107 protein-coding genes, 3 tRNA genes and 1 other RNA gene (1 of these 111 cut by a window edge) are annotated in these 114403 nt (G+C 72.2%); 37 read left to right on the plus strand and 74 right to left on the minus strand.

Annotated elements, in window-relative coordinates; all coding sequences use genetic code 11:
• Positions 1-438: 438 nt before the first annotated feature.
• The 23 genes from tyrS to infC all read right to left on the minus strand — a co-directional run bounded on the left by tyrS (position 439) and on the right by infC (position 23303).
• The gene (tyrS, locus tag AB4Z02_RS00005) at positions 439-1719 is read right to left on the minus strand and encodes a tyrosine--tRNA ligase (protein ID WP_441968291.1); all 1281 of its coding nucleotides are present in this window, start codon (positions 1717-1719) and stop codon (positions 439-441) included.
• Positions 1720-1783: 64 nt separating this feature from the next.
• Positions 1784-2458, minus strand: coding sequence for a DNA-3-methyladenine glycosylase (locus tag AB4Z02_RS00010; protein ID WP_235531509.1), 675 nt, complete (start codon positions 2456-2458; stop codon positions 1784-1786).
• A complete protein-coding gene (locus AB4Z02_RS00015) occupies positions 2422-3174 on the minus strand; it encodes a succinate dehydrogenase/fumarate reductase iron-sulfur subunit (RefSeq protein ID WP_056884481.1) in 753 nt (250 codons plus the stop codon). The genes AB4Z02_RS00010 and AB4Z02_RS00015 overlap by 37 nt, the downstream gene beginning before the upstream one ends.
• Entirely contained in the window at positions 3171-5138 is a 1968-nt protein-coding gene (locus AB4Z02_RS00020) for a fumarate reductase/succinate dehydrogenase flavoprotein subunit (protein WP_441968294.1), read from the minus strand. The genes AB4Z02_RS00015 and AB4Z02_RS00020 overlap by 4 nt, the downstream gene beginning before the upstream one ends.
• Positions 5139-5147: 9 nt before the next feature.
• A complete protein-coding gene (locus AB4Z02_RS00025) occupies positions 5148-5963 on the minus strand; it encodes a hypothetical protein (protein ID WP_441968296.1) in 816 nt (271 codons plus the stop codon).
• A gap of 1 nt (position 5964) precedes the next feature.
• Positions 5965-6255 carry a hypothetical protein gene (locus AB4Z02_RS00030; RefSeq protein WP_056884484.1) on the minus strand — a complete coding sequence of 97 codons (291 nt, stop codon included), beginning with the start codon at positions 6253-6255 and terminating at the stop codon, positions 5965-5967.
• A 148-nt stretch (positions 6256-6403) separates the two neighbouring features.
• The gene (argH, locus tag AB4Z02_RS00035; RefSeq protein WP_441968298.1) at positions 6404-7873 is read right to left on the minus strand and encodes an argininosuccinate lyase; all 1470 of its coding nucleotides are present in this window, start codon (positions 7871-7873) and stop codon (positions 6404-6406) included.
• A gap of 112 nt (positions 7874-7985) precedes the next feature.
• Positions 7986-8480 carry a hypothetical protein gene (locus AB4Z02_RS00040; protein ID WP_056884486.1) on the minus strand — a complete coding sequence of 165 codons (495 nt, stop codon included), beginning with the start codon at positions 8478-8480 and terminating at the stop codon, positions 7986-7988.
• A complete protein-coding gene (gene argF, locus AB4Z02_RS00045; RefSeq protein ID WP_441968300.1) occupies positions 8477-9412 on the minus strand; it encodes an ornithine carbamoyltransferase in 936 nt (311 codons plus the stop codon). Before argF ends, AB4Z02_RS00040 begins: the two co-directional genes overlap by 4 nt.
• Positions 9409-10611 carry an acetylornithine transaminase gene (locus AB4Z02_RS00050; protein ID WP_441968638.1) on the minus strand — a complete coding sequence of 401 codons (1203 nt, stop codon included), beginning with the start codon at positions 10609-10611 and terminating at the stop codon, positions 9409-9411. The genes argF and AB4Z02_RS00050 overlap by 4 nt, the downstream gene beginning before the upstream one ends.
• Before the next feature lie 2 nt (positions 10612-10613).
• On the minus strand, positions 10614-11570 hold the full coding sequence (gene argB / locus AB4Z02_RS00055) for an acetylglutamate kinase (protein WP_441968302.1): 957 nt from the start codon (positions 11568-11570) through the stop codon (positions 10614-10616).
• 8 nt (positions 11571-11578) lie between these two features.
• A complete protein-coding gene (gene argJ, locus AB4Z02_RS00060) occupies positions 11579-12730 on the minus strand; it encodes a bifunctional glutamate N-acetyltransferase/amino-acid acetyltransferase ArgJ (protein ID WP_441968304.1) in 1152 nt (383 codons plus the stop codon).
• A complete protein-coding gene (locus tag AB4Z02_RS00065) occupies positions 12727-13137 on the minus strand; it encodes an ACT domain-containing protein (protein ID WP_235531510.1) in 411 nt (136 codons plus the stop codon). The genes argJ and AB4Z02_RS00065 overlap by 4 nt, the downstream gene beginning before the upstream one ends.
• Positions 13134-14177, minus strand: a complete 1044-nt coding sequence (gene argC, locus AB4Z02_RS00070) for an N-acetyl-gamma-glutamyl-phosphate reductase (RefSeq protein ID WP_441968306.1) — start codon at positions 14175-14177, stop codon at positions 13134-13136. Before argC ends, AB4Z02_RS00065 begins: the two co-directional genes overlap by 4 nt.
• Before the next feature lie 107 nt (positions 14178-14284).
• Positions 14285-15130 (minus strand): class I SAM-dependent methyltransferase, encoded by an 846-nt coding sequence (locus tag AB4Z02_RS00075; RefSeq protein WP_441968308.1) that lies wholly within the window; start codon positions 15128-15130, stop codon positions 14285-14287.
• 91 nt (positions 15131-15221) lie between these two features.
• Entirely contained in the window at positions 15222-15938 is a 717-nt protein-coding gene (locus AB4Z02_RS00080; protein ID WP_441968310.1) for an SDR family oxidoreductase, read from the minus strand.
• 35 nt (positions 15939-15973) lie between these two features.
• A complete protein-coding gene (gene pheT, locus AB4Z02_RS00085; RefSeq protein ID WP_441968312.1) occupies positions 15974-18520 on the minus strand; it encodes a phenylalanine--tRNA ligase subunit beta in 2547 nt (848 codons plus the stop codon).
• Positions 18520-19614, minus strand: a complete 1095-nt coding sequence (gene pheS / locus AB4Z02_RS00090; protein WP_056884494.1) for a phenylalanine--tRNA ligase subunit alpha — start codon at positions 19612-19614, stop codon at positions 18520-18522. The genes pheT and pheS overlap by 1 nt, the downstream gene beginning before the upstream one ends.
• A 255-nt stretch (positions 19615-19869) precedes the next feature.
• Positions 19870-20988, minus strand: a complete 1119-nt coding sequence (locus AB4Z02_RS00095) for a PAS domain-containing sensor histidine kinase (RefSeq protein WP_056884495.1) — start codon at positions 20986-20988, stop codon at positions 19870-19872.
• Between the two features lie 10 nt (positions 20989-20998).
• A complete protein-coding gene (locus AB4Z02_RS00100; protein ID WP_441968315.1) occupies positions 20999-21808 on the minus strand; it encodes a TrmH family RNA methyltransferase in 810 nt (269 codons plus the stop codon).
• Between the two features lie 35 nt (positions 21809-21843).
• The gene (rplT, locus tag AB4Z02_RS00105; RefSeq protein ID WP_056884497.1) at positions 21844-22224 is read right to left on the minus strand and encodes a 50S ribosomal protein L20; all 381 of its coding nucleotides are present in this window, start codon (positions 22222-22224) and stop codon (positions 21844-21846) included.
• Between the two features lie 78 nt (positions 22225-22302).
• Positions 22303-22497, minus strand: coding sequence for a 50S ribosomal protein L35 (gene rpmI, locus AB4Z02_RS00110; RefSeq protein ID WP_056884498.1), 195 nt, complete (start codon positions 22495-22497; stop codon positions 22303-22305).
• Positions 22498-22613: 116 nt separating this feature from the next.
• Positions 22614-23303, minus strand: a complete 690-nt coding sequence (infC, locus tag AB4Z02_RS00115) for a translation initiation factor IF-3 (protein ID WP_441968640.1) — start codon at positions 23301-23303, stop codon at positions 22614-22616.
• A 388-nt stretch (positions 23304-23691) separates the two neighbouring features.
• Here infC and AB4Z02_RS00120 point away from each other — a divergent pair, with 388 nt between their 5' ends.
• The gene (locus tag AB4Z02_RS00120) at positions 23692-24021 is read left to right on the plus strand and encodes a DUF1844 domain-containing protein (protein WP_441968642.1); all 330 of its coding nucleotides are present in this window, start codon (positions 23692-23694) and stop codon (positions 24019-24021) included.
• A gap of 164 nt (positions 24022-24185) precedes the next feature.
• Here AB4Z02_RS00120 and AB4Z02_RS00125 read toward each other — a convergent pair whose 3' ends face one another.
• Complete coding sequence (locus AB4Z02_RS00125; RefSeq protein WP_441968318.1) at positions 24186-25430, minus strand: MFS transporter; 1245 nt, start codon at positions 25428-25430, stop codon at positions 24186-24188.
• Positions 25431-25610: 180 nt separating this feature from the next.
• Between AB4Z02_RS00125 and AB4Z02_RS00130 the strand changes: the two genes are divergently transcribed.
• Both AB4Z02_RS00130 and AB4Z02_RS00135 read left to right on the plus strand, forming a co-directional pair.
• On the plus strand, positions 25611-27200 hold the full coding sequence (locus AB4Z02_RS00130; RefSeq protein ID WP_441968320.1) for a catalase: 1590 nt from the start codon (positions 25611-25613) through the stop codon (positions 27198-27200).
• A 56-nt stretch (positions 27201-27256) separates the two neighbouring features.
• On the plus strand, positions 27257-27589 hold the full coding sequence (locus AB4Z02_RS00135) for a DUF952 domain-containing protein (protein ID WP_056884503.1): 333 nt from the start codon (positions 27257-27259) through the stop codon (positions 27587-27589).
• A 6-nt stretch (positions 27590-27595) separates the two neighbouring features.
• On the opposite strand, the gene AB4Z02_RS00140 is transcribed toward AB4Z02_RS00135, so the two are convergent.
• The 13 genes from AB4Z02_RS00140 to AB4Z02_RS00200 form a co-directional block, all read right to left on the minus strand.
• Complete coding sequence (locus AB4Z02_RS00140; RefSeq protein WP_441968322.1) at positions 27596-28327, minus strand: SseB family protein; 732 nt, start codon at positions 28325-28327, stop codon at positions 27596-27598.
• Positions 28324-29058: a bifunctional 1-(5-phosphoribosyl)-5-((5-phosphoribosylamino)methylideneamino)imidazole-4-carboxamide isomerase/phosphoribosylanthranilate isomerase PriA gene (gene priA / locus AB4Z02_RS00145; RefSeq protein ID WP_441968324.1), complete on the minus strand. Its 735-nt coding sequence runs from the start codon at positions 29056-29058 to the stop codon at positions 28324-28326. Before priA ends, AB4Z02_RS00140 begins: the two co-directional genes overlap by 4 nt.
• 119 nt (positions 29059-29177) lie before the next feature.
• Positions 29178-29816, minus strand: coding sequence for an imidazole glycerol phosphate synthase subunit HisH (hisH, locus tag AB4Z02_RS00150; RefSeq protein WP_441968326.1), 639 nt, complete (start codon positions 29814-29816; stop codon positions 29178-29180).
• Positions 29816-30439 (minus strand): hypothetical protein, encoded by a 624-nt coding sequence (locus AB4Z02_RS00155; protein WP_441968328.1) that lies wholly within the window; start codon positions 30437-30439, stop codon positions 29816-29818. The genes hisH and AB4Z02_RS00155 overlap by 1 nt, the downstream gene beginning before the upstream one ends.
• Positions 30436-31050: an imidazoleglycerol-phosphate dehydratase HisB gene (gene hisB / locus AB4Z02_RS00160; RefSeq protein ID WP_056884508.1), complete on the minus strand. Its 615-nt coding sequence runs from the start codon at positions 31048-31050 to the stop codon at positions 30436-30438. Before hisB ends, AB4Z02_RS00155 begins: the two co-directional genes overlap by 4 nt.
• Positions 31047-32213 (minus strand): histidinol-phosphate transaminase, encoded by a 1167-nt coding sequence (locus tag AB4Z02_RS00165; RefSeq protein WP_441968330.1) that lies wholly within the window; start codon positions 32211-32213, stop codon positions 31047-31049. Before AB4Z02_RS00165 ends, hisB begins: the two co-directional genes overlap by 4 nt.
• 16 nt (positions 32214-32229) lie before the next feature.
• The gene (gene hisD / locus AB4Z02_RS00170; protein WP_441968332.1) at positions 32230-33573 is read right to left on the minus strand and encodes a histidinol dehydrogenase; all 1344 of its coding nucleotides are present in this window, start codon (positions 33571-33573) and stop codon (positions 32230-32232) included.
• Between the two features lie 54 nt (positions 33574-33627).
• Positions 33628-35004: an MFS transporter gene (locus AB4Z02_RS00175; protein ID WP_441968334.1), complete on the minus strand. Its 1377-nt coding sequence runs from the start codon at positions 35002-35004 to the stop codon at positions 33628-33630.
• A 17-nt stretch (positions 35005-35021) separates the two neighbouring features.
• Positions 35022-38048, minus strand: a complete 3027-nt coding sequence (locus AB4Z02_RS00180; RefSeq protein ID WP_441968644.1) for a bifunctional [glutamine synthetase] adenylyltransferase/[glutamine synthetase]-adenylyl-L-tyrosine phosphorylase — start codon at positions 38046-38048, stop codon at positions 35022-35024.
• Positions 38048-39385, minus strand: a complete 1338-nt coding sequence (gene glnA, locus AB4Z02_RS00185) for a type I glutamate--ammonia ligase (RefSeq protein ID WP_441968336.1) — start codon at positions 39383-39385, stop codon at positions 38048-38050. Before glnA ends, AB4Z02_RS00180 begins: the two co-directional genes overlap by 1 nt.
• Before the next feature lie 55 nt (positions 39386-39440).
• Positions 39441-40991: a phytoene desaturase family protein gene (locus AB4Z02_RS00190; protein ID WP_441968338.1), complete on the minus strand. Its 1551-nt coding sequence runs from the start codon at positions 40989-40991 to the stop codon at positions 39441-39443.
• 10 nt (positions 40992-41001) lie between these two features.
• Positions 41002-41295, minus strand: a complete 294-nt coding sequence (locus tag AB4Z02_RS00195; RefSeq protein ID WP_441968340.1) for a hypothetical protein — start codon at positions 41293-41295, stop codon at positions 41002-41004.
• 171 nt (positions 41296-41466) lie between these two features.
• A complete protein-coding gene (locus tag AB4Z02_RS00200; RefSeq protein WP_441968342.1) occupies positions 41467-43779 on the minus strand; it encodes an immune inhibitor A domain-containing protein in 2313 nt (770 codons plus the stop codon).
• A 268-nt stretch (positions 43780-44047) separates the two neighbouring features.
• On the opposite strand from AB4Z02_RS00200, the gene panB reads away from it, so the two are divergent.
• Positions 44048-44926, plus strand: a complete 879-nt coding sequence (gene panB / locus AB4Z02_RS00205) for a 3-methyl-2-oxobutanoate hydroxymethyltransferase (RefSeq protein ID WP_056884515.1) — start codon at positions 44048-44050, stop codon at positions 44924-44926.
• 105 nt (positions 44927-45031) lie between these two features.
• On the plus strand, positions 45032-46093 hold the full coding sequence (locus AB4Z02_RS00210; protein WP_441968345.1) for a M36 family metallopeptidase: 1062 nt from the start codon (positions 45032-45034) through the stop codon (positions 46091-46093).
• Between the two features lie 46 nt (positions 46094-46139).
• Here AB4Z02_RS00210 and AB4Z02_RS00215 read toward each other — a convergent pair whose 3' ends face one another.
• Complete coding sequence (locus tag AB4Z02_RS00215) at positions 46140-47441, minus strand: ArgE/DapE family deacylase (RefSeq protein ID WP_441968347.1); 1302 nt, start codon at positions 47439-47441, stop codon at positions 46140-46142.
• Between the two features lie 72 nt (positions 47442-47513).
• Here AB4Z02_RS00215 and fgd point away from each other — a divergent pair, with 72 nt between their 5' ends.
• Complete coding sequence (fgd, locus tag AB4Z02_RS00220) at positions 47514-48524, plus strand: glucose-6-phosphate dehydrogenase (coenzyme-F420) (protein WP_441968349.1); 1011 nt, start codon at positions 47514-47516, stop codon at positions 48522-48524.
• A gap of 76 nt (positions 48525-48600) precedes the next feature.
• The gene (locus AB4Z02_RS00225) at positions 48601-49227 is read left to right on the plus strand and encodes a class I SAM-dependent methyltransferase (protein ID WP_441968351.1); all 627 of its coding nucleotides are present in this window, start codon (positions 48601-48603) and stop codon (positions 49225-49227) included.
• Between the two features lie 16 nt (positions 49228-49243).
• Here the strand turns inward: AB4Z02_RS00225 and AB4Z02_RS00230 are convergent, their stop codons facing one another.
• Positions 49244-49432: a hypothetical protein gene (locus AB4Z02_RS00230; protein WP_056884520.1), complete on the minus strand. Its 189-nt coding sequence runs from the start codon at positions 49430-49432 to the stop codon at positions 49244-49246.
• 49 nt (positions 49433-49481) lie between these two features.
• On the opposite strand from AB4Z02_RS00230, the gene map reads away from it, so the two are divergent.
• Positions 49482-50345, plus strand: coding sequence for a type I methionyl aminopeptidase (map, locus tag AB4Z02_RS00235; protein ID WP_441968353.1), 864 nt, complete (start codon positions 49482-49484; stop codon positions 50343-50345).
• Positions 50346-50390: 45 nt separating this feature from the next.
• The gene (gene ppgK, locus AB4Z02_RS00240; RefSeq protein ID WP_441968355.1) at positions 50391-51173 is read left to right on the plus strand and encodes a polyphosphate--glucose phosphotransferase; all 783 of its coding nucleotides are present in this window, start codon (positions 50391-50393) and stop codon (positions 51171-51173) included.
• Between the two features lie 36 nt (positions 51174-51209).
• Here ppgK and AB4Z02_RS00245 read toward each other — a convergent pair whose 3' ends face one another.
• The 4 genes from AB4Z02_RS00245 to AB4Z02_RS00260 all read right to left on the minus strand — a co-directional run bounded on the left by AB4Z02_RS00245 (position 51210) and on the right by AB4Z02_RS00260 (position 55179).
• On the minus strand, positions 51210-52781 hold the full coding sequence (locus AB4Z02_RS00245; protein WP_441968357.1) for a hypothetical protein: 1572 nt from the start codon (positions 52779-52781) through the stop codon (positions 51210-51212).
• Complete coding sequence (locus AB4Z02_RS00250; protein WP_441968359.1) at positions 52757-53527, minus strand: ABC transporter ATP-binding protein; 771 nt, start codon at positions 53525-53527, stop codon at positions 52757-52759. The genes AB4Z02_RS00245 and AB4Z02_RS00250 overlap by 25 nt, the downstream gene beginning before the upstream one ends.
• Before the next feature lie 27 nt (positions 53528-53554).
• Positions 53555-54211 carry an MBL fold metallo-hydrolase gene (locus AB4Z02_RS00255; protein ID WP_441968361.1) on the minus strand — a complete coding sequence of 219 codons (657 nt, stop codon included), beginning with the start codon at positions 54209-54211 and terminating at the stop codon, positions 53555-53557.
• Between the two features lie 311 nt (positions 54212-54522).
• Positions 54523-55179: an ANTAR domain-containing protein gene (locus tag AB4Z02_RS00260; RefSeq protein ID WP_441968363.1), complete on the minus strand. Its 657-nt coding sequence runs from the start codon at positions 55177-55179 to the stop codon at positions 54523-54525.
• A gap of 461 nt (positions 55180-55640) precedes the next feature.
• Between AB4Z02_RS00260 and AB4Z02_RS00265 the strand changes: the two genes are divergently transcribed.
• Complete coding sequence (locus tag AB4Z02_RS00265; RefSeq protein WP_441968365.1) at positions 55641-56522, plus strand: DUF1996 domain-containing protein; 882 nt, start codon at positions 55641-55643, stop codon at positions 56520-56522.
• A 213-nt stretch (positions 56523-56735) separates the two neighbouring features.
• Positions 56736-56933: a hypothetical protein gene (locus tag AB4Z02_RS00270; RefSeq protein WP_441968367.1), complete on the plus strand. Its 198-nt coding sequence runs from the start codon at positions 56736-56738 to the stop codon at positions 56931-56933.
• Between the two features lie 85 nt (positions 56934-57018).
• On the opposite strand, the gene AB4Z02_RS00275 is transcribed toward AB4Z02_RS00270, so the two are convergent.
• From AB4Z02_RS00275 to rnpB, 4 genes are all read right to left on the minus strand, one after another.
• Positions 57019-57864 (minus strand): alpha/beta fold hydrolase, encoded by an 846-nt coding sequence (locus AB4Z02_RS00275; protein WP_441968369.1) that lies wholly within the window; start codon positions 57862-57864, stop codon positions 57019-57021.
• A 45-nt stretch (positions 57865-57909) separates the two neighbouring features.
• On the minus strand, positions 57910-59196 hold the full coding sequence (locus AB4Z02_RS00280; protein WP_441968371.1) for an RNA polymerase sigma factor: 1287 nt from the start codon (positions 59194-59196) through the stop codon (positions 57910-57912).
• 69 nt (positions 59197-59265) lie between these two features.
• On the minus strand, positions 59266-59631 hold the full coding sequence (locus AB4Z02_RS00285) for a YciI family protein (protein ID WP_441968373.1): 366 nt from the start codon (positions 59629-59631) through the stop codon (positions 59266-59268).
• A 143-nt stretch (positions 59632-59774) separates the two neighbouring features.
• An RNA gene (gene rnpB, locus AB4Z02_RS00290) (RNase P RNA component class A) lies at positions 59775-60174 on the minus strand.
• A 191-nt stretch (positions 60175-60365) separates the two neighbouring features.
• On the opposite strand from rnpB, the gene AB4Z02_RS00295 reads away from it, so the two are divergent.
• Positions 60366-61790 carry a lytic transglycosylase domain-containing protein gene (locus AB4Z02_RS00295; protein ID WP_441968375.1) on the plus strand — a complete coding sequence of 475 codons (1425 nt, stop codon included), beginning with the start codon at positions 60366-60368 and terminating at the stop codon, positions 61788-61790.
• A 19-nt stretch (positions 61791-61809) separates the two neighbouring features.
• Here AB4Z02_RS00295 and AB4Z02_RS00300 read toward each other — a convergent pair whose 3' ends face one another.
• Positions 61810-63258, minus strand: coding sequence for an RNB domain-containing ribonuclease (locus AB4Z02_RS00300; RefSeq protein WP_441968377.1), 1449 nt, complete (start codon positions 63256-63258; stop codon positions 61810-61812).
• A gap of 55 nt (positions 63259-63313) precedes the next feature.
• Here AB4Z02_RS00300 and AB4Z02_RS00305 point away from each other — a divergent pair, with 55 nt between their 5' ends.
• Positions 63314-64063, plus strand: coding sequence for a YaaA family protein (locus tag AB4Z02_RS00305; RefSeq protein WP_441968379.1), 750 nt, complete (start codon positions 63314-63316; stop codon positions 64061-64063).
• Between the two features lie 10 nt (positions 64064-64073).
• Positions 64074-65171: an SLC13 family permease gene (locus AB4Z02_RS00310; protein ID WP_441968381.1), complete on the plus strand. Its 1098-nt coding sequence runs from the start codon at positions 64074-64076 to the stop codon at positions 65169-65171.
• Here the strand turns inward: AB4Z02_RS00310 and AB4Z02_RS00315 are convergent.
• The 6 genes from AB4Z02_RS00315 to AB4Z02_RS00340 form a co-directional block, all read right to left on the minus strand.
• The gene (locus AB4Z02_RS00315) at positions 65168-66349 is read right to left on the minus strand and encodes an O-succinylhomoserine sulfhydrylase (RefSeq protein ID WP_441968383.1); all 1182 of its coding nucleotides are present in this window, start codon (positions 66347-66349) and stop codon (positions 65168-65170) included. The two genes, AB4Z02_RS00310 and AB4Z02_RS00315, sit on opposite strands and share 4 nt — an antisense overlap.
• Entirely contained in the window at positions 66346-66759 is a 414-nt protein-coding gene (locus AB4Z02_RS00320; protein WP_056884537.1) for a rhodanese-like domain-containing protein, read from the minus strand. The genes AB4Z02_RS00315 and AB4Z02_RS00320 overlap by 4 nt, the downstream gene beginning before the upstream one ends.
• A gap of 94 nt (positions 66760-66853) precedes the next feature.
• A complete protein-coding gene (locus AB4Z02_RS00325; RefSeq protein WP_441968385.1) occupies positions 66854-68044 on the minus strand; it encodes a bifunctional RNase H/acid phosphatase in 1191 nt (396 codons plus the stop codon).
• 3 nt (positions 68045-68047) lie between these two features.
• Complete coding sequence (locus AB4Z02_RS00330) at positions 68048-68830, minus strand: zinc ribbon domain-containing protein (RefSeq protein WP_441968646.1); 783 nt, start codon at positions 68828-68830, stop codon at positions 68048-68050.
• Positions 68785-69636, minus strand: a complete 852-nt coding sequence (locus tag AB4Z02_RS00335; protein ID WP_441968387.1) for a Nif3-like dinuclear metal center hexameric protein — start codon at positions 69634-69636, stop codon at positions 68785-68787. Before AB4Z02_RS00335 ends, AB4Z02_RS00330 begins: the two co-directional genes overlap by 46 nt.
• A 1-nt stretch (position 69637) precedes the next feature.
• Positions 69638-69710, minus strand: a tRNA-Val gene (locus AB4Z02_RS00340).
• Positions 69711-69913: 203 nt separating this feature from the next.
• Between AB4Z02_RS00340 and AB4Z02_RS00345 the strand changes: the two genes are divergently transcribed.
• On the plus strand, positions 69914-72763 hold the full coding sequence (locus AB4Z02_RS00345) for an immune inhibitor A domain-containing protein (RefSeq protein ID WP_441968389.1): 2850 nt from the start codon (positions 69914-69916) through the stop codon (positions 72761-72763).
• A gap of 85 nt (positions 72764-72848) precedes the next feature.
• Here AB4Z02_RS00345 and AB4Z02_RS00350 read toward each other — a convergent pair whose 3' ends face one another.
• From AB4Z02_RS00350 to AB4Z02_RS00365, 4 genes are all read right to left on the minus strand, one after another.
• On the minus strand, positions 72849-73319 hold the full coding sequence (locus AB4Z02_RS00350) for a peroxiredoxin (RefSeq protein ID WP_056884540.1): 471 nt from the start codon (positions 73317-73319) through the stop codon (positions 72849-72851).
• A 22-nt stretch (positions 73320-73341) separates the two neighbouring features.
• Complete coding sequence (locus tag AB4Z02_RS00355; protein WP_056884541.1) at positions 73342-73767, minus strand: DUF3052 domain-containing protein; 426 nt, start codon at positions 73765-73767, stop codon at positions 73342-73344.
• A gap of 120 nt (positions 73768-73887) precedes the next feature.
• The gene (locus AB4Z02_RS00360) at positions 73888-75393 is read right to left on the minus strand and encodes a PH domain-containing protein (protein ID WP_441968392.1); all 1506 of its coding nucleotides are present in this window, start codon (positions 75391-75393) and stop codon (positions 73888-73890) included.
• Between the two features lie 32 nt (positions 75394-75425).
• On the minus strand, positions 75426-75962 hold the full coding sequence (locus AB4Z02_RS00365) for a PH domain-containing protein (RefSeq protein ID WP_235531514.1): 537 nt from the start codon (positions 75960-75962) through the stop codon (positions 75426-75428).
• 92 nt (positions 75963-76054) lie between these two features.
• On the opposite strand from AB4Z02_RS00365, the gene fdhD reads away from it, so the two are divergent.
• Positions 76055-76891 (plus strand): formate dehydrogenase accessory sulfurtransferase FdhD, encoded by an 837-nt coding sequence (gene fdhD, locus AB4Z02_RS00370; RefSeq protein WP_441968395.1) that lies wholly within the window; start codon positions 76055-76057, stop codon positions 76889-76891.
• A gap of 25 nt (positions 76892-76916) precedes the next feature.
• Here fdhD and AB4Z02_RS00375 read toward each other — a convergent pair whose 3' ends face one another.
• A complete protein-coding gene (locus tag AB4Z02_RS00375; RefSeq protein ID WP_441968397.1) occupies positions 76917-79058 on the minus strand; it encodes an acyltransferase family protein in 2142 nt (713 codons plus the stop codon).
• A gap of 185 nt (positions 79059-79243) precedes the next feature.
• On the opposite strand from AB4Z02_RS00375, the gene aceE reads away from it, so the two are divergent.
• Positions 79244-82009: a pyruvate dehydrogenase (acetyl-transferring), homodimeric type gene (gene aceE, locus AB4Z02_RS00380; protein ID WP_056884545.1), complete on the plus strand. Its 2766-nt coding sequence runs from the start codon at positions 79244-79246 to the stop codon at positions 82007-82009.
• 110 nt (positions 82010-82119) lie between these two features.
• Positions 82120-83010, plus strand: coding sequence for an NAD-dependent epimerase/dehydratase family protein (locus AB4Z02_RS00385; RefSeq protein ID WP_056884546.1), 891 nt, complete (start codon positions 82120-82122; stop codon positions 83008-83010).
• 56 nt (positions 83011-83066) lie between these two features.
• On the opposite strand, the gene AB4Z02_RS00390 is transcribed toward AB4Z02_RS00385, so the two are convergent.
• On the minus strand, positions 83067-84236 hold the full coding sequence (locus tag AB4Z02_RS00390) for a glycerophosphodiester phosphodiesterase (protein ID WP_441968400.1): 1170 nt from the start codon (positions 84234-84236) through the stop codon (positions 83067-83069).
• 129 nt (positions 84237-84365) lie between these two features.
• Here AB4Z02_RS00390 and AB4Z02_RS00395 point away from each other — a divergent pair, with 129 nt between their 5' ends.
• The 6 genes from AB4Z02_RS00395 (at position 84366) to AB4Z02_RS00420 (ending at position 90140) form a co-directional block, all read left to right on the plus strand.
• Positions 84366-85559, plus strand: coding sequence for a PucR family transcriptional regulator (locus AB4Z02_RS00395; RefSeq protein ID WP_056884548.1), 1194 nt, complete (start codon positions 84366-84368; stop codon positions 85557-85559).
• 95 nt (positions 85560-85654) lie between these two features.
• On the plus strand, positions 85655-86623 hold the full coding sequence (locus AB4Z02_RS00400; RefSeq protein WP_441968402.1) for an ACP S-malonyltransferase: 969 nt from the start codon (positions 85655-85657) through the stop codon (positions 86621-86623).
• Position 86624: 1 nt separating this feature from the next.
• Positions 86625-87644, plus strand: a complete 1020-nt coding sequence (locus AB4Z02_RS00405) for a beta-ketoacyl-ACP synthase III (RefSeq protein ID WP_056884550.1) — start codon at positions 86625-86627, stop codon at positions 87642-87644.
• 96 nt (positions 87645-87740) lie between these two features.
• Complete coding sequence (locus tag AB4Z02_RS00410; protein ID WP_056884551.1) at positions 87741-87989, plus strand: acyl carrier protein; 249 nt, start codon at positions 87741-87743, stop codon at positions 87987-87989.
• 122 nt (positions 87990-88111) lie between these two features.
• Entirely contained in the window at positions 88112-89356 is a 1245-nt protein-coding gene (gene fabF, locus AB4Z02_RS00415) for a beta-ketoacyl-ACP synthase II (RefSeq protein ID WP_056884552.1), read from the plus strand.
• A gap of 157 nt (positions 89357-89513) precedes the next feature.
• Entirely contained in the window at positions 89514-90140 is a 627-nt protein-coding gene (locus tag AB4Z02_RS00420; RefSeq protein ID WP_056884553.1) for a hypothetical protein, read from the plus strand.
• 1 nt (position 90141) lies between these two features.
• Here AB4Z02_RS00420 and AB4Z02_RS00425 read toward each other — a convergent pair whose 3' ends face one another.
• Complete coding sequence (locus tag AB4Z02_RS00425; RefSeq protein ID WP_441968406.1) at positions 90142-90780, minus strand: hypothetical protein; 639 nt, start codon at positions 90778-90780, stop codon at positions 90142-90144.
• A gap of 468 nt (positions 90781-91248) precedes the next feature.
• Here AB4Z02_RS00425 and AB4Z02_RS00430 point away from each other — a divergent pair, with 468 nt between their 5' ends.
• A complete protein-coding gene (locus tag AB4Z02_RS00430; RefSeq protein WP_056884555.1) occupies positions 91249-92085 on the plus strand; it encodes a DUF1996 domain-containing protein in 837 nt (278 codons plus the stop codon).
• 99 nt (positions 92086-92184) lie between these two features.
• On the opposite strand, the gene AB4Z02_RS00435 is transcribed toward AB4Z02_RS00430, so the two are convergent.
• Both AB4Z02_RS00435 and AB4Z02_RS00440 read right to left on the minus strand, forming a co-directional pair.
• The gene (locus tag AB4Z02_RS00435) at positions 92185-92700 is read right to left on the minus strand and encodes a DUF3145 domain-containing protein (RefSeq protein ID WP_441968408.1); all 516 of its coding nucleotides are present in this window, start codon (positions 92698-92700) and stop codon (positions 92185-92187) included.
• 322 nt (positions 92701-93022) lie between these two features.
• Positions 93023-93514 (minus strand): hypothetical protein, encoded by a 492-nt coding sequence (locus AB4Z02_RS00440; RefSeq protein WP_441968410.1) that lies wholly within the window; start codon positions 93512-93514, stop codon positions 93023-93025.
• A 168-nt stretch (positions 93515-93682) separates the two neighbouring features.
• On the opposite strand from AB4Z02_RS00440, the gene AB4Z02_RS00445 reads away from it, so the two are divergent.
• From AB4Z02_RS00445 to AB4Z02_RS00455, 3 genes are all read left to right on the plus strand, one after another.
• A tRNA-Ile gene (locus tag AB4Z02_RS00445) sits at positions 93683-93759 on the plus strand.
• Positions 93760-93997: 238 nt separating this feature from the next.
• Positions 93998-94585, plus strand: a complete 588-nt coding sequence (locus AB4Z02_RS00450) for a hypothetical protein (protein WP_441968412.1) — start codon at positions 93998-94000, stop codon at positions 94583-94585.
• A gap of 443 nt (positions 94586-95028) precedes the next feature.
• Positions 95029-95784 (plus strand): class I SAM-dependent methyltransferase, encoded by a 756-nt coding sequence (locus AB4Z02_RS00455; protein WP_441968414.1) that lies wholly within the window; start codon positions 95029-95031, stop codon positions 95782-95784.
• A 42-nt stretch (positions 95785-95826) separates the two neighbouring features.
• Here the strand turns inward: AB4Z02_RS00455 and AB4Z02_RS00460 are convergent, their stop codons facing one another.
• Positions 95827-96348: a hypothetical protein gene (locus tag AB4Z02_RS00460; protein ID WP_441968416.1), complete on the minus strand. Its 522-nt coding sequence runs from the start codon at positions 96346-96348 to the stop codon at positions 95827-95829.
• 119 nt (positions 96349-96467) lie between these two features.
• On the opposite strand from AB4Z02_RS00460, the gene AB4Z02_RS00465 reads away from it, so the two are divergent.
• Positions 96468-97283 (plus strand): DMT family transporter, encoded by an 816-nt coding sequence (locus AB4Z02_RS00465; protein ID WP_441968418.1) that lies wholly within the window; start codon positions 96468-96470, stop codon positions 97281-97283.
• Positions 97284-97315: 32 nt separating this feature from the next.
• On the opposite strand, the gene AB4Z02_RS00470 is transcribed toward AB4Z02_RS00465, so the two are convergent.
• Positions 97316-97720, minus strand: coding sequence for a hypothetical protein (locus tag AB4Z02_RS00470; protein WP_156400026.1), 405 nt, complete (start codon positions 97718-97720; stop codon positions 97316-97318).
• Positions 97721-97851: 131 nt separating this feature from the next.
• The gene (locus AB4Z02_RS00475) at positions 97852-99030 is read right to left on the minus strand and encodes a serine hydrolase domain-containing protein (protein WP_441968420.1); all 1179 of its coding nucleotides are present in this window, start codon (positions 99028-99030) and stop codon (positions 97852-97854) included.
• A gap of 164 nt (positions 99031-99194) precedes the next feature.
• Between AB4Z02_RS00475 and AB4Z02_RS00480 the strand changes: the two genes are divergently transcribed.
• The 3 genes from AB4Z02_RS00480 to AB4Z02_RS00490 all read left to right on the plus strand — a co-directional run bounded on the left by AB4Z02_RS00480 (position 99195) and on the right by AB4Z02_RS00490 (position 101317).
• Positions 99195-99644, plus strand: a complete 450-nt coding sequence (locus tag AB4Z02_RS00480; RefSeq protein ID WP_441968422.1) for an iron chaperone — start codon at positions 99195-99197, stop codon at positions 99642-99644.
• A 78-nt stretch (positions 99645-99722) separates the two neighbouring features.
• Positions 99723-100418 (plus strand): hypothetical protein, encoded by a 696-nt coding sequence (locus AB4Z02_RS00485; protein ID WP_441968424.1) that lies wholly within the window; start codon positions 99723-99725, stop codon positions 100416-100418.
• 215 nt (positions 100419-100633) lie between these two features.
• Positions 100634-101317: a phosphatase PAP2 family protein gene (locus tag AB4Z02_RS00490; protein ID WP_441968426.1), complete on the plus strand. Its 684-nt coding sequence runs from the start codon at positions 100634-100636 to the stop codon at positions 101315-101317.
• 295 nt (positions 101318-101612) lie between these two features.
• Here the strand turns inward: AB4Z02_RS00490 and AB4Z02_RS00495 are convergent, their stop codons facing one another.
• From AB4Z02_RS00495 to AB4Z02_RS00520, 6 genes are read right to left on the minus strand one after another with little or no spacing between them, the layout of a single operon-like run.
• Positions 101613-103676 (minus strand): DUF6541 family protein, encoded by a 2064-nt coding sequence (locus tag AB4Z02_RS00495; RefSeq protein ID WP_441968428.1) that lies wholly within the window; start codon positions 103674-103676, stop codon positions 101613-101615.
• Positions 103673-104419 (minus strand): ABC transporter ATP-binding protein, encoded by a 747-nt coding sequence (locus AB4Z02_RS00500; RefSeq protein WP_441968430.1) that lies wholly within the window; start codon positions 104417-104419, stop codon positions 103673-103675. Before AB4Z02_RS00500 ends, AB4Z02_RS00495 begins: the two co-directional genes overlap by 4 nt.
• Positions 104419-105345: an ABC transporter permease gene (locus AB4Z02_RS00505; protein WP_441968432.1), complete on the minus strand. Its 927-nt coding sequence runs from the start codon at positions 105343-105345 to the stop codon at positions 104419-104421. The genes AB4Z02_RS00500 and AB4Z02_RS00505 overlap by 1 nt, the downstream gene beginning before the upstream one ends.
• 8 nt (positions 105346-105353) lie before the next feature.
• On the minus strand, positions 105354-107303 hold the full coding sequence (locus AB4Z02_RS00510; protein ID WP_441968434.1) for a glycosyltransferase: 1950 nt from the start codon (positions 107301-107303) through the stop codon (positions 105354-105356).
• On the minus strand, positions 107300-108505 hold the full coding sequence (gene glf, locus AB4Z02_RS00515) for a UDP-galactopyranose mutase (protein ID WP_441968436.1): 1206 nt from the start codon (positions 108503-108505) through the stop codon (positions 107300-107302). The genes AB4Z02_RS00510 and glf overlap by 4 nt, the downstream gene beginning before the upstream one ends.
• Positions 108502-109449: a glycosyltransferase gene (locus AB4Z02_RS00520; RefSeq protein ID WP_441968438.1), complete on the minus strand. Its 948-nt coding sequence runs from the start codon at positions 109447-109449 to the stop codon at positions 108502-108504. The genes glf and AB4Z02_RS00520 overlap by 4 nt, the downstream gene beginning before the upstream one ends.
• A gap of 184 nt (positions 109450-109633) precedes the next feature.
• Between AB4Z02_RS00520 and glfT1 the strand changes: the two genes are divergently transcribed.
• The 5 genes from glfT1 to AB4Z02_RS00545 all read left to right on the plus strand — a co-directional run bounded on the left by glfT1 (position 109634) and on the right by AB4Z02_RS00545 (position 114008).
• Complete coding sequence (glfT1, locus tag AB4Z02_RS00525) at positions 109634-110578, plus strand: galactofuranosyltransferase GlfT1 (protein ID WP_441968440.1); 945 nt, start codon at positions 109634-109636, stop codon at positions 110576-110578.
• A gap of 83 nt (positions 110579-110661) precedes the next feature.
• The gene (locus AB4Z02_RS00530) at positions 110662-111402 is read left to right on the plus strand and encodes an amino acid ABC transporter ATP-binding protein (protein WP_156400028.1); all 741 of its coding nucleotides are present in this window, start codon (positions 110662-110664) and stop codon (positions 111400-111402) included.
• Positions 111403-111493: 91 nt separating this feature from the next.
• Positions 111494-112327, plus strand: a complete 834-nt coding sequence (locus AB4Z02_RS00535; protein WP_056884585.1) for a glutamate ABC transporter substrate-binding protein — start codon at positions 111494-111496, stop codon at positions 112325-112327.
• Between the two features lie 104 nt (positions 112328-112431).
• Positions 112432-113094, plus strand: a complete 663-nt coding sequence (locus AB4Z02_RS00540) for an amino acid ABC transporter permease (protein WP_441968443.1) — start codon at positions 112432-112434, stop codon at positions 113092-113094.
• Positions 113091-114008 (plus strand): amino acid ABC transporter permease, encoded by a 918-nt coding sequence (locus tag AB4Z02_RS00545; RefSeq protein ID WP_441968445.1) that lies wholly within the window; start codon positions 113091-113093, stop codon positions 114006-114008. The genes AB4Z02_RS00540 and AB4Z02_RS00545 overlap by 4 nt, the downstream gene beginning before the upstream one ends.
• 58 nt (positions 114009-114066) lie before the next feature.
• Here the strand turns inward: AB4Z02_RS00545 and AB4Z02_RS00550 are convergent.
• A tRNA-Asn gene (locus AB4Z02_RS00550) sits at positions 114067-114139 on the minus strand.
• Positions 114140-114290: 151 nt separating this feature from the next.
• Positions 114291-114403: the final stretch of a hypothetical protein gene (locus AB4Z02_RS00555; RefSeq protein WP_441968447.1), read on the minus strand. The gene runs 418 nt beyond the window's last position; only the last 113 of its 531 coding nucleotides appear in the window; its start codon lies beyond the right edge, outside the window; the stop codon is at positions 114291-114293.

Here is a 114403-nt window from a genome sequence, read left to right on the forward strand (position 1 = left end):
AAATCACTAGCATTCAATGTTCAACCAAAGGATTTTCGTTCCAGAACACCAAACCACCAACCAGAAAGGCCAGCAGCCGGCACCCCAGAGACGAGGTAATTGGCATCGATTTTTGACACGCTGTTGAGTTCTCAAGGATCGGACGCACATCTTCGGCTCGCTTTCGTGCGAAGCCTCCGAGGCAACCTCTCAATCTTATGCTTTCCTGCGTCGTTTTCCCAAATCCGCTCTGCGGCGGGGAAAACCGTGGTGGAAAGCCCCCCACGCTCTTGCTGTGCGGCGCACCGAAGCGCGCCGGAGAAGAACTGTACTGCATGTGGGGTTCAGCCCCGGGACCGGCCTTCTTCGCGGTGGTGACCGCGGTGGTGTCCGTTCCTCCCTGTCGGGCTGACGTCGAGAACATTAGACGGGACTCGACGCGAAAGACAAATCCGCAGGTCAGCGGGCTGCGCCCTCTTCAGCCACCCTGCGCCCGGCCGCCAGGGACTTGCGCCCACGCCGCAGCAGGGCGACCGCCCCGTGCAGGAAGTCGTCCTCCTCGAGCACCCGCTCGGGGTCGGACAGCTTGACGTTGTTGAGCGAGGCCCCGCCGTCGCCGATCGCCCGGCGCGCGGCGTTGCGGGAGTCGACCAGGCCGACGGCGACGAGCGCATCGGTCACCGACATCCCGACGGACACCGCTCCCCCGGGCAGCTCCCCGGTGGCGTCGCCGAGGGTGCGGGCGTCCAGCGCGGTGACGTCACCCTTGCCGAACAGGGCCTCGGACGCCGCCTGGACCGCGGCCGTCGCCTCGGCACCGTGCACGAGCGTCGTCACGTCGGCGGCCAGCGCCTTCTGTGCCTCACGCAGGAACGGCTTCTCCTCCAGCGACTGCTCGAGCCGGGCGATGTCGTCGGCGCTGCGATCGGTGAAGACCTTGAGCAGCTTGACGACGGAGGCGTCCTCGACGTTGATCCAGTACTGGTACCAGGCGTACGGGCTGGTCATCTCGGCGTTGAGCCAGATGGCGTTGCCCTCGCTCTTGCCGAACTTGGTGCCCGACGCGTCGGTGATCAGCGGGGTCGTCAGCAGGTGCACCGACCTCCCCTCCACCCGGTGGATCAGGTCGGAACCGGCGGTGAGGTTGCCCCACTGGTCCTGCCCACCGGTCTGCAGCGTGCAGCCGTAGTCGCGGTAGAGCTGTAGGTAGTCCAGGCCTTGGAGGATCTGGTAGCTGAACTCGGTGTAGGAGATGCCCTCGTCGCTGTTCAGCCGCGCGGCGACAGCGTCCTTCTTGACCATCTGGTTCACCCGGAAGTGCTTGCCGATGTCGCGCAGGAAGTCCAGCGCCGACATCGGCGCCGTCCAGTCGAGGTTGTTGACCATGATGGCGGCGTTGTCGCCCTCGAAGTCGAGGAAGGGACGCACCTGCTCCTGGATGCCGGCGACCCACTGGGCCGTCTGCTCCTTGGTCTTCAGGACCCGCTCCGAGGACGGGCGCGGGTCGCCGATCAGTCCCGTGGAGCCACCCACGAGGCAGATGATGCGGTGGCCCGCTCGTTGCAGGTGCCGCATGACGACCAGCTGCACGAGGTTGCCGAAGTGCAGCGACGGAGCCGTGGGGTCGAAGCCGCAATACGCCGTGATCGGCCCGTCGGCGAGTGCCTGGCGCAGCGCGGACTCGTCGGTGGTCTGCGCCACCAGCCCTCGCCACTGCAGCTCGTCGAGGATGTCGCTCACGGTGTGGGTTCTCCTTGTCCGGTCGTCGTGCCTCGCGGGACCGCGCGCACGGGCACAGCCTGCCCTATGACGGTCCGCGCCGTGGACGGGGTTTCGCGGGCCGGTACACCGAGACGGTGGGCTCGTCGGCGAGCCAGAACCTCCACGGGTGCGCCAGGGCGTCGCCCCCGGCCCCTGCGACACCGACCCGCGGGCCGGTGTGCACCTCACCGGTCCCGGCTCCCGCCGCGGGGGCGTGGAACGCCACGACCGACCCTGGCACGCAGGCGTCGGCACCGGTGAGCGCGCCGTCGACGCCCAGCGTCGTGGCGAGCCGAGCCGGCCCGCGCGCCCAGTCGCGGCGGCGTACCCCCTCACGCCGCGCAGCGGCGACGTCCTCCCCCTCGACCACCTCGCCGGCCCGCAGCAGGACCGCGCTGGCGCTGCCCTCGGTGCCGCACACGACGTTGGCGCACCAGTGCATGCCGTAGGTGAAGTAGACGTAGAGGTGACCCGCGGGACCGAACATCACCTCGGTGCGCGGGGTGGGGCCGCGGAAGGCGTGCGACCCGGGGTCGGCCTGCCCCGCGTACGCCTCCACCTCGGTGAGCCGGATGCGCACACCGGCGTGGGAGACCGTGGCACCGAGCAGCTCCCGGGCGACGGTGAGGACGTCGCGGGCGAAGAACGACCGCGGCAGCCGTTCGCCGCGCAGGACCTCGCTCAGTCCTTGCGCCGGCGGATCTTGGAGCCGAGCCACACCACGGGATCGTAGTGACGGTCCACGACGCGCTCCTTCAGGGGGATCAGGGCGTTGTCGGTGATCTTGATGTGCTCGGGGCAGACCTCGGTGCAGCACTTGGTGATGTTGCAGTAGCCGAGGCCGTGCTGCTCACGCGCGGCCGGCCGCCGGTCAGCGGTGTCGAGCGGGTGCATGTCGAGCTCGGCGACCCGCATGAGGAACCGGGGCCCGGCGAAGGCCTGCTTGTTGTCCTCGTGGTCGCGCACCACGTGGCAGACGTCCTGGCACAGGAAGCACTCGATGCACTTGCGGAACTCCTGGCTGCGCTGCACGTCGACCTGCTGCATCCGGTAGTCGCCGGGCTGCAGGTCCTCCGGCGGCGTGAACGCCTGCACCTCACGGGCCTTCTGGTAGTTGAAGGACACGTCGGTGACAAGGTCGCGCTGCACGGGGAACGTGCGCAGCGGCGTCACCGTGATGGTCTGGCTCTCCTCGAAGGTGCTCATCCGCGTCATGCACAGCAGGCGCGGGCGGCCGTTGACCTCGGCGCTGCACGAGCCGCACTTGCCCGCCTTGCAGTTCCACCGGACCGCGAGGTCGGGGGCCTGCGTGGCCTGGAGCCGGTGGATGATGTCGAGGACGACCTCCCCCTCGTTGACCTCGACGGTGTAGTCCTGCAGGCCACCGCCGTCGGCGTCGCCACGCCACACCTTGAACCTCGCGTCGTAGCTCATGCCCCGCTCCCGTCGTCGCTCTGCTGCGCTGCACCCGGACCGTCGCGGCGGGCCAGCTCGCCCTCGGTGAGGTACTTGGCCAGCTCGGTGCGCTCGAAGAGCTCGAGCAGGTCCTGCCGGATCTCCGGCACCGGCTGGTGCCGCAGGGCGATCCCCCCGTCGCCCTCGAGGGTGCACACGAGGTTGACGCCACGCCACTTCGGGTCCATGCCCGGGAAGTCCTCGCGGGTGTGGCCGCCACGGGACTCGGTCCGCTCCAGGGCCGCCATCGCCACGCAGCGGCAGACGGCCAGCATGTTGCGCAGGTCGAGCGCGAGGTGCCACCCGGGGTTGAACGCGCGTCCCCCTTGCACACCAACGTTCTTCGCCCGCTCGTCCAGCTCGTCGAGCACCTCGAGGGCCTCGCGGACCTCGCCCTCCCGGCGGATGATCCCGACGAGGTCGTTCATCTTCTGCTGCATCTCGCTGTGCAGCGCGTACGGGTTCTCGTCCGCCTCGCGGTAGGGCGCCAGCGCCGTCTCCAGCGCGGCCAGGACGTCGGCCTCACTCGTCGACGGACGCGAGCCACCAAGCCCCGCAACGTATTCCGCGGCGCCAAGTCCCGCGCGTCGACCGAACACCAGCAGGTCCGACAGGCTGTTGCCACCCAGGCGGTTGGAGCCGTGCATGCCACCAGCCACCTCGCCCGCGGCGTAGAGCCCGGGCACCGCCGTGGCCGCCGTGTCGGCGTCGACCTCCACGCCACCCATGACGTAGTGGCACGTGGGCCCCACCTCCATCGGCTCGGCCGTGATGTCGACGTCGGCGAGCTCCTTGAACTGGTGGTGCATCGAGGGCAGCCGGCGGATGATCTCCTCGGCCGGCAGCCGCGTCGAGACGTCGAGGAAGACACCGCCGTGGGGTGATCCGCGACCCTCCTTCACCTCGCTGTTGATCGCCCGGGCGACCTCGTCCCGGGGCAGCAGCTCGGGCGGTCGCTTGTTGTTCTCCGGGTCCTCGTACCAGCGGTCGGCCTCCTCCTCGGAGTCGGCGTACTGGCCCCGGAACACGTCGGGGACGTAGTCGAACATGAAGCGCTTGCCGTCGGAGTTGCGCAGCACTCCCCCGTCGCCACGGACCGACTCGGTGACGAGGATCCCCTTGACCGAGGGGGGCCAGACCATGCCGGTGGGGTGGAACTGGATGAACTCCATGTTGATCAGGGCCGCGCCGGCGCGAAGGGCCAGGGCGTGGCCGTCGCCGGTGTACTCCCAGGAGTTGCTGGTGACCTTGAAGGACTTGCCGATCCCCCCGGTGGCCAGGACGATCGCCGGCGCCGAGAAGTGGACGAACCGTCCCGTCTCGCGCCAGTAGCCGAAGGCGCCCGACACCGCGCCCGAGGCGTCCTTGAGGATGTCGGTGACGGTGAGCTCGGCGAACACCCGCAGGCGGGACTCGTAGTCGCCGGTCTCGCGGCGGTCCTGCTGCTGCAGGCTGACGATCTTCTGCTGCAGGGTGCGGATCAGCTCCAGGCCGGTGCGGTCGCCGACGTGGGCCAGCCGCGGGTACTCGTGGCCGCCGAAGTTGCGCTGGCTGATGCGGCCGTCCTTGGTGCGGTCGAACAGCGCACCGTAGGTCTCGAGCTCCCACACCCGCTGCGGCGCCTCCTTGGCGTGCAGCTCGGCCATGCGCGGGTTGTTGAGGAACTTGCCGCCGCGCAGGGTGTCGCGGAAGTGGACCTGCCAGCTGTCCTTGGCGTTGGCGTTGCCCATCGACGCGGCGATGCCGCCCTCGGCCATCACCGTGTGCGCCTTGCCGAACAGGCTCTTGCAGATGACGGCGGTGCGCAGCCCCTGCTCGCGCGCCTCGATCGCCGCCCGCAGGCCGGCCCCACCCGCACCGATGACGATCACGTCGTACTCGTGCCGCTCGGGGCTCTCGGCGTCGAGGCCCTCGCGGCCCTGTGGACGTTCGGCGTCGGTCACACGCGCTCCCTAGTTGATGATCCGCAGGTCGGAGATCGTCCCGGCGGAGACCAGGGCGATGTAGGCGTCGGTGACGACGAGGCTGCCGAGGGTCACCCACGCGAACGTCATGTGCCGGGCGTTCAGCCTGCCCACCAGGCCCCACGCCTTGTAGCGCAGCGGGTGCTTGCTGAAGTGGTTGAGCCGGCCCCCGACGATGTTGCGGCAGGAGTGGCACCCGAGCGTGTAGCACCAGAGGAGGACGACGTTGGCGATCAGGATCAGCGTGCCGAGGCCGAGTCCGAAACCGCCGTCCTTGCCCCGGAAGGCGTGCAACACGTCGTAGGTGTTGATGAGGCTGATGAGCACCGCGGCGTAGAAGAAGTAGCGGTGGAGGTTCTGCATGATGAGCGGGAAGCGCGTCTCACCGGAGTAGTCGCGGTGCGCCTCCGGGACCGCGCAGGCCGGCGGGCTCATCCAGAACGAGCGGTAGTAGGCCTTGCGGTAGTAGTAGCAGGTCAGCCGGAACAGCAGCAGGAACGGCAGCGTCAGGGCCGCGAACGGGATCAGCGCCGGCCACTCACCGAACGGCGTCCCGAAGTGGGCGGACCCGGGCTCGCACGACGTGGACAGGCACGGCGAGTAGAAGGGCGTGAGGTAGCCGTAGTCGGCGACGAAGTAGTCCTTCTGGAGGCTGGCGCGGACCAGGCCGTAGAGCAGCCACGCGCTGAAGCAGACGAAGGTGACGAAGGGCTGCAGCCACCACCGGTCCTCACGGAGCGTGCGTGCAGCGATCCTGGCCCGGCCGGGGGCGTGGACGCCTCCGCTGAAGGGGGCGTTCGACACCTCAGCGGCCCCGGGACGGACCGACGCCCTCGTCCTCGGCGTCCGACCAGAGCGCCGGGTCGTAGTCCTCGTCGGGGATGAACACGATCTCGCCGGGGCCCCCGGCGCGGTCCTGGGAGCCGACACCGGCACCCCGGGCCACGAGGTCGACGTCGTCGGCGAGTCGGACGACGTCGTCGCGCAGCCGTTGGAGGTCGAGGGTGTTGCCGAGCTCCTTGGTGAGCGCGGTCACCGCCCGTCGGAGTCCGGCCACGTGACCCGCAGCTGCTGTGAGGTCGTCGCTGACACCCATGGCACCGTCCTTGTCGCGGAGGTCGAGGCGGGTCGACTGTGACCCACGTCACCGAACCTAGCGCGAAGGCAGCCCGAATTCGTGGCACTCCGCCGAACGCGTTTCTGGGGACCGCTGCTTCGGCCGGCTGTTTGGGCCGACCTCTCGGTCAGCGGACCGCGATGGGCGTCGCCGCCCAGGCGCGGGCCGAGGCGACCGCCTCGCGCACCCGCCCCAGCTGCTCGGCGACCCGGGCCGGTGCCGTGCCGCCCTTGGCGTCCCGTGAGGCGAGGGAACCCTCGACGCTGAGCACGTCGCGGACGCCGGGGGTCAGGTGCTCCGAGATGGCGGAAAGGTCCGCGTCCGTGAGGTCCCAGAGCTCGATACCCCGCTCCTCGCACTCGCGCACGCAGGCGCCGGCCACCTCGTGGGCGACGCGGAAAGGCACCCCCTCGCGCACGAGCCACTCGGCGACGTCGGTCGCGAGCGAGAACCCCTGCGGCGCTAGGGAGGCCAGCCGCTCGGTGTCGAACTCCATGGTCTCGACCATCCCGCTGAAGGCGGGCAGCAGGAGCTCGAGGGTGTCGACGGCGTCGAAGACCGGCTCCTTGTCCTCCTGGAGGTCGCGGTTGTAGGCCAGCGGCAGCGCCTTGAGCGTGGTCAGCAGACCCGCGAGGTCACCCACCAGCCGGCCGGCCTTGCCGCGCGCGAGCTCGGCCACGTCGGGGTTCTTCTTCTGCGGCATGATGCTCGACCCCGTGGAGTAGGCGTCGTCGAGCCTGACGAAGGAGAACTCCTTGGTCGCCCAGAGCACGACCTCCTCGGCCAGCCGGGAGACGTCGACCGCGGTCATCGCGGCGACGAAGGCCAGCTCGGCCACGAAGTCCCGCGACGCCGTGCCGTCGATCGAGTTCTCCACCGACGTCGTGAAGCCGAGGTCGGAGGCGACCGCCTCGGGGTCCAGGCCCAACGAGGAGCCGGCGAGCGCGCCCGAACCGTAGGGCGAGACCGCAGCCCGGACGTCCCAGTCCTGCAGGCGCTGGACGTCGCGCAGCAGCGCCCAGGCGTGGGCGAGCAGGTGGTGGCCGAGCAGGACGGGCTGGGCGTGCTGGAGGTGGGTGCGTCCGGGCATCGCGACCCCTTCGTGGCGTGCCGCCTGCGACACCAGGGCGTCGACGACGTCGAGCACCAGCGCCGCGACCACGCGGGCGTGGTCGCGCAGGTACATGCGGAAGAGCGTGGCGACCTGGTCGTTGCGGGACCGCCCGGCGCGCAGGCGGCCTCCCACGTCGGCCCCGGCACGCTCGATCAGGCCCCGCTCCAGGGCGGTGTGCACGTCCTCGTCGTCCTCGCCCGGCGCGAAGGCACCGGACTCGACGTCCGCGAGGAGCTGCGCCAGCCCCTCGAGCATCTCCGCGAGCGTGGCCTCGTCGAGCAGGCCGGCTGCGTGCAGCACCCGGGCGTGGGCGCGCGAGCCCGCGATGTCGTACGGCGCGAGCCTCCAGTCGAAGTGCGTGGACCGGCTCAGCGCCGCGAGCGCGTCCGCCGGCCCCCCGGCGAAGCGACCGCCCCACAGGCTGACCCGGGACTCGGACGGCGTCGTGCCGGGGTCGGGGGTGTGCTCGGTGACGGGGCTCACGGGTGCTCCTGGGTGGTGTGGCGGGAGGGGCGGGGTGGTGTCCTGGTGGGCGGCTGCTGGGGGGCGGCCGCCGGTGTACGGGGTGGTGCGCCGCGGGGGCGGGCGTCCCGCGTCAGTCACTGGCGAGCGCCAACAGGGTCGCCGCGGTGCTCCTGCTCGCCGGCGCACCGGTGGTGATCACCATGATGGTGTCGTCGCCGGCGATGGTGCCGAGCACCCCCGGCAGGGTGGTGTGGTCGAGCGCCGAGGCCAGGAAGCTCGCCGCCCCGGGGGGCGTGCGCAGGACCACGAGGTTGTGCGACGGCTCGGCCGTCACGAGCAGCTCCTCGCACACCCGTCGCAGCCGGGCACTCACCTCACCGCCGTCGGGGGCCGGGCGCGCGGTGCGGTCGCCGCCCTCTCCCGGCACGGCGTACACGAGCGCGCGCCCCGACCGCACCTTGACGGCGCCGAGGTCGAGCAGGTCGCGCGAGAGCGTGGCCTGGGTGACCTCGATGCCGTCCTGGGCGAGGAGGCCGAGCAGGTCGCCCTGCGAACGCACCTCGTGGCGGCCGAGCAGCTCGACGATGCGGCGCTGGCGACCGGTGCGGGTGGCGGCGATGGTCACGCGGGCCCCTCGAGGAGGAAGGACAGCAGGGCCTTCTGGGCGTGCAGCCGGTTCTCGGCCTCGTCCCAGACCACCGACTGCGGCCCGTCGATCACCGCGGAGACCACCTCGAAGCCCCGGTAGGCCGGGAGGCAGTGCAGGAACAGCGCGTCGGCGTCGGCGCCGGCCATCAGCTCCTCGGTCACGGCATAGGGGACGAAGGGGCTGTCGGCGCCCTGCCGGTCGCCCTTCTGCTCCTCCATGCCCATCGAGACCCAGGTGTCCGTGACGACCGCGTCGGCGCCGGCCACGGCCTGCGCCGCGTCGGCGTGCACGGTGGCCGACCCGCCCTGCTCGGCGGCGATCTCCTGCGCCCTGGCGAGGATCGCGGCGTCGGGCTGGTGGCTCGGCGGCGTGCCGATGCGCACGTGCATGCCGGCCAGGGCGCAGCCCAGCAGGTAGGAGTGCGCCATGTTGTTGGCCCCGTCGCCGACGTAGGCGAGCGTCAGGCCCTTCAGGCTGCCCTTGTGCTCGAGGACGGTGAGCAGGTCGGCGAGGATCTGGCAGGGGTGGAACTCGTCGGTGAGGGCGTTGACGACGGGGACACCGGCGTACCGGGCCATCTCCTCGATGCGGTCCTGGCCGTGGGTGCGCCACACGATCGCGGCCGACTGCGGGCCGAGGACGCGGGCGACGTCGGCGATGGACTCCCGGGTGCCGATCTGGGCGAGGTTGCCGTCGACGACCAGTGGGAGGCCGCCGAGCTGGCTGATGGCGCCGGCGAACGACACCTGCGTGCGCAGCGTGGGCTTGTCGAAGACCACCGAGACGGTCCGGGGACCCTCCAGGGGGCGGCGGGAGAACGGCGCCGCCTTGAGCTCCAGCGCGCGCTGCAGGACCAGGGTCTGCTCCTCGGCGGTCAGGTCGTCGTCGCGCAGGAAGTGGCGGGTCACGGGTTCTCCTCCGGGGCGGTGGCGGCGTCGAGCAGGGCAGGCAGGGCGGCGACGAACGTGTCGAGCTGGTCGAGGGTGACGACGAGCGGCGGGGCGAGCCGCAGCGCGTCGGGCGCGACGGGGTTGACGATGAACCCCGCGTCACGGGCGGCGGCAGCGAGTTGGGCGGCCACGGGCGCGGTGAAGGTGATCGCGCGGAGCAACCCACGGCCCCGCACCCCGGCGACGAGCGGGTGGCCCAGCGCCGTCACGGCCTCGACGAGGTGCTCCCCTGCCCGCGCGGCATGGCTGAGCAGCCCCTCGGCCTCGACGGTGTCGATGACGGCGAGCCCGGCCGCGGCCGCGAGCGGGTTGCCCCCGAAGGTGGAGCCGTGCTGGCCGGCGGTGAGCAGTCCGGAGACCGCGGGTCCGAACGTCACGAGCGCCCCGATCGGCACACCCCCGCCGAGCCCCTTGGCCACCGTGATGGCATCGGGCACCACGCCCGCCTGCTGGAACGCGAACCACGTGCCGGTGCGCCCGATACCCGTCTGGATCTCGTCCAGGACCAGCAGGGCACCCGCCGCCGAGGTGAGCTCCCGGGCCAGGCGCAGGTATGCAGCGTCCGCGTCGAGCACGCCCGCCTCGCCCTGGACGGGCTCGAGGACGACAGCACCGGTGTCCGGTCCCACGGCAGCGCGCAGGGCCTCCTCGTCGCCGTACGGGACGTGGGAGACGCCGGGCATGAGCGGGGCGAACGGCTCGCGGTAGGCCGCCTTGTGGGTGAGGGCCAGCGCCCCCGTGGTGCGCCCGTGGAAGGCGCCCTCCGCAGCGACGATGCCCGGACGGCCGGTGCGCCGGCTCAGCTTGATGGCGGCCTCGATGGCCTCGGCGCCCGAGTTGGCGAAGAAGACCCGGGAGCCCTCGGGGGTCTCGGCGATGCCGAGGAGCCGCTCGGCCAGGGCGATCTGGGCCGGTGAGGTGAACAGGTTGGAGATGTGGATGGCCTCGCCGGCCTGCTTGCTGACGGCACTGACCAGGGCCGGGTGGCCGTGGCCCAGGGCGTTGACGGCGATGCCGCCCACCAGGTCGAGGTAGCGGCGCCCGTCGACGTCCCAGACCCAGCACCCCTCGCCGTGGGACAGCACCAGCGGTGGGCGGCCGAACACGCCCAGGACCGAGTTCTCGTAGCGGGCGAGGAGCTCGTCGTTGTGGGTCACGGTCACCGGCCGCCTTCCGTCTCGCTGGGGTTGGGCTCGTCGGGGACGACCATGGTGCCGATGCCCTCGGAGGTGAAGACCTCCAGGAGCAGCGAGTGCGGCTGCCGGCCGTCGATGACGTGCGCTTGTGGCACGCTCTGGTCGACGGCGCGGATGCACGCCTCGAGCTTGGGGATCATGCCGGCGTCGACGCGGTCGAGCAGGTCCCGGGCCTCGCTGACGGGTAGCGACGACAGCAGCGAGTCCGGGTCGGGCCACGCGGCGTAGATGCCCTCGACGTCGGTGAGCATGACGAGCTTGTGCGCGCCCAGGGCCACCGCGAGTGCAGCAGCCGCGGTGTCGGCGTTGATGTTGAGCACCTGGCCGTCGACGTCGAGGTCCGGTGCGACGGTGGAGACCACGGGGATGCGCCCGGCGTCGAGGATGTCCTGGACCGCGCCGGGGTCGACGGTGACGACGTCGCCCACGAGCCCGAGGTCGACGTCCTCGCCGTCGACGACCGTGCCACGGCGTCGGGCGCCGAACAGCCCGGCGTCCTCTCCTGACAGCCCTACGGCGACGGGGCCGTGCTGGTTGAGGAGGCCGACGAGCTCACGACCGACCTGGCCGGTGAGCACCATGCGGACGACGTCCATCACCTCCGGGGTCGTCACCCGCAGGCCGGAGACGAACTCGCTGCGTAGCCCGAGGCGGTCGAGCATCGACGCGATCTGGGGGCCGCCACCGTGGACCACGACGGGGCGCAGGCCGGCGTAGCGCAGGAACGCCACGTCCTGGGCGAACGCGGCCTTCAGGGTGTCGTCAACCATGGCGTTGCCGCCGTACTTGACGACGACCAGAGCCCCGCGGAACCGCTCGAGCCACGGCAGGGCCTCGACCAGGGTCTGCGCCTTGCCCTGGGCGACGCGCAGGGCCGCGGCGCCGATGTGGCCGCGGATGGTGCTCGGGGACGGTGGCATGGCTTCCTTCAGCTCGAGTAGGCCGAGTTCTCGTGGACGTAGTCGTGGGTGAGGTCGTTGGTCCAGATGGTCGCGGCCTCGGTGCCGGCGTGCAGGTCGACGACGACGTGCACCTCGCGGGACGTGAGGTCGACCAGCGACCGGTCCTCGCCCACTCCCCCGGACCGGCACACCTGCACACCGTTCATGGAGACGTCCAGGGCGTGGGGGTCGAACTGCGCCGACGTCGTGCCGACCGCTGCGAGGACGCGGCCCCAGTTGGGGTCGTTGCCGAACACCGCGCACTTGAACAGGTTGTTGCGCGCGACCGCCCGGGCCACCTCGAGGGCGTCGGCCTCGCTGGCGGCGCCGACCACCTCGATGGCGATGTCGTGGTGGGCGCCCTCGGCGTCGGCGACGAGCTGTCGCGCGAGGTCGGCACAGACCTGCGTCACCGCGGCAGCCAGCTCGTCCGGGCCAGGGGCGACGCCCGAGGCGCCGGAGGCGAGCAGGAGGACGGTGTCGTTGGTCGACTGGCACCCGTCGGAGTCGACCCGGTCGAAGGTCGTCGCCGTGGCCTCCCGCAGGACGCCGTCGAGGACGCCCTCGCCGACCACTGCGTCGGTGGTGACGACCACGAGCATCGTGGCCAGCGCCGGTGCGAGCATGCCCGCGCCCTTGGCCATGCCGCCGACGGTCCAGCCGTCGCGGTGGGCGACGGCCTGCTTGTGGACCGTGTCGGTGGTGCGTATGGCGACCGCCGCCGCCTCCCCGCCGTCGGGGCCCAGCGCGCCGGCCGCTGCGTCGACGCCGGCCAGGACCTTGTCCATGGGCAACAGCTCGCCGATGAGGCCGGTGGAGCAGACGGCGACGTCGTGGGACGCCACACCCAGGACTTCGGCGACGCGCTCGGCGGTGGCATGGGTGTCGGCGAAGCCCTGGGGCCCGGTGCAGGCGTTGGCGCCCCCGGAGTTGAGGACGACCGCGTCGACCCGGCCGTCGAGGCAGGCCTGGCGCGACCACGTCACGGGCGCGGCCTCGACGCGGTTGCTCGTGAAGACGGCGGCAGCGTGGTGGTCCGGCCCGTCGTTGACAACCAGGGCCAGGTCTGGCGCGCCGGTGCTCTTGAGCCCGGCGGCCACCCCGGCGGCGCTGAACCCCTTGGCCGCGGTGACGCTCATGACGCACCTCCGGTCAGCCGCGCCGGGGCGACGGTGTTGCCGCCCCGCCGCCAGGTGTCGGCCGCGTCGTCGGCGCGCTCGCTGTCGACGAGGATCCAGTCGGTGTCGTAGGTCGACAGCGCCAGGATGCTGATCCCCTTGCGCGCCAACGGTTCCAGCAACCCGGAGAGCACACCCACCATGGTGAAGTCGAGCGGCCCGGCGATCTCGAACGCCGTGAGCGGGCCCTGGCGGCGCACGCCGTCGGGCAGCGTGTCGAAGGCGGCGACGAGCGAGGTCTCGCTGTCGGTGTAGGTGATGGAGGCCAGGGGGCCGGTGCGCCAGTCCCACGTCGGCTCTTCCCCTGCCGGCAGGCGCACGAACGCGACGTCCTGGTCGTGCCTCATCAGGTGCAGCGGCAGGCTCACGGCGCCACCCCCGCCACGGGCAGGCCGGTCGTCTCGGGCAGCCCCAGCACGAGGTTCATGCACTGCACCGCCGCGCCCGCCGTGCCCTTGGTGAGGTTGTCGACCGCGGCCACGACCACGACCCTGCCGACGCGCTCGTCGACGGTGACCTGGAGGTGCACGAGGTTGCTGCCGAGGACGCTGCCCGTGGACGGCCACGTCCCCTGCGGCAGCAGGTGGACGAACGGCTCGTCGGCATACGCGTCCTCCCAGGCCGCGCGGACGGCGGTGGGGTCCACGCCCTCCGCGAGCGGCGCGGTACAGGTCGCGAGGATGCCCCGGGGCATCGGCGCGAGCGTCGGGGTGAAGGACACCGCGACCGGCTCCCCCGCGGCGGCGGTGAGGTTCTGCTCGATCTCGGGGGTGTGCCGGTGGGTGCCGCCGACGCCGTACGGCGACATGGCACCCATGACCTCCGCCCCGAGCAGGTGGGGCTTGAGCGCCTTGCCCGCCCCGGAGGTGCCGGAGGCGGCGACGACGACCACGCCGTCCCTGCCGAGCAGGCCGGCCGCGAAGCCGGGGGCCAGGGCGAGGGACACGGCGGTCGGGTAGCAGCCGGGCACCGCGACCCTGGTCTGGCCCTGGATCGCCGTGCGCTGCCGGCCGCCGCCACCGACGGGCAGCTCGGGCAGGCCGTAGGCCCAGGTGCCGGCGTGGGGGGTGTCGTAGAAGGCCTCCCAGGCGGTCGCGTCACGCAGCCGGAAGTCCGCGCCGCAGTCGACGACCACGACCTGGTCGTCGAGCTCGGCGGCCAGCGCGCCCGAGTGGCCGTGGGGCAGGGCGAGGAACACGACGTCGTGCCCGGCCAGGGTCTGCGGCGTCGTCTCCCCGAGCACGCGCGACGCCAGCGGGGTCAGGTGCGGGTGCACCGCGCCGAGCAGCTGCCCGGCGCTCGAGGCCGCGGTGACGGCACCGATCTCGACGTCCGGGTGGGCCAGGAGCAGCCGGAGGACCTCCCCGCCCGCGTAGCCACTCGCACCCGCCACTGCCACTCGCACCATGACGCATGACTATACACGGCACGACAAAAGTATTCAGCGGGGGGCCGGTGGCGGCCCGCGACGCCCGCGACGCCCGCGACGCCCGCGGCGTCCGCGGCGTCCGCGGCTCAGCCCGGGTCGAGGTGACGGGCGGCCCAGCGCCGGCCACGCCGTACGAACCGCCTGACCTGGGGCCCGAGCGCCGAGGCCTGCCCCGCCTGCGCCGCTCGGGCGCGCCGGGCCGCCTCCGCGTCGGTGAGCCGGACGAACTGGGCCATCTTCTGGTGCGCGGGGTGCCCCCACTCGCCGATGTAGCGGTACTCCCAGGGACCGAACGACGCAGCCCACGCGAGGTCGTCGCGGTAGTACCAGAAGACGTTCTTCTCCGTGAAGAACGGCTTGCCCTTCTTGGACGGGATGACCGTGTCCACGGGGGTCGTGGCGGGACGCTCGAAGAAGGTCGCGTAGAACGACCCACCGGGCCGGACCACCTTGGCGGTCCGGTGCAGGCAGAGCCTGATGTGGTTGAGCGAGACGTGCGTGAAGACCGACTGGGCCATGGCGACGTCGACGAGCACCCCGAAGTCGCCGTCGAAGCGGTCGTTGGCGCGCAGGTTCGTCACGGGCAGGCGGTCGCGCTGGGCGTCCGAGAGCTCGACGTCGTAGCCGGCCTGGATGAGGGAGCGGTTGGCGTCGATGCCGTAGTAGTGGCCCGGCTCCAGGTAGTCGACGAAGTGCCGCCCGGCCCGGAACGGCCCGCACCCGATGTCCAGCACCCGGTGGTGCGGCTGGAGCCCACGCCCCACCTGGTAGTCCAGCTGGCGCTGGCCGTGGCTGTCCCAGACCCCGCCGATGAAGTCCCGGTGCGCCCCTGCCTCGACCTCCTCAGGGCTGAACTCACGTCCCGAGTAGTCAGGCTGCTCCCCGGCAGCCTCCACCCGGTGCTCCACCGTCGGTCGCGTCGTCCCCGTCACCGTGTCCCCTCCCGTTGGTCCGGCCACGGTAGCGGTTGCCCACCGCCGAGGTACACCATCGCCCGGTCCTCTCGGTGGAGGCGCACGTCATCTACCCGAGGGGGTCGTCGTCGCCCCACGGCATCAGCGTGATGGTGCGGTCCACGTCGTCCAGGCCGCCCGCGGCCCGGTCGTGCAGCGAGGCGGGCGTGTCCACACCGGCGCGCACCATACGACCCGCCCAGACGTCGAGCTCGCCGGAGGCCAGTGCCAGAGCCAACGCGGTCACCTCACCCGGGTCGGTCCACTCGGTGCGGTCCTCGTGCGCGGTCATCGCCTCGGTCATGTCGGTCCTGACCACCCCGGGGGCGAGGTCGAAGGCCAGGACGCCGCGCCCCTCGCCGGCGAGCTGCGTGGAACCGGTGACGCGGGCGAGCGCCGTCTTGCTCGCGTTGTAGGCCGACGCGACGGCACCCGGACGGACGCCGGCGCCGCTGTTGAGGTTGAGCACGCGGCCCGAGCCGGCGGCGAGCATGTGCGGCAGCACGGCCCGGGTCACGAGGAACGGACCGAGGACGTTGACCTCCATCGTGCGCCACCACTCGTCGGGGTCGGCCTCGTGGATGGGGACCTCGGTGTCGATCACGCCGGCGTTGTTGACGAGGACGTCGACTCGGCCGCGGCGGTCCACCACGTCGGCCACCCATCGGTCGACGGCGGCGCGGTCGGTCACGTCGGCGACCGCGCTGGAGCCGCGCTCGACGACGTACCCGGCCTGCTCGAACGCGTCGGCCAGGTGCATGCCGATGCCGCGCGAGGCCCCAGTCACGACTGCAACAGGGCGCGCCTCTGCCGGACCTGCGCTCACCGCTGCACCGCGCCGGTCTGCTCGGCCGCGGCGGCGACCGCCGCGTCACGCAGGGCGCTGACCTCGTCGGTGGTCAGCGTGCGGTCCGGGGCGCGGAAGGTCAGGCGGTAGGCCAGCGACTTGCGCCCGTCCCCGACCTGCTCGCCGCGGTAGACGTCGAACAGGTGCACCGACTCCAGGCCCTCCCCCGCTCCTGCGCGCAGGGCGGCCTCGACACGGCCGGCGGGAACCTGTTCGTCAACGACCAGCGCCACGTCGGTGTGGGCGGCCGGGTAGGTGGACAGCTCGTCCGCCTGGCGGGGCGTCCCGGTCGCGGCGATGAGCCCGTCGACGTCGACCTCGGCAGCGACGCTGCGCGCGGGGAGGTCGAGTGCCGCGGTGACCTTCGGGTGCAGCTCGCCCGCGTGCCCGACCACCGTGCCGTCGGGCAGGGAGATGCTCGCGCAGCGGCCCGGGTGCCACGGCGAGCGGTCGGCCGCTTGCACCTCGAGCTCGAGCCCGAGCGCGGTGCCGAGGGTGAGGACCCATGCCACCGCGTCGGAGGCGTCGTACGGCCGCGCCGGCCCCCACGGACCTGCCACGGAGGCGTCTCCCGCCGCGGCCATCGCCACGTGGCGCGGCTGGGCGGGCACCGCCTCGCGGATGCGGTCGAGCGTCGCGTCGTCGGGCCGGACCTCGATGCCGGGCACCGGAGCCACCGCGGCGTCCTCACGACCAACGGTGACCAGGCCGACCTCGTACACGGCGACGTCCCGGTGACCGCGGGCGACGTTGCGGCGCAAGGCGTCCTGCAGGGTGTCGAGCACCGAGGTGCGCATCAGCGGCGCCTCCTCGGACAGGGGGTTCACCAGGGCCTCGGCGCGCCGGCGCGAGTCGTCGGGGGCGTAACCGAGGCGGTCGAACAGGTCGCGGGCGACGAAGGGGTAGGTGAGCACCTCGACCAGTCCCTGCTGGGCCAGGGTCGTCGCGATGACTCGACGCACCCGCTGCCCGTGGGTCAGGCCGTGGCCGTCCTTGGGCTGGGGCAGCACCGAGGGGATCTGGTCGTACCCCCGGACGCGGGCGACCTCCTCCACGAGGTCCGGGCCGTCGGCCAGGTCCGGGCGCCACGACGGCGGCTGCACGGTCACGACGTCGTCACCGGCGTCACCGGCGTCGTCCTGCACCACGCACCCGATGGCGCGCAGCGTGGACAGCACCTCCTCGCGCGGGTAGTCGAGGCCGACGTAGCGCGTCGGCAGGGCGGTGTCGAAGGCGATCGCCGCAGGAGTCCGCGGCTCGCCGACGTCGGTGGCCCCAGGGTCAGCGGTGCCGCCACCGTGCTCGACGAGCAGGTCGACGGCCAGTTGGGCGGCGGCCGCGGCCACGGCCGGGTCGACGCCGCGCTCGAAGCGCTTGGAGGCCTCGGTCACCAGGCGGTGCCGGCGCGACGACCGCGCGATCGAGATCGGGTCGAAGTGTGCCGCCTCGATGAGGACGTCGGTCGTGGCGGACGTGACCTCCGAGGCCTCGCCCCCCATCACGCCCGCGATCGCCAGAGGGGTGTCGGAGCCGTCGACGATGAGCAGGTCCTCGGGGTCGAGCGCCCTCGCCACGTCATCGAGGGTCGTGAGCTTCTCCCCCACTCGGGCGCGGCGGGTGCCCACGGAGCCCGACAGCGTCTGCAGGTCGAACGCGTGCAGAGGCTGGCCGAGCAGCATCATGACGTAGTTGGTCACGTCGACGGCCAGCGAGATCGGGCGCATGCCCACCTGGGTGAGGCGCTTGCGCATCCACTGCGGTGTCGCCGCGCCCACGTCCACCCCGCGCACGACGCGGGCGACGTATCGGTCGCACCCGACGACGCCCTCGACCGGCGCGTCGTCGGTGAGGTGGACCGGGTACCCCGTGCCATCACCCTCGGCGACGCGCAGGTCGGCCGGATCGCGGTAGGCGGCACCGGTCGACAGGGCGTACTCGCGGGCGATGCCGCGCAGTGAGAAGCAGTACCCACGGTCGGGCGTGACGTTGACCTCGACGACCTCGTCGGCCAGGCCGAGCAGGGCGATGGCGTCGTCGCCGGGCTGGAGCGACGCAGCGGCGTCGGCGCCCAGGAGCTCGGTGAGCACGATGATGCCGTCGTGGTCGTCGCCGAGGCCGAGCTCGCGGGCCGAGCAGATCATGCCGTTGGAGACGTGGCCGTAGGTCTTGCGCGCCGAGATCTCGAACCCGCCGGGCAGCACGCCACCCGGGAGCACGCAGACCACCAGGTCACCGGCGGAGAAGTTGTGGGCGCCGCAGACGATCTCCTGGGCCTTGCCCTCGGTGACCCGCTGGCCGTGGTCGCCCACGTCGACGGTGCACCAGTTGACGGTCTTGCCGTTCTTCTGCGGCTCGGGCTCGACGGTCAGGACGCGGCCGACGACGATGGGGCCGCTGATGTCGCCACCGCTCAGGCCCTCCTCCTCGAGGCCGACCTTGACGAGCGCTGCGGCGATGTCGGCACCGGTGGCGTCGGCGGGCACGTCGGCCAGCTCGCGCAGCCAGGACACGGGCGCGTGCATCAGATCTCCATTCCGAACTGGCGGGAGAAGCGGACGTCTCCCTCGACGATGTCGTGCATGTCCCCCACGCCGTGGCGCAGCATGAGCGACCGCTCGATGCCGAGGCCGAAGGCGAACCCCGAGTAGCGCTGCGGGTCGACGCCCGCGGCGCGCAGCACGCGCTGGTTGACCATGCCGCAGCCGCCGAGCTCGATCCAGCCGGTGCCGCCGCAGGTGCGGCACGACGCGTCGGCGCCACCGCACACCCAGCACTGGCAGTCGATCTCGGCGCTGGGCTCGGTGAAGGGGAAGTAGTTGGGGCGCAGCCGGGTGACGATGCCGTCGCCGAAGAGCCGCTGGACGAACGCGTCGAGCGCTCCCTTGAGGTGGGCCATGGTGATGCCCTCGTCGACGACCAGGCCCTCGAACTGGTGGAACACCGGCGTGTGCGTGGCGTCGAGGTCGTCGGTGCGGAACACCTTGCCCGGGCACAGGATGTAGATGGGCGGCTCGCGGTCGAGCATGGTGCGCACCTGCACGGGCGAGGTGTGGGTGCGCAGCACCAGCCCGGAGCCGGCGGGGGCGACGAAGAAGGTGTCGGCCTCACCACGGGCCGGGTGGTCCGGCGAGAGGTTGAGCGCGTCGAAGTTGAGCCACTCCGACTCGACCTCCGGGCCCTCGGCGATCTCCCAGCCCATGGCCACGAAGATGTCCTCGATCCGCTCGGAGACCAGGCTGATCGGGTGCCGCGCACCGAGCGGGCGACGCGGGGTGCGGACGGTCAGGTCGACCGTCTCCTCCACGAGGATGCGCGCGTCCCGCTCCGCCTCGAGCTCGACCTGGCGGCCGGCCAGCGCCTGCCCGACCCGGCCCCGGGCCTGCCCGACGCGCTTGCCGGCCTCGGCCTTGGCGCTCGGCGGGAGGGCGCCGATCTCCCGGTTGGCGAGGGCCAGGGGGCTCTTCTCGCCCTGGTGCGCGAGGCGAGCGGCCTTGAGGGCCTCGAGCGAGTCGGCGGCGGCGATCGCCGCCAGCGCATCGGTCACGGCCTGCTCGACGGCCGCGGGGTCCAGTGCGGCGACCTCGACCGGGTCGTACTGCGTGTTGGGTCCAGACATGCCTTTTCCTCTGTCGACACGGGTCGCAGGAGCGGACCTGCGGTGCGTGCTCTCGGCGCCCGGAACGGGCCCACCGAGTCTAGGGGCGTGCGGCGGCGCCGCTCGGTCGGGGTTCAGCCTCCGGCGAGCGGGAACACCCTCAGCGCAGCAGTGCGACCGCGGCCGGAGGCGCGGTAAATCGCAGGTGGGCGAGGAGCATCCACCCAGACTGGCCGCTGTCCTGCCAGTCACGCAACCCGGTTCCGAGCACTCGACTCAGGCGAGGTAGTCCGGAGGCTCCGAGGGCAGGGTCAGGCGGAACTGGGCGCCGCCGCTGGGCTCGGCGGACTCGACCCGCACCTGGCCTCCGTGCGCCTCGACCAGGCCCTTGACGACGTAGAGCCCGAGCCCGGTGCTGCCGCGGCCCGAGCCGTGCCAGAACCGGCTGAACACGAGGTCGCGGTGGTCGGGGGTGATGCCCTTGCCCTCGTCGCTCACCACGAGGTCGACTCCGGTGGTGCGGTGGCCGCGGGCGGCGAGCCCCTCCTGCGAGTCGCCCTCGGACGGCAGTGCCGCGAGCGTGGTGACGCCGTCGCCGTGGCGGAAGGCGTTCTCGATGAGGTTGGACAGGATCTGGTCGAGCCGGTCGGGGTCGGCCCACACCTCGGGCAGGTCCTCGGGCACCTCGACCCGGAAGCGCTCCCGGTCCTGCCCGCTGGCGACCGCCCGCTCGACGTGGCGGCCGAACACCGCGGCCACGTCGATCGGCTGCGGGCGGATCTGCAGGCGCCCCGCGTCGATGCGCGACACGTCGAGCAGCTCGGTGATGAGGCGGGTGACCCGGTCGGCGTCGGCCTCGATCGTCTCGATCATCAGCCGCTTCTGGTCGTCGGTGAACCGGTCCCACCGGCGCAGCAGGGTCGAGGAGAAGCCCTTGACGGAGGTCAGCGGGGACCGCAGCTCGTGGGCCACGGTGGAGATGAGCGCCGCGTGGTCGGCCTCGAGCCGGCGTCGTGCCTCGGCGTCGCGGACCATGATGAGCACCCGGTTGACCGGCTGGTTGCGCGCGGGACGCAGGTACTTGGCGGTGACCAGCACCTCGCGGCCGCCCTCGAGCATGAGGAACTTCTCCCGGTGCCCGGTGCGGATGTTGATCCCGGACCAGGGGTCGGTGGCCTCCCACCAGTCCGTGCCGTCGCTGTCACGCAGGATGAGCGCCTCGCGGATGTCGCGGCCGAGCAGGTCGCGTCGACGCATGCCGAGCACCTGGGTCGCGCGCCGGTTGAGGAAGCTGACGGTGGCGTCTGCCTCGGCCGCGACGAGCCCGTCCGGGAGCAGCTCACTGGCCTGGGCTGCCCGTTCGGGGTCGAGGATGGAGCCGGGCCGGTAGTCCATGGCGCGAACCTTAGCCCCTCTGGGCTGCCGCGGACGCGTAGAGGCAGACCGTGGCGGCCATGGCGAGGTTGAGCGACTCGGCCTTGCCGTGGATCGGCACCCGGACGACCTCGTCGCAGCGGGCGCGGACGGACTCCTCCAGACCCCACGCCTCGTTGCCCATCACCCACGCGTGCGACGGGGCGAGGTCGACGTCGGGGAGCAGGACGGTGCCGGCACCGTCGGCGGCGAGGACGCGGATGCCCGCCTCGCGCAGCCGGTCGATGGTGGCCTCGACGGGCAGCCCGGTCACCACCGGCAGGTGGAAGAGCGACCCGGCCGTGGAGCGCACGACCTTGGGCGAGAGCACGTCCACGGAGGCGTCGCTGACGAGTACGGCGTCGGCACCCGCGGCGTCCGCGCCGCGGATGACGGTGCCCGCGTTGCCGGGGTCACGCACGTTGGTCAGCAGGACGAGCAGCCGCGGCGACCCGGAGAGGACGTCGTCGAGCGAGGCGCCGGGCACCCGGCACACGGCGGTGAGCCCTTGGGGAGTCGGCGTCTCGCTCATCGCGGCGAGGACCTCGTCGGAGACCTCGTGGACGTAGAGGTCGGCAGCGCGTGCCGCCTCGACGACCTCGGCATACCGCGCCGCGGCGTCGGCTGTGAGGTAGAGGTCCAGGACCAGCTCGGGCCGGTGGCGGACGACCTCCCGCACCGACTGGGGTCCCTCGACGAGGAAGCGGCCGGCCTTGTCACGCACCGAGCGCCGGGACAGGGCCCGGACCGCCTTGACCCTGTCCGACCGGGGGTTGGTCAGGGGTGAGGACGGCGGGGCCATGTCCCGGCGCTCGAGTGGTGCGGTGACGCGCTGGATCAGGCGCTGGCGGTCTCGGCCACGGCCGGGACGTTCGCGCGCGCGATCTCGACGAGCGCGGCGAAGGCAGCCTCGTCGTTGACGGCCAGTTCGGCCAGCATGCGGCGGTCGACCTCGATCTCCGCGGCCTTGAGGCCCTGGATGAAGCGGTTGTAGGTCATGCCGTTGGCGCGGGCGCCGGCGTTGATGCGCTGGATCCAGAGGCGACGGAAGTCACCCTTCTTGGCGCGACGGTCCCGGTAGGCGTAGCCGAGGCTGTGGGTGACCTGCTCCTTGGCCTTGCGGTAGAGCCGCGAACGCTGCCCGCGGTAACCGCTGGCGCGCTCGAGGACGACCCGGCGCTTCTTCTGGGCGTTGACTGCCCGCTTCACGCGTGCCACGTGAGTTCTCCTTGCTGTCTATCTGCTTGCGAGGCTTCGTGCTGAGCCCGGCCAAACAATGGGGTGGATGGGCTCGGCTCAGCGGCCGAGGAGCTTCTTGACCTTCTTGGAGTCCGGCTTGGACACCTCGACGTCGTTCGCGATCGAGCGGGTGTAGCGCGAGGACTTGTGCTCGAGCAGGTGGCGGCCGTTGGCCTGCTCGCGCATGACCTTGCCCTTGCCCGTGATCCGGAAGCGCTTCTTGGCACCGGAGTGCGTCTTCATCTTCGGCATGGCTGCCGATCTCCTTGCTGTTGACGTGGCCGGGGTGGTGCGGCCGGGGTGGTGTAGCCGGGTGGAACGTGACCAGCTGGTGGGGCCAGTGGTCGGAACTACGTGGTGGGGGCGGCCTACTCGGCCGTCGTCGCCTCGGGGGCAGCGGTCGCGTCGGCAACCGGGGTCGCCTCCGGCGTCGCGGCGACCGGTGCGGCCTCCGGCGCCTCGGCGGGTGCCACGGGGGCATCGGCGGCCTGGGCGGCGTGACCCGAGTCGGAGGTCCGTGCGCGGCGCTGCTCTGCCATCGCCTCGGACTTCTTCTTCGTGGGGGCCAGGACCATGATCATGTTGCGGCCGTCCTGCTTGGGCGCGGACTCGACCGTGCCCAGCTCCAGCACGTCCTCGGCGAGGCGCTGCAGGAGGCGGAAGCCCAGCTCGGGGCGCGACTGCTCGCGTCCGCGGAACATGATCGTCACCTTGACCTTGTCGCCGCCCTTGAGGAAGCGCTCGACGTGGCCCTTCTTGGTGCCGTAGTCGTGCGGGTCGATCTTCGGGCGGAGCTTGATCTCCTTGATGACCGTGTTGACCTGGTTCTTGCGCGCTTCGCGCGCCTTCAGTGCGGCTTCGTACTTGAACTTGCCGAAGTCCATGAGCTTGGCGACTGGAGGCTTGGCCATCGGGGCGACCTCGACGAGGTCGAGGTCTGCCTCGGCGGCGAGCCGCAGCGCGTCCTCGACGCGCACGATGCCGACCTGCTCTCCGTTGGGGCCAACCAACCGCACTTCCGGAACCCGGATGCGGTCGTTGATGCGAGGCTCGCTGATGGTGCTGCTCCTTCGGTCAGGGAAACGTCCGACCGCACCCAACGAGAAGAGGCTCCTCGCCGCTGTCGCGCGAGAAGCCTCACCAGTTCCGTCACGGGACCCCGAGGGACCGTATGCTGCGGAGCTCACGCCCGCGGCCTACGCCTCGGTGACCCGGGGGACCCGGCGACCGAAGTGGTCGACGCGGGTGGAAGCAGGTGCTGCTTCTCTTGCACACCGTGGCCCTGTCGTGGCCGCCGCGGAAAATTCCCAAGGCGACCCCGTGCGTGGTCACGGCCGGTCGATCTGCAAGGCTACCAGCGTGAGCACGGAATCTCCCAATCCCCACCCGACCGACCCCGACGCGGCACCCGGGTCCCCCGCCGGTCCCGGTGACTCCGGCGCCGCCGTGGCCCAGCAGACCCGCGACATCTCCGAGGTGCCGGCCGTCGAGGTCATCACCACCGCGGCGATCCACCTCATGAGCGCCGCAGCCGTCAAGTGCGGGCTGGCCGAGGGACCGGACGCGGCAGACCACCTCGACCTCGACGAGGCCCGTCGCCTCATCAACGCCCTCGCCGGCCTGATCACCGCCTCGGCTCCGGACCTCGGCAGCCAGCACGCCGCTCCCCTGCGGGACGGCCTCAAGTCGCTGCAGCTGGCGTTCCGCGAGGCGTCGGTCATCCCCGACCCGCCCGGACAGGGCCCCGGCGAGAAGCTCACCGGCTCCGTCGTCTGAGCCGCCCGGTTCGGCCACTCGTCGCACTCGACTGCCCGCCGCAGCTCGACTACCACCGCAAAGCGGGTGTCGTTCGGCAACACGGGGGCTATTCGTCCACTGGTTGCCGAACGACACCCGCTTTGCACGAGGCCCGCAKGAAGTCAGGGCTGGGTGGCGCCGGGTCACACGGTCGCGGCGGCGCGGGCGCGGTCCTCGGACCGCTGGGCGCGGTGGGCCCGGTGGCGCCGGGCCCGTCCGGAGGTCGCGGCCGCGCCGACGAGGGCCAGCAGGAGCCCGGCGACGGCGACCACCACGAACCCGGCCCCCCAGGCGACGTGGTCGATGGCGACCCCGGCCAGCGGCGCACCGAGCGCCGAGCCCGCGGTCATGAAGGACCCGTGCCACCCCATCGCCTCGCCCCGGGCGTCCGCCGGCACGACGCGGCTGGCCTGGTCGACCGTCGCGGTGATCGTCGGGGCGCAGAACAGGCCGGCGACGAACCCCAGGACCGCCAGCGACGGCGCCCCGGAGGCGAGCGCCATCGGCGCGGTGACCACGGCCAGCCCGCCGAGCAGCCAGAACGCCGAGACCGACCGGTGCAGCCCGCCGTAGACGAGGCCGCCGACCAGTGAGCCGAGGCCCCACACGGCCAGCACCCAGCCGATGGACGCGGGAGTGCCGAAGTCGCGCAGCGCCGCGACGAACGAGATGTCGGAGCCGCCGAGCACCAGGGTGGCGGCGAACGCGCTCAGGCAGACGGCGACGAACGGGGGCCTGAACCACGCCGAGCGGCGCACGGCCGAGGCCGTCTCGACGGCGACACCCTGGTCGTCGACCTCGCGCGCGGCCTCCTCGCGGATCACCGGGTTGACGACCCACAGCAGGATGCCTGCGGCCACCCCGAGCATCTGGATGGCGAACAGCACCCACGACGTCGGCCACACCGTGGCCGCCCAGACCCCGAGGGCCGGCCCGACCATGAAGGACAGCTCGATGGCGACGGAGTCGAGCGAGATCGCGGTGCGGCGGTCGCTCTCCGGCACCGCGGCGATGATCGCCTGGCGGATGATGGAGAACGCCGGGATCACGAAGAGGCCGGCCAGCGAGGCCAGGACGAGCAGCGGCCAGTAGGACACGAAGGGCGCGACCGACCAGCAGGCAGCTGCGACCACGATCGACGGCACGACGACGCGCCGCAGGCCCATCCGGTCGAGCAGGCGCCCGCGCCACGGCCCACTCACCGCGATCGCGACGGTCGCGGCTGCCGAGACCAGGCCGGCGGCGCCGTACGAGCGGTCGAGGGCGGACACGACGTGGAGCGTGAGGACGATGCCCCCGGTGAACACCGGCAGCCGCACGAGGAACCCCAGGACGAGGGCCCGGCGCAGGGCCGGCAGGGCGAGGACGCGGCGGTAGCGGTGGAGCACTGCCCCACTGTCCCAGCAGGCACCGACACCGGCCAAACGGATTTGGCCCCTGACAGCAGGGTCGAGACGAACGGACCACCGTCCGGATGCGGCACGGGCGTTCCGGATGGAGGGTGGAGACGCTGCTCGGGCCCGCGTCGGGACGAGAGAACGCAACCACCACCACACGAAGGAGCAGCGATGACGGACCAGCAGGCCACGCCGGAGTCGATCCGGACCGCACCGAGCGAGGAGGCCCGGCTCGGGTCGACGACCGACACCGGCGCCCCCGCCCCCAGCGACCGCAACAGCCTCACCATCGGCCCGGACGGGCCGATCGTCCTGCACGACGTGCACTTCCTGAACCAGATGGCGCACTTCAACCGCGAGCGCATCCCCGAGCGCAACGTGCACGCCAAGGGCTCCGGTGCGTTCGGCGAGTTCGTCTGCACGGAGGACGTCTCGGCACACACCAAGGCTGCGCTGTTCCAGAAGGGGAGCACGGTCGAGATGCTGGCCCGCTTCTCGACCGTCGCAGGTGAGCAGGGCTCCCCCGACACCTGGCGCGACCCGCGCGGGTTCGCGCTGAAGTTCTACACGCCCGAGGGCAACTACGACCTCGTCGGCAACAACACGCCGGTCTTCTTCATCCGCGACACCATGAAGTTCCCGCACTTCATCCGCAGCCAGAAGCGCCGCGGCGGCTCGGGTCTGCGCGACAACCACATGCAGTGGGACTTCTGGAGCCTCAACCCCGAGTCCGCCCACCAGGTCACCTACCTCATGGGCGACCGGGGCATCCCCCGCTCGTTCCGGCACATGAACGGCTACGGGTCCCACACCTACATGTGGGTCAACGCGGCCGGCGAGAAGTCCTGGGTCAAGTACCACTTCCACAGCGACCAGGGCGTCCAGGGCCTCACCGGCGACGAGGCCACGGTCATCGCCGGGCAGGACGCCGACTTCCACCGCCGCGACCTGTACGAGGCGATCGAGCGCGGCGAGCACCCCAGCTGGACGCTGTCGGTGCAGGTCATGCCGTACGAGGACGCGAAGACCTACCACCTCAACCCGTTCGACCTCACCAAGGTCTGGCCGCACTCGGACTACCCGCTCATCAAGGTCGGCACGATGACCCTGAACCGCAACCCGGAGAACTTCTTCGCCGAGGTCGAGCAGGCCGCGTTCGAGCCGTCGGCCCTGGTGCCGGGGATCGGCTTCTCCCCCGACAAGATGCTGCTGGGGCGGGCGTTCGCGTACGCAGACACCCACCGCTACCGGATCGGCCCGAACTACCACCAGCTGCCGGTGAACCGGGCCAAGGCGGTCGCCGAGCTCAACACCTACACGCAGGACGGGCCGATGGCCTACGACCACCACGGTGACCAGCCCGTCTACGCACCCAACAGCGAGGGCCGCGGGTACGCCGACCAGGTCGGCGAGGCCGAGGAGAGCTGGGAGTCCGACGGCGCGATGGTGCGCCAAGCCTACACGCTGCGCGAGGACGACGACGACTTCGGCCAGGCCGGCACCCTGGTGCGCGAGGTCTGGGACGACGACCAGCGCGAGCAGTTCGTGAAGACCGTGGCCGGCCACCTGCTCGGCGGGGTGCGAAGCCCCGTGCTCGAGCGGGCGTTCGAGTACTGGAAGAACGTGGACGCCGACACCGGCAAGCAGATCGAGGAGGCCGTGCGCGCGGGCTCCGGGGGCACGAACCCCGGCGGCGAGGCGGACGACGCCAAGGACCTGCACGAGCCCGTCGTCGAGACCGGCACGCAGGCGGGCAGCTAGCGAGCTGGGCCGTGCCGCGTGCCCTCTTCGCGGGGCACGCGGCATACGCTCCCCGGATGACGATCTACCACCTGGCGGAGCCGGAGCACTGGGGGCAGGCGCAGCGGACGGGCAGCTACACGCAGTCCACCCGTGGGCGCACCCTCGCCGACGAGGGCTTCATCCACTGCTCCTCCGCCGAGCAGTGGCCGGTGGTGCGCAGGTCGTTCTACCGGGACGTGACCGGCCCGCTGCTGCTGCTCGAGATCGACGAGTCCCGGCTGCCCGAGCCACCCGTGGTCGAGGTGGGCAACCCTGCGACGGGCGAGACGTTCCCCCACCTGTACCGGGCCCTGCCGGTCGACGCGGTCGCCGGCGTCACCGAGCTCCCCGCGCCGCACGGCGGCTGAGGTCGCTCAGGAGATCGAGAAGGCGAGGCCGTCGATGCGGGCCCTGATCTCGCCGTCGGTGGCGAGGCGTTCCCCGATGGCCGTCGCCACGGCCTGCACCCGTTCGGCGGCCAGACCCGGCACCAGCGTGAGCTGCACCCGCAGGACCCCCTCGCCCGGCGCCCCGGCCGCGAGCTCGTGACCGACGACGTCGGGCTGCTCACGCACCGCGTCGGCGACCGCGCGGGCCACCGAGTCGTCCTCGTGCGCCGGCAGCCACTCGCGCTGCTGGGCCAGGGCCCAGACCATGCTCGGGCGCAGGGCGAGCGCGCTCTCCCCCGCCACGTCGAGGACCATCACGTCGCACCGTTCGCTGACCGCCGCCTGGGCGGCGCGGGCCGCGGTGACGGGTACGGGGCGGGCCTGCGGGTCCCAGGCGGCGATCGCCTGCATGGAGCTGAAGACCGGCAGCGCCCGGGCGCCGTCGGGGGCGACCAGCGTGACGGCTGCCATGTCGGTCTGCTTCTCCACGACGTGCTCGCCGGTGGAGTCGGTGGAGACGGGCTCGGCCACGATCGGCACCAGCAGGCGCGCCGCGGAGACCGCGGCCACGAGGGCACGCTCGTCCCCGGGGTCGGACATCGCGGCGACCAGCGCGGGGTCGGCGGCGCCGGTGTCCCCGTCGAACCCGGTGCCGGTCAGCTCCCGGCCACCGAAGGGGATCCCGGCCGAGTCGTGCGGCGGCGTAGGGCTGGTCACGGGCGGCCTGCCACGTCGAGGGCGTCGGACAGCGTGAACGCGCCCCGGTAGAGCGCCGACCCCACGATCGCGCCCTCGACGCCGTCAGGCACGAGCCCCCGGATGGCCTCGATGTCCTCGAGGGTCGAGACGCCGCCGGAGGCGACGACCGGACGGTCCGTGCGGGCGCACACGTCACGCAGCAGCTCCAGGTTGGGGCCCTTGAGCATCCCGTCCTTGTTGACGTCGGTGACGACGTAGCGGGCGCAGCCCTCACGGTCCAGGCGCGCCAGGGTCTCCCACAGGTCGCCGCCCTCCTGGGTCCAGCCGCGGGCGGCCAGGGTGGTGCCGCGCACGTCGAGGCCCACGGCGATGCGGTCGCCGTGCTCCGCGATGGCGGCGGCGGTCCACTCGGGGTCCTCCAGGGCCGCGGTGCCGAGGTTGACCCGGCGGCAGCCGGTGGCGAGCGCGGCCTCGAGGGAGGCGGCGTCCCGGATCCCGCCGCTCATCTCCACCTTGATGTCCAGGCGCCCGACGATGTCGGCCAGCAGCTCGCGGTTGGAGCCGCGCCCGAACGCCGCGTCGAGGTCGACGAGGTGCAGCCACTCGGCCCCCTGCTCCTGCCAGGCGAGCGCCGCCTGCCACGGGTCGCCGAACTGGCCACCCGTGCCGGCCACCCCCTGCACGAGCTGGACGGCCTGGCCGTCGGCGACGTCGACGGCGGGCAGGAGTTCGAGGCGGGGGCCGGTCATGGGGGTCCTTGCGGTCGGGGTGGGGCTGGTCGGGTTGGGGGCTGGTCGGGTTGAGGGTGGAGCCGGGGTGGCGCAGACGGGCGGGGACGACGGCGTGGGGGATCAGCTGACGGTGGGGGTCATAGCGAGTGCACCCAGTTCTCGAGCAGGGTCAGGCCCGCGTCGCCCGACTTCTCGGGGTGGAACTGGGTGGCCGACAGGGGTCCGTTCTCGACCGCCGCGACGAAGGGACGGCCGTGCTCGGACCAGGTGACCTTGGGGGCGACCACGGCGAACGCACCGGTGGGCGGCTCGAGCACCCACTCCTGCACGGCGTAGGAGTGCACGAAGTAGAACCGCTCGGACTCGACGCCGGCGAACAGCCGGGTGCCCGGGGCCGCGGTGACCTCGCTCCAGCCCATGTGCGGCACCACGTCGGCCTGCAGCCTCGTCACGGTGCCGGGCCACTCGCCCAGCCCCTCCTCGGGGCTGGCGCCGGGCTCCTCGCTGCCGTCGAACAGCACCTGCATCCCGACACAGACGCCGAGCACGGGACGCCCGCCGGCCAGCCGGGTCTCGATCACCAGGGGTCCCTCGGCGGCCCGCAGCCCGGTGAGGCAGGCGTGGAAGTTGCCCACCCCGGGGACGAACAGGCCGTCGGCGTCCAGGGCCACTGCCTTGTCGCCGGTCAGGGTGACCTCGGCGCCGACGTGCTCGAGGGCACGGACGGCGGACCGGACGTTGCCGCTGCCGTAGTCGAACACCACGACGTGCGCCATCAGCTCTCCTCCATCTCGGCGCGGTGCCGCGCCTGCTCTGCCATGCGGGACTCGAAGCGGGCGACCGCCTGGGCGGTCGGGGCCACGACCTGGCCACGTGGGGACGCACCCGCCGTCAGCAGGTCGGACCCCGGCAGGCCCAGGGTCGCCATCAGCGTGCGCAGCCACCCGGTGGCGTCCCCGGAGCGGTCGGCGACGACAGCGGCCACTGCTCCCGGTCCCGACCGGGCGTGCGCCGCCGCGACCAGGTCGGTGGGGCGGGCCACCTCGAGGGCCGGCGTCCGGACGCGGCCCTCCCCCGGTTCCCAGACGAGCCAGCGCTGTGTGGCGCGCCAGCCGCGTGGCCGGACCGACACCACCGCCCGGTCGCCCACGACGAAGAAGCCGAGGGCGGGACGGATCCTGCCGGGCAGTGGCCGACCGACGAGGGTCGCCACCGGGTCGTCGTACGGCGCACCGGCGCGCGAAGCGGGCTCGGCCGGGACGAGTGCGGTCCACTCCCCCTGAGGCACGACCTCGCAGGCGACCAGGCCGCGTCGCACCCAGCCCGAGGCGCGCGCGGGCTCGCCGCGCACGAGGAGCAGTCCGCGCGACGCCCGCGCGGACTGCCACGGCACGCTCACGTGGAGAGGCTGCCCTTCGCGCTGGGTACGCCGCTCACGCGCGGGTCGCGGGCCACCGCGGCACGCAGCGCCCGCGCCACGGCCTTGAACTGTGCCTCGACGATGTGGTGCGGGTCGCGGCCGGACAGCACCCGGACGTGCAGCGCGATGCCGGCGCGGCCGGCGAACGACTCCCAGACGTGGCGCGTGAGCGAACCGACGTAGGTGCCCCCGATGACGACGTAGGCCTGGCCCTCGGGCTCGCCGGTGTGGACGACGTAGGGCCGCCCCGCGACGTCGACGACCGCGTGGACCAGCGCCTCGTCGAGCGGGACGGTGGCGTCGCCGAAGCGGGAGATGCCGCTCTTGTCGCCCAGAGCCTCCCGCAGGGCGTCGCCGAGCACGATGGCGACGTCCTCGACCGTGTGGTGGGCGTCGACGTCGACGTCACCGGTGGCCTTGACGCGCAGGTCGATGAGTGAGTGCTTGGCCAGCGAGGTGAGCATGTGGTCGTAGAACCGCACGCCGGTCGAGACGTCGGCAACACCGGTGCCGTCGAGGTCGAGCTCGAGCTCGACGCTGGACTCCGAGGTCGACCGGCTCAGCGAGACCCTGCGGTCACCTGCGGTCACGGGGCGCTCCTGTCGGTGGCGGTGTCGGCGATCTCGGCCACGGCGGCCAGGAACGCGTCCGTCTCGGCCGGGGTCCCGGCCGTGACACGAAGATAGTGGGGGATGCCGACGTCGCGGACCAGCACACCCCGCTCGAGCAGCGCCCGCCACGTCGCCGCGGCGTCGGCGAGACCGCCGAACAGGACGAAGTTGGCGTCGCTGGCGACCGGGGCGTAGCCGAGCTCGGCGAGCCGGGACACCATGCGGTCGCGCTGCTCCTTGATGGCCTCGACGGTGCCGAGCATCCGGTCGGCGTGCGCGAGGGCGCCCAGCGCGATCGCCTGTGTGGGGGCCGACAGGTGGTAGGGCAGCCGCACGAGCCGCAGCGCGTCGACGAGGGCGGGGTCCGCCGCGAGGTAGCCGAGGCGACCGCCCGCGAAGGCGAACGCCTTGCTCATGGTCCGGGTGACGACCAGGCGCGGACGCCCTTCGAGCAGGGTCAGCGCGCTCGGGGTGCCGGGACGGGCGAACTCGGCGTACGCCTCGTCCACGACGACGACAGCCCGCTCGGCCGCGGCGTACACCGCCTCCACCACGTCGAGGCCCAGCGCGGTGCCGGTCGGGTTGTTGGGCGAGCAGAGGAAGACGACGTGCGGCTGGTGCTCGCGCACCTGCTCCACCGCCGACTCGGCGGTGAGGTCGAACGGCGCGTCGGGACCGGCGCCGCGCAGCCCGTCCACCCACGTCATGCCCGTGCCGGTGCTGATCAGGGGGTGCATCGAGTAGGCCGGCGTGAACCCGAGGGCCGTGCGCCCGGGACCGCCGAACGCCAGGACGACGTGCTGGAGCACCTCGTTGGACCCGTTGCCGGCCCAGACCTGCGCCGGCTCCACCTCGACGCCCGAGGTGGAGGTCAGGTATGCCGCGAGCGCCGTGCGGAGCTCGGTGAACTCGCGGTCGGGATAGCGGTTGAGCGTCGGCGCCACCGCGGCCACGCGCGCCGTGATGTCCGCGACCACGTCCTCGGGGACGGGGTAGGAGCTCTCGTTGGTGTTGAGCCGCACGGGGACGTCGAGCTGGGGCGCGCCGTAGGGGCTCGCGCCACGCAGGTCCTCGCGCAGGAGGGCGTCGAGGCGCGCCCGGTTGGCGTCGAGGTCGGTGGTCACGTCGGTGGACCCGCTCACGGTCGGTCGCACCGCCTCAACGGCCGTCGTCGAAGCGGGCGGTGACCGCCTCGCCGTGGGCGGGGAGGTCCTCGGCCTGCGACAGGGCGACGACGTGGTGGGCAACGTCCTGCAGCGCCTCGCGGCTGTAGTCGACGACGTGGATGCCGCGCAGGAACGACTGCACGGACAGGCCGCTGCTGTGGCAGGCGCAGCCCCCGGTGGGCAGGACGTGGTTGGACCCGGCGACGTAGTCGCCGAGGCTCACGGGCGAGAAGGCGCCGACGAACACCGCCCCGGCGTTGCGCACCCGTGCGGCCACGGCGGCGGCGTCGTCGGTCTGGATCTCGAGGTGCTCCGCGGCGTAGGCGTTGACCACCTGCAGCCCCTGGTCGAGGTCGTCGACGAGCACCAGCCCGGACTGCGGGCCGGTGAGGGCGGTGCGCACCCGGTCGGCGTGCTTGGTCGCCGGCACGCGCCGCTCGACGGCGGTGGCGACGGCGTCGGCCAGCTCCGTGCTCGCGGTGACCAGGACGGAGGCGGCGAACGGGTCGTGCTCGGCCTGGCTGATGAGGTCGGCGGCGACGTGGACCGGGTCGGCGGAGTCGTCGGCGAGGATGGCGATCTCGGTGGTGCCAGCCTCCGAGTCGATGCCGATGAGCCCCTTGAGCAGCCGCTTGGCCGCGGTGACGTAGATGTTGCCCGGGCCGGTGACCAGGTCGACGGGCTCGGCGACGACCGCGTCGTCTCCCTCACCGTCGGTGAAGCCGTAGGCGAACGCGGCCACGGCCTGGGCGCCGCCGACGGCATACACCTCCTCGACCCCGAGCAGGGCGCAGGCGGCCAGGACCGTGGGGTGCGGGTAGCCGGCGAAGATGCCGGTGTTCTCACGTTGGGGAGGGCTGGCGACCGCGAGGGAACCGACCTCGGCAACCTGCGCGGGGACGACGTTCATGACGACGCTGGAGGGGTAGACGGCCCGGCCGCCGGGCACGTAGAGCCCGACCCTGTCGACCGGCACCCAGCGCTCGGTGACGGAGCCACCGGGGACCACCTGGGTGGTCGTGGTGCTGCGGCGCTGGTCCTCGTGCACGAGGCGGGCGCGGCGGATGGACTCGTCGAGGGCGGCCCGGACGTCCGGGGCCAGCGTGTCGAGGGCTGCGGTGATGACCTCGGCCGGCACCCGCAGCGTGGGGGGCCGGACACCGTCGAAGCGCTCACCGAGCTCGTAGAGGGCCTCCGCGCCGCGGTGGCGCACGTCCTCGCACAGGGGCCGGACGGTCTCGACGGCCGCCGCCACGTCGAACTCGGCTCGCGGCAGCAGGTGGCGCAGCTCGCGGGCACCGAGGTCGCGTCCGCGCAGGTCGATCGTGGACATCATGGGCCCAAGTCTAGGCGGGGCCCCGTGGACGTCCGAACCCCGCCGGGGGCGGTCTCAGCCCCCGGATGACCGACGGAGCACGGGGTCGCCCCCGGGCTCGGGCTGTGCGGGCGCGGGCTGCTCCCCGGCAGGGTCTGGCTGGGTCGCGGCGAGGGTCTCGCTCGCCTCGACGGGGCCGAACGTCGCGTCGATCTCGTCCTGCATCTGCTCCCCCGGCCAGCGGGCCGCCAGCAGCACGAACATGCCCAGCGTGAGGACGGCGCAGATCCCGACCGAGGCGGCCGGCGAGGTGTGCTCCGAGACCCAGCCCGCGGCGAGGAAGCAGAGACCGGTGACCCCGACCGACAGGGCGCCGGCCAGGCCGAACACCCGGCCGCGCATTGCGGTGGGCACCAGGAGGGTGAAGGCCGACTGCAGCGGCAGCATGTAGCTCTGCAGGGCACCTGAGACGAACCACGCAGCCCACACCACCGGCAGCGGCGGCTCGAAGATCGTCACGAGCAGCGGCAGCGGCATGACCAGGGCCAGCCGGAGCACGAGGCGGAACTGGCGCTCCGCGGGCAGCCGGCCCAGGAGCAGGAGGCCGGCCACGGCGCCGAGGATGGGGGCGGCCATGAGCAGGCCGCCCCACGTGGAGGACCCGGTGTGGTCGCTCGCGTAGGGCAGCGCCACCGCCTCCGGCGCCGCGGCGGCGAGGGCGCTGGCCAGGGACAGCAGGAGCAGCATGGTCAGGACGCTGCTGGTGCGGATCTGTCGCCAACCCTCGGCCAGGTCGCCCAGCAGCCCGGACAGCGGGCCGTCCGCGCCGTCGACCACTGCCTTCGGTGGCGTGACGACGGCGAGCACGACGGCGCCGACGAGGAAGGTGGCGAGGTCGAGCAGCAGCGCCGTGGTGTCACCCACCAGCCCCACGACGACGCCGCCGAGGGCGAGCCCGATGGCCTGGTTGACCTGCGTGGCCAGGGTGGTGAGCCCGAACGCACGGGCGTACACGCGGCGTACGGGGAACAGGTCGGTGAGCAGCATCTGGCTGGCGGTCATGGCGGGACCGCCCACGAACTCGAGCACGAAGACGAGGCCGAGCACGAGCGACACGGACTCGGTGGTGCGGACGGCGAGCACGAGCAGCAGCACGAGGGCAGCCCGGATGAGGTGGGTGCCGACGAGGGTGGTCCGCGGGGCCAGCCGGTCGCAGAGCGGGGCGAGCAGCGCCCGTCCGAGGATGCTCGGGACGAGGGACACCGCGAAGGTGGCTGCCGTCGCGAGCGCCGACCCGGTCCACGTGTAGACCACGGCCGCCACCGTGATCCGGGCGATGTAGTCGCCCCAGGTGGACAGGGTGGAGGCGGCGAAGACGGGGAGGAACACGGGGGTGCGGAGCACCTCGGTGTACGAGGGCACCGCGACGGCGCCGTCCTTCCCGCTGACCATTGACCGACCGTACCCCGCTACCGGGACCCGTAAAAGTTGGACTCGGTGACCGCGCGGGCGTGCCTCGCCACCCGCCGGTAGGCCCCGGCGAGGTCGGCGCCGGAGCCCGGTTCGCCGCCCAGGATGCGGCTGACGCCGTCGGCGACCCGCAGGTCGGACGGGACGCTCTCGGCGGGCTTGCCCCGGAAGAGCACCGCGGCGTTGCGCAGCCGGGAGGCCATGGTCCACGACGCCCGCAGCGCATCGCCCTGCTCCTCGTCGAGGTACCCCGCCCCGACCGCGGCATCCAGGGCGGGCAGCGTCGAGGTCGTGCGCAGTCCCTCGACCTCGTGGGCGTGCTGCATCTGGACCAGCTGGACGGTCCACTCGACGTCGCTGAGACCACCGCGCCCGAGCTTGAAGTGGCTCTTCGGGTCGGCGCCGCGGGGCAGGCGCTCGGCCTCCATCCGGGCCTTGAGCCGCCGGATCTCGCGCACCTGGGTGGGCGTGAGGCCCTCGTCGGGCCAGCGCAGCGGGTCGACGAGCTCGAGGAATCTCGTGCCCAGCTCCCCGTCGCCGGCGATCGGCATCGCCCGCAGCAGCGCCTGCGACTCCCACGTGAGCGACCAGCGCGCGTAGTAGGCGCGGTAGCTCGCGAGGCTGCGGACGAGCGGTCCGCTCTTGCCCTCGGGGCGCAGGTCGGCGTCGAGCCCGAGCGCGGGGTCCGGACCCGCGGACCCGAGCAGCCGGCGCAGCTCCTGCACGGTCTCCAGGGCCTGCTCCTGGGCGACCTTCTCGTCGGCGCCGTCGAGGGGGTCGTGGACGAAGAGCACGTCGGCGTCGGAGCCGTACCCCACCTCTCCCCCACCGAGGCGCCCCATCCCGACGACGAGCAGGCGGGTGCACGGCGGCCCGTGGCGCTCCTCGACGACCCGGACCGCCACTGAGAGCGCTGTCTCGAGCAGGGCGGCGGTGAGGTCGGTGAGGGCGGCGCCGACCTGCTGGAGGTCGAGCTCGCCGGTGAGGTCGGCGACGGCGATGCGGAAGAGCTCCTGGCGCCGCAGGCTGCGCGCGGCCCGCACGGCCCGGTCGGGGTCGGCCTGCCGGCCGGCCGCGGCGGTCATCCGCCGGACGAGGTCGGCCCGCGGAAGGGGGGTGAGCCCGCCCGGGTCGCCCAGCATCGCCACCGACTCGGGCGCCCCGACGAGCAGGTCGGCGGCGTAGCGGCTTCGGGCCAGGGTGTGCGCCAGCCGCTCGGCGGCCGAGCCCTCGTCACGCAGCAGGCGCAGGTACCAGTGGGTCGACCCCAGCTCCTCGCTGACCTTGCGGAACGCGAGCAGCCCGCCGTCGGGGTCGGCCTCGTCGGCGAACCAGGCCAGCATCACCGGCAGCAGCGTCCGCTGGATCGCGGCCCGGCGGCTCACCCCGGCGGTGAGCGCCTCGAGGTGGCGGATGGCCCCGGCGGGGTCGCGGAAGCCCAGGGCGGCCAGCCGCTCGCGAGCGGCCTCCGGCCCCAGCCGCGCGTCGTTGGTGCTGAGGCGTGCGACCGCGGCGAGCAGGGGCCGGTAGAAGAGCCGCTCGTGGATGCGGCGCACCTCGCGGGCCTGCGCCTGCCGCTGGGCCTCGACCGCCTTGGCGGCGTCCGACCGGTGCCCGAGGGCGCGGCCGAGCCGGCGCAGGTCGGCCTCCCCCGTGGGCATGAGGTGGGTACGGCGCAGGCGGAACAGCTGGATGCGGTGCTCGAGGGTCCGCAGCAGCCGGTATGCGGCGTCGAGCGTCGCGGCGTCGTCGCGCCCCACGTAGCCGCCCCTGGCGAGGGCGTCCAGCGCCTCGAGCGTGGTGCCGGAGCGCAGCGAGGCGTCGGCGCGGCCGTGCACCAGCTGCAGCAGCTGCACGCTGAACTCGACGTCGCGCAGCCCGCCCGGCCCGAGCTTCAGCTGGCGGTCGGCCTCGGCGGCGGGCACGTGCTGCTCCACCCGGCGACGCATGGCCTGGACGTCCTCGACGAAGTTGTCCCGCGAGGCCGCCTGCCACACCATCGGCCGCACCGCCTCCAGGTAGGCCCCACCCAGCGCCCGGTCGCCGGCGACGGGTCGCGCCTTGAGCAGCGCCTGGAACTCCCAGGTCTTGGCCCAGCGCTCGTAGTAGGCGCGGTGGCTCTCGACGGTCCTCACCAGCGGACCGTTCTTGCCCTCGGGGCGCAGGGCCGCGTCGACCGGCCACAGCGTGCCCTCCCCCGTCGAGGTGGAGCACGCCCGCATGAGGTGGGTCGCGAGCGCGGTGCCCGCGGCGAGCGCACGTGGCTCGTCGACGCCCTCGCGCGGCTCGGCCACGAAGATGACGTCGACGTCGCTGACGTAGTTGAGCTCGCGCCCGCCGGTCTTGCCCATCCCGATCACCGCGAAGTCGCACAGGTCCGCGTCGTCACCGACGTGGTCGCGGGCGATCTGCAGGGCCGCCTCGAGCGCCGCCTCGGCGAGGTCCGCCAGCGCTGCCGCCGCCTCGGGCAGCGCGGCGGGGGCGTCGTCGGTGGTGAGGTCGAGCGCCGCGATGCCGAGCAGCTGCCGCCGGTAGCCGATGCGCAGGGCGTCGTACGGCGTGCGGCCGCCGGTCTCGCGCACGGCGGTGACCAGTTCCTCGACCCGCTGCTCCGGCGTGCGCGGTCGCGCCTCGGCGACGCTGCGCCAGTGCTCGGGGTGCGCCACGAGGTGGTCGCCGAGGGCGCTCGAGGCACCGAGGACCGCGAGCAGCCGGTCGCGGGCCGCGCCCGGGTGGCGCAGGGCCGCGACCAGGCCTGTCACCTCGGTGGCCGCTCCCGACTCCTCGTCACGGCGCCTGGGCTCGGAGGCCCGCAATGCCTCCATGAGGCGCACGACGCTGAGCAGGGCGAGGTCGGGGTCGGCGACGGCGCCGAGGGCGTCGGGCAGGCCGTCGTTGAAGACGTCGTCGAGGGGGTCGACCAGACCGGAGAGCGCCGGGTCGGCCAGCAGCTGCTCGGCCCGGGGCGGGTCGGCGAAGCCCAGCCGTGCCAGCGTCGCCGACCGGGAGGTCGCGCGGCCCGAGATCACAGCCCGGGCAGGTAGCGCTCGAGCTCGAAGCGGGTGATCTCGCCGCGGTAGTCGTCCCACTCGGCGCGCTTGTTGCGCAGGAAGAAGTCGAACACGTGCTCACCCAGGGTGTCAGCCACCAGGTCGCTCTTCTCCATGACCCGGATGGCCTCGTACAGGGACGTGGGCAGCGGCTCGATACCCATCGCCTGGCGCTCACCGGAGGTGAGGCCCCACACGTCGTCCTCGGTCTCGGCGGGCAGCGGGTAGTCCTCCTCGATGCCCTTGAGCCCGGCCGCGAGCATCAGCGCGAACGCCAGGTAGGGGTTGGCGGCGGCGTCGACGGTGCGCACCTCGACGCGGCTGCTCTGGCCCTTGGTGGGCTTGTACATCGGGACGCGGACCATGGCGGAACGGTTGTTGTGGCCCCACGTGAGATGGGCCGGGGCCTCCCCGCCGCCCCACAGCCGCTTGTAGGAGTTGACCCACTGGTTGGTCACGGCGGTGATCTCGGCGCCGTGGTGCAGCAGCCCGGCGATGAACTGACGGCCCACCTTGCTCAGCTGGTAGGGCGCGCCCGCCTCGTAGAAGGCGTTGCTGTCGCCGTCGAACAGCGACATGTGCGTGTGCATCCCCGAGCCCGGGTGCTGCGCGAACGGCTTGGGCATGAACGACGCGAAGATGCCCTGCTCGAGCGCGACCTCCTTGATGACCGTCCGGAACGTCATGATGTTGTCGGCCGTCGAGAGCGCGTCGGCGTAGCGCAGGTCGATCTCGTTCTGGCCCGGGCCGCCCTCGTGGTGGCTGAACTCGACCGAGATGCCCATCGACTCGAGCATGGTGATGGCGGCGCGGCGGAAGTCGTGGCCGGTGCCGTGCGGCACGTGGTCGAAGTAGCCGGCCTGGTCGACGGGTTCGGGGCTCTCCCCCGGCGCGAACCCCTGCTTCAGCAGGTAGAACTCGATCTCGGGGTGGGTGTAGAAGGTGAACCCGAGGTCGGAGGCCTTGCCCAGCGCGCGCTGCAGCACGTGGCGCGGGTCGGCGAAGCTGGGCGACCCGTCGGGCAGGGTGATGTCGCAGAACATGCGGGCGGTGCCGGGGTTCTCACCACGCCACGGGAGCACCTGGAACGTCGCCGGGTCGGGCTTGGCCAGCATGTCGGCCTCGTAGACCCGGGCGAACCCCTCGATCGCGGAGCCGTCGAAGCCGATGCCCTCGGCGAACGCGCCCTCGAGCTCGGCCGGCGCCACGGCCACCGACTTCAGGGTGCCGAGCACGTCGGTGAACCACAGCCGCACGAAGCGGATGTCGCGCTCCTCGATGGTGCGAAGGACGAACTCCTGCTGACGATCCATGGGGGTGATCCTGCCCTAGTCGTGCGCCACGGTGCGCCTCGCAGCGCCGCAGCGCTCAGCCCGTGAGAACCGACTGCGCGCTGTTGTGGCCCGGGATGCCGCTGACGCCACCACCACGACGCGCCCCGGCCCCGGACACCCGGACCTTCGCGTGCCGGGTCTCGACGCCCCAGGTGCCCACCTCGGACTCCTTCTCGGCCCAGGGCCACTGGAGCGAGCGGTGGAAGATGTTGCCGCCGGGGAGCCCGAGGTCGGCCTCGAGCTCGACCGGGGTCCGCGCCTCGAGGCAGTAGGCGCCGTCGCCGTCGCGCAGCAGCACGTCCTGGATCGGCTCGGCCAGCACCGAGTTGAGCGACTCCAGCGTGCGGGCGAGGGCCAGGTCCTTCACCGCGTCGTGGTCCTCGGGCGAGCCGCGGAACAGCCGGGCCGGCAGGTGCAGCCCGAACAGGGTGAGCGTCTGGGCGTCCGTCGCGGCGAGCTCGGCACCGAGGATCGAGCGGTCGGACAGGCTGTGGCAGTAGATCTCGCACGGCGGCAGCTGGGGCACCCGGCCCGCGGACGCCGCCGCCCACGACTCCTGCAGCTGGCCGTAGCCCTCGTTGATGTGGAACGTGCCGGCGAACGCACCGGCCGGGTCGACCGAGGAGTCGCGCAGGCGTGGCAGCCGCGACAGCAGCATGTTGACCTTGAGCTGGGCCCCCTCGGGCTCCGCCTCGGTCTCCACGGGGGCTGCGCCGGCGGCCTCCAGCAGCCGGTTGAGGACCGCCGGCGCGCAGGCGGCGTGGATGGCACGGGCGCGGGCCGAGCCGCCCTCCCAGGACACCTCGCCGTCAGGGTCCACCGCGAGGACCCTTGTGCCCGTGCGGATCTCAGCCCCTGCGGCGACGGCGGCACGTGCCAGGCCGTCGGTGACGGCGCCCATGCCGCCCACGGGCACGTCCCAGTCGCCCGTGCCGCCGCCGATGAGGTGGTAGAGGAAGCACACGTTCTGCCGCAGGTCCTCGCCCCGCAGGTCGGCGAAGGTGCCGATCAGCGCGTCCGTCGCCACGACGCCGCGCACCGTGTCGTCGCCGAAGGTCTGCTCGAGCACCTCGCCGAGGGGGCGACGCACGAGCGCCTCCCACAGCGGGTCGTCGCCGACCCGGGCCGCCAGCTCGGCCTCGGTGCGCAGTGGCTCCAGGACCGTGGGGAAGACCTGCTCGGCGAGGCGCTGCACCCGCCCGTAGAAGTCCTGCCACGCGGCGTACTCCGCCACGCTGCCGGTGAGCGCCTCGAACCCGGCGGCCGTCGCGCCGGGGTCACCGTGGTCGACGAGCAGCCCCCGGGCCGGGTCGGTCGGCACGGGCGTGAAGGAGGAGTAGCGGCGCCGGATCAGCCGGACATCCAGGTCGAGGTCGGCCATCACCTGTCGCGGCAGCAGCGAGACCAGGTAGGAGTAGCGCGACAGGCGCGCGTCCACACCGGGGAACGCCTGCGCCGACACCGCCGCCCCGCCGACGTGGTCGGCGGCCTCCAGCACCAGGACGGTGCGCCCCGCCCGGGCTAGGTAGGCAGCGGTGGTGAGCCCGTTGTGGCCGGCTCCGATGACGACGTCGTCGTAGATCACGCCCGGCAGCCTACGGAGTGGGCTGCTGCTCCACGTGCTCCCCAGTCTGCGTGTCCTCGCGCGCCTGCTCGGTGTCGCTGGTCACAGGGAGGTCAGGGTCGATGGCGGCGTACCGGCGCTCGAGCTCCTGCTGGTCGGGCTCGAGGCCCAGGCCACGGATCTCCTCGGCGACGGCGGCGATGACGGCCTCCGGGTCGCGGCCCTTGGCCTTCTCCTCGCCGCGCAGCTGTGCAGCCACCAGCGCGTGCCGCGTCGCGTCGTCCAGCTCGCCACTGGCGTGTCCGACCTCGAAGCCCTCAGTCATCTCCCGCAACCTCCTCGTCCGTGGTGGGAGCACCCGGCCGGGCGCCCTCGCGCCCGAGTCTGGTGCCCCGGCCCGGCCGCCACCACCCGGACAGCACGGAACAGGGCCCCGGGACGTGTCCCGGGGCCCTGCCGTGAGGGTGCCGCTCACCGGCCGTGGCCGGCGTGGTGGCTACTTGTCGAAGCGCACCTTGAGCGTCATGTCCTGCGCGTGGTTGGTGGTCTTGGCCACCGTGATGCTCGTGCCCGAACCGGCCACCTGGACGGAGTTCATCGGGTTGTCCGCGGTCCAGTACGCCTTCTTGTCGAGGTCGTAGAAGGTCGGGATGGCCTTGCTCGACTTCACCGTGGTCGGCACACCGTTGAGGTGGAAGGTGACCGCGTCGGTCTTCTCCTGCCCGAAGGTGGCGTCGAACGGCTGGCGACGGTTGCCGAGCAGGGTCCCGTTCGGGAACTTGATCGGCAGGTAGCGGGCATCCACCGGGAGCACGAGGCCGTGGCCCGGGTGCACGCTGGTGTTGTTGTCGCTGTACTGCCCGTCGACATAGGTGACCAGCAGGCCGTTCTGGTACGGGAACCGCTCCACCCAGTCAGGACGGGTGTTGGAGTAGCCGAAGTTGTACGGCCCGGTCTTCAGCGTCTTGTCGTAGCCGTTGTAGACGCGGTTCTCGGCCAGGTAGTAGTGCTGCACCACCTTGGAGGTCGAGCCACCCATGCGGGTGAAGCCGGACGCGGTCCAGCCGTTGTCACCGTTCTCGACGTCGTCGGTCAGGACCGGGGCGCCGTTGGCGGTGATGGTGATGTCGTCCAGGAACGGGCCCTGGTAGTGCAGGCCGCCGTCGGTCGCGTAGCGGAACCGGAAGCTGATGCTCTGGCCCGCGTACTTGGACAGGTCCCAGGTCTTCTGGGCCCACGGGGTCAGCGCGGCGTTGCCGGCCGGCCCGTCGACGAGGTCGCCGACCTGCTCCCAGGTGCTGCCACCGTTGGTGGAGGCCTCGGCGTACAGGGCGTCGTAGTCCTGCTCGATGTTGTACTGCATCCAGGCCGAGATCGAGGCGGACGTCTTGCCCGTGAGGTCGATGGTCCGGGTCAGCGTGCTGTTGAGGCTGTCGGCGGAACCGCCCCACCACTCGGTGGCACCGCTGTGCGGCTTGTTGTAGCTGGTCGCCACGGTCTTGTCCGGGAGGTTGACCAGCAGGGCCTGCGGCAGCGTCTTGCTGTCACGGTCGGCCGGGCCGACCTTGACGTCACGGTCGTAGCCGTAGTCGACCTGCTGGTAGTCGAGCCAGCCGAGCTGCAGCTTCTCCCACGCACCCATGTTGCCGGGGGTGGTGCCGATCGAGTCGGTGCCGTGGTTGAGCCACGAGCCACCGGACATCAGCGTCCAGAAGCCGGTGCCGTTGTCGCCACCCGCGGTGTCGTAGAGGTCCGGCAGGCCGAGGTCGTGGCCGAACTCGTGCGCGAACACACCGAGGCCACCGTTCTCGGGCTCGGTGGTGTAGTCACCGATCCACATGCCGGAGTTGCCGAGCGGCACGCCACCGAGCAGGTTGCCGGCGGGGCCGGTCTTGCCCTGGTTGTTGGAGTAGGCGTACCAGCGGTGCGACCAGATGGCGTCCTCGCCCTGCGCGCCACCACCGGCCTCCTCGCCCTCACCGGCGTGGATGGCTTGGAAGTGGTCGATGTAGCCGTCGGGCTCGTTGAAGTTGCCGTCACCGTCGTAGTCGTAGCGGTCGATCTTGTCGAACTGCGACAGGTAGGTCTTGATCTCGGCGTCGGTCTTGCCCTGCGCCTTCTGGTCGTTGTACCAGGCCGTCGCGGTGTCGGCGATGAACGGCCAGTAGCCGGCGGCGTCGCTCTGGTTGTTGCTTCCGTAGGCGGACTCGTTGTAGGGCACCTGGACCCAGTTGGAGACGTCGCCCTTGGCCAGGAAACGGCCGTTGGAGAGCTTGGTGTAGAAGTCCTTGAACGACTCCCCCTCGCCGAACATCATGTCCAGGTAGTGCTGGCGGTTGAAGTCCGCGGTCCAGTACGTGGAGTTGTCGTCGGTCTTGCTGCCGTCCCACTTGCGGTCGGGCGACGGGATCTGGTTGTGCACCGGACCGGCCGTGCCGCCCGTGGCGGGCTTGGTCTGGCTGCCGAAGTCGGCGAGGACGGTGAAGATGTCCTCCTCGCGGTTGACGGGCCAGTCGACGTACTTGTCCTTGGCGGCCTTGGTGCCCTTGGCCTTGGCGTTCTTGCTGCCCTTCACCTTGATGACCCGCTCGCCACCGCGGGTCTCGGTCGTGGCCTCACCCTTGATGAGCTGCTTGACCGCCTCCTCGCGCAGGTCGCGCTGGGCGTCGCCGAGCGGGTTGGGCAGGTCGTGGGAACGGTTCTGGTAGTTGGGCTCGCTGGCCACCTTGGGGGCAGGCTTTGCCTGCGCAGGTGCCGAAGCCATGCTCATGGCGACGGCTGCGACAGCCACCCCCGAGAGAACGCTCACGTAACGTCTCTTCACTGATCCTCCAATTGACATTCACGTCTGCACGCCGGGTTCCGACACACATAGGGACGACCCAAACACGGGATCAGGCCATACGGAATGTCTGGAATGGTCAGGACTCGGTAAAGAGATTCACCCGTTCGGCCTATTGATGTTCTGTGAATGACAACTGAAGGCGCATTCCGCACGAACGGCCCGACAGGTGGTACCGAGCCCTCTCGTGGGCCGGCGCACGGGCCGCCCGGGCGCGTCCTCCTAGGATGCCTGCATGAGCGACCACCCCTCGACGACGAGCACCCCGACCGAGGTCACGGCCCCCTACGGCACGGGCGCGCAGGCCGCCCCGCAGCGCCGGGTCCGGGTCCCGCACCTGCAGGCCATGAAGGAGCGCGGCGAGAAGTGGGCGATGCTCACCGCCTACGACATGTATGCCGCCGAGATCTTCGACGAGGCCGGGATCCCCGTCCTGCTCGTGGGCGACTCGGCCGGCAACAACGTCTACGGCTTCGAGACCACCGTGCCCGTGACCGTCGACCACCTCGTGCCCCTCGTGCGCGCGGTCACCTCCTCGGCGCGACGCGCGATGGTCGTCGCCGACCTCCCCTTCGGGTCCTACCAGGCCAGCCCGCAGCAGGCCCTCGCCACGGCGACCCGGTTCATGAAGGAGGGCATGGCGCACGCGGTCAAGCTCGAGGGCGGCGCGTCGATGGTGCCCGAGGTCGAGCTGCTCGTCCGTGCCGGCATCCCCGTCATGGGCCACATCGGCTTCACCCCCCAGAGCGAGCACGTCCTGGGCGGCTACAAGGTGCAGGGCCGCGGCGACTCCGCCGACCGCCTCGTCGAGGACGCGCTGGCCCTGCAGGAGGCCGGCTGCTTCGCCGTCGTCATGGAGATGGTCCCGGCGCCGCTGGCGGCGAGGGTCACCGAGGTGCTGTCCATCCCCACGATCGGCATCGGCGCCGGCCCGGAGTGCGACGCCCAGGTCCTCGTCTGGCAGGACATGGCCGGCCTGCGGGGCGGCAAGGCCCCGCGCTTCGTCAAGAAGTACGCCGACCTGCGCGGCGAGCTCGGTCGGGCTGCCTCCGCGTATGCCGCCGACGTCGCCTCCGGCGCGTTCCCCGCGTCCGAGCACTCCTTCCTCGAGTAGCTCCACCACGCGTAGGACCCCACCAGGGCCACCGGCGGGCTAACGTCCACCGGTGGACCCCGACCGGACCCGGCGGGGCCGCACCCTCGTGAGCGGAGGACCCACGTGACCCCCACCCGACGTACCGCCAGTGCCCTTGCCGTCGGCGCCACCGCGCTGGCCCTGTGCCTGGCCGCAGCACCGGCCCAGGCGACCAAGGCCGGCAGCGGATCCACCACCGGCCGCGGATCGGTGTTCATCGTCAACCCGGTGCAGTCCTCGGGCGACCAGTCCCTGACCGACCAGAAGGACTCCGACGCCGCGGTCCCCGCGTCGGCCTACGCCACCGTCCCGCTGCGCAACCTCGACGGCTCCGGTTACCTGCGCGGGTCGTGGGTCCAGGTCGAGTCGGCTACGGGGACACCGGCGTTCAGCACCACCAACACGTTCGACTACACGCGCCACCAGGACCAGTTCGAGCAGGTGATGGCCTACTTCTGGGTCAACCAGGCGCAGGAGTACCTGCAGTCCCTCGGGTTCGGGTCCACCCTGCCCGGCGTGGTGAAGGAGCAGTTCAGCGTCAAGGTCGACCAGTACGGCGGCGACAACTCCTACCAGACCGACAAGCCCTACCGGATCCGTCTCGGCAAGGGCGGCGTCGACGACGCGGAGGACGCCGAGGTCATCGTCCACGAGTACAGCCACGCCGTGCACGCCTCGCAGGTCCCCGGCTACGGCACCAGCGAGGAGGCGGGCTCGATCGGCGAGTCCTTCGGCGACTACCTCGCGGTGTCCGTCGGCCTGGCCGCCGACAAGCAGTACGGCTGGCCGATGAAGGCGCAGGAGGCGTGCCCCATGGACTGGGACTCCACGTCGTACACCGCTGCGCCGCACTGCATCCGGCGTTTCGACCTCAACCTCACGGTGGCCGACAAGAAGGGCGAGGTGCACTACGACGGGCAGATCTGGAGCCAGGCGCTGTGGGAGATCCGCAAGGGCTACGTGTCGCTCGGCAAGACGACGGCCGCGTGGGACCGCACCTTGGTCAACAGCCAGTTCAGCTACGCGCCCGACACCAGCTTCTCGGCTGCGGCGAAGGCGACGTACACCGAGGCACTGGCCCACGACGGCGCCGCCGCGGCCAAGCTCGTCAAGGACAAGTTCGCCGCGCGAGGGATCGTCTTCTGACCTGACCCTCCTGCTGAGCCACGGTGCTGCTGCGGCTCGCTCGTCCCTAGGGGGCGGTCGCGCCGCAGCGGCGCAGGGCCAGCAGCGCGTAGGTGCGCGCACAGGTCATGAGCTCGCGGGCGGTCACCGACTCGTCGACCGCGTGCGCCGCACCGAGCGATCCCGGCCCGTACTGCAGCGTCGGGATGCCGCGCTCCGCGTAGTGCCGCAGGTCCGAGCCGTAGGGAGCCCCCTCGACCCGTGGTCGGCCGGCACCTGCCGAGGTGGCTGCGGCACAGGTCTCCTCGAGCAGCGGGTGCCCGTCGGGCAGTGCTCCCGAGGCGAACGCGCCACCCGGCCAGCTCACGACCACCGGGTGCTCGCGCAGCCAGGGGTCCTGGTCACCGGTCGCGGCCACCGCGGCCTCGAACGCCGCGCGGGCCTCCTCCAAGGGCTCGCCCGGCAGCACGCCGTACCGGCCCTCTGCCACGAGCCGGTCGGGGACGGTGCTCGCCCACTCCCCCGCCCTGACGATGCCGACCGCGATGGGCGCGACGAGGTCGAGGTGGGCGAAGTCGTCGGGCGCGTGCGCGTTGCGGGCCGCCTCCAGTGAGCGCAGGGTCGCGAGCACCCCGACGAAGTGGTCCACCGCGCTCTCTCCGAGGGTGCGGGTGGACCCGTGGGCCGAGCGCCCCGGCACCTCGAGGCGGAACGTCAGCGAGCCGGCGTTGGCCGGGATGACGGCACCGCCCGTGGGCTCGGCGATGACGCAGGCGTCTCCGCGGTGGCCGGCGGCGAGGGTGGACCAGGCGCCGACGCCACCGTCCTCCTCACCGCTGACGAGGTGCACCGCGAGGCCACGGCTGGTCTCCACCCCGCAGGAGGCGAGGGCGCGGGCGGCGGCGAGGACGGCCGCGACGCCACCGAGCATGTCGCAGGTCCCCCGACCGGTGAGCACGCGCACGTCGCCGTCTCCGTGGACCTGCAGGGCGAACGGGTCGCTGCCCCACCGGCCGGGGTCACCTGCCGGCACGACGTCGGTGTGGCCGCACAGGACCAGGGCAGGCGCTTCTCCCTCCGCGCCGCCTCGCTGCCCGACGACCCCGACGAGGCGGTCGCGCCGCACCTCCTCGCCCGGGTAGGCGGCGCTGCTGCGCGCCGCGGCCAGGTCGACGTCCCACTCGTGCACCGTGAACCCGAGCTCGCGCAGCCGCCGGGCGCACCAGCGCTGCACCGCTTCCTCACCGTCGGTCCCGCCCACCGGGGCGAACGCGACGAGCTCGGCGAGGTCGGCCAGCATCGCCTCGGGGTCGAGCGCCTGGAGCACCGTGGTCTCGAGATCGGTCAGCGGCGGGGCGTCGGTGTCCATGGGAGGACCCTGCCACGCGCGCGTGGCGCCCGGGCAGCGCGCCGCCGCCGTGCGCGGCATACGGTGGGGCGCATGACGTTGCGCATCGGGTACAAGGCCTCCGCCGAGCAGTTCTCCCCCCGGGAGCTGCTCGACTTCGCCGTCCAGGCGGAGCAGCTCGGGCTCGACAGCGTCATGGTCTCCGACCACTTCCAGCCCTGGCGCCACCACGGTGGGCACGCGCCGTTCTCCCTGGCGTGGCTCGCCGCCCTCGGCGAGCGCACCGAGCGGGTGCAGATCGGCACCTCGGTCATGACTCCGACGTTCCGCTACAACCCGGCGGTCGTGGCGCAGGCCTTCGGCACCCTCGCGTGCCTGCAGCCGGGCCGCCTGATGCTCGGCATCGGCACCGGCGAGGCACTCAACGAGGTCGTCGTCGGGTCGGTCGAGGAGTGGCCGGAGTTCAAGGAGCGGTTCGCCCGGCTGCGCGAGGCCGTCACGCTGATGCGCCGGCTCTGGACCGAGGACCGGGTGACGTTCGAGGGCGACTACTACCGCACCACCGACGCGACCGTCTACGACAAACCGGACCAGCCCGTGCCCGTCTACGTCGCAGCCGGTGGACCGCTGGTCGCGCGCTACGCCGGGCGGGCTGGTGACGGGTTCATCTGCACGTCCGGCAAGGGCGAGGAGCTCTACCGCGACAAGCTGCTGCCCGCAGTGGACGAGGGGCTGGAGAAGTCGGGGCGCACCCGCGAGGACCTCGACCGGATGATCGAGGTCAAGCTCTCCTGGGACCCCGACCGTGAGCAGGCCGTGGCGAACTGCCGCTTCTGGGCGGCGCTGTCGCTCACTGCGGAGCAGAAGCACGGGACGACCGACCCGATGGAGATGGAGCGCCTCGGCGACGACCTGCCCGACGAGCAGGTGGCGTCGCGGTGGATCGTCACCGACGACCCGGAGGAGGTCGTCGACGCCGTGCGGCCCTACGTCGACCTCGGTTTCAACCACCTGGTCTTCCACGGCCCGGGCGCCGACCAGTCGCGGTTCCTGACGACGTTCGCCGACCGCGTGCTGCCCGGGCTCCGTGAGCTGGGCGAGTGACCGTCGGGACGGGTTCCGCTGCGCCCCAACGGAACCTAGGCTGGGTGTCCGCCGTGGGAGGAAGAGGTGAGCGAGCATGACCGAGATGGAGCCGCGTACGCGCTGGTCCGAGGTGTCCGGGGGGCCCGGCGCCGCCACGGCCTACCAGCAGCGCTTCGACGACCTGGCCGCCAAGGGCATGGACATCCATGGTGAGGCGGCGTTCGTCGCCTCGTTGATGAGCCCGCCCGTCCGGGTCCTGGACGCGGGCTGCGGCACGGGCCGGGTCGCCATCCAGCTCACCGCGCTCGGCTACCACTGCACCGGCGTCGACGCAGACGCCGCGATGATCGAGGTGGCCGAGCAGCGTGACCCGTCGACCACCTGGGTGCGCCAGGACCTCAGCCGGCTGCAGCTGCGCTCCCAGGCGTTCGAGATGGCTGTGCTCGCCGGCAACGTCATCCCGCTGCTGGCCCCGGGCACGCTGCTGTCGACGGTGGAGCGCATCGCTGCCCACCTCCAGCCGGGCGGCGTGCTCGTCGCCGGCTTCGGGCTGGACGCCGCGCACCTGCCGCAGGGCTGCCCCGTCACGCCGCTGGCGGACTACGACCGGGCCTGCGAGGTGACCGGGCTGACGTTCGTCCGGCGCCATGGCGCGTGGGACCGGACGGCCTGGCACGAGGGCGGCGGCTACGCGGTCTCGGTGCACCGGCTCCCGGACTGACGAGGCTGACCGGCGGTCAGTCCTCGGAGCGGCCCTCTTCCCAGGCGCGGTCCTCGGCGTCCCACTTCTCCGAGCGCTCGCGCGCGCTGTCGAGGGCGCGGGACGCCGCGTCCTGGGTGTCGTAGGGGCCCATGAGGTGGTCCCCCTGGCTCTTGTTGTCGTCGGTCTCGACCTGACGCGTATCGACGTTGAACCAGTAAGCCATGGGGTGCCTCCAACTCGACGGATCTGTGGACCTCTCTAGACTCCACCGTATGCCGTTGACGTACGCAAGCGTGGCCCCCGGAGAGGTGTCTCCGCGCCGCCCGGTGCCCACCACCATCGAGCGGCCCGAGTACGTCGACCGGCCGGCGCCGGTGCGCGAGGAGGGCGGCGACGTCAAGGACGCCGAGACGATCGAGAAGATGCGCGTGGCGGGACGGATCGCCGCCCAGGCCATGGCCGCCGCCGCGGCCGTCATCTCGCCAGGGGTGACGACGGACGAGGTCGACCGAGTCGGGCACGAGTTCCTCATGGACCACGGCGCCTACCCCTCGACCCTTGGCTACAAGGGCTTCCCGAAGTCGCTGTGCACGTCGGTCAACGAGGTCATCTGCCACGGCATCCCGGACAGCCGCCCGCTCGAGGACGGCGACATCGTCAACATCGACATCACCGCCTACATCGGTGGCGTGCACGGTGACACCGATGCCACCTACCTCGTCGGCGACGTCGACGAGGAGTCCCGCCTGCTGGTCGAGCGCACCCGCGAGGCGATGATGCGCGGCATCAAGGCAGCGGTCCCGGGCCGGGAGATCAACATCATCGGCCGGGTCATCCAGAGCTATGCCAAGCGTTTCGGCTACGGCGTCGTGCGCGACTTCACGGGCCACGGCATCGGCCGGTCGTTCCACAGCGGCCTGGTCATCCCCCACTACGACGCTGCCCCCTCGTACGCCACGGTGATCGAGCCGGGCATGACGTTCACCATCGAGCCCATGCTCAACCTCGGGACGCCCGACTGGGAGATGTGGGACGACGGCTGGACCGTGGTCACCAAGGACCGCCGACGTTCGGCGCAGTTCGAGCACACCATCCTCATCACCGAGCACGGCAACGAGATCCTGACCCTGCCCTGACCAGCTCCACCCCGACGCACGGCGGCCGCAAGGAGGCGGCACACCATGGCCAAGCACGAGAAGCAGGGACTCCCGCTCGGGATCGACGTCGGCGGCAGCGGGATCAAGGGTGCGCCGGTCGACCTGTCCGAGGGAACGTTCGCGGCCAAGCGGCTGCGCATCGACACCCCGGTGGTGTCGACGCCCGAGGCGGTCGCCGACGTCATCAACCAGGTGGTCGAGCACTTCGAGGACGTCCGGGGTGACTCCCCCATCGGCGTCACCATCCCCGGTGTCGTCACCCACGGCGTGGTGCGCTCGGCCGCGAACATCGACAAATCCTGGCTCGACTTCGACGCCGAGCCGATGCTCGAGGCGAAGCTCGGGCACGACATCGTCCTGGTCAACGACGCCGACGCCGCCGGCGTGGCCGAGATGCACTACGGCGCAGCCAAGGGGCACCAGGGCCTGGTCGTCATGACGACCCTGGGCACCGGGATCGGCTCGGCCCTGATCTACGACGGCAAGCTCATCCCCAACTCCGAGCTCGGCCACCTCGAGATCGACGGCTACGACGCCGAGTCCAGGGCCGCCTCCTCGGTCAAGGACAAGGAGGATCTGAGCTACCCGGAGTGGGCCAAGCGGCTCCAGCGCTACTACAGCCACGTCGAGGCGCTGCTCTGGCCGGACCTGTTCGTCGTGGGCGGCGGGGTGTCCAAGGACGCCGAGCAGTTCCTGCCGCTGCTCAAGCTCAGGACCCCGATCGTGGCCGCGACCCTGCAGAACAAGGCAGGCATCATCGGCGCCGCGCACCTCGCCCAGGAGGAGCACGACCGCCGCCACCACTGACGCCTCGACCCGAGCGGACCCGGGCGGTTCGGGGGGTCAGGCCATCGAGACGAGGTCCTGGAGCAGGTCGGCCTGGCGCCGAGCGAACAGGCTCGCCCCGAGGCGAACCCCGGCGACGAAGGCCAGCACTCCCACGACGGGCCCGACGACCAGTGCCGCCCAGGCGGCCCAGTGCCAGCCGAAGAAGGCCAGGCCGGCCAGGACCAGGACCGGCAGCGACAGCACGACCACGGCGCCGCCGCAGACCGTCTGCACCGCGAAGGTGACCCCCACCGACCCCGGCCTGCTGCTGAAGGGGCTCTCGCCCGGCACCGGCACGGCGTACTGCTTGACCGCACTGGTCACGCACGCCACCGCGAACCCGCTGAGGGCCAGGCCGATCCCTGCGCCGAGCGATGCCGGCAGCAGCGCCCACGAGCCGCCCACGAGCGGGCCGAGCACCGCGTACCCCGGGACGCACACCAACGCCAGTACCGCGGAGGGGAACAGCCGACCCACCCGGTCCGCGACCCCGTCGACGCCGGAGGCGACGTGGAGCCAGAAGGCAGTCGAGTCGTACCCGACGTCGTTGTGCTGCCCCCAGCCGATGAGGTAGGCGGACACCAGCGGCATCGCCGCGAGCGCCAGGTGGGAGCCCGCCAGGCCGGGGAAGAGCAGGCCGGCCGGCAGCAGGGTGGTCATGATGGCGGGGAAGTTGAACCGTGGGTCGCGCAGCCAGTAGGTGCCGGCCCGCGCGGCGATCGCCCCCATGGGCGTACCGGGCAGCCGCGCGAACAGGCCGAGGCCGCGGCGAGCGCAACCAGAGCCACTGGCGGCCGTGGAGTGCGGGTTGCGCAGCACTGCCACGAGCAGCCGCTCCCAGACCGCGAAGAGGACCAGGCAGAGGGCCGCCGCGAGGAGGAGGCGGATACCGGCAACGCCCCAGTCACCGGCCACGACGTCACCCGACGCCGCCCAGGCCCAGCCGAGCGGGGTCCAGGCGAGCACGTGGCCGAGCGTCTTGAGGCCGGCGACGGTGATGCCCCCGTCGTTGACCAGCCCGGCGACCGGGCCGAGGCTGAGCAGCACGAGCAGGCCGCCGACCCCGGCGACGTCCCGACCGCGACGTGTCGCCAGCACGGTCGAGGAGGCCCCGGCGACGATGCGGCTCACGAGCACGCAGGTGGCCAGCCCGAGGACGCCACCGAGGAGGGCGACCAGGGCGGCCACGGGGGTGCGCGAGCCGGTGAAGACGGTGGCCAGCACGACGACGACGGTGGCCACGCCGGGCAGCCCGACGAGGGCTCCGAGGGCCAGGCCGAGCGCCAACGTGCGCTCACGGACGGAGAAGGTGGCGAAGCGTGCGGGGTCGAGGGTGGGGTCGATCCCGAACAGGACCACCGGCAGGAGCGCCCAGCCGGCGACCGTGGCCGAACCGCCCACGACGACCAGGGCGCGTGCGAGCTCGGCGTCCGGCGCGAAGCGCAGGGCGATGAGACCGCTGACCACGGCGACGACGATGCCCCCGCCGTAGAGCACCCCGAGGACCATGCCGATCAGCGCCGCCGGGCTGCGGCGCAGGCCGTTGCGCAGCAGGTGGAGCTTCAGTCGGAGGAGGTGCGCAACCACGCGAGCCCCTCCACGTCCGTGCTCCCCCCGACGAGGTCGAGGAACCTGTCGTCGAGGCTCATGCCGCCGCGGACCTCGTCCACGGTGCCGACGGCCCGGACCTGGCCGCCGGCGATGATCGCGACGTGGCTGCAGATCCGCTCGACGAGGTCCATCACGTGGCTGGACAGCACGACGGTGCCGCCGTTGGCCGCGAAGTCCTCCAGGATGCCCCGGATGGTGCGGGCGGACACCGGGTCCACCGCCTCGAACGGCTCGTCCAGGACGAGCAGCCGGGGCGCGTGGACGAGGGCGCACGCGAGGGTGATCTTCTTCGTCATGCCGGCGGAGTAGTCGATGACGAGCTTGTCCTGCGCCTCGGTGAGGCCGAGGGCCGCGAGCAGCTCCCGGACGCGCTGGGCGACGAGCCCACGCTCCATACCGCGCAGGAGGCCGGCGTAGGCGACCAGCTGGAGCCCGGTGAGGCGGTCGAACAGGCGCAGGCCGTCCGGGAGGACGCCGATACGGGCCTTGGCGGCGACCGGGTCGGCCCAGACGTCGGTCCCGAGCACGTGGGCGCTGCCGGCGTCGGGGCGCAGCAGCCCGGTGGCCATGGACAGCGTGGTGGTCTTCCCTGCGCCGTTCGGCCCGACCAGCCCGAAGAACGAGCCCCGCGGCACGTCGAGGTCGAGGCGGTCGACCGCGGTCATCGCCCCGAAGCGCTTGGTCAGGCCCCGCAGGCGGAGGGCGATCTGGTCGTCCGGCATGCCCTGACGCTAGCGAAGCCGCGCGGCTCAGGTGGTGAAGTCCTCGCTGCGCCCGCCGGCGAGGTCGTGGATGCGGGTCGTGGCGCAGCCCAGGTTGCCCGCCTGGGTGAGGTAGAGCTTGCGCCCCACGTCGCTGAGGATCGCGTCGTGGATCGGCACCGCATGAGGCGCTTCGAGGCGGCGCAGGAACGCGGTCATGTCCCGGCTGCGCGACCAGGGGGCGCTGAGCGGGAAGGCGAGGACGTCCACCTGGCCGGGCTCTGCGTCGAGCGCGTCGCCGGGGTGGAAGAACGTCGGCTCACCGTCGGCGGACAGCCGCATGCCGGTGTTGTGGATCCTCGGGACCTCGTCGTGGATGAGGGCGTGCATCTCCCCCACCCCCGTGACGGTCACGCCCTTGACCGTGGCGGTGTCGCCGCCCGCGACCGGCTGCGCCTCGATCCCCTTGCCGCGCAGCAGCTCCGCCGACTCCGGGTCGACCAGCAGCTGCGCGCCGTCGTTGGCCGCCAGCAGGTCGGGCAACCGGTCGACATCGAGGTGGTCGGCGTGCTGGTGGGTCACCAGGACTGCGTCGAGGTCGCGCTGGTCGGCTGCCGCCGGCGAGAACGTGCCCGGGTCGAGCAGGATGCGCACGTCGCCGATCTCGACGAGGAGGCAGGCATGGCCGAGGTGGGTGATCCGCATGGCCCCACGGTATGACGCGGGGCCGGCGCCCGCACCGTACGCGTCAGGTCACCAGAGGCCGCCGTGCCGCCCGGCCGCCCACGCAGCCACGAGCATGGAGGCCGTCACGATCGAGGCGATCCCGTCGAGCACGGCCTGGCGAACCATGGAGCCATTCTCGGAGCGACCCACCGCCGGTGGCCATACTGCAAACTGCGCGTCCCCACTGCGTTTGACGGTGGGGTCGGGTGGGAACTGAAGGGACGTGCGGCCCGCGGATTCGTGCGGGGGCAGGTGCTCCTCGGGCCGCACGCCCAGCGGCGGAGGCCGGGTCAGACGGACGTGCCGGGCGCGGGCTCCTCGGGCGACAGCGCCGACGGCCGCTCCGGCAGGGGCAGCGTCTTGAGGATGTCGAGCAGCGACCTCACCGGGTCCTCCCGGGCGAACACCGGGTCGCTGAGGCGTGCGGTGATCCGCTGGGCGACCACGGCCAGCTTGAGGTTGTGCCGGTTGGACTCCGCACGCAGGATCTCGAAGGCCGCCTCGTCGGAGATGCCGAAGCTCAGCATGAGGGCGCCCTTGGCCTGCTCGATGGCGGCGCGGTGGACGCTGGACGCCTCGACGGCGTGCTGCTCGTTGGCGCGCAGCGTCTCGGTGATGTCGACGAGGAAGCCGGACAGCTCCTCGACCGTGCCGTCCCGGGCGATGCTGTGCCCGGCCATCACGACCCGGCACAGGCGGTGCCGGGCGTCGCGCAGGTCGAACGTGAACGAGAACGTCCCCTCACGCCGGGTCGCCTCCCGGAACGCCGACCAGGTGGCAGCCAGGTCGTCGTGGGCGACGTTGGCGAACAGCCGCGAGGTCGTGGCCGGCTCGTCGGGCGCGACGCCGAGGAGCTCGCGCAGCGACGCCGACCAGCACCACCGCTCCTCGCCGACGTGCAGGTCGAACGTCATGGCGGCGCGGGAGCTGCCGGTCTCGGGTGTCAACGTGGTCTCCTCTGCGACACCCGGGCACCTGATGCGCCCGGGCGGGGAAGGCCACGCTTTGACCGCTACCGATTATGCCCCATGCGGCGTTTCGTCAGAGCGGAACGGGCGTTCCGAGGGGTAGCATCGCGCGGTCGTCCGGGAGCCCCCTGCTCCCGGTCGACGACCTGGTCGCCCCCGTCTGCCTCGTGCAGGCGGGGGCAACCTTGCGCCATACACCCGCGAGAGCACGCCGGGTCGGCGGTTGACCAACTCTTTGCCGTCGCCTGCCAGATCCGTCCGCAGCGCTCCACCGTTGGGCTGGGACCGGTCGATCGTTCGGCCGCCTGCCGGCTGGTACGAAGTCGGGCGACAGCCCACCGCGGCTACCTTCGGCCATGGCCGTGACCCCCCCTCGGGCTGGTCCCGAGCGCGGCCACTCCCCCTGCCCGCCCGTGTGGCGCCGTACCAAGGACACCCAGATGCACCGCAGACTCTCCGCTGCCGCCCTCGCCGCAGCCCTCGTCCTCGCCGGCCTCGTCGGCTCCGCCTCCTCCGCCTCGGCCCTGCTCAAGGTCAAGTGCAAGCAGACCACCGGCACCGCTGCCGTCGACCCGATCGTCCACCACAACGAGACCATGGCGATGGTCCACACCCACCAGTTCTTCGGCAACAACGGCTGGCTGTCCAAGGGCAACTTCGCCAACTACGCCGACCTCGTGAGCAAGGGCACCAACTGCCGCGAGCTGAGCGACACCGCCGGGTACTGGACCCCCACGCTGCGCTACACCACCGGCACCCGCCAGACCATCCCCGTGCAGGCCTTCACCGCCTACTACCGCCCCTTCACCGGCGTCGGCGGCCCGGACACCGGCCCGGGTATGGCGTTCCCGGCGGACACCCGACTCATCGGGACCCGGTACGCGTGGACGTGCGGGCAGTACATGCCGGTCGCGCCCTCGCTGTCCGTCCCGAGCTGCCTGGGTGCCGACGGCTCCCCCGGCAAGACCCTGACGCTGCACATCGACTTCCCGAACTGCTGGGACGGCGTGCGGCCGCGCCACTACACGACGACGGTCGGCAACACCACGGACAACGCCCACTACGCCTACTCCACCAAGAAGAGCGGCGTCGTCTCGTGCCCCACCGGCTTCCCCTACAAGATGATCTCGCTGCGGGAGTCGTTGCAGTTCAAGTACATCGGCGCAGGCACCGACGTGGGGCTGTCGTCCGACTCGATGGCCGGGACGACCGACGGCCGCTCCGCCCACGGCGACTTCTGGAACACCTGGCAGCAGGCCAGCCTGCAGAGCCTGGTGACCGCCTGCATCAACACCCCCGCCGAGCCCAGCTGCGCGTTGTAGCAAGGACTGCCGCGCGCCCGGCTCTCCCGACGCACCTGCGGCGGCCACCGTGCCCTCGAGCTTGAAGCGCCACCCACGCCAGGGCGTGGGTGGCGCTTCAAAGTCGTCCGGGTCCGTCGCCATACGCACGAACGCGTGATGGTCACACCGAGCCATACCCAGGTATTCGCCCCCGCGGGAGACTGGTGGTGCCGGCCTGAAGGGGTGATCGCCGTGTTCTGGACAGTCGCGTTCTGGGTTCTCCTGCCGTTCCTCGTCCTGTTGCTGGTGATGGGGACCATCGCTGCGGTGGTGCGGCGACGCCGCTACCAGCCGAAGGCGGACGACTGGCAGGACTGGTCCGACCGGGCGAGCAGGCAGCAGAGGGGGGACGACCGCTTCGGGTCCAGCGGCAGCGGAGGCGGCTGGTAGCCGAGGCCCGCGCGGGGCCCCGCCCCAGGCGACGGGTGCCGCGGAAGCCGGGGTTGCCCGGTTGCCCGGTTCGCCCGGAGCCCGTTCAGCTCTCCCAGAACTCTTGCAGTGCAGGCGCCGTGGCCCTGCCCCGCACCATGTGCGACTCGCCGGGCAGCTCCCGCAGCGTTGCGTCCGGCAGCGCACCGGCGACCGCGGCCTGCGCGTTCTTCATGTACGCAGGGCTCTTTCCGCCCACGAGTACCAGCACCGGCACCGTGACGCCCGCCACGTAGCCGTCCGGGAGCGGCTCTCCCTGCTGGTGGTCCAGGACGATCGCGTAGTCGTGGGGCAGGGTGTGCGCGACGGCGCACAGCTTCTTCCAGACCGGCATCAGGCGCATCAGCGCCACCCCCGTCGCAGGCACGCCGACCGTGCGCAGGAACAGCGTGACCGCCTCGCCCCGTCGACCGGAGTCGACCAGCCTCTGGGTCCGCGCGCCGAGGTCGGCGCCGTGGGGTGCATGGCTGCCGTCGACGATGAACGGCACCTCGTACAGCGCGACCCTGCCCATCGGCACGCCCGCCCGCAACGCCTCGAGCACCAGCGCGGCCCCCGACGAGGCACCGACGACGAACGCCCCGGGACCCGCCGCCTCGAGGACGGCCACCAGGTCCTCCACCTCCCGCTCGACCGAGTACGGCGCCGTGCCGGGACCGCTCTCGCCGCGACCGCGCCGGTCGTAGGCGTGGACCGCATGGTCCTGCGACAGCACCGGGATGAGGGCCTTGGCCGTGCCCATCGTCCGCTGGCAGAGGGCGCCCTCGACCACGACCACGGCTGGTCCGGTCCCGGTCACGTCGTACGCGATCGCGGTGCCGTCGGCGGAGGTGACGAAGCGGGTGCCGCTCGTGGTGCTGGCTGGGGTCCTGGCGCTGGTCCGGTTGGGCATGGTCTCTCCTCGGTGTGGGACGTCTTCCCCCGTACGTCGAACGGGTCAGCCGGGTTTCGACACGCTCGCGAGGTTCTCCTCTGCCCGCCGCCGCAGCACCGAGCGCTCGGCCTCGTTGCGGGACAGGGCAGCCGCCTCGCTGAAGGCGGCTGCTGCGTCGGCGTGCCTGCCCGCCCGCTCGAGCAGGTCGCCGCGCACGCTGGGCAGGAGGGGCGAGCCACCGAGCTCGTCCCCGGTGAGCCCCGCGAGCACGGCCAGCCCGGCTGCGGGGTCGAACGCCCGTCCGTGGGCGACCGCGCGGTTGACCTCGACCACCGGCCCCGGCGCCGCCGTGGCCAGGACGTCGTACAGCCTCGCGATCTGGCGCCAGTCGGTGTCCTCCGCCCGTGGAGCGCGCGCGTGCTGCGCTGCGATCGACGCCTGGAGGAAGTACTTCCCTATGGGTCTGCCACGCACGGCGAGCGCCTGGGCCCGACGCAGCGCGGCCAGCCCACGCCGGACGAGCAGCTCGTCCCACCGGGTCCGGTCCTGCGCCTCCAGCAGCACCGGCGCGCCGTCGTCGTCCAGCCGCGCGGCGAGACGCGAGCCCTGGATCTCCAGCAGCGCCTGGAGTCCCAGCACCTCGGGCTCGAGGGGCATGAGCTCGGCCAGCATCCGCGCCAGCCGGATGCCCTCGCTCGCCAGCTCCGGCCGCATCCAGTCCTCACCGGCGGCAGCCGAGTAGCCCTCGTTGAAGACGAGGTAGATCACCGCCATCACGTCATCGAGGCGCGCGTCCCGCTCTGTGCCCGTGGGGAGCTCGAAGTCTGCGCGGGCCTCCGACAGCGTCTTCTTCGCCCGCGAGATCCGTTGTCCCATGGCGGTTTCCGAGGACAGGAAACCTCTGGCGATCTCACTGGTGGTGAGGCCGGCGACGAGGCGAAGGGTGAGCGCGGCGCGCGACTCCGCACTCAGGGAGGGGTGGCAGGTCAGGAAGATGAGGCGCAGCACGTCGTCCTCGATGTGGTCGACCTGGGCGTCGAGGTCGGGCACCTGCTCCTCCTCTCCCGCGACCAGCGCCTGCCCCAGCTCCTCGGTCTTGCGACGGAGGTTGTCGGCACGACGGAAGTGGTCGATCCCCCGGCGCTTGGCGGTCGTCATGAGCCACGCGGCGGGGTTGATCGGGACGCCGGTCAGCGGCCACTGCTCGAGTGCGGCCACGAGGGCGTCCTGCGCCAGGTCCTCGGCGAGCTCGACGTCGCGCGTCATCCGGGTGAGGGCGCCGACGATCCGCGCCGACTCCCGCCGCCAGGCGGTGGTGATCGCCGCGACAGTCGGGGTCTCGCCTGGCACGTCCTCAGCCTAGGGGGCGGACGTCGCCCACAGGCGGCGTCCGCCCCGGCTGGGGGTGGCCGACCGCGGTCAGGCGTCGGCGGCCTCCGGCGCTGCCTCGGAGATCTGGCGCAGGGTGGCGACCATGTTGCACTCGGGCCAGTACTTCGCGTGCAGGTCGGCGAACTCGCGCTGCCCCTCGATGGCCTCCTCGAGGGTGTCGTACTGCAGGATGGCCCATCCGCCGACGACCTCCTTGGCCTCTGCGAAGGGGCCGTCGACACGTGAGGTCTCGCCCTTGCGGACGACGAAGTTCACGGCGTCCTCGGTGCCGAAGAGGCCACCCCCGTCGAGGAACGCGCCCTTGGCGGCCTGCTCGCCGATGTAGCCGTCCATCGCGTCGAACAGCGCCTGCGGCGGCGCGCCCGATCCTTCTTCCATCTTGACGAATCCCATGAAGCGAGGCATCTCAGGTGGTCCTTCCATTCGGGCGGGTCATGCTCTCTTGCACACACGTCGAACGGCAACGGGGCTCTTCGACATCGACCCCGAGAAGTTCTTCTCGAGGTGCGCTCAGCAGTTCCCACCGCGGGCCGCGGGGGATGAGTCGGCCGATACGCCGGGTTCTGTCCCGGGAGCTGGTTGCCCGGCTCCCGGTGACGGTCATCCATCTACGACAGCCGTTGCCGACTGCCTCCAGCGCTCTACCCGTGTGCTCGGGCGGGCCGCCCTCGAACGCACACTGTCTGAGCTTGCTCCGGGTGGGGTTTACCTAGCCGGGCCAGTCACCTGGCCCGCTGGTGGTCTCTTACACCACCGTTTCACCCTTACCACGGTGCCTGCGCGGCCCGAGGGCTGCGTGGTCCACCGTGGCGGTCTGTTCTCTGTGGCACTGTCCCGCGGGTCACCCCGGGTGGCTGTTGGCCACCACCCTGCCCTGTGGAGCCCGGACGTTCCTCGGCGGTGGTTGCCCACCGACGCGACCGCCTGGCCGACTCATCCGAGAGCAAGGATAGGGCAGCCGGAGGTGCCACACCCACCCCTTCCGCCACACCAGTCCCACAGGTGCGAAATACCGTGCAGGAGGGGGTCGCCACGGCGCGGGTGGCGTGCTTACCATCGCGCGACGGGGGCGTCCGGAAGGCCGCATCCCCGCAGCGCGCACGACGGCCAACCTGGTGGGAGGACTGATGGCCGACACACCGCACGGCCCTGGGCCTCGCGTGGTCCGGCTGTCGGTGAGCCGCCCCGCCACCACTGCCGCCTCGGCCCTGCTGCTCGGGGGCGCGCTGCTCTTCGGTGGCGGAGCCGCCTCCGGTCCCCCCTCCTCCGCCGGTGCGACCGCGTCGCCCGCCGAGACGTCCGAGGCCGCCGTGGGGTCGAGCCGCGCCGACGACTGGGACGTGACGCAGCGCGACCTCCTCGTGGGCCAGCGGCGCGCAGGAGCGCTGGACTTCGTGCAGGTCGTGCAGACGCGGCTCGGGGCTCCACTGGTGGTCACCGGGTCCGTGGTCACCTCCGCAGACCGGGCCGTGCCACCGCTCGTCGGTCCGACGCAGGTGCCCGAGGTCCTCTGGAGCGCCTACCGCTCCGCCGCGTCCTCGGTCCCGACCGCCTGCCACCTGCCCGTGGGGCTGCTCGCCGCCATCGGCCAGGTCGAGTCCGGCTCGCTCGCCGGCCGCGGCCTCGACAGCCACCACCGAGCGGTGCCCGCCGTGCTGGGCCCGGTGCTGGACGGCCACGGGTATGCAGCCATCCCCGACACCGACGGGGGCCGCTGGGACCACGACACGACCTGGGACCGGGCTGTCGGCCCGATGCAGTTCATCCCCTCCACCTGGGCCCGCTGGGGCCGGGACGGCAACGGCGACGGAACCAGTGACCCCCAGAACGTCGAGGACAGCGCGTGGTCGGCGGCCGCCTACCTGTGCGCCGGCGGGCGCGACCTCGCCACCGCTCCCGGCCTGCGCTCGGCGATCCTGTCCTACAACCACTCGGCGGCCTACCTCGCCGACGTGCTCCGCCTGGCTCCCACCATGACGCCCGGTGGCGCGGTCCCCCAGGTCGCCGCCGCCCCGGCCACGACGACGGGTTCCGCTGCGCCGACCACGACCACGGCGACGACCACGGCGACGACCACGGCCACGCGCCCCTCGAGCAGCTCGAGCAGCTCGACGGACACTGGTACCTCGACCACCACACGGCCACCGTCCACGACCACCACGAGCGCTCCGACGGCCTCGACCACGTCGCCGACGTCCTCCCCGACGTCCTCCCCGACGTCATCGACCACGTCCTCCCCGACGTCATCGACCACGTCCCCGCCGACGACGACCCCGTCCTCGTCCAGCACGACCTGCCCGACCCCGAGCAGCCCCACCACCAGTGCCTCGACGAGCACGTCGAGCACGACCAGCCCGACCGCATCTCCCTCGAGCAGCTCGAGTCCCACCACGGTCATCCCCGACCCGTGCGCCACCAGCCCCTCGACCACCACCTCAGCGACCACCACGACCGCCGCCACCACCACGACCGCCGCCACGACCAGCACGGCCACCGCGAACACGACGACCACGGCCACCGCGAACAGCACCGAAGGGCCGTCAGGGGGCTGAGCCCCCTACCCTGCGGACCTCAGCCGACGATCGCGAACCGCACCGTGCTCGTGGCCACCGTGGCCTCCGTGAGACGCACCCGCACCCGCGTACCCAGCTCGTGGGCTCCCGTGGCGTTGGCGAGCACGGCCGGGTCCTGCACCTGCACGACGGCCCGGTCCGCCTCGCGCTGGTCGACCACCATGGCGTCGAACTCTTGCCCCACCTGGTCCTCCAGCGCGGCGGCCTCGACCGCGTCGGCGCAGCCCCGCTCGACCGCCGAGGCCACCTTGTCGGAAGCGGCCATGACCTCGGGCAGGGACGGGAGTGCCTCCCTGGCCCAGCCCGGCACGTCCCGTCCACTGGCGACGGCCTCGCAGACGGCCAGCCCGAACCGGTCGACGAGGCGACGCAGCGGTGCGGTGACGTGGGCGTACGGCGCGGCGACGGCAGCGTGCTCGGGCTCGGCCGGCACCTCGCCGTCGAAGGGGGTGTAGCCGGCCCCGCGGAACAGCGCCGTCGCCTCGTGGATGAGGGCGAGGTGCTTCGGGTTGGTGCGGTCGAGCGTGCGGAGGAACTCGCCGTACGGCGTGCCCTTGGCCCACTCGACGCCCAGGGCGCGGCTCGCGTGCCGGAACCGTCCCACGGCGTCGGCGTCCGGGGCCGGCATCGTGCGCAGGATGCCCACGCCGGCCTTGATCATGAGCTGGGCGGCGGCCATACCGGTCATGAGGGAGACCTGGGCGTTCCAGTCCTCGACGTCCAGCGGGGGGCGGAAGTGCAGGCGGTAGTGGCCGCTCTCGTCCTCGGTCACCTCCTGCTCCGGCATGGGCAGACTGGCGCCGCCGCGACGACGCTCCAGCTCCAGCCGTCGCAGTCCCACCTCCTTGAGCAGCTCCAGCCGCTCGTCGGCCCCGCCTGCGTCGAGCGCCTTCTGGACCCCGACGTAGTCCAGCCGGTCGGTGCTGCGGACGCGGGCGCGGTACAGGGCGGTCTCGACGACTTCGCCCTCGCCGTCGAGCTGCAGGTCCCAGACGAACGCCGACCGCACCTGCCCGGGCAGCAGGCTCGCGGCACCCTCGCTCATCACCGGCGGGTGCAGGGGGGTGCGCTCGTCGGGGGCGTAGACCGTCTGGCCGCGCCGGCGGGTCTCGGCGTCGAGGGCCCCGCCGGGGCGCACGAAGGCGGGTACGTCGGCGATGGCATAGCGGACGCGGTGCCCGTCGCCGAGCCGTTCGATGTGCAGGGCCTGGTCGAGGTCCATCGACCCCGGCGGGTCGATGGTGAGGAACGCGACCGCGGTCTCGTCGCGGTCGGGCAGGTCGGGCGACGACGAGACCCGCTCGGCCTCCGCCTCCGCCTCGCGCGGGAACGCCTCCGGCACACCGGCCTCGGCGCGGATCGCGGCGAAGCGCGCCTGCAGCTCGGTGGACTGGGCGACCGCGCGCTCGGCGACGGGCCGCTGGACCTGGATTCGGCGCTGGGGCATGGCGTCAACCTACCCAGCGGGGTGCCGCCCTGCCCGCCGACCTAGTCTTGCCCTCGTGCTCATCCTCCTGCCCCCGTCGGAGTCGAAGACGGGCCGGGCCCGGGGGCGCCGCCTCGACGGCGACCGCCTGAGCTTCCCGGAGCTGGGCGCCACCCGCGCGCAGGTCGCAGGCGCCCTCGCCGAGGTCAGCGCACGGCCCGGTGCGGCGGAGATCCTCGGGGTCAGCCCCAACCTCGCCGACGACATGGCGCGCAACACCAGGCTGGCCACGGCCGCCACGCTGCCGGCCGCGCAGGTCTACACGGGGGTGCTCTACGACGCCCTGGACTACCCGTCCCTCGACGTGGCCGCCCGGCGCCGGGCCAACCGCTGGCTCGTCGTCGTGTCGGCCCTGTACGGCGCCGTGCGCCCCACCGATGCGATCGTCCCCTACCGCCTGTCCATGGCCGTCAACCTCCCGGGCGTCGGCCCGCTCGCCTCCGTGTGGAAGCCCGAGCTCGGCCGGGTGCTGCCGCAGGCCGCCTCGCGCGGCGTCGTCGTCGACTGCCGCTCCAGCACGTACGCCGCGGCCTGGGTCCCCCAGGACGACCTCGCCGACCGCTGGGTGCAGGTTCGCGTGCCGGGGGCGACGCACATGGCCAAGCACACCCGCGGGCTGGTCGCGCGGCACCTCTGCCAGGTGGGCCGGGACGTACGCCGCGTGCCCCAGCTGGTCGAGGTGCTCCAGGACGCGTTCGACGTCACGCTCTCCGCGCCCGGTCGCCCCGGCAAGCCGTGGGTGCTCGACGCGACGGCCCGAGAGTGACCAGCCACGCATGAGCACGGCCGAGCTCGCCGACCTCGCGGCCCGGGTCGTCCCGGTCCTGGTCTTCTTCGTCGCCATCACGGTGGTCGCCGAGATCGCCGAGGCCGCGGGCGTCTTCGACGTCGCCGGGCACTGGGCGTCCCGAGCCGGACGCCATCGCGTGCCTGTGCTGTGGTTGCTGTTCGTCGTGGTCGCAGTCGCCTGCACAGTCTTCCTGAGCCTCGACACCACCGCGGTGCTGCTGACGCCGGTGGGGCTCGCGATCGCCGCCCAGCTGGGCATCTCGCCCCTGCCGTTCGCCATGACGACGCTGTGGCTGGCCAACACCGCCAGCCTGCTCCTGCCCGTCTCCAACCTCAGCAACCTGCTGTCGCTGCACCGCTTCGACGAGATGTCCGTGGGGCACGCCGGGTACGTGCGCCTGGCAGCGGCACCGGCCACCGCCGCCGTCGTGGGCACCCTGCTCGTGCTGTGGGTCTTCCACCGCCGCGACCTGCGCGGTCGCTACGCCCCCGACGCTCCGCCGGAGCCGCACGACGCCGTCATGCTGCGCATCGCCGGGGCGGTGTGCCTCGCGGTGGGCCCGCTCTTCGCGCTGGGGCTCTCCCCCGCCTGGGTGTCCGGCGTCGCCGCGGTGGTCCTGCTCGTCGCGGTCGCCCTGCGCGACCGCAGGAGGCTGCGGTCGGTCTCCGTCCCGTGGCAGATGGCGCTGGGGGTGGCGGTCCTCTTCGTCGTGATCGACGTGGCGCTGCGCCACGGTCTGCAGCCGCTGCTCGCCTCGTTGGCCGGCTCGGGCACGGCGCCTGCCGACCTCCTCCGCGTGGCCGGCAGCGGCGCCCTGGCCGCCAACGTCGCGAACAACCTGCCCGCCTACATCGGGCTCGAGTCGGTGACCGCGGACGCCCCGCAGCGGCTCATGGCCCTGCTCATCGGGGTCAACGTCGCGCCGCTCGTGACGCCCTGGGCCTCGCTGGCCACCCTGCTCTGGGCCCAACGGTGCCGCGCGCGCGGACTGACGGTGAGCCCGTGGCGCCTCGCCGGCCAGGGAACCGCGTGCGCGCTGGTCGCCGGCGGGCTCTCCGTCGCTGCCCTCGCCTGGCTGCCCTAGCCGGGCAGGCCTCGCAGGAGGTCCTCGATGACGTCCAGCGGGTCCTCGAGCCCGACGGAGATGCGCACGGTCCCGTCGGTGATGCCGACGGCTGCCCGGGCCTCGGGCGTGAGCCGGCGGTGCGTCGTCGTGGCCGGGTGGGTGACCATCGACTTCGCGTCGCCGAGGTTGTTGCTGATGTCGACGACCTCGAGGGCGTTCATCAGCGCGAACGCCTCGGCCTTGCCGCCGGCGAGCTCGAACGTCACCACGGTGCCACCCCCGAGCATCTGCCGTCGCGCCAGCTCGTGCTGCGGGTGGGAGGGCAGCCACGGGTAGAGCACCGTCGTCACCGACGGGTGCGCCTCGAGCGCCTCGGCCACGGCGAGCGCGTTGGCGGCCTGCTGCCGCACGCGCAGGCCGAGCGTCTCGAGCCCCTTGACGAGGACCCACGCGTTGAACGGTGACATCGCGGGCCCGGTGTGGCGCATGAGGTTCTTGACCGGGCCGTCGACGAACTCGCTCGTGCCGAGCACCGCCCCGCCCAGGGTCCGGCCCTGGCCGTCGATGTGCTTGGTGGCGGAGTAGACGACGACGTCGGCGCCGTGCTCCAAGGGCCGGGAGAAGACCGGCGTGCCGAAGACGTTGTCGACGACGACCTTCGCCCCGGCCGCGTGGGCCAGGTCGGAGACGGCCCGCATGTCGACGAGCTCCTGCATGGGGTTGCTCGGCGTCTCGAAGAACACCGCCTGGGTGGGCACCGACAGCGCCTCGCGCCACTGGTCGAGGTCCGGACCGTCGACGAACACGGTCTCGACCCCCCAGCGCGGCAGGATCTCGTCGAGGATCACGAAGCACGAGCCGAACAGCCCGCGCGAGGAGACGACGCGGTCGCCCTGGCCGAGCAGGGCTGCCAGGGCGACGAACACGGCCGACATCCCCGACGCGGTGGCGAAGCAGGCCTCGGCGCCCTCGAGCTCGCGCAGCCGCTGCTCGAACATGGTCACCGTGGGGTTGCCGTAGCGGGAGTAGATGAAGTGGTCGACCTCGTCCTTGAACGCCGCCTCGGCCTGCTCGGCGCTCTCGTAGACGAAGCCGGAGGTGAGGAACAGCGCCTCGGAGGTCTCGTCGAACCCGCTGCGCGCCAGTCCTGCTCGCACGGCGAGGGTGTCAGGGCGGTAGGTGCGGCCCTCGCTCATCCCTGCCTCCACGGCAGGCCCGCGTTCTTCCACCCGGCGACGCTGCGGTGGCCCCGGTCGTCGTGCGGTCCCTCGAAGCCGTCGAGGACGTTGAACGACGGCTCGAGCCCGGCGCCGGTGGCGGCCTCGGCGGCGGCGACCGACCGCACCCCGGAGCGGCACAGGAAGTACAGCGGGGCGCCGTCCGGCAGCCCGGCGTCGCGCAACTGCTCGACGAAGTCGCCGTTGACGGCGCCGTCGGGGTAGCGCTGCCACTCCACCAGGACGACCTTCTTGCCCAGGGCGGTCAGGTCGGGCAGCCCGACGTAGCTCCACTCCGCGCTCGTGCGCACGTCCACGAGGACGGCGTCCTCGTCCGCGGCCAGGGCTGCATACGCCTCCTCGGGCGCGACGTCTCCCGCATAGCTCATGCCGCCAGCCTAGGACGGCCGCCACATGGCGAGACGAGCGGGCCACATGGTGGTCGGGCGAGGGTGCGGTCGGGCGAGCGTGCGGTTGAGCTGCTCAGGTGCGGTTGGTGAAGACCACGCTCACGGTGCCGTCGGGCCAGACCTCGAGGGCGTTGAGCGAGCCGGGAGCCGCGGCCAGCCGCCACACGCGGTCGTGCGGGATGCCCAGCACGTCGGCGAGGACCACCATGATGGGCTTGCGGTGGCAGACCACGACGGTGGTGCCGCCGGCGGCGACGACGCGCGAGTAGGCCGCGAGGACGCGCTCCGCCAGCTCGGCGTGGGTCTCGCCGCCGGGACGTGCGTATGCCGCGTCGTGGCGCAGGCGGGCGAGCTCGTCGGGCTGCTCGCGCGCCAGGTCGTGCACGCTCGCGCCGTCCCAGTCGCCGAAGTCCTGCTCGTCCCAGGCGGCGTCGACGACCGGGGTGGCGCCGATGGCCTCCCCCACCGCCGCGCCGGTCTCCCGAGCGCGGGCCAGGGACGAGGTGACCAGCCGCGCCTCCGAGCCGCCGAGCAGGTGCGCCAGGGCGCGACCGGCGGACGCCGCCTGCTCGCGACCGGCGTCGTTGAGCGAGGGGTCACTGCCGCCGCGGCCGTCGAGCCGGGCCGCGGTCGTGAAGTCGGTGACGCCGTGACGCACGAGGACGATGCGGGTCGTCGGGCCGTGGCCCGGCCCGGGCAGGACTGCGGCGGGCGTCGGGTCGACGACCTCCTCCACAACCTCCTGCACGATCTCCTGCACGATCTCCTCGGCCACCGCGTCCTCGTCGGCGACGGCTGCGCGCCGGTCCGGCTCCGAAGGCGCCTCGAGCATGCGGTCGATGGTCCGGCCGTCCATGCCCGCGTTGGACAGGGCGTCGGCGTCCTTGTTCTCTGCGCGCGGGACCCAGCCGTACTCGACGGAGCCGCCGGCGCGCCTCAGCTCGGCCGCGACCTCACGGGCCTCGAGCGCGAGCCGGCGCATGTCCTCGTGCTTGATCTTCCAGCGGCCGGACATCTGCTCGACGACGAGCTTGGAGTCGAGCCGGGCCACCACCTCGGCGGCCGGGTCGATGCGCTGGGCGGCGCGCAGGCCGGCGATGAGGCCGGAGTACTCCGCGACGTTGTTGGACTCCCGGCCCAGCGGTGCCGCACCCTCCCAGAGGACCCGACCGGTCGACGGGTTACGGACGAGGGCGCCGTAGCCGGCGACACCGGGGTTGCCCCGGGAGCCGCCGTCGGCCTCGACGACGAGCGCACGCCCCACGGGTCAGAGGCCGGACTCGGAGGTGCGGACCAGGATGCGGCGGCACTCCTCGCAGCGCAGCACCTCGTCCTCGGCGGCCGCCTTGATGCGGTTCATCTCGACGTTGTTGAGCTCGAGCTGGCAACCGCCGCAACGCCGTTGGCGCAGGGCCGCCGCTCCGAGGCCACCGGCCTGGGTGCGGATCTTCTCGTAGAGCGCGACCAGGTCCTCACCGACCCCGGCGACGGTGTCGGCGCGGGGGGCAGCGACCTTGGCGGCCTCTGCCTCGTACTCGCGCAGGGCATCGTCGCGGGCGACCTTGGCGGCTTCGAGCTCGGTGGCCAGCGTGGCGTGCTCGGCCTCGAGCCGTGCCACCTCGGCCTCGGCGCCCTCGGCGCGCTCCATGATCTCGATCTCGACGTCCTCGAGCTCGGCCTGCCGCCGGCCCAGGGAGTCGAGCTCGTGCTGGAGGGCCTGCAGGTCCTTGGCCGAGCCGGTGCCGGCGTCGAGGCGTGAGCGGTTGCGGGCGGACCGCTCGCGGACCAGCTGCACGTCGGACTCCGCCTTGGACACCTCGCGCTCGATGTCACCGAGCTCGGTGCGAGCGCGGACCAGCTCGGAGTCGAGGGCCGCGGCCCGCTGCTCGAGCTCGGCGAGGCGGGCGCGCTGCGGCAGGTTCTTCGTCGCGTGGGCGATCTGGTCGAGTCGCGTGTCGATCGCCTGCAGGTCGAGCAGCCTCCACTGGCGTGACGGGTCGGCTTTCAGGACGTACCTCCGGGCGGCTCGGCACCGACGACGAAGTCCCAGGGGTCGGTGCGCAGTGTGGAAATGTGGGTCTCCACTGTAGTTGTCGCCTCGTCCGTCGCTGCAAGCGCGTCCTGCAACCGCTGCGCCGCCACCTGCAGCCACAGCGACTCGGTCGCCCAGTGGCCGGCGTCGACGAGGTACGGCGTGCCGCCTCGGGCCTCCTCCCGCGCCTCGAGCGCGGGGTGGTGGCGCAGGTCGGCCGTGACGTAGACGTCGGCCCCGGCTGCTCGGACGGCGTCGAACAGGTCGTCGCCCGCGCCGCCCATCACGGCCACGCGTCGTACGGTGCCGTCGGGCGGCCCGGCGACGCGCAGCCCGCCCGGGGAGCGCGGCAGCGCACGCTGGAGGGACGTCGTGAAGTCCTCGAGCGAGGTGGGTTCCGCGAGCTGCCCCACCCGGCCCAGCGGGCGGCCCTCGACCACCGTCAGCGGCTCGCTCTCCCGGAGCCCGCAGGCCTCGGCCAGGGCGTCGTTGACCCCCGGCGAGGCGGAGTCGGCGTTGGTGTGGGCGACGTAGAGCGCGATGTCGTGGACGACCAGGGCCGTGACGCTCGCGCCCTTCGCGGTCGACGTGGCGACGCTGTGGACGCCCCGCAGCAGCAACGGGTGGTGGGTGACCAGGAGGTCGGCCCCCAGGGTCCGGGCCTCCTCGATCACCGCGAGCGTCGGGTCGACGGCGAAGACCACCCGCTCGACCGGCTGGGCGAGGTCACCCGACACGAGGCCGACCTGGTCCCACGACTGGGCGGTGGAGGGCGGGTAGAGGCCCTCGAGGGCGCGGACGACGTCGGCGAGGGTGGGGTGCACGTGGGCCCGGCCGGGCTCGAACCGACGACACCCGCGGTGTAAACGCGGTGCTCTACCAACTGAGCTACAGGCCCTCGCACGACCGCGGCTGGGTCGTGCGGCGCCATTGTTGCAGGTGGGGCGTGGCAGCGGTGAATCTTCCCGGACTGCGCGGAATACGTCGTCTGTCCCTTCCCAAAACGGCCGGGCGGGAGCAGTATGCCCGGCACTCGGACCCCACCGCAGGGGTCCACTGCGCCCGCGGACCCGCACGGCCCGGGGCAGACATGGAGGAAACATGACGCAACGCAGGATCACGGGGCGTTCGCTCCGGGCCGCTGCGGTCGTACCCACCGTCGCACTCGTCGCCACCGGCCTCGCGGCCGTCGGCGCCTCGGGTTCGACGGCGGCGGCGCCCGCACCCTCGCCGGCCAGCGCACCCGTCGCCCCCGGTGGCGACTACTACCTCAACACGGTCGCCCCCCGTGCGGAGGCGGCCTTCGGCACCGACGTCCGGGCGGGCAGCAGCGTGAAGTCCGGGACTGCGGCGAAGGGCCGCGCGGAGGTGCTGGCCAAGGCCAAGGCCTACGACGCCAAGCACGCCAAGGGCAACCCCGTGGCGGCGCGCCAGCTCGCCAAGGCGGAGGCCGAGTCGATCCGGTCGGGCAGGAGCCCGAAGGCGATCAAGAACAAGTTCAAGCAGGCGAAGACCACCCAGGAGGCCAAGCTCCTCACGATCCTCGTCGAGTTCAACGAGTCGGCGAACGACGACTTCTCGGGTTCGATGGTGCCCGACGGCTTCGGCGCCGAGACCTGCGTCAAGGGCAACGTCCAGAACGGCCCGACCCACAACCAGATCCCCAACCCCGCCGACTCCGACCTGCTCGACAACAACTCCATGTGGGTCAAGGACTTCTCGTCCCAGCACTACAACACGATGCTCTACACGAAGCAGGGCATCACCGAGCGCGTCCGCACCGACCTCAAGGGCCCGGACGGCAAGCCCGGCTTCGACATCTCCGGCTACACGATGCGCAACATGTACGAGGAGATGTCCAAGGGCGCCTACACGGTGACCGGCGCCGCCACCCCGTGGGTGACCGTGCCGCACTCCGAGGCCTACTACGGCGCCACCCGCTGCTTCCAGGACCCCGCCACCGGTGAGTGGACGTACGGCGCGATCCAGGACATGCAGGGCCACCCGAGCAACCCCCTCGGGCCGGGCCAGCTCCCCATCGACGCGGTCGCCGCGCTCGCCGCCGCCGACCCGAGCTTCCCGTGGGCCGACTACGACGTCGAGGACCAGGGCGACGTCGACGGTGACGGCAACGTCTTCGAGCCTGACGGCGTCATCGACCACGTCGTGCTGGTCCACGCCGGCGAGGACAAGTCCGGTGGTGGCGGCGCCGAGGGCCCGTACGCCATCTGGGCGCACTCCTCGGCGGTCGCCGGTGGTGCCCCGGTCCCCGGGACCAACCTGCGGTTGAGCAACTACATCGTCCAACCTGAGGACTCCGGCGTCGGCGTCTTCGCCCACGAGTACGGCCACGACCTCGGCCTGCCGGACCTCTACGACACCGCCAGCGGCGGCGACTCCGACGTCGACTTCTGGGACCTCATGAGCTCGGGCTCGCACTCCGGCCCGATCTTCCAGTCGATCCCCACGCACATGGGCATCTGGGACAAGTGGGTCCTCGGCTGGGCCGACCCGGTCGTCGTCAACCCCGGCGACAAGTCGCGCACGGTCGTCGTGGGCCAGACGAGCCGCACCCCGAAGGGCACGGCCGACGGCATCAAGGTCAACCTGCCCAACAAGACCCTGACCCTGGCGACACCGCACAGCGGGTCGACCATGTGGTACTCCAGCGCCGACCAGTCGTGGGCGAAGAACACCCTCGCCCGTGACGTCACCGTTCCCGCCGGAGCCGGCGACGCCAGGTTCTGGATGTGGAACGACTACTCCATCGAGGCCGACTGGGACTTCGGGTTCGTCGAGGTGTCCACCGACGGTGGCGCGACCTGGACGGAGCAGAAGGTCTTCGACGAGTCCGGCGCCGAGGTGTCCACCCCCGACGGGTACTCCGACCCCAACGGCCGGATGAAGGACTACGGCGGCAAGAAGTACGGCCTCACCGGTGCGACAGACGGCTGGGAGCACGACTGGATCAGCCTGGCCGCGTACGCCGGGAAGACGGTCAAGGTGCGGATGCTGTATGCCACCGACGCCGGCTTCGAGGACAAGGGCTGGTTCGTCGACGACCTCGCGGTCACCGCGGGTGGCTCGACGCTCTGGAGCGACGACGCCGAGGCCAACAACGGCTGGACCGCGACCGTCGGCACCTGGGTCGACACGAGCGGGGCCGGCTGGGTGCTCGACACCGGTACCTCCAGCCAGGCGCAGTACTACCTGGTCGAGTGGCGCAACACCGACGGCTTCGACAAGGGCCTGAAGTACGCCTACGACACCACGTACCAGAAGCTCGGTGAGGGCGGCGCGTGGAAGGTGGAGAAGATCAGGTACAACGCCCCCGGCGCCCTGGTCTGGTACCGCGACACCTCCTACGGCAGCGCCAACCACGTCCTCAACAACCTCACGTCACTGCCGAGCGAGGGCGCCAAGGGCGGCCTGCTCATCGTGGACAGCCACTTCGACCCGCTGCGCCGCACCGGCGCCGCGGCAGCCCTGGACCCGACGACGCTGAAGAACCTGCCGTCGCGCCCGCAGTCGTCCAACGCGGCGTTCAACCTCTTCGGCTCGTACTCCTTCAAGGAGTGCCTGACCGACGACGCGATCACCGTGGAGAAGTGCAACACCCACCCGGCCCAGGGTGCGGTGACGACCTTCACCGACGACCAGGGCTGGTACCCCGGGTTCGAGCTGCGCGACGACGGCCGGCTGTTCTACCGCGACGCCGACGCCTCGACGGTGGTGCCCTCGCAGGACAACGCGCCCTACAGCGTCCGCATCGTCGACCAGCGCGGGAAGCTCATCCCCGAGCTGTTCGGTGAGGACATCGGGGTGGCCACCCCGCTGGGCAGCGGCAACCCCGCCGACGACGGTGTCGGCTACGGCACGGTGGTCAAGGTCACCAAGGCCATGCAGGACAACATGGCTGCGCAGATCCGCATCACGCCGCCCACGCCGTAGCGGCTGGGACCTGCGGTAGGAACACGGCAGAACACGGCAGGGCCGGTGCACCGACACGGTGCACCGGCCCTGTCCGGGTCAGGTGTCAGGCAGACAGCTCGCGCAGCGCCTCGTGGTAGCCGGTGAAGTCACGGCCCTGGCCGATCTCGTTGATGAGGGTCCAGCGCACGACCCCCTCGCGGTCGAGCAGGAACGTGCCGCGCAGGGCGGCCCCGGCCTGCTCGTTGAGGACCCCGAAGGACTCGGCCACGGCCCCGTGCGGCCAGAAGTCCGACAGCAGGGGGAAGAAGTAGCCCTCCTTGTCGGCCCAGGCGCGCTGGCTGAACATGTGGTCGGTCGAGATGGCAAGCACCTGGACGTCGTCGGAGACGAAGGCGCCGAGGTTGTCGCGGATCTCGCACAGCTCCCCGGTGCAGATGCCGGAGAAGGCGAAGGGGTAGAACACCACGACGACGTTCTTGGCGCCCTTGAAGGACGACAGGGTGACGTCCTGGCCGTTCTGGTCCTTGAGCGTGAAGTCGGGCGCGACGTCCCCGACGGACAGCGGTGTGGTCATGGCCGGCAGTCTGCCAGCGATCTCAGCGACGCACCGACTTGGGGGCGACGAGGCGGGTGCCGGTCCAGTCGTCGCAGGCGTTGACGGTGCCCGAGGTGTGCAGGCCGGCCGTGGTGGCGGCCTCCTCGATGTCGCTGGCCTGGACGTGGCCCGGGCGACCCGCCTTGGGGGCCAGGACCACGATGAAGGCGCCCTCGGCGAGGTTGGTCAGGGCGTCGACGACGGCGTCGACGAGGTCGCCGTCGCCCTCACGCCACCAGATGAGGACCGCGTCGGCGACGTCGGCGTAGTCCTCGTCCTCCAGCTCGGTGCCCGTGAGGTCCTCGATGGCGAACCGGAGGTCGTCGTCGACGTCCGTGTCGTAGCCGAACTCCTGGATCACCTGACCTGCGGCGAACCCCAGACGGCCGGCCCCACTCTGCGGCGCCGTCTGCGCGGACGTGCTCACGTACCTTCTCCGATTCTCCTCGTGGGCGTCGACCCTGTGCCGACCGTGCTGCCCCACTGTGGCGCACAGTCCACTCTGTCCGGCCCGTTTGCGCAACCAGGTCCACGGAATCGCCGCTGTTCAGCCGCGATGTGGACGCCCCGGCCACTGGCCTGCCGGGCTGTGCACGCGGTTGCGGGCACGGGCGGAGCGCACGACCTGCTCGGTCAGCAGCTGTTCGGCGTCGGCGCTGTCGAGGTGGGCGACCAGCGGCCTCACAGGTCCCGGCGTGGAGACGAGCCGGACGGTGGCGACGCCGGCGGCGCGCTCCACCGGCCCCTGCGTCACCGCGAGCGACTGCACCCGGGCGTGCGGCACGAACTGCGCGCTGCGGTAGAGCAGCCCGCGCCGGGTCACGAGCAGGTCCGGCAGCACGGCATACCCGCGCCGCCGCCAGCTGAGGGGGTCGAGGAAGCGGGCACGTCGGGTGGCCGTCGTGAACCCCTGGGACGTGCCGTGCCCCGTCAGGGCGGCCACCGCGACGGGGGGTACGGCGCCGGGCTGGACCAGCGACAGCACGGCCAGCGCCTCGTCGAGCGTGCCCACCGGCAGCAGCACCGTGTCGGTCTCGTCGTCGCCGCGGCCGGCGCCCGCGACGTTGACCCGCAGCCGCCACCACCCGGTCAACCGCCACGGCAGCGACTGGCTCACCTCGACGGCCTGGATGCGGTGCAGCGGCACCGTCGTCGTGCGCAGGTCGGTCAGCCCGTGGCGCAGCCGCAGCCGGTCGCCCTGGTGGACCACCTCGAAGTTGGTCTCGTGGGTGAGCCGCTTGGCCTGGGCGCCCCCGATGGCCAGCGCGGTCGGGCCGAGCCAGGCCAGCATCCCGGGGATGCCCCCGAGGACCGAGCCGACGAGGGCGGGCACCGCCAGGACCAGCAGCAGGGACTGGCCCGTGAAGAGGATCGACTGCACGACCCGGCTGTTGGGCACGGACACGACCCCCTCGGCGACCTGTTCGGCGACGACTCGTCCTGGCCCCCCGGCCGAGGCGGCGTCGGCGAAGGGCTCGTCGGTGAGGCGGCCGGCGGTCTCGTGCGGACGGGACAGCTCGTCCTCGCGGGCGGCGAGCGCGACCAGCTGTTCGCGGACCTCCTGGGCGCGGGCGTCGGAGAGGAACGCCAGGGTGAGGTGCGAGTCGCGCCCCCCGGCCGAGCGCACCACGACCTCGGACAACCCCGTCAGGCGGGCGAGCAGCGGTCGCCCGACGTCGACGGCCTGGACCCGGTCGAACCGCACCTGCCGGTGCTGGCGGAACACGAAGCCGGTGCGCAGCTCGATGAGGGTGGCCGTGACCCGGTAGCGGGAGAACCGCCACGACAGCCAGGCGCCGCCGACGATGGCCAGCAGGACGACGAGCACCCCGATCGCGGCCCACCCCAGGTGCCCGTCGGTGGGGTCTTCGCCCGCGGCACCCACGAGCCGGTCGGCCTGCTGCGACGCGACGTAGGCCATCACCGCGAGGAACGCGAGGCCGCCGCGCAGCAGCGGGGACAGCGGGTGCAGGTGCTGCCAGTCGGCCTCTTCGACCGTCGGCGCAGGCCCGTGGTCGGCCCCGTCCACGGAGTCGTACACCGCGTCGCTCACCCCGTCCCTCACCGGGTCGCTCACCGGGTCGCTCACAGTCCCGCGCGCTGGGACTCGCCGCGGGCGGCGAGCCGTTCGCGCAGGGCCTCCGCCTCGGCCGTGGGCAGACCGGGGATGCGACCGCCGCTCTCCGGTGAGGCGGTGTGCAGCTCGACGGTCGCCATGCCGAGGCGACGGACCAGCGGGCCGGACTGCACGTCGACGTACTGCAGCCGGCCGTAGGGCACCGACACCAGCGAGCGGAACAGCCGGCCGCGCCGGACGACCAGCTCCTCGGCCGTCTCAGCCCACGAGATCGCCGACACCTGGCGCGTGACGACCCACGCGGCGACACCTGCTGCGAGGACGAGTCCCGCGACCACGACCCAGGCCCACGTCCAGGCGAGCACGGCGACCAGCAGCGCCACGACGAGCAGCGGGGTGAGGACGCACGCCGCGACGGTGAGGCGGGCAGTGCGCAGGCGCGGCGACACGGACCGCCACGGCAGGCCGCCGTCACCGTGGAGCCGCACCACCACCCGCGCGTCGACGGTGCCGTCCAGGGGCCCGGGAGAGGTCGAGTCGCTCACGCCACCAACCTAACCGGGCGGCGGCCCGGTGGACCGGCGCTTCGGCAGGACGCCACCGCGCACCCCGTCCGGCGTCGGCATAGTGTGCGGGTGTGGGCAGGGTGACGCAGCGAACTCCGGCGGTCCGGCTCGAGGTGACCCCCGACGGAGTGGTGTCGAGAGCCCGGCCCGACACCGTCGCGGTCGAGGAGCCCCTCGAGATGCGCGTGGGCGGCACGTCGATGTCGGTGACGATGCGCACGCCCGGTGACGACTTCGACCTCACCATCGGGCACCTGCTCACCGAGGGCGCCCTGCGCGACGCCGCCGACGTGGCGACGCTGATGCACTGCCTCGACGAGGACGAGTCCGGCTCCCCCACCTACAACGTCGTGGACGTGACCCTGGCGCCCGGCGCGACGCTGGACCTGTCGCGCAGCGAGCGCCACGAGTACACGTCCAGCGCCTGTGGGGTGTGCGGCAAGACGAGCATCGACGCCATCACCACGCGCCGCCCGTACGCCGTGGACGCCGACCCCGTGCGCCTGTCCCCCGCGACGCTCGTGGCGATGCCCGACGAGCTGCGCACCCACCAGAAGGCGTTCGACCGGACGGGAGGGCTCCATGCCGCAGGCCTGTTCACGGCTGACGGCCAGGCGCTCGTCGTGCGGGAGGACGTCGGCCGCCACAACGCCGTCGACAAGGTCGTCGGCTGGGCCGGTCGAGATGGGCGGCTGCCGCTGACCGGGCACGTCCTCGTGGTGAGCGGCCGGGCCAGCTTCGAGCTCGTGCAGAAGGCGGTCATGGCCGGCATCCCCGCCCTGGTGGCGGTGTCCGCCCCGTCGTCGCTCGCGGTCGGCCTCGCCCGCGAGGCGGGCCTGACCCTGGTGGGCTTCGCCCGAGCCCCCCGCCTGACGGTCTACGCCGGCGAGCAGCGCCTCGACACCTGAGACTGCGCCGCGGTGCTGCCGGCCGTCAGGCCATCGCCTTGGTGAGCTCGGAGGCCATGAGCTTCCAGAGGCTCTCGCTGTAGCCGTCGGTGAGGTGGTTGGAGTCGCGGTACATGATCAACCCTGCCGGCGACACGACCGGGCACGACTGCTGCGGGCAGATCACGGGCGTCAGGTCGATGGTGCGGAACGCCTTCGGCGCCGCCGCCTTCTCAGCCGCCAGGAGCGCACCGTCCTGGTGCGTCGTCGCGGTCCGGTCGAAGGCGCAGTCGGCCGCGTCCTCGGTGCGGGACAGGCACGCGGGCACGTCGTGCGGCGGGCGCGGGGTGTCGGTCATGACCACGATCCTCGGCGCCACCTTCGCCAGCGTCGGGTAGGTCCGTGCGGAGCCCTTGGACCACAGGTCGGCGATGGTGTCCGGCGTCGCCCGTGAGCCGTCGGCCTGCAGGGCGATGTCCTTGTAGTCCTTCCAGCGCCCGATGACGACGGCGTCGAGCCCGTCGATCTTCGAGACCTGGTCCAGGACGTGGCCACGCCACTCCTCGCACGCGGTGTAGCGGCCCTTGGCCTGCACGTGGAAGATCGGGACGTCGGTCATGGTGCACGACGGCTTGGCGTAGTGGTAGACCGTCCAGCCCTTCTCCTCGGCCGCCCGGGCGAGCGCCGGGAGCCACTGCTGCGCGTGTGAGTCACCGAGCAGGGCGATGGTCTTCTTCCCACCGTCGGCCCGCCCGATGCGGCACTCCTCCGGCGGGGGCGCGTCGGTGGTCGCGTACCCCGTGTAGCACGGGGTGCTGTCCTTCGGCCGGCTCGCGCGCGCGTCGGACGGCGTGCGAGGGCCCTCGACGTCGGTGGCGAGGTGGGCGGTGGCTCCGCGGGTGGCCTTGACGGAGGCGACCGCGGCCACGGGCTGCTCCCCCGCGAGCTTGGTGCTCACGGCCAGGCCGCACGCAGCGACGAGGGAGGTCGCGACGAAGACGCCACCCCACTGGGCCGACCGGCGGCGCGAGACGGTGAGGAACTGCGCGGCCCGCAGCGGCTGCTCGACGAGGTAGTGGCTGGCCACGGCGAGGAGGAACGACACCACCAGGGCCGCGACCACCACCAGCGGCCGGGCGTGGTTGCCGGGGGACGCCGCCCCGTCGGCACTGACCTCTGGCCACCGCGCCCCGGCGAGGACCAGGCAGGGCCAGTGCCAGAGGTACCACGCGTACGACACGCGCCCGACGAACCGCGGCCCGGCCTGGCTCAGGAGCGCCGAGACCCCCCGGTCGCCGGCCTTGACGCCTCCGACCAACAGCAGCACAGTGCCCAGCACGGGCACTGCCGCAGCGAGACCCGGGAACGGCGTGGCCTCGTCCATCAGGAGCACAGAGCCCACGACGAGGGCTGCGCCCAGCCAGGCGGCACCCGTGGCCGCGCGCCGGGTCAGCTGGCCGAGCACCGGGCGCACGAGGGCGAGCCCGCCACCGGCGGCGAGCTCCCAGGCGCGGGTGTGGAGCCCGTAGTAGGCCCCGGCCGCACCGGAGCTCGTCTGCTGGATCGACAGCAGCAGCGAGACCACGAAGACCCCGCCGAGCGCCCAGGCCATGCGGCGGAACGCCACCGCCCACGACCTGCGCGCCACCCCGGACATGCCGATGAGCACGACGAGCAGCAGCGGCCACACCACGTAGAACTGCTCCTCGACCCCGAGGGACCAGAAGTGCAGGACCGGCGACTTGTCGGTGTCGGCCATGTACTGCGTCGCCTCGAGGGCGAAGCGCCAGTTGGCCACCCCGAGGGCGGCCGCGGCCAGGTCGACCGCGACGCCCGCGCGGTCGATGGCGGGCACGAGGACCTGGGTGGCCGCCGCGGTCGTGGCCAGCACGAGGGCCGCCAGCGGCAGCAGTCGGCGCACGCGCCGGGCGTAGAAGTGGGTCAGGGAGATGCGCCCCGTCCGGGCCAGCTCGTCGACGAGCAGGCCGGTGATGAGGAAGCCCGACAGGACGAAGAAGACGTCGACGCCGACGAAGCCGCCGCTGACGAGACCGAGGCCCGCGTGGAACGCCACGACGACGGTGACGGCCACGGCGCGCAGGCCCTCGATGTCGCCACGGAACCGGGCACGACGCGCACTGCGGGAGTCCTCACCGGGGGTGGTGGGGTTGACCAGGAGGGAAGACATCGGCACCCAGTCTCCCAACTCGGGAGCCGTGGGTGAAATCGGCGCGCGCCCCGGGCGCACTGCCGCGTGCTCCGCATACTGGCCAGTAGGGGCGACCGGGTTGTGACCCTCGCCATGGAAAGGGGGAAGATGGGTGCTGGTCGCAGGCAACCCCGCGACCGTGGCGCGAGAAAGGACTCACCACCGTGGCCGCACGCGAGGAAGCCGGACCCATTCTCAACGGCATCCCCAGCCAGCTCCCGGACATCGACCCCGATGAGACCCAGGAGTGGCTCGACTCCCTCGACGGAGTCATCGAGGAGGGCGGTCGCCAGCGGGCCCGCTACGTCATGCTCAAGTTGCTCGAGCGCGCTCGGGAGATGCAGGTCGGGGTGCCGTCGCTGACGGCGACCGACTACATCAACACGATCAGCCCCGAGGCCGAGCCGTGGTTCCCCGGCGACGAGGAGGTCGAGCGCCGCTACCGCGCCTACCTGCGCTGGAACGCCGGCGTCATGGTCCACCGCGCCCAGGCCCCCGGCATCGGGGTCGGCGGCCACATCTCGACGTACGCCTCGGCAGCCACCCTCTACGAGGTGGGTTTCAACCACTTCTGGCGCGGCGCCGACCACCCCGGCGGCGGCGACCAGGTGTTCTTCCAGGGCCACGCCTCCCCGGGCATGTACGCCCGGGCGTTCCTCGAGGGCCGGCTCTCCGAGGACCAGCTCGACGGCTTCCGCCAGGAGCACAGCCACGTCGTGGCCGGCCAGCCGCTCGCGCTGCCGTCCTACCCGCACCCGCGCCTCATGCCGGACTTCTGGCAGTTCCCGACCGTGTCCATGGGCATCGGCCCGATGAACGCGATCTACCAGGCACAGTTCAACAAGTACCTGCACAACCGCGGCCTCAAGGACACCAGCCAGCAGCACGTCTGGGCGTTCCTCGGCGACGGCGAGATGGACGAGCCGGAGTCCCGTGGGCTGCTGCAGCTCGCGGCCGGCGAGGAGCTCGACAACCTCACCTTCGTCATCAACTGCAACCTGCAGCGCCTCGACGGCCCGGTCCGCGGCAACGGCAAGATCATCCAGGAGCTCGAGTCGTTCTTCCGCGGCGCGGGCTGGAACGTCATCAAGGTCGTCTGGGGCCGCGGCTGGGACCCGCTGCTCGCGGCGGACCGTGACGGCGCCCTCGCGCACATCATGAACACCACGAGCGACGGCGACTACCAGACCTTCCGCGCCAACGACGGCAAGTACGTCCGCGAGAACTTCTTCGGCCGCGACCCGCGCACCCGCGAGATGGTCAAGGACTGGTCCGACGAGGACATCTGGTGGAAGCTCAAGCGCGGCGGCCACGACTACCGCAAGGTGTTCGCCGCCTACCAGGCCGCGATGAACCACAACGGCCAGCCGACCGTCATCCTCGCGAAGACGATCAAGGGCTACGGGCTCGGGACGCACTTCGCCGGCCGCAACGCCACGCACCAGATGAAGAAGTTCACCCTCGACGACCTCAAGGGGCTGCGCGACAGCCTGAAGATCCCGGTCAGCGACGAGCAGCTCGAGAAGGACCCGTACCGTCCCCCGTACTTCCACCCGGGACCGGACGACCCGACCATCCAGTACCTGCGCGAGCGGCGCCAGAAGCTCGGCGGCCCGCTGCCGGTACGTCGTGTCCAGCACGAGCCGCTCAAGCTCCCCGACCACTCCGCGTACGCCGTGGTCAAGAAGGGCACCGGCAAGCAGCAGGTCGCCACGACCATGGCCTTCGTGCGGCTGCTCAAGGAGCTCATGCGCGACAAGGAGTTCGGCAAGCGCGTCGTGCCGATCATCCCCGACGAGGCGCGCACCTTCGGGATGGACTCGTTCTTCCCGACGATCAAGATCTACAACCCGCACGGGCAGAAGTACACGTCGGTCGACGCCGAGCTGATGCTGGCCTACAAGGAGGCCAAGGACGGGCAGATCCTGCACCTCGGCATCAACGAGGCGGGCTCGATGGCGGCCTTCACCGCGGCGGGCACGTCTTACGCCACGCACGGCGAGCCGATGATCCCGATCTACGTCTTCTACTCGATGTTCGGGTTCCAGCGCACCGGCGACTCGATCTGGGCGGCTGCCGACCAGATGACGCGCGGCTTCCTCATCGGCGCGACAGCGGGCCGCACCACCCTGACCGGTGAGGGCCTGCAGCACGCCGACGGCCACAGCCCGATCCTCGCGGCGACCAACCCGGCGGTCGTGTCCTACGACCCCGCGTTCGCCTTCGAGATCGGCCACATCATGGAGGACGGGCTGCGCCGCATGTACGGCGACAACCCCGAGAACGTCATCTACTACATCACCGTCTACAACGAGCCGATGAGCCAGCCGGCCGAGCCGGAGGACGTCGACCGCGAGGGCATCCTCAAGGGCATGTACCTGTTCGCCCGCGGCACCAGCGACGGCCTCGGCGACGACGCGCCGCGGGCCCAGCTGCTCGCCTCCGGCGTCGGCGTCCCGTGGGCCCTCGAGGCCCAGGAGCTGCTGCGCAACGACTGGGGCGTGGTGGCGGACGTCTGGTCGGTGACGTCGTGGACCGAGCTGCGTCGCGACGGCCTCGCCGCCGACGAGCACGCCTTCCTCCACCCTGACGAGGAGCGCCGCGTCCCCTACGTCACGCAGCGCCTGCGCGACACCAGGGGCCCCGTCGTGGCGGTGTCCGACTACATGCGCCAGGTGCAGGACCAGATCCAGCAGTGGGTGCCCGGTGACTTCGCGTCGCTCGGTGCCGACGGGTTCGGGTTCTCCGACACCCGGCCGGCGGCGCGCCGCTTCTTCCACATCGACGGCCCGTCGATGGCGGTGCGGACGCTGCAGATGCTCGCCGAGCGTGGCGAGATCGACGGCTCCGTCCCGCGCGAGGCGGCGGCCCGCTACCGCCTGCTCGACGTCACCGCCGGCACCTCCGGCAACGCCGGCGGCGAGAGCTGACCGCCTGACCCGACCCGTCCGTCAGTGACGGATCTCCGTGTGGCACAACAGGTATGCCGCCCGCTCATCCTGAGCGGGCGGCATACGTGCGTCTGGGGCAGGATGGTCGGATGACCTCCTCCGCGCAGTCCGCCCAGCCCGCCCGCCGGGTCGCCGTCACGGGTTCTTCCGGCAAGCTCGGCCGCACCGTCGTCGCCCACCTGGCCGACCGCGGCTACGACGTGCTGGCGCTCGACCGGACCCGTCCGGCCTCGCCGGAGACGCCGTTCGTGGCGGTCGACCTCACCGACTACGGGCAGGTCCTCGAGGCGCTGTCCGGCGGCGTCGACGAGCACCCGACCCCCGTCGACGCGGTCGTGCACCTCGCGGCCATCCCGGCACCGGGCCTGAGCACCAACGCGGCCACCTTCGCCAACAACTCGGCCGCGACCTACAACGTGTTCGCGGCCGCCCGGGCGCTGCGGATCCGCAGCATCGTCTGGGCGTCCAGCGAGACGGTGCTCGGGCTGCCGTTCGACACTCCCCCGCCCTACGTGCCCGTCGACGAGGAGTACGACCCGCGACCGGAGTCGACCTACTCGCTCAACAAGGCGCTCGAGGAGGAGATGGCGAGGCACTTCTGCCGCTGGGACCCCGAGCTGACGATGGTCGGCCTGCGGTTCTCCAACGTCATGGACCCCGAGGACTACGCCGCGTTCCCCGCCTTCGACGCCGACGCCTCGCTGCGCAAGTGGAACCTCTGGGGCTACATCGACGCCCGCGACGGCGCCCAGGCGGTGCGTCTGGGGCTGGAGCGCACCGAGCCCGGCGTCGAGGTGTTCGTCATCGCCAACGCCGACACGGTGATGAGCCGCTCGAGTGCGGACCTCGTCGCCGAGGTCTTCCCCGGTGTCGAGGTCCGCAAGGAGCTGGGCGAGCACGAGACGCTCCTCGGCATCGACAAGGCGCGACGCGTGCTGGGCTACGACCCCCAGCACTCCTGGCGCGACCACGCAGGCTGAGCCGGAACGGACTCGCGCGCGCCCAGCGCCCGGTTCCGCCGAGGTGCCGCTGAGGGTCAGTCGCGCCCGAGGAACTGCTTGCGCGCGGTGACGCAGATGTCGGGCTGGTCGCAGAACAGCCCGTCGACGCCGACCCGCATGAACGCCACGTCCTCGTCGACGGCCCGGCCGAAGTCGGCAGGGTCGGTCCCGACGCGGTAGTCGGTCGGCAGGAAGGTGTTCTCGGCGCGGAAGGTGTACGGCGTCACCGCCAGGCCCGCAGCGTGCGCCGCACCGACGAGCCCGGTCGGCGCACCGAGGCTGCCGTCAGCCTCGCGCGCGATGACCAGGTTCTTGTCCGGGCCGATGCCGTCGACGGTGCGCGCCAGGCCGCGCAGTCCCGCCGGGCTCAGCAGGTCGGCGTAGGTGCGCGGGTCGCCGGTGCTCTGCAGGTCGAACGGCGCCCCGGACCCGCTGGCGAGGAAGACCTCGTTCGCCCGGTAGCCGTGGTCCCGGCGCAGGGCGACGAGGTTGGTCAGCTCGAAGCTCTGCACCCACAGGGGCGCGTCCGGGCGGTTGAGCGAGTAGCGGCGCACGAGCTTCATCAGCGCGGTCTCGGGGTCGAGGCCCTGGGCGTGGAAGTACGTCGAGTGCTTGATCTCGGGGATGATCCCCACCGGGCGGCCGTACTCCCGCGAGAGCTTCTCCCGCAGCGCCAGCACCTCGGCGAAGGTGGGCACCGGGTAGCGGCCGTCGTAGAGCGTGTTCTCCTGGCGGATCTGCGGCAGCCGCTCCTTGGCCCGCAGCGTCCTGAGCTCGGCGAGGGTGAAGTCCTCGGTGAACCAGCCGGTGGTGCGCACGCCGTCGAGCACCTTGGTCGTCCGGCGGTCGGCGAACTCGGGGTGGTCGGCGACGTCGGTGGTCCCGGAGATCTCCGGCTCGTGGCGGTCCACGAGCACGCCGTCCCTGGTCATCACCAGGTCGGGCTCGATGTAGTCGGCGCCCATGGCCACCGCCAGCTCGTAGGCCGCGGTGGTGTGCTCGGGCCGGTAGCCGGAGGCACCGCGGTGCGCGATGACCAACGGGTGGGCGGTGGGTGCCTGGCGGACGTACTGCGCGGAGCCCGGGTTGGTGCCGGCACCCGGACCCGGGCGGGCGGCCGGTGCGGCACCGGCGGTCGACGCGGCGACGGTGCCGGCCAGGAGGAGTGCGGCAGTGGTGGCGAGGACGGGCAGGGTTCTGGTCATGCCCCCGGACGCTAGGAACCGGCCGTCCGCCGCGGGCGACTCGGCGGTGGCCGGCGGGTGAAGCCGTGCCGAACCCTGGGCGCGCTACCGTGCACGCGGTTGTGGGCCCCATACAAATAGACTCCGAGCATGCCTGCGGCCCTGCGCACCTCTCCCGCCACCCTCCAGCGGGTGGAGCGCGCGGCCGGCGAGCTGTCGAGCGGCGCCACGAGGCGCATGGAGGCTGCCCACGACTGGTACCGCGCGCTGTCGGCGGAGGACCGCTCCTGGGTCGGCCTGGTCGCCCAGGCCGGCATCGCGGCGTTCATCGCGTGGCTGCGTGAGGGTGGCGACCAGACCCCGGTCACGGCCGACGTCTTCGGCACCGCCCCGCGAGAGCTGACCCGGTCGATCACCCTGCGGCAGACGCTGGACCTCGTGCGGTCGGTCGTCGACGTCGTCGAGCAGGACGCCACCGCCCTGGCCGAGCCCGGTGAGGAGCAGGCGCTGCGCGAGTCGGTGCTGCGCTACTCACGCGAGATCGCCTTCGCGGCCGCCGAGGTCTATGCCCACGCGGCCGAGGCCCGGGGCGCCTGGGACGCCCGCCTCGAGGGCCTGGTCGTCGACGCCGTCCTGCGTGGCGAGGCTGACGACTCGATGCAGTCGCGCGCCGCCGCGCTGGGATGGGGCACCACAACCCGGGTGGCCGTCGTCGCGGGCAGCACGCCCGAGGGCAGCCCGGCCGGCGTGGTCGACGGCCTGCGCCGTGCGGCGGAACGGGTCGGCGTGGACACCCTCGTCGCGGTCCAGGGCCGCCGCCTCGTGTGCATCCTCGGCAACGTGCAGGACGCGATGGCCTCTGCGCGGGAGGTCGGCGACCAGTTCGGCGACGGGCCCGTGGTGGTCGGCCCGACCGTGCCCCACCTGTTCGCCGCCGGGCGCAGCGCCCGGGCCGCCCTCGCGGGGCACTCGTGCGCCCAGGCGTGGCCGGAGGCGCCGCGACCGGTGGCCGCCGACGACCTGCTGGCCGAGCGGGTGCTCATCGGCGACGCACCCGCCCGCGCCCTCCTGCTCGACCGCATCTGGCACCCGCTCGCGACCAGCGGCGGCGCCCTGCTCGAGACCGCCGCCTCCTACCTGGAGACCGGCGGCGGGCTCGAGGGGACGGCCCGCCTGCTCTTCGTCCACCCCAACACGGTGCGCTACCGCCTGGGCAAGATCGCCGACCTCACCGGCTACCAGCTGACCGACCCCCACGACGCGCACACCGTGCGGATCGCGCTCGCCCTCGGGCGGCTGAGCCGTGCCGTGCCCGCCGCCGTGCGCTACGCCCCACCGGCCTGACGCCCCCCTCTTTGGAGGAAACCTCCAAAACCCGCGCGGGATGTTCGTGCCAAACGGTCACGTCCCGGGCGAGGTCCGCACGCGAGGCTGGGACCGTGCTCGCCATCGTCTGCCCCGGACAGGGCTCCCAGACCCCCGGCTTCCTCGCGCCCTGGCTCGAGCTGGCCCCGTTCCGTGAGCGCCTGGAGGCGCTGTCCGACGTGGCCGGCCTGGACCTGGTCGCCCACGGCACCACCTCCGACGCCGACACGATCAAGGACACCGCGGTCGCGCAGCCGCTCATCGTCGCGGCCGGGCTCGCCGCCGCAGCGGTGCTCCTGCCCGACGGCCCGGTCGGTCCGGTCGGCGTCACCGCCGGCCACTCGGTCGGCGAGATCACGGCCGCAGGCCTGGCCGGCGTGCTGTCGGACCACGACGCCATGGTCTTCGTCCGTGAGCGCGGCACCGGCATGGCCGCCGCCGCGGCGCAGGCTCCGACCGGCATGAGCGCCGTCCTCGGGGGCGATCCCGCGGAGGTCCAGACCGTGCTCGAGCGCCACGGGCTCACCGCCGCCAACGCCAACGGTGCCGGGCAGACGGTCGCCGCCGGCACCCTCGAGCAGCTCGCCGCCCTCGCGGCCGACCCGCCTGCCCGGGCCCGGGTCATCCCGCTGCAGGTCGCAGGTGCGTTCCACACCCACCACATGGCGCCTGCCGTGGCCGCCCTGGAGACCCTCGCCGCCGACTTCGACGTCAGCGACCCGGGGGTGACGCTGCTGTCCAACGCCGACGGCCGCCCGGTCGCAGGAGGCACCGACGCCCTGGCCCGCCTCGTCCGCCAGGTGAGCAGCCCCGTGCGCTGGGACCTGTGCATGCAGACCATGGTCGACAGCGGGGTCACCGCGCTCGTCGAGCTCTGCCCCGCCGGCACCCTCACCGGCCTCGCCAAGCGCGGGATGCCGGGGGTCACCACGGTGGCCGTCAAGACGCCCGACGACCTCGCGGCGGCACAGCAGCTGATCACCGACTCGGCGCAGGGCGGCGACCCCGCCTCCGAGGCCACCACCCCCGAGCGCGAGGCCTGACATGACCACTCCCTCCCCCAAGGGCACCGGATCCATCACCGCTCCCGAGGGCGCCGCCTTCTCGCGCATCATGGGCGTCGGCGGCTACCGCCCCGAGCGTGTCGTGATGAACGCCGAGCTCGTCGAGGCCATCGACTCCTCCGACGAGTGGATCCAGGAGCGGTCCGGCATCAAGAGCCGCCGCTTCGCCGCCAAGGACGAGTCCGTCGTCGACATGTCCGTCGCCGCCTCGCTCGAGGCCCTGCGCGCCGCCGGCCTCGAGCCGTCGGCCATCGACGCCGTCATCGTCGCCACGGTCACCCACCCCTACCAGACCCCGGCGGCTGCACCGATCGTGGCCGACCGCCTCGGCATCCAGGCCGCGGCGTTCGACATCTCCGCCGCCTGCGCCGGCTACTGCCACGGCATCAGCCTCGCCAGCGACATGGTCCGTGGCGGCAGCGCGCGCCACGTCCTGGTGATCGGCGTCGAGAAGCTGTCGGACTTCACCGACCTCACCGACCGCGGGTCCGCGTTCATCTTCGGCGACGGCGCCGGCGCTGCCGTCGTGGGCCCGTCGGACACCCCCGCCATCGGCCCCACGGTCTGGGGCTCCGAGGGCGCGCAGTGGAAGACCATCTCCCAGCGCGACTCCTGGGTCGACGTCCGCGAGAAGGACCTGGGTTGGCCCGCGATCGGGATGGCCGGCCAGTCCGTCTTCCGGTGGGCCGTGTGGGGTATGGCGCCCGTGGCCCAGAAGGCGCTCGACGCCGCCGGGGTGCGGGCCGAGGACCTCGACGCGTTCATCCCCCACCAGGCCAACATGCGGATCATCGACGCGATGATCAAGCAGCTCAAGCTGCCGACCGACATCGCCGTCGCCCGCGACATCGCCGAGACCGCCAACACCTCCGCCGCGTCCATCCCGCTCGCCACCGAGCGGATGCTGCGCGAGGGCGAGGCGCCCCACGGAGGCCTCGCGCTGCAGATCGGCTTCGGCGCCGGCCTCGTCTACGCGGCGCAGGTCATCGTCCTGCCCTAGCGGCACCACGACTCCCGCTGGCCCGCGGGTGAAACACGGAACACCAGGGCCAACCACCCACCCGACAGCAGTCGATACACGAAGGAGCTGAGCCGAATGGCGCAGAGCGAGCAGGAGATCCTCGAGGGTCTGGCCGAGATCGTCAACGAGGAGACCGGCCTGGACACCGAGTCGGTGCAGTCGGAGAAGTCCTTCACCGACGACCTCGACATCGACTCCCTGTCGATGATGACGATCGTCGTCAACGCCGAGGAGAAGTTCGGCGTGCGCATCCCCGACGACGAGGTCAAGAACCTCAAGACGGTCGGCGACGCCGTGTCCTTCATCTCCAAGAACCAGGCCTGAGCCCCGGCGCTCCACCACGCACCACCGCGGGGTGGCGCGCCGCGCCCCCTACCCGGGGCGCCGGCGCCCACCCCSCAGCACCACCCCTTCCCTCCACCCCTCACGAAGGAGCACCTCCAGCCATGACCGCCGAACGACGCGTCGTCGTCACGGGCCTCGGAGCCACCACCCCGGTGGGGGGCAACGTCCCCGACACGTGGGACGCCATCCTGGCCGGCCGCTCCGGCGCCAAGACCATGCCCTACGAGTGGGTGGAGAAGTACGACCTCCCGGTGAAGTTCGCCGCGACGCTGGAGACGCCTGCCGACCAGGTCCTCACCAAGGTCGAGGTCCGGCGCATGGATCCCAGCGCGCAGTACGCCCTCATCGCCGCCCGCGAGGCCTGGGCCGACGCCGGCTCGCCCGAGGGTGACCCGGAGCGTCTCGCCGCATGCATCGGCACCGGCATCGGCGGCGTGTGGACCCTGCTGTCGCAGTGGGACAACCTCAAGGAGAAGGGCCCTCGCCGGGTCTTCCCCCTCGCCGTCCCGATGCTCATGCCCAACGCCTCCTCGGCCGCGGTCTCGCTCGAGCTCGGCGCCCGCGCCGGTGCCCACACCCCCGTGTCGGCCTGCGCCTCGGGCCTCGAGGCCATGGGCTACGCCTACGAGATGATCCGCTCCGGCCGCGCCGACATCGCGGTCGCCGGTGGCACGGAGGGCGCCGTGCACGCGCTGCCCATCGCCGGCTTCGCCGCCATGCAGGCCCTGTCGACCCGCAACGACGAGCCGGAGCGTGCGTCCCGGCCCTACGACACCGGCCGCGACGGGTTCGTCCTCGGCGAGGGTGCCGCGGTGATGGTGCTCGAGGAGTACGAGGCCGCCAAGGCCCGCGGTGCCAAGATCTACGCCGAGATCGGTGGCGTCGGCATGTCGGCCGACTCCCACCACATTGCCGCGCCCGAGCCGGAGGGCGCCGGCGCGTCCCGTGCGATGGTCGAGGCCGTGCAGCGAGCAGGCTTGCAGGCCAAGGACATCGTGCACGTCAACGCCCACGCCACCTCGACGCCCGTCGGTGACGTCGCCGAGTCCAACGCCATCCGCCGCGCGTTCGGTGACGACGCCGACGGCATGCCGGTCAGCGCCACGAAGTCGATGACCGGTCACCTCCTGGGTGCCGCGGGTGCGCTCGAGGGCGTCCTGACGGTGCTCGCGCTGCACCACCGCACGGCACCGGCCACGATCAACCTCGACGACTTCGACCCGGCCATCAAGCTCGACGTCGTGCACGGCGAGGCCCGCAAGCTGCCGCAGGGCGACATCGCGGCCCTGAACAACTCGTTCGGCTTCGGCGGCCACAACGTCGCGGTGGTCTTCACCTCGGTCTGACCGTCGGGCGCCTCACACCACGCATTCACTTTCCGGGCGGCGTACCAGCACAGTTAAGGGCTGGTCCCCCGTTCGGATGGTGTTTGTCCGGTGACGAAGCCGTCACCCGGTCGACTCAGTAGCGTGTGCCCCGGATGAGTCAGGGGGCACGGAGTTGGTGGGATCGACCGCTGCGCGGGGCTGGGGCCGCGAACGCGTACACATCATCGACGACCACCTCGCCGAGCGCCTGAGGCGCGGGCTGTGGCGGTACACGCTGCGCTGCCCGATGGTCCTGCGGCAGGTCGTGCCTGTCCTCGTCGTCGCCGCCGTGGCGTCCCTGGTCTGCGCCTGGGAGTACGCGGAGCGCTCCGACACCCTGGTGTGGTGGCTGATGGGAGGGCTGCCGGCAGTGGGCGTCCTCGCCTACGTCGTGATCGTCCTGCTCATGATGCGCCGTCACGACGAGTGGCTGGCGCGCGAGGTGGTGCCCGGCCGCTTCATCGCCGTCACCGTGGGCCAGGAGTCGATCAGGGTCCGCGACCTGGACTCCGCGGTGGAGTACGGCTACTCGCTGGTCACCGCCGTGCACCAGTACGACGACGTCGTCGTCATCGAGCACCGTCCCACCTTCTGGGCGCTGCCCGTGGAGCTGTTCCGGCCGCACGAGCTCAGCGTCATCCGGGCCCGCGCCGGCAAGGCGTTCCTGCCCCTCGGAGAGGGCCGGGCCGACCGGCCGCTCGACGTCGCCGGCGAGGCGCCACCGCTCACGCTCGCCCAGCGCTTCGGCAAGCTCGTCCGCTAGCTCAGCGGGTGTGCGGGGGCTTCGCGTGCCCGCGGCCGGGCGGCAGGACGATGTCGAGCAACGGCGTGGTGGTGGTCGTTGCCGTGGGCGTGGGGGTCGTGCTGGTCGGCGAGGGTGCCGACGTCGCCGTGCGGGTCGTCGACTGCACGGTCGAGGGGGTCGAGACGGGCTGCGGCTGCGACGTGGCCCGGGCGGGTGCCACCGCGGCTCGGGTGGCGCGGGGTGTGGTCGGCGAGGTCCTCGGGGCGCTCGTGGCCGCCGGGGCCGGCGCAGCGGTCGTGCTGGGTGAGGTCGCGGCGGTGTCCACGTCGGGCTGGGCCGTGTCGCCCGGGCGGTCCGGCAGCACGAACCCGAACGCCACCAGGGCGGTGAGTCCGCCCACCCACAGCAGCAGCACGCCGGGCAGCGGCTTCCAGCTGGCGTGGCGCGATCCCAGCCCGTGGCGGGCCATCTCGCGCAGGTAGAGCACGAACGTCACCAGGGCGACGACCGAGACCCCCCACAGCAGCCAGGCTGCGGTGGCGGCGGCGGTGGGCAGGGGGGCGGTCAGGACGCGCCAGGCGGACCACAGCAGGATCACGCCTCCTGCTGCGGCCGACGCCACCACGCTCGTCCTTGCCGCGGCTTCGCGACGGGTCAAGGGACACCTCCGGGTCGGTTGGTCAGCCGAAGAGGCTACAGACGGACTCGGCAGACGCCGAACCGTGCAGGTCAGCGGCTCGCCCGATGTCCGAAAGATCAGCGATGTGGTGAAGGGGCGGAGATGATGTACTCTCGTCCGCGGCTGCTCGTTGGCCCCGCGTTCCGGGGTCGAGCCCCCGATGTGATCCGCGGTGAGCGCGGAGTGCCCGGGGTCGTGCCGACCGGCGAACGCAGGGCGACCCGGTTCGGCGCCGAGATGTGTCGGCGAACGTGACGACGACTGCGTCGTCATGCCGTCACGCGCGCGCCCCTCCCCCCAAAGGGGCCCGTCCAGCGTGCCGAGCTCTGGCATGCCCGGACGCAGCCGTTCCCCCAACCAAGGAGAAGAATGCGTCAACGCATAGCCCTGGCTCTGATCGCCCTCGTATCGGTCACAGCCCTCATGTCGGCCGCCCCAGCTAACGCAATGGGCAAGGTCAAGTGTGACGAGAACAGCCAGCCCGTGGTCGCCGTCGGACGCTACGACCCCATCGTCAACCACAACGGCACCGGTTCCGAGCACGAGCACCAGTTCTTCGGCAACATCGCCTGGCACTCGCTGTCGAACCCGGACAAGGCCAACTACGCCGACCTCGCCGGCAAGGCCAACAACTGCGCCGCCGTCCTCGGCCAGTCCACGTCGGCGGACTCCGCCGGCTACTGGGTCCCCACGCTGCGTTACAACTCCGGCGCCAAGGCCGGCCAGCTCGTCCCCGCGCAGGCGTTCACCGCGTACTACCGGTCCTTCGACCACAAGGACTTCGGCCAGGCCAAGGCCTTCCCCGCGGACACGCGCCTGGTCGCCACCAAGCACGACTGGGGCTGCGGCCAGTACTCCGGCGTGCCGACCGGCCCGTCGATCCCGTCCTGCGTCGGCCAGTCCGGCAAGCCGGGTCACACGCTGACGGCGCACGTCGACTTCCCGTCCTGCTGGGACGGGGTGCTGCCCAACCACAAGTCGACCGACGTGGGTAACACCAACGACAACGCCCACTACGCCTACGCGGTGAAGAAGAGCGGGGTCTCCACGTGCCCGTCCGGCTTCCCGAACAAGATGGTCGAGCTGCGTGAGACGTTCCAGTTCACCTACACCGGTGCCGGCAACGACATCTCGCTCGACTCGGACTCCCACGCCGGGGTCAAGGACGGCGAGACCCTGCACGGCGACTTCTGGAACACCTGGCGCCAGCCCGACTTCGAGAAGTTCGTGTCCACCTGCATCAACTCCTCGTCGAGCTTCTCGACCGCCAGCTGCCAGCCGTGACCGGACCGCTCCCCGGTTCGTGACGGCCGGCCGTCCTGACGGCCCGGCAGCACGACAAGTGCCCCCTCCTGCCTTCGGCGGGAGGGGGCACTTGCGTGTTCAGCCGACCTTGTGCAGCCAGCGCACGGGCGCGCCGTCGCCGGCGTAGCGGAAGGGCTCGAGCTCGGCGTCCCAGTCGGCGCCCAGGATCTCCTCGAGCATGTCGGCCATCGCCTCGGGCGAGCCTTGCGACAGGCGCAGCACCTCGCGCAGCCGGTCCTCGTTGACGACCGCGTCGCCGGCCGCCGAGGTCCACGTGTGGTGGATGCCGAGGGACGGGGTGTGCGACCACCGCGACCCGTCGGCACCGGGGCTGGGCTCCTCGGTGATCTCGTAGCGCAGGTTGTCCCACCCGCGCAGCGTCGAGGCGAGCTTGGCGCCGGTGCCTTGTGCACCAGTCCACGGGAACTCCGCGCGGACGAGGGCGGCACCGGCAGGTTGAGGCGTCCACTCGATGGAGAGCCGGCTGTCGAGGGCGGACTCCAGCGCCCAGGTGATGTGCGGGCACAGCGCTTTCGGGGTGGAGTGAATGAACACCACCCCGCGGGTCGTGACACGCGGCATCGCGACAGACATCCGGGCCTCCTTGGGTGTGCGAGGGACGTCTTCCCCACGAACCTCTGCACTGCTGGTGGCTCGGCTGGTCGCCGCGACTCTTCAGTTTGGCTGTGCTGGCGCCCATTGTGCACCACGGACCACAGCGACACCAGCACTATCACCAGTATCGAGCGAAACATCCCTCGCGTGCTCGCCGCGGCGCTGGTGGCGGCCGGCGGTGGGCCCCTGGTGCGGTACGGCGTCGGGTGGCCCCGACGCCGTACCGTCCCCTCTTCTGGGTGGACCGTGCTGCACCACCCGCTGACGCGGGTGGGTTCCGCCTTGTCGGGGCGTCCCCGGCTCAGCTGGCGGAGGGCGCCGTCGAGGACGAGGCCTGCCCGGACGACGGCGAGGGTGCGCCGCCCTGGCCGCCCCGTGCCCCGGGCCCGCCGCCAGCGCCGCCCTCCTGGACGGCCGTCACGGCGTAGCTCTTGTCGACCTGCACGATGATGTGCGTGCCGTCCGTGCGCACCATGTGCGCCTCGTACACGCCGTCGGAGTCGGTCTCGACCCGCTCGATGGTCGCGGTCGGCTCCTTGGCCTTGGCGGCCGCGGTGACCCTGGCCGCCACGTCGCCGGTGAGCAGCGTCTCATCCGAGCGCATCGGCTTGGTCGGGTCGGTGTTGCCGTTGGCTGCGGCTGGTGCCTCGCCCGCTGCGGGGGCGCTGGCACCGTAGGAGGCGGTCGAGGCGGCCGGGGTGCTGGTGTCGGCGCTGGCCAGGGACGCGCCGGTGAGGGCGATGCCGGCGGCTGCGGCGAGGCCGGCGGCGACGGGGACGATGCGGATCTTCATGGAGTGCTCCTCGTGGTGGGTGGGGCTCCACGGTCGGGCGGCGCCCTGTGGCAGCGTCCGGGCTGGGCCGTGGATCTGCTGTCACTGGCTGTGGCTCGCTGTGAGCGGGCGTTCTCGCCGTCGTCACCGGGTCTGACACAATCTCGCCCTGGCGGTGCGAGCCGTCCCGGGGCAGTAGCTCAGTCGGTCAGAGCAGCGGACTCATAATCCGTCGGTCGTCGGTTCAAGCCCGACCTGCCCCACCAGACGCGTGTATGACTTCGGCTGATGTCGGACGTTTGGTCTTCGGTTGATGCCTGACGGTGGTTCGCCTGATGGTTGACAGTTGTTTCGGCTGATCCTTTGACACAGACGGACATGTCGCGGTCGATTTGCATCCAATGAGACAACACCGAATGCGCGGCATGTGAGCGCCTTTCATCACATACCCCGAAGGACCTGCGCCTCTACCTCACCCGCGCATGGTGAGAGATCGTGCGAGTGATGAAGGAGGTCGGCATGTTCGGTCGTGTCCTTCGAATCGTCGCCGTGGGGTTGCTGACGCTGTTCGGCACTCTCGCCGGGCTCTTCATCGCAGGCGAGACGTTTGCCGACCCCGGTGGGTGGGAAGCCGTGGTCCTCACCGCCGCATGGGCCCTGCCCCTGATCGCGCTGAGTGTCTTGGCGCTGGTGTGGCCCGGCCGGAGCTCGAAGGTGCTCCCCGTCGTGCTGGCGCTGGTGGCTGGGTGGGTGATCGTGGACGCTCTCGCCCACGTCATCGACCGAGACGTCCGGGGTCCGGTCGGTGTCGTCTCCATGTTCGCGGTCTTGATCCCTTGCGGCCTGCTGGGTGTCCACCGAGCGGCTGAAGCCGGGTGGCTTCTGCTGGCCGGTGCCGCCGCGCAGTTCGTGGCGACCGTGGCAAGCATGGACCGTGCTGGCGGACAGAGTCTGTGGTCCGCCTTCGGCGGGTCGACAGGGGTGATGGTTCTGCTGTTCCTGGTGCTGGCGATGGTCTTCCTGGCGGTCGCCGCAGCCGAGAGGTGGACCGACGGCGCTGGCGGCACGCAGAGACTCGGCCACGCCCACTGAGACAGCCGGCCTCGCGCCCGCCGCCCAAGCGTCCCTGGGTGGGGACCTTTCCTCGACTTCGTCGGGGCCCTACCCTTGTCACGAGTGCATCTGATGCCTCGACTTGGGAGGTCCGATGGCTGCTCCTTCACCGGCTGGTCCGCCGAGGCTGCCCATGATGACGCCACTGAAGCTCGATGAATACCCCACCCATCCCTTGCGGGATCATCTCCTGACCTTGGGTGCGGCCGTTCTTTTCATCGCCTTCGCGGTGGCACTGAGCCGCTGAGACCCCTGCTCCCGTATCCCGAGATCGCACCTAGGTGGTCCGCAGACGGGCGCGCGCGGATCGCGGCATGGTCGCACGTTTGCCCTCATGAAAATCATGATCGTTGACTGGGCCGCCGCGCTGATCTACTGGAGGCAGCATTTCTGAATCTGCCGAGCTGACGGAGGTGGTTGTGGTGGCGGGCTACGGCGCGCTCGCAGAGGTCTACGAGTGGCTCATCTCCGATGCGAAAGCGACCCCGTCCGCATTCGCTTCCGCGTTCGACGACGTGGTCACGCTCCTTCCGCCCAACGCCCGGGTCCTCGACTCCTCGTGCGGCACCGGACAACTGGCGGTCGGCCTCGCCGGCCTGGGCATGCGGGTGGTGGCGACCGACGCCAGCGCCGCGATGGTCCGTCGCACTGCGGAGCTGGCTGACGAACACGGTGCATCGTTGCGAACGGTTCGCGCCGCCTGGAATGAGTTGCCTGATCATTTCGACGACGCGAGCTTCCACATGGTGTTCTGCGTCGGCAACTCGCTGCACCATGCAGAGGGGGCCCGAGCCAGGTCAGCTGCACTGGAGTCGATGTCGCGGCTGCTGCGTCCCGGCGGACGGTTGGTTCTCACGTCACGCAACTGGGAGCGCGTGCGCGCCGGTGGGTCCCGGCTTGACATCCGGGATCGCCTGGTGCGAAGGAATGACCGCGATGCTGTCGTCGCTTATCGCTGGGAAATCCCGGAGCACTGGGAACAGGAGCACCACATCGAGATAGCCGTCGCGAGGCTCGGGGCCGATGGATCGGTCGATGTCTGCTCTGAGCTGTTGTCGTCGTGGCCATATCGGTATGAGGACCTCACCTTGGAAATGCAGGGCGTCGGACTCACGGTCGAGAGAAGCACCTTCGACCCGCAGGCCGAGAACTACATGGTCGTGGCGACCAGGGAGTAGGCAACGGCCTCCATACCTGCGCCCAGCTCGAGCGCCATCACGTCAGCCGTCGCACCCGACCTGGCGTCCCTCCCACCACTGCTCGTCGATGAGGACGAACAGGCGGCTCGTCGTCGAGATATGACAATCCGCCGGGAGCGGACCCCCGTCGAAGGCGATGAGTGGGGCGAGGTCATGACGCCCTAGCGAATCAGGGCGTCCCGAGGTTGTCGTGAAGGTCAGCGACCCATCCGTGGCTCGGTCTACATCGCAGGCAGTCAGGCCCTTGCCACGCAACTGCTCGGCGTTGGTCAGCAGCAGCTTGGGAGCATCCGAGATGGCTCCCCCGTCACAGCTCGTGTGGGTGGTTGGCGGGGCTACCGACGAGGCATGTCTCGCGCCCTCGCCCTGCGCGCCTGAGCAACTGGCGAGGATCCAAGCCGCGGCGATGACCCAGGCGCCGCGATCACTCCTTGCACGGCGCATGCTTTCCCCCACCTCAAACGCCCCTGCTTCTGCCACCACCATCGTCGCGGAACGCAGAACGAACCGCAGCCAAACCGCCGATACCTGAGTCGCGAGCACTACACGCGAGCGGGAGCCTGCCCAGCTTCGACCTGACTCCGTTAACGGACTCCCCCCCGGCGCTCGGTGTCCGCACCCGTATCGCGGCGGGCCAGAACGCAGGCACGCAGCTCTCGGTCGTGAGCAGACGGCACGCCCTCTCGACGCCGGCGACCTTCCTCATGTGGCGCTTCGGGATCGGCGCTGCGGTCCTGCTCCTGTTCCGTCCTGGCGCCCTCTTCCGCCTCAGTCGAGCTGAAGGCAGGCACGGGATGGTCCTGGGAGGCGCCTTGGCCGCAGGCTTCCTGTTGCAGACCACCGGCCGGCAACACACTCCAGCAGGGCTGTCCGGATTCCTGACCGGTGCCGCCGTCGTCCTCACCCCGGTCGTCGCGGCGCTGGTGTTCGAGGAGCACGTCGGTCGGACAGGCTGGCAGGCAGTCGCCCGGTCCACGGCCGGGATCGCGGGCATCGCAGAGAGCAGCACAACGCCATCACTGCTCGGAGCGGCCCTCACCCTCGAGGGTGCAGCTTGCTTCGCCGTCCACATCGCCGGACTCAGCCAGTGGTCGACAGCCGGCAACGTCTTCGGGCTGACCGTGCTGAGTGTCTCGGTGGCGGCCGCCCTGTGCTTCGTCACTGCCATCGTCCGGGGTGTGAGGTTCCCGCCCACGCCGGCCGCGTGGACCTCCGTGCTCTACCTCGGCGTGGTGGCCACGTGCCTCGCCCTCGCCGTCCAGGCCTGGGCGCAGAGCATGTTGACCGCGACGACCACGGCGGGCACGATGACGATGGAACCCGTGTTCGCAGCGGTGATCGCCGTCGCTGCCGGCGAGAGGGCTCTGGGGTGGCTCGGCTGGTTGGGCGGGTTGCTCGTGGTGGCCGGTATGGCGGTGGCAGAGCTGGGCCCGCGCGCCTGCTGCGACGCGGCCACCCCAACCGTCGGTTGCTGCTGAGTTCGGCTGTGCTGCAACGGATGCGGCTGTCGTCACCTGAGTGGGTCGAACTCGAGGGCACGCGCGCGTGCGGCCAGGGATGCCGCGCAGGTCGCAGAATTGGTGGGTCCGACCAGGGTCAGCGCGGCCACCGCGCACTGGCCGGTCAACGAGGTCACGAGCAGCTGCGAGCTGCTCTCCAGGAACCTGTCGGTCGCTGGTCGGATGAGGGCCGCAGACCGGTTCTGCAGGCCGGTCATGACGGCCAGCGCCGTGAGGACGACCACGCCGGCGATGGCCCAGGGGCTGGGCTGGGCGGCGTCTCGCGGTCCAGCGTCAGGCGACTGCGTGCGCTCCACCGTCCTGGCGGCGCGGGGTTGCCACGAAGGGCCGAGGTCGCTCACGTCCAACGCGGGGCGCGCGAACTCGGTGAGGTAGAGGTCTTCGAACGCAATCACGGTGTCACCCCGCTGGTGCCAGCTGCCCGGCACCACGAGACGCTGGCCGCTGGGGACCGCGCAGGTGGTGTCGTCCCAGTGTGGTCGCCGCCTGAGGCGGCAGCACCGTCCATCCGACGTAGTGCGCGTCCTCAGAGGCAGCCGCGGATGGCCTCGACGAGGGCTGCCCAGCGCGGGTCGCCGTGGGGTCCGATGTTGCGCATCCTGCTGCAGACGTAGCCGAACGCCACTTGGTGCTCGGTGTCGGCGATGCCGAGCCGTGCCCCGGCACCGGTGTGCCCGAAGGAGCTCGGCCCGAACCCCGGCATGCTCGGCGAGGCCAGCTGGTAGCCCAGGCCGAAGCGGATGTCCGGCCCCGCCGTGCCGCTCTCGATGAGGGTCTCGACGTCGTCCGTGCGGGGCGTGAGGGCCAGCTCCAAGGTCGATTCGTCCACGAGGCGGGTCCCGTCGACGGAACCGAGCACGGCGGCATACATCGTGGCGAGCGCACGGGCGTTGGTGATCGCACCGATGCCCGGCCGCTCGGCGGCGTAGTGGGCGCGCACCTCCTGCGGGTCGGTGAAGTCCGGGTCCATCGGCGGGTTCTCGCGCAGGAACGCCAGCCTCCGTGCGGCATAGGAGCCCGGCTCGGCATCCTCCTCGCCGGTCGGTGCCATCGGGCTCGCCTGCTCCCACAGCCCGGGCACCACCCGGCCGTCGAGCTCCGCGGGCAGGCCCATCCACATCTCGACGCCGAGGGGCTCGGCAACCATCCGGCGGACGTGGGACGCGATCGTGGAACCCGTTGCGCGGCGGACGATCTCGTCGAGCAAGGTCCCGTAGGTCACAGGGTGGTAGGCCATCGCCGTGCCGGGCTCCCACAGCGGTTCTGCGGCGGCGAGCGCCCGGGTGACCGCCTCGCCGCGGTGCAGGTCGAGACCCTGCAGCCCCGTGCCGAGCGGTGGGTATGGCACGCCCACGGTGTGGGAGGCGACCATCCCGACCGTGGCACGCTCCTTGCCGTTGACCGCGAACTCGGGCCAGTAGGTGCCCACGCGCTCGTCAGGGTCGATCCGCCCCTGCTGGACCAGCATCGCCAGCACCGTCGCGGTCATCCCCTTGCTGCCGGAGGCGACCATCATCAGGCCGTCGCGGGGCATCGGCCGCCGGTTCACGACGTCCTCCCCACCCCACAGGTCAGCGACGAGCCGACCCCCGTGGAACACCGCCACTGCCGCGGCGTCCTCCCCCGGGTCCTGGAAGTTGCGACGGAAGGCGTCGCCCACAGCGCCATACCCCTGTTCGACGAACCCCTCCGGCTCCAGACCCATGCCACCGACAGTAGCCGTGTGGCGGAGGCGCACGGTCGGTCGAGGTCGCTCCCGACCCGGGCTCAAGCGAGCAGGAATCGAGAAGCACCGGTCGGCTCCGGGGTCCTAGCCTCTCCAGGGGAGGGCGGCAGACCGCCGCCACACCACCGAGAGGGGAGCGCCAGATGCCCACGAAGACGACCACGACCGAGACGGACGGCTTCAGCGCCGAGGAGCGCGCGGCCATGAAGGAACGAGCTGCCGAGCTGCGCGCCGCGGGCAAGAAGGGCGCCAAGGCAGCCGACGGCCTCGACGCGCTGCTCGAGCGCATCGCGCAGATGGACCCCGACGACCGCGCCCTTGCAGAGCGCGTCCACGTGGCGGTGACCACGGCAGCTCCCGGCCTGGTGCCCAAGACCTGGTACGGCATGCCCGCCTACGCCAACGAGGACGGCAAGGTCGTGGTCTTCTTCCAGGACTCCGGCAAGTTCGGCTACCGCTACTCCACGCTCGGTTTCCAGGACGCCGCCAACCTCGACGACGGCGACCTCTGGCCGGTGTCCTACGCACTGATGAGGTGGAGCCCGTCCGTGGAGGAGCGCGTGACCGAGCTGGTGCGGGCCGCCGTCTCCTGAACAGGGGCAACGATCTGCGGTGAGGACCCCACGGTGTGTCGCCTCCACGACGGGGCGCGCACGGACTACACCGGGACCGTGACCGACCGACCGCCTCGCCGCAACCACGCCGGCGAACCCCGCCTGCCCGCAGCCATCGCCGTGGTCGTGGCCATCGCGATGTACGCCGCGCTGCCCGAGGGCCTGCACCTCGGCCCCCGGATCGCGGTGCCGGTGCTCGAGGTCGTCCTGTTCCTCCCGCTCGTCGCCGCGAACCCCCGCCGCATGACCCGGGAGAACCGGTGGCTGCGCAACCTGTCGATCGCCCTGGTGCTGCTCATCGCGGCCACCAATGCCGCATCCCTGGTCCTGCTCGTCGACGCCCTGGTCAGCGGTCAGGCCAAGCAGGGGCCTCGCCTCCTGCTGGCGGCCGGGCAGGTGTGGTTGACCAACGTCATCGTCTTCGCGCTGGCCTACTGGGAGCTGGACCGAGGCGGCCCGGTGACCCGTAGCCGGCAGCCGCGTCCTCGCCTACCCGTGGCGGACTTCCGGTTCCCGCAGGACGAGGACCACGACGCCATCACCGAGGTCGCCGCTCGCTCCGCCGCCAGGTCGGGGTGGACGCCCGGCTTCATCGACTACCTCTACGTGTCGGTCACCAACTCCTCCGCCTTCAGCCCCACCGACACCATGCCGCTCTCGCCTCGCGCCAAGATGCTCATGGCAGTGGAGTCCGTGTCGGCCCTCATGCTCTCGGTGCTGGTGATCTCGCGCGGCGTGAGCCTGCTGCAGTAGCAGTGTCCTCAGCCGGTTCTCAGCCGGTCCTCAGGCCGCGCGACCAGGTGCGCGTGTCGTGCCGCTCGCCCGCGCGAGGACCCGCCTCCGGCTATAGCCTGCGCTCACGCCCGGGCACGACCGCCCTGGGTCGACCCGGCTCGAGCCCGACCCGCTCGAGCACCACCGGCTCGAGCCCACCCAGCTCTGGCCACTGCTGACGAGGGAAGTTCCGCGTGCCGTTCCTCACCCGATACTCCGATGACCAGAGCACCCCCGGCATCGGCGAGGCGCTGCGCGACGCGGCCCTGCGAGCCGTTGCCCCGGCCGTCCTTTTGTGGGCGGCCATCGTCGGCATCGGCGAGCTGATCCGCGGCCCCCTCGGCGGCCTCAACAGCGAGAACGCCGTGAGCCGCGACGTGCAGAAGACGCGCACGCCCACCTGGGACGACATCACCGCCGTCTGGTCGCACATCGGCAACACCGAGATCGTCATCGGCGTCTGCGTGGTCGCGGTCGCGATCCTCTGGTGGCGCACCCGGCAGTGGTGGGTGGCGGTCACGCCTGCGCTCGCCATCGCCCTGCAGGCAACGGTTTTCGTCATCGCCACGGGCGTGGTCGGCCGGCAGCGCCCCACCGTGCCGCACCTCGACCCGGCGCCACCCACGTCGAGCTACCCGAGCGGGCACGTGGGCGCATCGACCGCGCTCCACGTCACCTTCGCCCTGCTCGCCCAGCGCATCGAGCGGTCCTGGCTGCGCCGGGTGCTCACGACGCTGTTCCTGCTCGTACCCGTGCTCGTGGCCTATGCGCGCCTCTACCGGGGCATGCACCACGTGACCGACATCCTCGTGGGCGCGGTCAACGGGCTGGCCTGCGCGACCCTCGCCTGGGGCTACCTGCGCCGCCGGACGAGCTGAGACCGGCAACCGGGACGGACCGGACACTTCGGGCGGCTGCGGTAAGGAGTGCGTCCCCTCCTGGCAAAGGTCCGGTAAGTCCCATGTCGCCGGTGCCCTCGGCCGCGCTACCTTCGTGAGGTCGGCACCGCCCAGCGCACCCCCACTCCAGCAGCCGAGCCCGCCGACACCGCCCGTCCGAGCTCATCCACTCGCCGGGCCGCGGTCCGACTCGAGGGACGGACCGCAGACCAGCGCTCCCGTCCGCCCTGTGGGTGGACGGGAGCGCTGTCGTCCGCCGGGTGCTCCTGCGGTGTCAGGACGGCCGAGACCCCCGCGGCTCGCAGGCCACGACCCGATAGAGGGTCAGGCGTCCGCCGCTGTCCACCGGCTCGAAGCCCTGCACGCCCTCGACGGACAGCCCCGCGTACCGGGCCTGTCGCCGGTCCCCGGGCCAGAACGCGACCGTGCCGTCGAGGACGAACCCCACGTGCAGCCGTTCGACAGCCGGGCAGACGCTGGGGTCGGTGGCGGCCTGCTCGAGGTGACCGGCGAGCAGGTCGCGGTCAGTGCCCCAGTCGCCGTTGAGGTGCGGGAACAGGGTGGGCACGCCAGCCACCGGACTCGCGAGCGCCGAGCCGTTCCAAGGGTTCCCGGCCACCACCTGCCCTCTCGGCACCCATCGGGGAAGGCGCTGCAGCAGGGCCAGCTCCGCCGGGCCCGCAAGGCCATGCCCGCCGTACCACGTCGCGACCACGCGGCTGTTGGCGCCGGCGTACGCACCGCCCGTGACGCCCGCGACGAGCACGGCTGCGAGCGCGACGAGGACGCCGTGGCTCAGGCCGTCGGGCAGCCGCAACCGTTCGACGCAGCGCCCGCGCGCGGCGTCGACCACACACTCGAGGCCGAGGGCGGCCAACGGAACCGCCGTCAATCCGAGGAGGGCCGCGAGGCGGAAGGGGTCGTCGTACCAGGGCCCGCTCACCGCGCGGGCCAGCCTCCCGTCGCTCCCGGCGACGAGGACGAACAGCGCCCCCGCGGTGGCGTGGCAGGCCAGGAGCCACCTGTGGTCTCGGCGTCGCAGCGCAGCAGCCGCGCCGACCAGGACGAGGGCAGCGGCGAGCCACGGCACGGGGGTGCGCATGGGGGCGGACAGGAGCCACTCCCCCGCTGCCTGCGCCAGGCTCTGACGTGCCGGCCAGCTCGTGCGCCGGGTCGTGGCGAACACCGGCGACGCCGCGACCAGCCACGCCTCGGCAGACAGCAGCGCCAGACCGGCGGCCGCCACGACCCACCGCAGCCGCCAGGAGACCCGTGGCCGGGCGGCCCAGACGAGGCCGGCGACCGCGCCGAGCACCGTGAGGTAGAACAGCAGGCTGAGCACGGCGTTGGGGTGCGCCAGGACCAGGCCCGGCAGCGTGCCAGCCGCCACGAGGGCAGGTCGGACCCTCTCCCGCGCCGGCAGGCCCAGCACAGGACGCGCCCCGGCCAAGACCTCGGCGTCGATGCCCGCCCCTGCCCTGGCAATCGGCCCGCCGCGCCACACACCCAACACGCAGGCGAGGATGCCCGGCAGCAGGGCGGTCGCCAAGGCGTTGGGCCAGAGCGTGCCGTAGGACAGCAGCAGGAACGGCGTCGCCCCGAAGGCGGCGGACAGCACCCCTGCGGCCACCACCGTGCCCGTCCGTCCTGCGAACGCCTCAGCGGCCAGGGCGGTGCAGGCGAGCGGCCAGAGCACCCCGGCGACGATGACGGACACCGCGGTCACTCCCGCCACCAGCGGCGCCCCGCTCGCCTCCACCACGAGGACCACCACGTCGTGCCACGCCGCCGGGTAGAACACCGAGGCGCGCTCAGGGGCGGCGACCGTGCCGAGCCACAGCGAGGAGGCGTTGCCGGACTCGAGCGCACGCTGGACGGCGTTGAGGTGGAACACCGCGTCGAACGTCTGGGGGAACCGCGCAGGGTCGCCGACACCCCGCACCACCGCTGCCGCCGCGCAGAGACCACCCACGGCAGCGCCGGCGACGCCTGCGACGCCTGCGACGGTGGAAGGCGCGGGCCGGGTCACCCCACGTACGGTGCGGCGGCTGGGCCGCGCCTGCCCGGCGCGCCACGGTCGGCGACCGAGTCCCGACGAGACCAGCGCCAGGGCCGCCCCGCCCGTGGTCGCCGCGAGCACCGGGACCGGTCCGAAGGGCACCCCCATCCAGCCTGCGAGGACCGCTGTCATCGCGATGGTCGTCACCGACAGCGGCGCCGCCACCCCCAGCGCCAGCGTCCCGCGCAGTCCGGCTGCCCAGGCGATGGCGACCCCCGGGACCAGCAGCACGCCGGCTGCCACCAGCACCACCGGCAGCAGCGCGAGCCATGCGCTCAACCGGCAGCCCTCAGCCGCTCCACCGCGAGCCGGACCGGCCCGTCGGCGACCAGGCGCCCCTGGTCGAGCAGGACCCCTCGGCTGCACAGTCGCTCGACGAGGGGCAGGTCGTGGCTGACGACGACCAGCGTGCGCCCCTCGTGGGCGAGCCGCTCGATGCGGTCGAGACACTTCGCGCGGAACGCCTCGTCACCGACGGCGAGGATCTCGTCGACGAGGAAGACGTCCGGCTCGGTGTGCACGGCCACGGCGAAGGCGAGCCGCAGGAACATCCCCGAGGAGTAGAACCGCACCTGCGTGTCGAGGAACCGGCCGATGTCGGCGAAGGCCACGATGTCGTCGAAGCGCTCCTGCACCTGCTCGCGCGACAGCCCGAGGATCGCCGCGTTGAGGAAGACGTTCTCCCGCCCGGTGAGGTCGGGGTGGAAGCCGGCACCCACCTCCAGCAGACCAGCCACCCTGCCGCGCACCCGTACCTGCCCGCTGTCGGGCGCCATCACCCCCGCCAGCAACTTGAGCAACGTCGACTTGCCAGAACCGTTGCGGCCCAGGAGCGCCAGCGTCTCCCCCGGTTCGATGGTCAGGTCCAACGGGTGAAGTGCCGTGAAGTCGTCGGTGCGCGCCCGCCCCTGCACGGTCCAGACGAGGGCTTCCTTGAGGGAATGGGTGTGGCGCAGCCGGAAGTGCTTGGAGACGCCCGACACCTCGACGGCGGCCCGGTCGGCGAGGGCGCTGGTGGTCATCACAGCTCCTGCGCGAACCGGCCGGACAGTCGCCCGAACACCCACTGCCCCACGACGACCGTGGACAGGGCGACGAGGAACGCGACGGCGCACCTTCCGCCCAGCCCTGGCGGCATCGCCAACGCGTTGCCCGGCGAGGCCTGCGCCCAGGTGCCCCGGTGGACGAGCTCGACGGCCACGGTGAGCGGGTTGGACTGGTAGAGGCGGAACCACCAGGAGTCGACGCCCAGGAGGTCTGCCACCCGCTGCCACGGGTAGAGGACCGGGCTCGTCCACACGAGCACCACCAGGACGAGGTCGACGACGTTCTCGACGTCACGGAACAGCACGTTGGCGGCACCCAGCAGCAGCCCGACCCCCAGCGCGAGGATGCCGGTCAGCCCCAGCCCGGCAAGCAGCGCGACCACCCCGACCGGGTCGGGCGTCCATCCCGCGACCACGGCACCGACCACTAGGACCAGCAGCTGCGGCGCCAGGTGCACGCCCGCGACGGCCAGGCTCGAGACGGGGAAGAGCTCGCGTGGCAGGTAGATCTTGCGCACCAGGTCGGCGTTCGCGACGACCGAGCGGGTGGCGTTGCCGAGGGCTTCGCCGAAGGTGGTCATCACCACGAGACCACCGAACAGGTAGACCGCATAGTCGCCGATGGCATTCTGCCGCAACACCATCCCGAGCCCGATGAAGTAGACGCCGAACTGGACGGCGGGCTTGACGTAGGACCAGCCGAGGCCGAGCACCGACGCCCGGTAGCGGACCCGCAGCTCCTTGCGCACGAGCAGGGAGAGCAGGAACCGGCGGCGTGCGACCTCGCGCAGGCCCCCTCCCCGTCCCTGCACGACGAACGGCGCGCCGGTGTCCGGTTGCCCGAGGTCCGGTTGCCCGAGGTCCGGCTGCACGGCATCCGGCACTCCGGCGGAGGTGCTCATGGTCGAGGTCACCGGACGGCGTCGTCCGGCAGCGGCTGGTCCAGGGTCTTGCGCCACGCGTCGACGCCCACGAGGTCGGGCAGCGCAGCGCGGTACTCGGCCGCCAGCCGCGGCCACTCGCGCAGCAGCCGCCGGTGGACCGCCGTCGACCGGCGTGCCGCGGCGATGACGTGGCGACGGTCGCGCCGGTGCCACGAGACGCCGGTCCCGTCGGTCGTGGAGACCAGGGCGGAGTCGAGCCCGGACAGGGTCCACCAGCCCGCGTCGGCCGAGGCCACCTCGCGGTCGGGCGCCTGCCGGGCCGACTCGGGGACGGGCATGGCCTGACGAGCCACACCACGCACCGCGGCCAGCAGCCGACCCRCGCCGTCCCGTGGCTGCTCGGCGCGCTGGTCCCGCTTGCGAGGCCGTCCCGGTCGCACCGGCGCCAGCTCGCGGGGGTCGGCGACCACCTGCGCGTCGTCGAAGCCGGCGCGACGCGCCCGGACCTCCCCCAGCTTGGTGGGCAGCTGCTCGTGTAGCCTCCCGGGCCCGGCGAGGACGTCGAGCAGCGCCTGCTCGCGCAGGTCGGCGGCCGAGTACTGCATCGCGACGAGGTGCTTGAGCTGGATGGCGAGGCTCTCCCGCACCATCCGGCCGCCGTGCTCGAACGGCGAGTGCAGCAGGGCGGCGACGAAGCGGTTGCGCGCGTGGAAGTAGGCCTGCCAGTCGACCGAGTCGTCCTTGTCCGTCCACGGCACGTGCCACACGGCCGCACCGGGGAGCGACACGGTGGGGTACCCGGCCTCGCGGGCGCGCAGCCCGAACTCGGCGTCGTCCCACTTGATGAAGACCGGCAGCGACAGCCCGACGTCGCGCAGGACCGTGGTCGGGATGAGGCACATCCACCAACCGTTGTAGTCGGCAGCGGACCGGCGGTGCAGCCACGGCGTCGACCGCAGGTTGGAGGTCGACAGGTCGTGGTCGTGGCGCGTGGCGGCCGCCGGGCTCCACCGGAACTGCCACGGCAGCACGCGCTCGGCCCAGGCGTGCAGCACCGAGCGCTCGTACATGGAGAACATGTGGCCGCCGACGACGGTGGGCGTACGCGCGTGGTCGGCGAAGGCGACGGCGCGGGCGATCCCCTCGGGCTCGCAGACGACGTCGTCGTCGAGCAGGAGGACGTGGTCGCTCACCCCGACGTCCAGGGTCTCCATCATGGCGCGGGCGAAGCCACCCGAGCCGCCCAGGTTGGGCTGTTCCATGACACGCAGCTGCGATCCGAGAGCCGTTGCAGCCGTGGGGAACTGCTCGTCGGCGCGGACGGCCTTCGTCCCCTGGTCGACCACCACCACCTCGTCCACGAGGTCGCGCAGCTCCTCCGCCTCGCCGAGCTGGGTCAGCAGGGCCGTGCAGTAGGCGGGGCGGTTGAACGTCGTGATGCCCACCGTGACCGTGCCCCTCCGCGGGGCGTCGGCGCCGGCCAGCCGCTCCCCTGCCAGCCAGTCCGCGGAGTCGAGCACCAGCTCGCCGCGCCCCGCGACGAGGTCGAACCAGTACCACCCGCCGTCGGCGAAGGTGTCCAGTGGCAGCGCCACGACCTCCTCGCTCGAGCCCTCGAGCTGCCGCGACGTGACGCGAGCCGTGGTGCCGCGGGCCGTGGAGCGGTAGACGACCAGCGTCCCGGGACCGGTGGTGCGCACGCACAGCCGGACGCCGGCCAGCGACGACCACCGGCGCCAGTACCCGGCCGGGAAGGCGTTGAAGTACGTCGCGAAGGACACCCGCTCCCCGTGGCCGATGCGGTAGGAGCGCCGGCTGAGCACCTGGTCGGGGTTCTGGTCGTAGGGCACCGGCACCGTCGTCCCGTCCTCCACCGCGACCGGCACCTGCTGGCCGTCGACGTAGAGGGGCAGCACGTCGAGGTCGCCGTCGGTTGGGAACACCACGCGGGCGAGCGGGCGGTCGGAGGTCGTCATGACGCCACCCCCGCGGACGCCGACACCTCGCGCCCGCGCCGTGGCCGCGGACGGGTGTGCACCAGCGAGGCGAGGTCGTCGACCAGCCGCAACGCGGAGGCGATCGCCATGTGCATGTCGAGGTACTGGTAGGTCCCGAGCCGCCCGCCGAAGGCCACTCCGCGGCCCTGTTCGTCGGCGACGAGCTCGCGGTAGGCGAGCAGCCGGCGACGGTCCTCGGTGGTGTTGACGGGGTAGTAGGGCTCGTCGCCGGGGCCGGCAGCCCTCGAACGCTCGCGCACCACCACCGTCCGGTCGCTGCGGTAGTCACGCTCTGGGTGGAAGTGGCGGAACTCCAGGATGCGGGTGAAGTCGACGTCGGCGTCGGCGTAGTTCATGACCGGCGCGCCCTGGAAGTCGCCTACCGGCAACACCTCCCGCTCGAAGTCGAGCGTGCGCCAGCCGAGGGCGCCGTGGACGTCGTCGAAGTAGCGGTCGACCGGGCCCGTGTAGACGACCGGGACCTGGCCGGTCACCGCCTCCCGCGACAAGCCGTGGTCGTCGGCGAGGAAGTCGACGCCGAGGTGCACCGAGATGCGCGGGTGGTCGGCCATGCGGGTCAGCCACGCGGCGTACCCGTCGACCGGGAGGCCCTCGTAGCGGTCGTTGAAGTAGCGGTTGTCGTAGGTGTAGCGCACCGGCAGCCGGCTGATGACCTCCGCCGGCAGCTCCCGCGGGTCGGTCTGCCACTGCTTGGCGGTGTAGTCGCGGATGAACGCCTCGTAGATGGGGCGCCCGATGAGCGAGATCGCCTTCTCCTCGAGGTTGCGCGGCTCCCCCGTCAGCTCGGCAGCCTGCGAGGCCACCAGGTCACGAGCCGCCTGAGGCCCGAGGTTGGCGCTGAAGAACTGGTTGAGGGTGCCGAGGTTGATCGGCAGCGGGTAGACCTCGCCGTGGTGCACGGTCCAGACGCGGTGCTGGTAGGCGGTGAAGGCCGTGAACCGGTTGACGTACTCCCAGACCCGCTCGTTGGAGGTGTGGAACAGGTGCGCGCCGTAGCGGTGCACCTCGATGCCGGTGTCGGGGTCGGTCTCGCTCCAGGCGTTGCCGCCGAGGTGGTCACGGCGCTCGACCACCGCGACGTCGAGCCCGCGCTCGGCCGCCTGCTCGGCGACCGTCAGCCCGAACAGGCCCGAGCCGACGACGACGAGGTCCGCCCTCATGCGAGCTCCCGCCCGGCGCCGGGCCGCGTATCCAGCCGGGGCTCCGGCCGGGTGCACGACTGCGTGTCCTGTCGGTGCCCCAGTGGACCGGCCTCTCGCTCGACCGTCTCGCCGAGAGTCCCCGCCTCGATGGTGAACCGGTTGCGGTACAACGACTTCCGCAGCCCGACAGGGATGACCCGGTACCCACCGCGGACCGCGATGTTGCGGGCCATCTGCGCGCGGGAGGTGAAGCTCTCCGCCCGCAGCCGCCGCTGGAGCCCCAGCTCCGAGCGCAGCAGCCGGAGCCCACCGCGGCGCTGGTAGGAGCCGGCGTCGACGCGGTAGAGCACCAGCGGCTCGGGCACGTTGGCGACCACCGACCCGGACTCGATCATGCGTGTGAAGAGCCAGTAGTCCTCCAGCAGCGGCAGCTCCCGGTAGCCGCCGGCCTGCAGCACCGCCGACCGCCGGTAGACCACCGTCGGGTGGTTGAACGGGCTGCGCAGGCGGGCCTCCGCGGCGATCTCGGCCGGGTCGGTGGGCGGCACGCGCAGCAGGCCCCCGACGGGGGTCGACTCGCCGAACTCGCGCATCCCCGCGCCCACGAGGTCCGCGCCCGCCTCCACCAGCGGCAGCTGGACGGCGAACCGGTGCGGCAGGCTGATGTCGTCGGCGTCCATCCGCGCGACGACCTCGTGGGAGCAGGCCGACAGCCCGCACTGCAGTGCCTGGGCGAGGCCGACGTTGTGCTTCAGGCGCAGCCGTCGCACGGGCACGGGGCTGGCGGACTCGAGGCGCTCGAGGGCCGAGGCGAGCTCGGGCCCGACGTGGCCGTCCTGGACGACGACCACCTCCGACGGTCGTCGCACCTGCTCGTGGACCGTGCTCTGGAACGACCGTGCGAGGTGGTCGGCGCGGTCGCCGCGGTAGACGGGCAGCAGCAAGGAGAAGGGAGTGCTCACGCCGGCGACGCTAGGGAGGGTGCGCGACGCGACGGTGAACTCGCCGTGACCACGAGGCGGAGCGTGCGCCAAGGACCGGGGGGCGACGCCGGGAGGCCCCGACACCGCAAACGGCACCCGGCGTTCACCTGCCCGGCCCCTGCCGTGTGTCCGGTGGGCGCCTGCCGCTCCTAGCCTGCCTGGCGTGAGAGCTCGCCAGCCGCGCGTGGTCTGCGTCGTCGTCACCTGTGACCGGGTCGCCCTGCTGACCCGGTGCCTCGAGGCCGTCGCCGCCCAGCACCACCGCCCCGACCACCTCGTCGTGGTGGACAACGGCACCGAACCGGGCGTGGCCGACGCGTTGGCACAGGCGTTGGCAGGCAGCGGGATCCAGCACACGCTCCTGCGCTCCGAGACCAACCTCGGCGGGGCGGGCGGCTACGCGTACGGCGTCCTCGCGGCCCGGGCGCTCGGTGCGGACTGGGTGTGGCTCGCCGACGACGACGGCCGCCCCGGCTCCCCGTACACCCTCGGACGGCTGCTGACGTGCGCCGCCGACCACGCCCTCGACGTCGTGTCCCCGCTCGTGGTCGACGAGGACGACCCCGACCGGCTGGCGTTCCCGCTGCGCCGGGGGCTGACCTGGGTGCGCCGCCGCGACCGGCTCGGCACCGACGTGCTCGTGCCGGACGTCGCCAACCTCTTCAACGGCGCGCTGTTCTCCGCCCGGGCGCTCGACGTGGTCGGCGTCCCGGACCCGCGGCTGTTCGTCCGCGGGGACGAGGTCGAGATCCACCGGCGGCTGCGTCGCAGCCGGCTGCGGTTCGGCACGTGCAGCCCCGCCACCTACCTGCACCCGGCCGGCCACGACGACTGGGCGCCGCTGGCCGGGGGTCGGCTCACCGTCCTCGTGCCCCGGGACACCACCCGGCGCGAGCGCACGTTCCGCAACCTGGGCTACCTCACCGCACAGCCGGGGCTGCGGTGGCGCCGCTGGCCGGACGAGGCGCGCTACGCCTGGTACTTCCTGCTGCAGCGCCGCGACGTCGACGGCTGGCAGCAGTGGCGGACGCTGTCCGGGCAGGGCCGTCGAGAGGACTTCAGGCCGTTGCCGACCACCCTCGCGCGACGGGGCGTCGACGCCGCCTGAGCACCACTTCGGCAGGTTGCCGTTGCGTGACGGTCCCGGTGCGGGTGGTCCCGCGAGGGGCGCGTAGCGGTAGGTTGCCGGACATGACGGAGCCACTCGTCGTCCTCAAGGACGTCAACAAGCACTTCGGCGACCTGCACGTCCTGCGCGACATCAACCTGTCGATCGGGGCCGGCGAGGTCGTCGTGGTCATCGGTCCCTCGGGGTCCGGCAAGTCCACGCTCTGCCGCACCATCAACCGGCTCGAGACCTTCGAGACCGGCTCGATCACCATCGACGGCAAGACGCTGCCCGAGGAGGGCAAGGAGCTCGCGCAGCTGCGCGCCGACGTCGGCATGGTGTTCCAGTCGTTCAACCTCTTCGCCCACAAGACGATCCTCGACAACGTCACCCTCGGCCCGATCAAGGCGCGCAAGACGCCGAAGGCACAGGCCGAGAAGCGCGCCATGGAGCTGCTCGAGCGCGTCGGGGTGGCCCACCAGGCGCAGAAGTTCCCGGCACAGCTCTCCGGCGGGCAGCAGCAGCGCGTGGCGATCGCGCGCTCCCTCGCCATGGACCCCAAGGTCATGCTCTTCGACGAGCCCACCTCGGCCCTGGACCCCGAGATGATCAACGAGGTCCTCGACGTGATGGTCGAGCTGGCCAAGGAGGGCATGACGATGGTCGTCGTCACGCACGAGATGGGCTTCGCCCGCAAGGCTGCCAACCGTGTCGTCTTCATGGCCGACGGCCAGATCGTCGAGGAGCAGGCGCCCGAGGCGTTCTTCACGGCGCCGAAGTCCGACCGCGCCAAGGACTTCCTCGGGAAGATCCTCACCCACTGAACGGTCCGGCCAGCTCGCTGGACGGCCGCACCTCGCTCGACCTGCTCGACCGCGTCGCACCGGCGTCGCGACCACACCCAGGAGGAAACACATGAAGGTTCGCCAGTTTGGTGCGATCGCCGCCGCATCGGTGATCGCGCTCAGCCTGACCGCGTGCGGGGACAGCGCCAAGGACAGTGGCGGTGGCGGCGGCGGTGACTTCAAGATCGGCATCAAGTTCGACCAGCCCGGTCTCGGCCTCAAGGAGGGCTCCAGCTACACCGGTTTCGACGTCGACGTCGCGACCTACGTGGCCAAGGAGCTCGGCCACGACGCCAAGGACATCTCGTGGGTCCAGGCCCCGTCGGCCCAGCGCGAGACGCTGATCTCCACCGGCCAGGTGAAGATGGTCGTCGCGACCTACTCGATCACCGACGAGCGCAAGCAGAAGGTGTCCTTCGCCGGCCCCTACTTCATCGCCGGCCAGGACCTGCTCGTCCGCAGCGACGAGAGCACCATCACCGGCCCCGAGACCCTCACCGGCAAGCGCCTGTGCTCGGTCAAGGGCTCGACCTCGGCCCAGAAGGTCAAGGACAAGTACCCGGGCGTGCAGCTGCAGGAGTTCGGCACCTACTCCGAGTGCGTCGCGGCGCTGGTCTCCAAGGGCGTCGACGCCCTCACGACCGACAACACGATCCTCGCGGGCTACGCCTCGCAGGACCAGTACAAGGGCAAGCTCAAGGTCGTCGGCAAGACCTTCTCCGAGGAGCGCTACGGCATCGGCCTCAAGAAGGGCGACAAGGCCATGTGCGAGAAGGTCAACACCGCGATCGCCAAGATGATCAGCTCCGGCGAGTGGCAGAAGGCCGTCGACAAGAACCTCGGCCCCGCCGGGTTCAAGGTCGACAGCGCCACCAACCCGCCGAAGCAGGACGCCTGCGCCTGACGGCCTGAGCGCCGGGTACGCCGCCCGCTCCCCTCCGCGTGGAGCGCGAGCGGGCGGCGTACCGCCTCACCCCTGCCCCCACCCTGCGACGGAAGGTTCCCTGCATGGGCGACATCCTGGGCAGCTACGACGTGCTCGGCGCGTTCTGGCTGACGATCCGGCTGGCCTTCTTCGGGGCCCTCGGCGCGCTGGTCCTCGGGACCGTCGTCGCCGTCATGCGCGTCTCCCCCGTGGCCGTGCTGCGCCTGCTGGGCACGAGCTACGTCAACGTGTTCCGCAACGTCCCGCTCACGCTGATGATGGTCCTCAGCGTCCTCGGCGTCACCTACATCATGGGCCTGCCGCTGTCGCAGGACGTGCAGCAGAACGCCATCCGCTGGGCGATCGTGGTCCTGTCGGTCTACCACGCGGCGTTCGTCTGCGAGGCCCTGCGGTCCGGCGTCAACACCGTGCCGGCCGGCCAGGCCGAGGCCGCGCGCGCGGTGGGCCTGACGTTCGGCCAGAGCATGGTCAACGTCATCCTGCCGCAGGCGTTCCGCGGCTCGGTCGCGCCGCTCGGCTCGGTCCTCATCGCCCTCATCAAGAACACCACCGTCGCCGCGGTCATCGGCACCACTGACGCGGCCGGCCTCATGCAGGAGGTCATCGAGAACGAGACCGGTTCCTTCTCCGTCTTCGCCATCTTCGCGATCGGGTTCGTCATCCTCACCCTGCCGCTCGGCCTGCTGTTCACCCACCTGTCGCGACGCCTGGCGGTGAAGCGGTGAGCGCCTCCGTCCTCTTCGACGCCCCCGGCCCGCGGGCCCGTCGCCGCCACGCCGTCCTCGCCGCGCTGGGCCTCGTCGTGGCCATCGGGGTCCTCGTCCTGGTCGTGCTCAAGATGAAGGACGCCAACCAGCTCCAGGGCGCCCTGTGGAAGCCGTTCGTCACCGACCGGGCGGTGTGGCGCGACTACCTCGTGCCCGGCCTGCTCGGGACGTTCAAGGCCGCGGCGATCTCCATCGTCCTGGCCGGGGTCTTCGGCATCGTGTTCGGCGTCGGGCGCCTGTCGTCCATCACCCCGCTGCGCTGGGTCTGTGGCGTCGTCGTGGAGTTCTTCCGCGCCGTACCCGTCCTGCTCATGATGATCTTCGCCTACTTCGGGCTGTATGCCCGGGGCACGTTGTTCTCCGCGGAGACCGCCCCGCTGGCCGCCGTGGTCACCGGCCTGACGCTCTACAACGGCTCCGTCATCGCCGAGCTGGTCCGCTCCGGCGTCTTCTCCCTGCCCAAGGGCCAGTCCGAGGCCGGCCTGTCGCTGGGGCTGACGCGCTCGCAGGTGATGCGCTCGATCCAGCTGCCGCAGGCCCTGACCGCGATGCTGCCGGCCCTGATCGGCCAGTTCGTCGTCATCCTCAAGGACTCGGCGCTGGGTTACCAGGTGACCTACCTCGAGCTCCTGAACTGGAGCAAGACGCTCGGGTCGGCGTTCGCCAACACCGTGCCGGCCTACCTCGTCGCGGCACTGCTGTTCATCGTCATCAACTACGCCCTGACCGTCGTCGCCTCACGGGTCCAGCGCCGGCTGTCGCGGCGCGGTCGCGCGGTGGTCGGCGGTGGCGGCCCGGTGACCGGCACGACGGCCGAGCAGTCCACCCTGGGCGGCGAGGGCGTCGTCAACACCGACGCCACCAACACCTGACGGTCCGAGCTCGGACACGACGAAGGCCCGGGTCCTGTGACCCGGGCCTTCGTGGTTGCTCCCCCGGTTGGACTCGAACCAACAACCTGCCGATTAACAGTCGGCTGCTCTGCCAATTGAGCTACAGGGGAAAGTGCTTCGGCGGGACCCCGCCGTTGGCGCTGCGCAACCATAGCAAACGATCCCGGCTGATCCGAAAACGGGACCCGCGGGTCGGCGGCACCTCCCCAGATGGTCGCGGAACCGGCTTCCTGCCGCGCTCGGGGGCACCGCTGCGCGGGCTCAGGAGAGGCCGACCTGCTCGCGCAGGTAGTCCAGCGCCTGGTCGGCGGCGAGCGCCACCTCGGGGTCGTCGGCCCGTACGTTCCTGCCCAGGACGACCTGCTCGACAAGGT

Origin of the sequence: Pedococcus sp. 2YAF34, from assembly GCF_052114585.1 — a bacterium.
GTDB lineage: Bacteria > Actinomycetota > Actinomycetes > Actinomycetales > Dermatophilaceae > Pedococcus.

Coding starts and splice junctions, on each gene's coding strand:
- AB4Z02_RS00015 (WP_056884481.1), bottom strand. CDS start 3,174: ATGAGCTACGACGCGAGGTTCAAGGTGTGGCGTGGCGACGCCGACGGC.
- AB4Z02_RS00030 (WP_056884484.1), bottom strand. CDS start 6,255: ATGGGTGTCAGCGACGACCTCACAGCAGCTGCGGGTCACGTGGCCGGA.
- argB (WP_441968302.1), bottom strand. CDS start 11,570: ATGCCACCGTCCCCGAGCACCATCCGCGGCCACATCGGCGCCGCGGCC.
- argJ (WP_441968304.1), bottom strand. CDS start 12,730: ATGAGCGTCACCGCGGCCAAGGGGTTCAGCGCCGCCGGGGTGGCCGCC.
- argC (WP_441968306.1), bottom strand. CDS start 14,177: ATGGTGCGAGTGGCAGTGGCGGGTGCGAGTGGCTACGCGGGCGGGGAG.
- pheT (WP_441968312.1), bottom strand. CDS start 18,520: ATGCACGCGCCCGTGTCCTGGCTGCGCGAGCTGGCCGACGTGCCCGCC.
- pheS (WP_056884494.1), bottom strand. CDS start 19,614: ATGTCTGGACCCAACACGCAGTACGACCCGGTCGAGGTCGCCGCACTG.
- AB4Z02_RS00095 (WP_056884495.1), bottom strand. CDS start 20,988: ATGGACTACCGGCCCGGCTCCATCCTCGACCCCGAACGGGCAGCCCAG.
- AB4Z02_RS00100 (WP_441968315.1), bottom strand. CDS start 21,808: ATGGCCCCGCCGTCCTCACCCCTGACCAACCCCCGGTCGGACAGGGTC.
- rpmI (WP_056884498.1), bottom strand. CDS start 22,497: ATGCCGAAGATGAAGACGCACTCCGGTGCCAAGAAGCGCTTCCGGATC.
- AB4Z02_RS00130 (WP_441968320.1), top strand. CDS start 25,611: ATGACGGACCAGCAGGCCACGCCGGAGTCGATCCGGACCGCACCGAGC.
- AB4Z02_RS00135 (WP_056884503.1), top strand. CDS start 27,257: ATGACGATCTACCACCTGGCGGAGCCGGAGCACTGGGGGCAGGCGCAG.
- priA (WP_441968324.1), bottom strand. CDS start 29,058: ATGACCGGCCCCCGCCTCGAACTCCTGCCCGCCGTCGACGTCGCCGAC.
- hisH (WP_441968326.1), bottom strand. CDS start 29,816: ATGGCGCACGTCGTGGTGTTCGACTACGGCAGCGGCAACGTCCGGTCC.
- hisD (WP_441968332.1), bottom strand. CDS start 33,573: ATGATGTCCACGATCGACCTGCGCGGACGCGACCTCGGTGCCCGCGAG.
- AB4Z02_RS00175 (WP_441968334.1), bottom strand. CDS start 35,004: ATGGTCAGCGGGAAGGACGGCGCCGTCGCGGTGCCCTCGTACACCGAG.
- glnA (WP_441968336.1), bottom strand. CDS start 39,385: ATGGATCGTCAGCAGGAGTTCGTCCTTCGCACCATCGAGGAGCGCGAC.
- AB4Z02_RS00195 (WP_441968340.1), bottom strand. CDS start 41,295: ATGACTGAGGGCTTCGAGGTCGGACACGCCAGTGGCGAGCTGGACGAC.
- panB (WP_056884515.1), top strand. CDS start 44,048: ATGAGCGACCACCCCTCGACGACGAGCACCCCGACCGAGGTCACGGCC.
- AB4Z02_RS00215 (WP_441968347.1), bottom strand. CDS start 47,441: ATGGACACCGACGCCCCGCCGCTGACCGATCTCGAGACCACGGTGCTC.
- fgd (WP_441968349.1), top strand. CDS start 47,514: ATGACGTTGCGCATCGGGTACAAGGCCTCCGCCGAGCAGTTCTCCCCC.
- AB4Z02_RS00225 (WP_441968351.1), top strand. CDS start 48,601: ATGACCGAGATGGAGCCGCGTACGCGCTGGTCCGAGGTGTCCGGGGGG.
- AB4Z02_RS00230 (WP_056884520.1), bottom strand. CDS start 49,432: ATGGCTTACTGGTTCAACGTCGATACGCGTCAGGTCGAGACCGACGAC.
- map (WP_441968353.1), top strand. CDS start 49,482: ATGCCGTTGACGTACGCAAGCGTGGCCCCCGGAGAGGTGTCTCCGCGC.
- ppgK (WP_441968355.1), top strand. CDS start 50,391: ATGGCCAAGCACGAGAAGCAGGGACTCCCGCTCGGGATCGACGTCGGC.
- AB4Z02_RS00250 (WP_441968359.1), bottom strand. CDS start 53,527: ATGCCGGACGACCAGATCGCCCTCCGCCTGCGGGGCCTGACCAAGCGC.
- AB4Z02_RS00255 (WP_441968361.1), bottom strand. CDS start 54,211: ATGCGGATCACCCACCTCGGCCATGCCTGCCTCCTCGTCGAGATCGGC.
- AB4Z02_RS00265 (WP_441968365.1), top strand. CDS start 55,641: ATGCACCGCAGACTCTCCGCTGCCGCCCTCGCCGCAGCCCTCGTCCTC.
- AB4Z02_RS00275 (WP_441968369.1), bottom strand. CDS start 57,864: ATGCCCAACCGGACCAGCGCCAGGACCCCAGCCAGCACCACGAGCGGC.
- AB4Z02_RS00285 (WP_441968373.1), bottom strand. CDS start 59,631: ATGGGATTCGTCAAGATGGAAGAAGGATCGGGCGCGCCGCCGCAGGCG.
- AB4Z02_RS00295 (WP_441968375.1), top strand. CDS start 60,366: ATGGCCGACACACCGCACGGCCCTGGGCCTCGCGTGGTCCGGCTGTCG.
- AB4Z02_RS00300 (WP_441968377.1), bottom strand. CDS start 63,258: ATGCCCCAGCGCCGAATCCAGGTCCAGCGGCCCGTCGCCGAGCGCGCG.
- AB4Z02_RS00310 (WP_441968381.1), top strand. CDS start 64,074: ATGAGCACGGCCGAGCTCGCCGACCTCGCGGCCCGGGTCGTCCCGGTC.
- AB4Z02_RS00315 (WP_441968383.1), bottom strand. CDS start 66,349: ATGAGCGAGGGCCGCACCTACCGCCCTGACACCCTCGCCGTGCGAGCA.
- AB4Z02_RS00320 (WP_056884537.1), bottom strand. CDS start 66,759: ATGAGCTATGCGGGAGACGTCGCGCCCGAGGAGGCGTATGCAGCCCTG.
- AB4Z02_RS00345 (WP_441968389.1), top strand. CDS start 69,914: ATGACGCAACGCAGGATCACGGGGCGTTCGCTCCGGGCCGCTGCGGTC.
- AB4Z02_RS00350 (WP_056884540.1), bottom strand. CDS start 73,319: ATGACCACACCGCTGTCCGTCGGGGACGTCGCGCCCGACTTCACGCTC.
- AB4Z02_RS00375 (WP_441968397.1), bottom strand. CDS start 79,058: ATGTCTTCCCTCCTGGTCAACCCCACCACCCCCGGTGAGGACTCCCGC.
- AB4Z02_RS00385 (WP_056884546.1), top strand. CDS start 82,120: ATGACCTCCTCCGCGCAGTCCGCCCAGCCCGCCCGCCGGGTCGCCGTC.
- AB4Z02_RS00390 (WP_441968400.1), bottom strand. CDS start 84,236: ATGACCAGAACCCTGCCCGTCCTCGCCACCACTGCCGCACTCCTCCTG.
- AB4Z02_RS00395 (WP_056884548.1), top strand. CDS start 84,366: ATGCCTGCGGCCCTGCGCACCTCTCCCGCCACCCTCCAGCGGGTGGAG.
- AB4Z02_RS00405 (WP_056884550.1), top strand. CDS start 86,625: ATGACCACTCCCTCCCCCAAGGGCACCGGATCCATCACCGCTCCCGAG.
- AB4Z02_RS00410 (WP_056884551.1), top strand. CDS start 87,741: ATGGCGCAGAGCGAGCAGGAGATCCTCGAGGGTCTGGCCGAGATCGTC.
- fabF (WP_056884552.1), top strand. CDS start 88,112: ATGACCGCCGAACGACGCGTCGTCGTCACGGGCCTCGGAGCCACCACC.
- AB4Z02_RS00430 (WP_056884555.1), top strand. CDS start 91,249: ATGGGCAAGGTCAAGTGTGACGAGAACAGCCAGCCCGTGGTCGCCGTC.
- AB4Z02_RS00435 (WP_441968408.1), bottom strand. CDS start 92,700: ATGTCTGTCGCGATGCCGCGTGTCACGACCCGCGGGGTGGTGTTCATT.
- AB4Z02_RS00440 (WP_441968410.1), bottom strand. CDS start 93,514: ATGAAGATCCGCATCGTCCCCGTCGCCGCCGGCCTCGCCGCAGCCGCC.
- AB4Z02_RS00450 (WP_441968412.1), top strand. CDS start 93,998: ATGAAGGAGGTCGGCATGTTCGGTCGTGTCCTTCGAATCGTCGCCGTG.
- AB4Z02_RS00475 (WP_441968420.1), bottom strand. CDS start 99,030: ATGGGTCTGGAGCCGGAGGGGTTCGTCGAACAGGGGTATGGCGCTGTG.
- AB4Z02_RS00480 (WP_441968422.1), top strand. CDS start 99,195: ATGCCCACGAAGACGACCACGACCGAGACGGACGGCTTCAGCGCCGAG.
- AB4Z02_RS00500 (WP_441968430.1), bottom strand. CDS start 104,419: ATGACCACCAGCGCCCTCGCCGACCGGGCCGCCGTCGAGGTGTCGGGC.
- AB4Z02_RS00505 (WP_441968432.1), bottom strand. CDS start 105,345: ATGAGCACCTCCGCCGGAGTGCCGGATGCCGTGCAGCCGGACCTCGGG.
- glf (WP_441968436.1), bottom strand. CDS start 108,505: ATGAGGGCGGACCTCGTCGTCGTCGGCTCGGGCCTGTTCGGGCTGACG.
- AB4Z02_RS00530 (WP_156400028.1), top strand. CDS start 110,662: ATGACGGAGCCACTCGTCGTCCTCAAGGACGTCAACAAGCACTTCGGC.
- AB4Z02_RS00535 (WP_056884585.1), top strand. CDS start 111,494: ATGAAGGTTCGCCAGTTTGGTGCGATCGCCGCCGCATCGGTGATCGCG.
- AB4Z02_RS00540 (WP_441968443.1), top strand. CDS start 112,432: ATGGGCGACATCCTGGGCAGCTACGACGTGCTCGGCGCGTTCTGGCTG.